At 66.8% G+C, this 114,715-nt stretch carries 113 protein-coding genes, 2 tRNA genes and 1 pseudogene (2 of these 116 running past the window's edge); 57 read left to right on the forward strand and 59 right to left on the reverse strand.

What is annotated here, in order from left to right; genetic code table 11:
- The 6 genes in view from PGN27_RS12045 to PGN27_RS12070 are tightly spaced (at most 52 nt apart) and all read left to right on the forward strand, a layout consistent with a single transcriptional unit that may run on beyond the window.
- On the forward strand, nt 1-1,516 hold the final stretch of the coding sequence (locus PGN27_RS12045; protein WP_335326325.1) for a Pls/PosA family non-ribosomal peptide synthetase. The gene continues 2,369 nt to the left of window position 1, outside the view; only the last 1,516 of its 3,885 coding nucleotides appear in the window; the start codon falls outside the window, past its left edge; the stop codon is at nt 1,514-1,516.
- Nucleotides 1,513-2,853 (forward strand): M1 family metallopeptidase, encoded by a 1,341-nt coding sequence (locus PGN27_RS12050; protein ID WP_335326326.1) that lies wholly within the window; start codon nt 1,513-1,515, stop codon nt 2,851-2,853. The genes PGN27_RS12045 and PGN27_RS12050 overlap by 4 nt, the downstream gene beginning before the upstream one ends.
- Nucleotides 2,850-4,094, forward strand: coding sequence for a hypothetical protein (locus PGN27_RS12055; protein ID WP_335326327.1), 1,245 nt, complete (start codon nt 2,850-2,852; stop codon nt 4,092-4,094). Before PGN27_RS12050 ends, PGN27_RS12055 begins: the two co-directional genes overlap by 4 nt.
- Before the next feature lie 47 nt (nt 4,095-4,141).
- The gene (gene galE, locus PGN27_RS12060) at nt 4,142-5,125 is read left to right on the forward strand and encodes a UDP-glucose 4-epimerase GalE (protein WP_335326328.1); all 984 of its coding nucleotides are present in this window, start codon (nt 4,142-4,144) and stop codon (nt 5,123-5,125) included.
- Between the two features lie 33 nt (nt 5,126-5,158).
- Nucleotides 5,159-6,913, forward strand: a complete 1,755-nt coding sequence (locus tag PGN27_RS12065) for a hypothetical protein (protein WP_335326329.1) — start codon at nt 5,159-5,161, stop codon at nt 6,911-6,913.
- Nucleotides 6,914-6,965: 52 nt separating this feature from the next.
- A complete protein-coding gene (locus tag PGN27_RS12070) occupies nt 6,966-7,334 on the forward strand; it encodes a hypothetical protein (protein WP_335326330.1) in 369 nt (122 codons plus the stop codon).
- On the opposite strand, the gene PGN27_RS12075 is transcribed toward PGN27_RS12070, so the two are convergent.
- Complete coding sequence (locus PGN27_RS12075; protein ID WP_335326331.1) at nt 7,331-7,900, reverse strand: TetR/AcrR family transcriptional regulator; 570 nt, start codon at nt 7,898-7,900, stop codon at nt 7,331-7,333. The two genes, PGN27_RS12070 and PGN27_RS12075, sit on opposite strands and share 4 nt — an antisense overlap.
- Before the next feature lie 47 nt (nt 7,901-7,947).
- On the opposite strand from PGN27_RS12075, the gene PGN27_RS12080 reads away from it, so the two are divergent.
- Nucleotides 7,948-8,802: a lysophospholipid acyltransferase family protein gene (locus PGN27_RS12080; protein WP_335326332.1), complete on the forward strand. Its 855-nt coding sequence runs from the start codon at nt 7,948-7,950 to the stop codon at nt 8,800-8,802.
- 20 nt (nt 8,803-8,822) lie between these two features.
- On the opposite strand, the gene PGN27_RS12085 is transcribed toward PGN27_RS12080, so the two are convergent.
- Nucleotides 8,823-8,898: transfer RNA gene (locus PGN27_RS12085), tRNA-Thr, on the reverse strand.
- A gap of 66 nt (nt 8,899-8,964) precedes the next feature.
- The gene (locus tag PGN27_RS12090; protein WP_335326333.1) at nt 8,965-10,176 is read right to left on the reverse strand and encodes a DNA polymerase III subunit delta'; all 1,212 of its coding nucleotides are present in this window, start codon (nt 10,174-10,176) and stop codon (nt 8,965-8,967) included.
- 80 nt (nt 10,177-10,256) lie between these two features.
- Here PGN27_RS12090 and PGN27_RS12095 point away from each other — a divergent pair, with 80 nt between their 5' ends.
- A complete protein-coding gene (locus PGN27_RS12095; RefSeq protein WP_019510773.1) occupies nt 10,257-11,843 on the forward strand; it encodes an adenylate/guanylate cyclase domain-containing protein in 1,587 nt (528 codons plus the stop codon).
- Nucleotides 11,844-11,853: 10 nt separating this feature from the next.
- Here PGN27_RS12095 and topA read toward each other — a convergent pair whose 3' ends face one another.
- From topA to PGN27_RS12110, 3 genes are all read right to left on the reverse strand, one after another.
- Nucleotides 11,854-14,700: a type I DNA topoisomerase gene (gene topA, locus PGN27_RS12100; protein WP_335326334.1), complete on the reverse strand. Its 2,847-nt coding sequence runs from the start codon at nt 14,698-14,700 to the stop codon at nt 11,854-11,856.
- 111 nt (nt 14,701-14,811) lie between these two features.
- Complete coding sequence (locus tag PGN27_RS12105) at nt 14,812-15,393, reverse strand: hypothetical protein (RefSeq protein WP_335326335.1); 582 nt, start codon at nt 15,391-15,393, stop codon at nt 14,812-14,814.
- 105 nt (nt 15,394-15,498) lie between these two features.
- Nucleotides 15,499-15,702: a cold-shock protein gene (locus PGN27_RS12110; protein ID WP_006243848.1), complete on the reverse strand. Its 204-nt coding sequence runs from the start codon at nt 15,700-15,702 to the stop codon at nt 15,499-15,501.
- Nucleotides 15,703-15,987: 285 nt separating this feature from the next.
- Here PGN27_RS12110 and PGN27_RS12115 point away from each other — a divergent pair, with 285 nt between their 5' ends.
- Nucleotides 15,988-18,324, forward strand: a complete 2,337-nt coding sequence (locus tag PGN27_RS12115) for a DNA 3'-5' helicase SftH (protein ID WP_335326336.1) — start codon at nt 15,988-15,990, stop codon at nt 18,322-18,324.
- A gap of 310 nt (nt 18,325-18,634) precedes the next feature.
- A complete protein-coding gene (locus PGN27_RS12120; protein WP_335326337.1) occupies nt 18,635-19,738 on the forward strand; it encodes a PAS domain-containing protein in 1,104 nt (367 codons plus the stop codon).
- On the opposite strand, the gene PGN27_RS12125 is transcribed toward PGN27_RS12120, so the two are convergent.
- From PGN27_RS12125 to ssd, 7 genes are read right to left on the reverse strand one after another with little or no spacing between them, the layout of a single operon-like run.
- On the reverse strand, nt 19,719-20,102 hold the full coding sequence (locus PGN27_RS12125) for an Rv3654c family TadE-like protein (protein WP_335326338.1): 384 nt from the start codon (nt 20,100-20,102) through the stop codon (nt 19,719-19,721). The genes PGN27_RS12120 and PGN27_RS12125 overlap by 20 nt on opposite strands.
- Nucleotides 20,071-20,367 carry a TadE family type IV pilus minor pilin gene (locus PGN27_RS12130; RefSeq protein WP_335326339.1) on the reverse strand — a complete coding sequence of 99 codons (297 nt, stop codon included), beginning with the start codon at nt 20,365-20,367 and terminating at the stop codon, nt 20,071-20,073. The genes PGN27_RS12125 and PGN27_RS12130 overlap by 32 nt, the downstream gene beginning before the upstream one ends.
- A gap of 23 nt (nt 20,368-20,390) precedes the next feature.
- Nucleotides 20,391-20,594 carry a DUF4244 domain-containing protein gene (locus tag PGN27_RS12135; RefSeq protein WP_335326340.1) on the reverse strand — a complete coding sequence of 68 codons (204 nt, stop codon included), beginning with the start codon at nt 20,592-20,594 and terminating at the stop codon, nt 20,391-20,393.
- Nucleotides 20,595-20,613: 19 nt separating this feature from the next.
- Nucleotides 20,614-21,162 (reverse strand): type II secretion system F family protein, encoded by a 549-nt coding sequence (locus PGN27_RS12140; protein WP_335326341.1) that lies wholly within the window; start codon nt 21,160-21,162, stop codon nt 20,614-20,616.
- Complete coding sequence (locus PGN27_RS12145; protein WP_335326342.1) at nt 21,159-21,941, reverse strand: type II secretion system F family protein; 783 nt, start codon at nt 21,939-21,941, stop codon at nt 21,159-21,161. Before PGN27_RS12145 ends, PGN27_RS12140 begins: the two co-directional genes overlap by 4 nt.
- On the reverse strand, nt 21,938-23,095 hold the full coding sequence (locus PGN27_RS12150; RefSeq protein WP_335326343.1) for a TadA family conjugal transfer-associated ATPase: 1,158 nt from the start codon (nt 23,093-23,095) through the stop codon (nt 21,938-21,940). Before PGN27_RS12150 ends, PGN27_RS12145 begins: the two co-directional genes overlap by 4 nt.
- A gap of 22 nt (nt 23,096-23,117) precedes the next feature.
- Entirely contained in the window at nt 23,118-24,182 is a 1,065-nt protein-coding gene (gene ssd, locus PGN27_RS12155) for a septum site-determining protein Ssd (protein WP_335326344.1), read from the reverse strand.
- A 411-nt stretch (nt 24,183-24,593) separates the two neighbouring features.
- On the opposite strand from ssd, the gene PGN27_RS12160 reads away from it, so the two are divergent.
- Complete coding sequence (locus PGN27_RS12160; protein WP_335326345.1) at nt 24,594-25,469, forward strand: HAD-IB family hydrolase; 876 nt, start codon at nt 24,594-24,596, stop codon at nt 25,467-25,469.
- Nucleotides 25,470-25,857: 388 nt separating this feature from the next.
- Here the strand turns inward: PGN27_RS12160 and PGN27_RS12165 are convergent, their stop codons facing one another.
- Complete coding sequence (locus PGN27_RS12165) at nt 25,858-26,643, reverse strand: Fic family protein (protein ID WP_335326346.1); 786 nt, start codon at nt 26,641-26,643, stop codon at nt 25,858-25,860.
- 125 nt (nt 26,644-26,768) lie between these two features.
- Here PGN27_RS12165 and acs point away from each other — a divergent pair, with 125 nt between their 5' ends.
- On the forward strand, nt 26,769-28,742 hold the full coding sequence (gene acs / locus PGN27_RS12170; RefSeq protein ID WP_335326347.1) for an acetate--CoA ligase: 1,974 nt from the start codon (nt 26,769-26,771) through the stop codon (nt 28,740-28,742).
- Between the two features lie 14 nt (nt 28,743-28,756).
- On the opposite strand, the gene PGN27_RS12175 is transcribed toward acs, so the two are convergent.
- Complete coding sequence (locus PGN27_RS12175) at nt 28,757-29,458, reverse strand: S1 family peptidase (RefSeq protein WP_335326348.1); 702 nt, start codon at nt 29,456-29,458, stop codon at nt 28,757-28,759.
- A gap of 112 nt (nt 29,459-29,570) precedes the next feature.
- Between PGN27_RS12175 and PGN27_RS12180 the strand changes: the two genes are divergently transcribed.
- A complete protein-coding gene (locus PGN27_RS12180) occupies nt 29,571-30,074 on the forward strand; it encodes a phage holin family protein (protein WP_335326349.1) in 504 nt (167 codons plus the stop codon).
- Nucleotides 30,075-30,084: 10 nt separating this feature from the next.
- Entirely contained in the window at nt 30,085-31,038 is a 954-nt protein-coding gene (locus PGN27_RS12185) for an alpha/beta fold hydrolase (protein WP_335326350.1), read from the forward strand.
- Here PGN27_RS12185 and marP read toward each other — a convergent pair.
- The 4 genes from marP to nth are packed head-to-tail and all read right to left on the reverse strand — an operon-like array spanning nt 31,026 to nt 34,411.
- Nucleotides 31,026-32,216: an acid resistance serine protease MarP gene (marP, locus tag PGN27_RS12190; RefSeq protein ID WP_335326351.1), complete on the reverse strand. Its 1,191-nt coding sequence runs from the start codon at nt 32,214-32,216 to the stop codon at nt 31,026-31,028. The genes PGN27_RS12185 and marP overlap by 13 nt on opposite strands.
- Complete coding sequence (locus PGN27_RS12195) at nt 32,213-33,001, reverse strand: NUDIX hydrolase (protein WP_335326352.1); 789 nt, start codon at nt 32,999-33,001, stop codon at nt 32,213-32,215. The genes marP and PGN27_RS12195 overlap by 4 nt, the downstream gene beginning before the upstream one ends.
- Nucleotides 32,994-33,650: a TlpA family protein disulfide reductase gene (locus tag PGN27_RS12200; protein WP_335326353.1), complete on the reverse strand. Its 657-nt coding sequence runs from the start codon at nt 33,648-33,650 to the stop codon at nt 32,994-32,996. The genes PGN27_RS12195 and PGN27_RS12200 overlap by 8 nt, the downstream gene beginning before the upstream one ends.
- Nucleotides 33,647-34,411: an endonuclease III gene (nth, locus tag PGN27_RS12205; RefSeq protein WP_335326354.1), complete on the reverse strand. Its 765-nt coding sequence runs from the start codon at nt 34,409-34,411 to the stop codon at nt 33,647-33,649. The genes PGN27_RS12200 and nth overlap by 4 nt, the downstream gene beginning before the upstream one ends.
- Before the next feature lie 105 nt (nt 34,412-34,516).
- Here nth and PGN27_RS12210 point away from each other — a divergent pair, with 105 nt between their 5' ends.
- Nucleotides 34,517-34,756, forward strand: a complete 240-nt coding sequence (locus tag PGN27_RS12210) for a hypothetical protein (RefSeq protein ID WP_335326355.1) — start codon at nt 34,517-34,519, stop codon at nt 34,754-34,756.
- Between the two features lie 104 nt (nt 34,757-34,860).
- Nucleotides 34,861-35,535, forward strand: coding sequence for a cAMP-activated global transcriptional regulator CRP (gene crp / locus PGN27_RS12215; protein WP_019510750.1), 675 nt, complete (start codon nt 34,861-34,863; stop codon nt 35,533-35,535).
- Nucleotides 35,536-35,592: 57 nt separating this feature from the next.
- On the opposite strand, the gene PGN27_RS12220 is transcribed toward crp, so the two are convergent.
- From PGN27_RS12220 to PGN27_RS12230, 3 genes are read right to left on the reverse strand one after another with little or no spacing between them, the layout of a single operon-like run.
- Nucleotides 35,593-36,375, reverse strand: a complete 783-nt coding sequence (locus PGN27_RS12220) for an MBL fold metallo-hydrolase (protein WP_335326356.1) — start codon at nt 36,373-36,375, stop codon at nt 35,593-35,595.
- Between the two features lie 60 nt (nt 36,376-36,435).
- The gene (locus tag PGN27_RS12225) at nt 36,436-36,891 is read right to left on the reverse strand and encodes a RidA family protein (RefSeq protein ID WP_335326357.1); all 456 of its coding nucleotides are present in this window, start codon (nt 36,889-36,891) and stop codon (nt 36,436-36,438) included.
- On the reverse strand, nt 36,888-37,049 hold the full coding sequence (locus PGN27_RS12230; protein ID WP_023986385.1) for a Sp36 family protein: 162 nt from the start codon (nt 37,047-37,049) through the stop codon (nt 36,888-36,890). Before PGN27_RS12230 ends, PGN27_RS12225 begins: the two co-directional genes overlap by 4 nt.
- A gap of 48 nt (nt 37,050-37,097) precedes the next feature.
- Here PGN27_RS12230 and bagA point away from each other — a divergent pair, with 48 nt between their 5' ends.
- Both bagA and bagB read left to right on the forward strand, forming a co-directional pair.
- Nucleotides 37,098-38,135, forward strand: coding sequence for an ATPase BagA (bagA, locus tag PGN27_RS12235; protein WP_335326358.1), 1,038 nt, complete (start codon nt 37,098-37,100; stop codon nt 38,133-38,135).
- Nucleotides 38,136-38,168: 33 nt separating this feature from the next.
- Complete coding sequence (gene bagB, locus PGN27_RS12240) at nt 38,169-39,290, forward strand: ArsA family ATPase (protein ID WP_335326359.1); 1,122 nt, start codon at nt 38,169-38,171, stop codon at nt 39,288-39,290.
- A gap of 26 nt (nt 39,291-39,316) precedes the next feature.
- Here the strand turns inward: bagB and PGN27_RS12245 are convergent, their stop codons facing one another.
- Nucleotides 39,317-39,670, reverse strand: coding sequence for a WhiB family transcriptional regulator (locus tag PGN27_RS12245; protein ID WP_418888590.1), 354 nt, complete (start codon nt 39,668-39,670; stop codon nt 39,317-39,319).
- 225 nt (nt 39,671-39,895) lie between these two features.
- Here PGN27_RS12245 and ponA2 point away from each other — a divergent pair, with 225 nt between their 5' ends.
- From ponA2 to PGN27_RS12265, 4 genes are all read left to right on the forward strand, one after another.
- Nucleotides 39,896-42,340 (forward strand): transglycosylase/D,D-transpeptidase PonA2, encoded by a 2,445-nt coding sequence (ponA2, locus tag PGN27_RS12250; protein ID WP_335326361.1) that lies wholly within the window; start codon nt 39,896-39,898, stop codon nt 42,338-42,340.
- Nucleotides 42,341-42,361: 21 nt separating this feature from the next.
- Nucleotides 42,362-43,309, forward strand: a complete 948-nt coding sequence (locus tag PGN27_RS12255; protein WP_335326362.1) for a metallophosphoesterase — start codon at nt 42,362-42,364, stop codon at nt 43,307-43,309.
- Nucleotides 43,306-44,382 carry an L-cysteine desulfhydrase Cds1 gene (cds1, locus tag PGN27_RS12260; RefSeq protein ID WP_335326363.1) on the forward strand — a complete coding sequence of 359 codons (1,077 nt, stop codon included), beginning with the start codon at nt 43,306-43,308 and terminating at the stop codon, nt 44,380-44,382. The genes PGN27_RS12255 and cds1 overlap by 4 nt, the downstream gene beginning before the upstream one ends.
- 308 nt (nt 44,383-44,690) lie before the next feature.
- Nucleotides 44,691-44,764: transfer RNA gene (locus tag PGN27_RS12265), tRNA-Pro, on the forward strand.
- 119 nt (nt 44,765-44,883) lie between these two features.
- Here the strand turns inward: PGN27_RS12265 and PGN27_RS25735 are convergent.
- Nucleotides 44,884-45,330, reverse strand: a complete 447-nt coding sequence (locus tag PGN27_RS25735) for a tyrosine-type recombinase/integrase (protein WP_418888591.1) — start codon at nt 45,328-45,330, stop codon at nt 44,884-44,886.
- A gap of 1,419 nt (nt 45,331-46,749) precedes the next feature.
- Here PGN27_RS25735 and PGN27_RS12270 point away from each other — a divergent pair.
- The 12 genes and pseudogenes from PGN27_RS12270 to PGN27_RS12325 all read left to right on the forward strand — a co-directional run bounded on the left by PGN27_RS12270 (nt 46,750) and on the right by PGN27_RS12325 (nt 57,566).
- On the forward strand, nt 46,750-47,283 hold the full coding sequence (locus PGN27_RS12270; RefSeq protein WP_335326364.1) for a hypothetical protein: 534 nt from the start codon (nt 46,750-46,752) through the stop codon (nt 47,281-47,283).
- Between the two features lie 256 nt (nt 47,284-47,539).
- On the forward strand, nt 47,540-48,265 hold the full coding sequence (locus PGN27_RS12275; RefSeq protein WP_335326365.1) for a hypothetical protein: 726 nt from the start codon (nt 47,540-47,542) through the stop codon (nt 48,263-48,265).
- 158 nt (nt 48,266-48,423) lie between these two features.
- Nucleotides 48,424-48,724: pseudogene (locus PGN27_RS12280) on the forward strand (IS3-like element ISAar24 family transposase); the annotation flags it as partial.
- Nucleotides 48,725-48,910: 186 nt separating this feature from the next.
- A complete protein-coding gene (locus PGN27_RS12285; RefSeq protein ID WP_335326366.1) occupies nt 48,911-49,795 on the forward strand; it encodes a serine/threonine-protein kinase in 885 nt (294 codons plus the stop codon).
- A 110-nt stretch (nt 49,796-49,905) separates the two neighbouring features.
- The gene (locus tag PGN27_RS12290; protein WP_335326367.1) at nt 49,906-51,384 is read left to right on the forward strand and encodes an amino acid permease; all 1,479 of its coding nucleotides are present in this window, start codon (nt 49,906-49,908) and stop codon (nt 51,382-51,384) included.
- A 61-nt stretch (nt 51,385-51,445) separates the two neighbouring features.
- A complete protein-coding gene (locus PGN27_RS12295; RefSeq protein ID WP_335326368.1) occupies nt 51,446-52,237 on the forward strand; it encodes an acyl-CoA thioesterase in 792 nt (263 codons plus the stop codon).
- Between the two features lie 64 nt (nt 52,238-52,301).
- Nucleotides 52,302-52,508: a three-helix bundle dimerization domain-containing protein gene (locus PGN27_RS12300; protein WP_335326369.1), complete on the forward strand. Its 207-nt coding sequence runs from the start codon at nt 52,302-52,304 to the stop codon at nt 52,506-52,508.
- A gap of 32 nt (nt 52,509-52,540) precedes the next feature.
- Nucleotides 52,541-53,581, forward strand: a complete 1,041-nt coding sequence (locus PGN27_RS12305) for a DUF7847 domain-containing protein (protein ID WP_335326370.1) — start codon at nt 52,541-52,543, stop codon at nt 53,579-53,581.
- Between the two features lie 4 nt (nt 53,582-53,585).
- Complete coding sequence (locus tag PGN27_RS12310; RefSeq protein ID WP_335326371.1) at nt 53,586-54,185, forward strand: DUF4129 domain-containing protein; 600 nt, start codon at nt 53,586-53,588, stop codon at nt 54,183-54,185.
- Nucleotides 54,182-55,294 (forward strand): DUF4350 domain-containing protein, encoded by a 1,113-nt coding sequence (locus PGN27_RS12315; protein WP_335326372.1) that lies wholly within the window; start codon nt 54,182-54,184, stop codon nt 55,292-55,294. The genes PGN27_RS12310 and PGN27_RS12315 overlap by 4 nt, the downstream gene beginning before the upstream one ends.
- The gene (locus PGN27_RS12320) at nt 55,291-56,244 is read left to right on the forward strand and encodes an AAA family ATPase (RefSeq protein WP_335326373.1); all 954 of its coding nucleotides are present in this window, start codon (nt 55,291-55,293) and stop codon (nt 56,242-56,244) included. Before PGN27_RS12315 ends, PGN27_RS12320 begins: the two co-directional genes overlap by 4 nt.
- Nucleotides 56,244-57,566, forward strand: a complete 1,323-nt coding sequence (locus PGN27_RS12325; RefSeq protein ID WP_335326374.1) for a DUF58 domain-containing protein — start codon at nt 56,244-56,246, stop codon at nt 57,564-57,566. The genes PGN27_RS12320 and PGN27_RS12325 overlap by 1 nt, the downstream gene beginning before the upstream one ends.
- Here PGN27_RS12325 and PGN27_RS12330 read toward each other — a convergent pair.
- The gene (locus tag PGN27_RS12330; RefSeq protein ID WP_335326375.1) at nt 57,563-58,555 is read right to left on the reverse strand and encodes a stage II sporulation protein M; all 993 of its coding nucleotides are present in this window, start codon (nt 58,553-58,555) and stop codon (nt 57,563-57,565) included. The two genes, PGN27_RS12325 and PGN27_RS12330, sit on opposite strands and share 4 nt — an antisense overlap.
- Nucleotides 58,556-58,582: 27 nt before the next feature.
- Here PGN27_RS12330 and PGN27_RS12335 point away from each other — a divergent pair, with 27 nt between their 5' ends.
- The 3 genes from PGN27_RS12335 to lfrA all read left to right on the forward strand — a co-directional run bounded on the left by PGN27_RS12335 (nt 58,583) and on the right by lfrA (nt 61,626).
- Nucleotides 58,583-59,428: an RDD family protein gene (locus tag PGN27_RS12335; protein WP_335326376.1), complete on the forward strand. Its 846-nt coding sequence runs from the start codon at nt 58,583-58,585 to the stop codon at nt 59,426-59,428.
- A 64-nt stretch (nt 59,429-59,492) separates the two neighbouring features.
- On the forward strand, nt 59,493-60,062 hold the full coding sequence (locus tag PGN27_RS12340; protein ID WP_030132792.1) for a TetR/AcrR family transcriptional regulator: 570 nt from the start codon (nt 59,493-59,495) through the stop codon (nt 60,060-60,062).
- A gap of 10 nt (nt 60,063-60,072) precedes the next feature.
- Complete coding sequence (gene lfrA / locus PGN27_RS12345; protein ID WP_335326377.1) at nt 60,073-61,626, forward strand: efflux MFS transporter LfrA; 1,554 nt, start codon at nt 60,073-60,075, stop codon at nt 61,624-61,626.
- Nucleotides 61,627-61,632: 6 nt separating this feature from the next.
- On the opposite strand, the gene PGN27_RS12350 is transcribed toward lfrA, so the two are convergent.
- Nucleotides 61,633-62,946 carry a carotenoid oxygenase family protein gene (locus PGN27_RS12350; protein WP_335326378.1) on the reverse strand — a complete coding sequence of 438 codons (1,314 nt, stop codon included), beginning with the start codon at nt 62,944-62,946 and terminating at the stop codon, nt 61,633-61,635.
- Between the two features lie 66 nt (nt 62,947-63,012).
- On the opposite strand from PGN27_RS12350, the gene PGN27_RS12355 reads away from it, so the two are divergent.
- The 6 genes from PGN27_RS12355 to mftM all read left to right on the forward strand — a co-directional run bounded on the left by PGN27_RS12355 (nt 63,013) and on the right by mftM (nt 68,196).
- Entirely contained in the window at nt 63,013-63,549 is a 537-nt protein-coding gene (locus tag PGN27_RS12355) for a PadR family transcriptional regulator (RefSeq protein WP_335326379.1), read from the forward strand.
- A gap of 64 nt (nt 63,550-63,613) precedes the next feature.
- Nucleotides 63,614-64,300, forward strand: a complete 687-nt coding sequence (locus PGN27_RS12360; protein WP_335326380.1) for a PadR family transcriptional regulator — start codon at nt 63,614-63,616, stop codon at nt 64,298-64,300.
- A 20-nt stretch (nt 64,301-64,320) separates the two neighbouring features.
- Nucleotides 64,321-64,998 (forward strand): hypothetical protein, encoded by a 678-nt coding sequence (locus PGN27_RS12365; RefSeq protein ID WP_141866751.1) that lies wholly within the window; start codon nt 64,321-64,323, stop codon nt 64,996-64,998.
- Nucleotides 64,983-65,729 carry a methyltransferase domain-containing protein gene (locus PGN27_RS12370; protein WP_418888592.1) on the forward strand — a complete coding sequence of 249 codons (747 nt, stop codon included), beginning with the start codon at nt 64,983-64,985 and terminating at the stop codon, nt 65,727-65,729. Before PGN27_RS12365 ends, PGN27_RS12370 begins: the two co-directional genes overlap by 16 nt.
- 9 nt (nt 65,730-65,738) lie before the next feature.
- Nucleotides 65,739-67,232, forward strand: coding sequence for a glutamate-cysteine ligase family protein (locus tag PGN27_RS12375; RefSeq protein ID WP_335326381.1), 1,494 nt, complete (start codon nt 65,739-65,741; stop codon nt 67,230-67,232).
- An 88-nt stretch (nt 67,233-67,320) separates the two neighbouring features.
- Nucleotides 67,321-68,196: a mycofactocin oligosaccharide methyltransferase MftM gene (gene mftM / locus PGN27_RS12380; RefSeq protein WP_335326382.1), complete on the forward strand. Its 876-nt coding sequence runs from the start codon at nt 67,321-67,323 to the stop codon at nt 68,194-68,196.
- A 9-nt stretch (nt 68,197-68,205) separates the two neighbouring features.
- On the opposite strand, the gene PGN27_RS12385 is transcribed toward mftM, so the two are convergent.
- From PGN27_RS12385 to PGN27_RS12415, 7 genes are all read right to left on the reverse strand, one after another.
- A complete protein-coding gene (locus tag PGN27_RS12385) occupies nt 68,206-68,853 on the reverse strand; it encodes a MadR family response regulator transcription factor (RefSeq protein ID WP_335326383.1) in 648 nt (215 codons plus the stop codon).
- The gene (locus PGN27_RS12390) at nt 68,850-70,178 is read right to left on the reverse strand and encodes a MadS family sensor histidine kinase (RefSeq protein ID WP_418888593.1); all 1,329 of its coding nucleotides are present in this window, start codon (nt 70,176-70,178) and stop codon (nt 68,850-68,852) included. The genes PGN27_RS12385 and PGN27_RS12390 overlap by 4 nt, the downstream gene beginning before the upstream one ends.
- Nucleotides 70,175-71,371 (reverse strand): iron-containing alcohol dehydrogenase, encoded by a 1,197-nt coding sequence (locus PGN27_RS12395; RefSeq protein ID WP_335326384.1) that lies wholly within the window; start codon nt 71,369-71,371, stop codon nt 70,175-70,177. The genes PGN27_RS12390 and PGN27_RS12395 overlap by 4 nt, the downstream gene beginning before the upstream one ends.
- A 91-nt stretch (nt 71,372-71,462) precedes the next feature.
- Nucleotides 71,463-72,956 (reverse strand): MadC family VWA domain-containing protein, encoded by a 1,494-nt coding sequence (gene madC / locus PGN27_RS12400; RefSeq protein ID WP_335326385.1) that lies wholly within the window; start codon nt 72,954-72,956, stop codon nt 71,463-71,465.
- Nucleotides 72,953-73,933, reverse strand: coding sequence for an AAA family ATPase (locus PGN27_RS12405; RefSeq protein WP_418888594.1), 981 nt, complete (start codon nt 73,931-73,933; stop codon nt 72,953-72,955). Before PGN27_RS12405 ends, madC begins: the two co-directional genes overlap by 4 nt.
- 72 nt (nt 73,934-74,005) lie before the next feature.
- A complete protein-coding gene (mdo, locus tag PGN27_RS12410; protein ID WP_030132777.1) occupies nt 74,006-75,277 on the reverse strand; it encodes an NDMA-dependent methanol dehydrogenase in 1,272 nt (423 codons plus the stop codon).
- A gap of 163 nt (nt 75,278-75,440) precedes the next feature.
- Nucleotides 75,441-76,325, reverse strand: a complete 885-nt coding sequence (locus PGN27_RS12415) for an alpha/beta fold hydrolase (protein WP_335326386.1) — start codon at nt 76,323-76,325, stop codon at nt 75,441-75,443.
- A 54-nt stretch (nt 76,326-76,379) separates the two neighbouring features.
- Between PGN27_RS12415 and PGN27_RS12420 the strand changes: the two genes are divergently transcribed.
- Nucleotides 76,380-77,009 carry a winged helix-turn-helix transcriptional regulator gene (locus PGN27_RS12420; RefSeq protein ID WP_335326387.1) on the forward strand — a complete coding sequence of 210 codons (630 nt, stop codon included), beginning with the start codon at nt 76,380-76,382 and terminating at the stop codon, nt 77,007-77,009.
- On the opposite strand, the gene egtE is transcribed toward PGN27_RS12420, so the two are convergent.
- The 12 genes from egtE to PGN27_RS12480 all read right to left on the reverse strand — a co-directional run bounded on the left by egtE (nt 76,999) and on the right by PGN27_RS12480 (nt 89,160).
- Nucleotides 76,999-78,081 (reverse strand): ergothioneine biosynthesis PLP-dependent enzyme EgtE, encoded by a 1,083-nt coding sequence (gene egtE / locus PGN27_RS12425; RefSeq protein WP_335326388.1) that lies wholly within the window; start codon nt 78,079-78,081, stop codon nt 76,999-77,001. The two genes, PGN27_RS12420 and egtE, sit on opposite strands and share 11 nt — an antisense overlap.
- On the reverse strand, nt 78,078-79,016 hold the full coding sequence (gene egtD, locus PGN27_RS12430; protein ID WP_335326389.1) for an L-histidine N(alpha)-methyltransferase: 939 nt from the start codon (nt 79,014-79,016) through the stop codon (nt 78,078-78,080). Before egtD ends, egtE begins: the two co-directional genes overlap by 4 nt.
- Nucleotides 79,013-79,702, reverse strand: coding sequence for an ergothioneine biosynthesis protein EgtC (gene egtC, locus PGN27_RS12435; protein WP_335326390.1), 690 nt, complete (start codon nt 79,700-79,702; stop codon nt 79,013-79,015). The genes egtD and egtC overlap by 4 nt, the downstream gene beginning before the upstream one ends.
- Nucleotides 79,695-80,972: an ergothioneine biosynthesis protein EgtB gene (gene egtB, locus PGN27_RS12440; protein ID WP_335326391.1), complete on the reverse strand. Its 1,278-nt coding sequence runs from the start codon at nt 80,970-80,972 to the stop codon at nt 79,695-79,697. The genes egtC and egtB overlap by 8 nt, the downstream gene beginning before the upstream one ends.
- Nucleotides 80,969-82,216 carry an ergothioneine biosynthesis glutamate--cysteine ligase EgtA gene (gene egtA / locus PGN27_RS12445; protein ID WP_335326392.1) on the reverse strand — a complete coding sequence of 416 codons (1,248 nt, stop codon included), beginning with the start codon at nt 82,214-82,216 and terminating at the stop codon, nt 80,969-80,971. Before egtA ends, egtB begins: the two co-directional genes overlap by 4 nt.
- Nucleotides 82,217-82,299: 83 nt before the next feature.
- On the reverse strand, nt 82,300-82,962 hold the full coding sequence (locus tag PGN27_RS12450; protein ID WP_335326393.1) for a sensor domain-containing protein: 663 nt from the start codon (nt 82,960-82,962) through the stop codon (nt 82,300-82,302).
- Nucleotides 82,963-82,983: 21 nt separating this feature from the next.
- Entirely contained in the window at nt 82,984-83,508 is a 525-nt protein-coding gene (locus PGN27_RS12455) for a hypothetical protein (protein WP_335326394.1), read from the reverse strand.
- A gap of 63 nt (nt 83,509-83,571) precedes the next feature.
- Entirely contained in the window at nt 83,572-83,985 is a 414-nt protein-coding gene (locus tag PGN27_RS12460) for a hypothetical protein (RefSeq protein ID WP_335326395.1), read from the reverse strand.
- A 45-nt stretch (nt 83,986-84,030) separates the two neighbouring features.
- Nucleotides 84,031-86,247: a maltose alpha-D-glucosyltransferase gene (gene treS, locus PGN27_RS12465; RefSeq protein WP_335326396.1), complete on the reverse strand. Its 2,217-nt coding sequence runs from the start codon at nt 86,245-86,247 to the stop codon at nt 84,031-84,033.
- A 74-nt stretch (nt 86,248-86,321) separates the two neighbouring features.
- Nucleotides 86,322-86,747 carry a RidA family protein gene (locus PGN27_RS12470; protein ID WP_335326397.1) on the reverse strand — a complete coding sequence of 142 codons (426 nt, stop codon included), beginning with the start codon at nt 86,745-86,747 and terminating at the stop codon, nt 86,322-86,324.
- Nucleotides 86,744-88,237: an APC family permease gene (locus PGN27_RS12475; protein WP_335326398.1), complete on the reverse strand. Its 1,494-nt coding sequence runs from the start codon at nt 88,235-88,237 to the stop codon at nt 86,744-86,746. Before PGN27_RS12475 ends, PGN27_RS12470 begins: the two co-directional genes overlap by 4 nt.
- Nucleotides 88,234-89,160 (reverse strand): phytanoyl-CoA dioxygenase family protein, encoded by a 927-nt coding sequence (locus PGN27_RS12480; RefSeq protein ID WP_335326399.1) that lies wholly within the window; start codon nt 89,158-89,160, stop codon nt 88,234-88,236. The genes PGN27_RS12475 and PGN27_RS12480 overlap by 4 nt, the downstream gene beginning before the upstream one ends.
- Before the next feature lie 115 nt (nt 89,161-89,275).
- Between PGN27_RS12480 and PGN27_RS12485 the strand changes: the two genes are divergently transcribed.
- Entirely contained in the window at nt 89,276-89,884 is a 609-nt protein-coding gene (locus tag PGN27_RS12485; RefSeq protein ID WP_335326400.1) for a TetR/AcrR family transcriptional regulator, read from the forward strand.
- Here PGN27_RS12485 and PGN27_RS12490 read toward each other — a convergent pair.
- From PGN27_RS12490 to PGN27_RS12500, 3 genes are all read right to left on the reverse strand, one after another.
- A complete protein-coding gene (locus PGN27_RS12490) occupies nt 89,864-90,865 on the reverse strand; it encodes a DUF4185 domain-containing protein (protein WP_335328720.1) in 1,002 nt (333 codons plus the stop codon). The two genes, PGN27_RS12485 and PGN27_RS12490, sit on opposite strands and share 21 nt — an antisense overlap.
- An 89-nt stretch (nt 90,866-90,954) precedes the next feature.
- A complete protein-coding gene (locus PGN27_RS12495) occupies nt 90,955-91,989 on the reverse strand; it encodes an aspartate-semialdehyde dehydrogenase (protein WP_335326401.1) in 1,035 nt (344 codons plus the stop codon).
- A 5-nt stretch (nt 91,990-91,994) separates the two neighbouring features.
- Nucleotides 91,995-93,260, reverse strand: coding sequence for an aspartate kinase (locus PGN27_RS12500; RefSeq protein WP_019510700.1), 1,266 nt, complete (start codon nt 93,258-93,260; stop codon nt 91,995-91,997).
- Nucleotides 93,261-93,462: 202 nt separating this feature from the next.
- On the opposite strand from PGN27_RS12500, the gene PGN27_RS12505 reads away from it, so the two are divergent.
- The 7 genes from PGN27_RS12505 to PGN27_RS12535 all read left to right on the forward strand — a co-directional run bounded on the left by PGN27_RS12505 (nt 93,463) and on the right by PGN27_RS12535 (nt 100,875).
- Nucleotides 93,463-94,716: an ammonium transporter gene (locus PGN27_RS12505; protein WP_335326402.1), complete on the forward strand. Its 1,254-nt coding sequence runs from the start codon at nt 93,463-93,465 to the stop codon at nt 94,714-94,716.
- 128 nt (nt 94,717-94,844) lie between these two features.
- Nucleotides 94,845-96,149: a type III glutamate--ammonia ligase gene (gene glnT, locus PGN27_RS12510; RefSeq protein WP_335326403.1), complete on the forward strand. Its 1,305-nt coding sequence runs from the start codon at nt 94,845-94,847 to the stop codon at nt 96,147-96,149.
- A 20-nt stretch (nt 96,150-96,169) separates the two neighbouring features.
- On the forward strand, nt 96,170-97,039 hold the full coding sequence (locus tag PGN27_RS12515) for a class II glutamine amidotransferase domain-containing protein (protein WP_335326404.1): 870 nt from the start codon (nt 96,170-96,172) through the stop codon (nt 97,037-97,039).
- Complete coding sequence (locus PGN27_RS12520) at nt 97,027-97,722, forward strand: GltB/FmdC/FwdC-like GXGXG domain-containing protein (RefSeq protein WP_335326405.1); 696 nt, start codon at nt 97,027-97,029, stop codon at nt 97,720-97,722. The genes PGN27_RS12515 and PGN27_RS12520 overlap by 13 nt, the downstream gene beginning before the upstream one ends.
- Entirely contained in the window at nt 97,722-99,017 is a 1,296-nt protein-coding gene (locus tag PGN27_RS12525; RefSeq protein ID WP_335326406.1) for an FMN-binding glutamate synthase family protein, read from the forward strand. Before PGN27_RS12520 ends, PGN27_RS12525 begins: the two co-directional genes overlap by 1 nt.
- A complete protein-coding gene (locus PGN27_RS12530) occupies nt 99,014-100,210 on the forward strand; it encodes an NAD(P)/FAD-dependent oxidoreductase (protein WP_335326407.1) in 1,197 nt (398 codons plus the stop codon). Before PGN27_RS12525 ends, PGN27_RS12530 begins: the two co-directional genes overlap by 4 nt.
- A 17-nt stretch (nt 100,211-100,227) precedes the next feature.
- Nucleotides 100,228-100,875: a type II toxin-antitoxin system RelB family anti-toxin gene (locus tag PGN27_RS12535; RefSeq protein WP_019510693.1), complete on the forward strand. Its 648-nt coding sequence runs from the start codon at nt 100,228-100,230 to the stop codon at nt 100,873-100,875.
- An 89-nt stretch (nt 100,876-100,964) separates the two neighbouring features.
- Here the strand turns inward: PGN27_RS12535 and PGN27_RS12540 are convergent, their stop codons facing one another.
- From PGN27_RS12540 to PGN27_RS12570, 7 genes are all read right to left on the reverse strand, one after another.
- On the reverse strand, nt 100,965-101,423 hold the full coding sequence (locus tag PGN27_RS12540) for a hypothetical protein (protein WP_335326408.1): 459 nt from the start codon (nt 101,421-101,423) through the stop codon (nt 100,965-100,967).
- Nucleotides 101,424-101,582: 159 nt separating this feature from the next.
- Nucleotides 101,583-101,768, reverse strand: coding sequence for a hypothetical protein (locus PGN27_RS12545; protein ID WP_335326409.1), 186 nt, complete (start codon nt 101,766-101,768; stop codon nt 101,583-101,585).
- A gap of 141 nt (nt 101,769-101,909) precedes the next feature.
- Nucleotides 101,910-102,728 carry a hypothetical protein gene (locus PGN27_RS12550; protein WP_335326410.1) on the reverse strand — a complete coding sequence of 273 codons (819 nt, stop codon included), beginning with the start codon at nt 102,726-102,728 and terminating at the stop codon, nt 101,910-101,912.
- Nucleotides 102,721-103,134, reverse strand: coding sequence for a hypothetical protein (locus PGN27_RS12555; protein ID WP_335326412.1), 414 nt, complete (start codon nt 103,132-103,134; stop codon nt 102,721-102,723). Before PGN27_RS12555 ends, PGN27_RS12550 begins: the two co-directional genes overlap by 8 nt.
- Complete coding sequence (locus PGN27_RS12560) at nt 103,131-106,022, reverse strand: hypothetical protein (RefSeq protein ID WP_335326413.1); 2,892 nt, start codon at nt 106,020-106,022, stop codon at nt 103,131-103,133. Before PGN27_RS12560 ends, PGN27_RS12555 begins: the two co-directional genes overlap by 4 nt.
- Nucleotides 106,023-106,026: 4 nt before the next feature.
- Nucleotides 106,027-106,317 carry a WXG100 family type VII secretion target gene (locus PGN27_RS12565; RefSeq protein ID WP_335326414.1) on the reverse strand — a complete coding sequence of 97 codons (291 nt, stop codon included), beginning with the start codon at nt 106,315-106,317 and terminating at the stop codon, nt 106,027-106,029.
- On the reverse strand, nt 106,317-107,126 hold the full coding sequence (locus PGN27_RS12570; RefSeq protein WP_335326415.1) for a WXG100 family type VII secretion target: 810 nt from the start codon (nt 107,124-107,126) through the stop codon (nt 106,317-106,319). Before PGN27_RS12570 ends, PGN27_RS12565 begins: the two co-directional genes overlap by 1 nt.
- 235 nt (nt 107,127-107,361) lie before the next feature.
- Between PGN27_RS12570 and leuA the strand changes: the two genes are divergently transcribed.
- Nucleotides 107,362-109,194, forward strand: coding sequence for a 2-isopropylmalate synthase (gene leuA, locus PGN27_RS12575; protein ID WP_335326416.1), 1,833 nt, complete (start codon nt 107,362-107,364; stop codon nt 109,192-109,194).
- Here the strand turns inward: leuA and PGN27_RS12580 are convergent.
- On the reverse strand, nt 109,176-110,165 hold the full coding sequence (locus PGN27_RS12580) for a DEDDh family exonuclease (protein ID WP_335326417.1): 990 nt from the start codon (nt 110,163-110,165) through the stop codon (nt 109,176-109,178). The two genes, leuA and PGN27_RS12580, sit on opposite strands and share 19 nt — an antisense overlap.
- A 73-nt stretch (nt 110,166-110,238) precedes the next feature.
- Between PGN27_RS12580 and PGN27_RS12585 the strand changes: the two genes are divergently transcribed.
- Both PGN27_RS12585 and PGN27_RS12590 read left to right on the forward strand, forming a co-directional pair.
- Complete coding sequence (locus tag PGN27_RS12585; protein ID WP_335326418.1) at nt 110,239-111,495, forward strand: Mur ligase family protein; 1,257 nt, start codon at nt 110,239-110,241, stop codon at nt 111,493-111,495.
- Nucleotides 111,492-112,196: a type 1 glutamine amidotransferase gene (locus tag PGN27_RS12590; protein WP_335326419.1), complete on the forward strand. Its 705-nt coding sequence runs from the start codon at nt 111,492-111,494 to the stop codon at nt 112,194-112,196. Before PGN27_RS12585 ends, PGN27_RS12590 begins: the two co-directional genes overlap by 4 nt.
- Before the next feature lies 1 nt (nt 112,197).
- Here the strand turns inward: PGN27_RS12590 and recR are convergent, their stop codons facing one another.
- Nucleotides 112,198-112,809 carry a recombination mediator RecR gene (gene recR / locus PGN27_RS12595; RefSeq protein ID WP_083062294.1) on the reverse strand — a complete coding sequence of 204 codons (612 nt, stop codon included), beginning with the start codon at nt 112,807-112,809 and terminating at the stop codon, nt 112,198-112,200.
- Nucleotides 112,810-112,820: 11 nt separating this feature from the next.
- Entirely contained in the window at nt 112,821-113,156 is a 336-nt protein-coding gene (locus tag PGN27_RS12600; RefSeq protein ID WP_335326420.1) for a YbaB/EbfC family nucleoid-associated protein, read from the reverse strand.
- Nucleotides 113,157-113,297: 141 nt separating this feature from the next.
- Between PGN27_RS12600 and PGN27_RS12605 the strand changes: the two genes are divergently transcribed.
- Nucleotides 113,298-114,032 carry an Rv3717 family N-acetylmuramoyl-L-alanine amidase gene (locus PGN27_RS12605; protein WP_335328721.1) on the forward strand — a complete coding sequence of 245 codons (735 nt, stop codon included), beginning with the start codon at nt 113,298-113,300 and terminating at the stop codon, nt 114,030-114,032.
- Here the strand turns inward: PGN27_RS12605 and PGN27_RS12610 are convergent.
- Complete coding sequence (locus PGN27_RS12610; RefSeq protein WP_335326421.1) at nt 114,029-114,466, reverse strand: SRPBCC family protein; 438 nt, start codon at nt 114,464-114,466, stop codon at nt 114,029-114,031. The genes PGN27_RS12605 and PGN27_RS12610 overlap by 4 nt on opposite strands.
- Nucleotides 114,467-114,536: 70 nt before the next feature.
- Here PGN27_RS12610 and PGN27_RS12615 point away from each other — a divergent pair, with 70 nt between their 5' ends.
- Nucleotides 114,537-114,715, forward strand: the 5' end (the start) of a protein-coding gene (locus PGN27_RS12615) for an FAD-binding oxidoreductase (protein WP_335326422.1). 1,192 nt of this gene lie beyond the right edge of the window; the window shows 179 of its 1,371 coding nt (coding positions 1-179); the start codon lies at nt 114,537-114,539; the stop codon falls past the right edge of the window.

Below are 114,715 nucleotides of genomic sequence, written 5' to 3' on the forward strand. Positions count from 1 at the left end.
CTCCGGTGTCGTCGGCAAGGTGAAGAACGGGCAGTACTGGAAGGGCTCGCCGGCCGCGAAATCCGGTAAGGCCCGCCACCCGTGGCCCGACGAGCGCCCCGGCCGGGCGCCGTTGTGGGTGGGCATCTACAGCGTCACGTCGATGTTGCTCGGTGCGCTACCCCTGACGGCGCTGGCCGCCGGGCTTGCCGTGCTGGCGTGGGCGGTGCGCGGCACCGCGAGCCCGACCGACGCGCTGATACCTGCGCTGGCATGGACCCCGGTGGCCGCACTGGTGGCGTTCGGCACCTACGCGGCGCTGACGGTGCTGGGCGTTCGGCTGCTCTCACTCGGTCTCACGGAGGGGTATCACCCGGTGCGCAGCCGGGTCGGCTGGCAGCTGTGGGCCACCGAGCGCCTGATGGATGCGGCGCGCAACTACCTGTTCCCGGTGTACGCCAGCCTGCTCACTCCGTGGTGGCTGCGTCTGCTGGGCGCGAAGGTCGGCAAGGGCACCGAGATCTCCACCGCATTGTTGACCCCGAAGTTCACCGAAGTGCAAGACGGGGCATTCCTGGCCGATGACACCATGGTGGCCTCCTACGAACTGGGCGGCGGCTGGATCCACGTCGCCAAGGCGACCATCGGCAAGCGCGCCTTCCTCGGCAACTCCGGAATCACCCAGCCCGGCCGGCGAGTTCCCGACGACGGCCTGGTGGCGGTGCTCTCGGCCGCCCCGCACAAGGCCAAGGCCGGGTCATCCTGGCTGGGCAGCCCACCGATCCGGCTGCGTCGCCAACCGACCGCGGCCGATGCCCTGCGCACCTTCAACCCGTCGACCGAGTTGAAGATCATGCGTTCGGTGGTCGAAACCTGCAGGCTGATCCCGGTCATCGTCACCTTCCTCATCGGCGTCGCGGTGCTCGGCGCGCTGCATGCGCTCGCCGGCAGGATCGGCTACGGCTGGACGGCGCTGGCGGGCGGCGTGGTCCTGTTGGTCGCCGGGGCCGTCGCCGGGGCGATCGCGGTGGCGGCCAAGTGGCTCGTCATCGGCCGGATCACCGCCATCGAACACCCGCTGTGGTCGTCGTTCGTCTGGCGCAACGAGGTGTCGGACACGTTCGTGGAGACGGTCGCCGCGCCCTGGTTCGCCAGGGCCGCCACCGGCACCCCGATCATGAACATCTGGCTGCGCGGTCTCGGCGCGAAGATCGGTCGCGGTGTGTGGTGCGAAACCTATTGGCTCCCCGAGGCCGACCTGATCTCGCTGGGTGCGGGCAGCACCGTCAACCGCGGTTGTGTGGTGCAGACCCACCTGTTCCACGACCGGATCATGCGGATGGACACCGTGATCCTCGACGAGGGCGCCACGCTGGGTCCGCACTGTGTCGCGCTGCCCGCATCCCGCATCGGCGCGGGGGCCACCATCGGGCCGGCCTCGCTGGTGATGCGCGGTGACGAGGTTCCGCCATGGACCCGTTGGCAGGGCAATCCCATTGCCCCCTGGACGAAGTCGAAGAAGAAACGAGCCGAATGAGCAGTGCCAAGAAGGTCGCGAAGAAGACGGCACACACTCCCCCGGTGATCGACCCGTACCTGCCTCGCAACGGCAACTTCGGCTACCGGGTGTCACGCTACGAACTCGACATCGAGTACAAGGTGGCGATCAACCGCCTCGGCGGCACGGTCACCGTCACCGCGGTGACCCTTGCCGCGCTGCGCGCCTTCACCCTCGATCTCTCGGATGCACTCGGGGTGTCGAAGGTGACGGTGAACGGCCGGCGCCCCAACAACTTCCGATGTCACGGCGGAAAACTACACATCACCCTCGGCGAGACGCTGCCGGCCGGTGCGGCGATGACGATCGTGGTGCGCTACGGCGGCACTCCCCGACCGCTGCGCACCCTCTGGGGTGAGGTCGGTTTCGAGGAGTTGTCCAACGGCGCGCTGGTCGCCGGTCAGCCCAACGGCGCCGCCTCGTGGTTCCCCTGCGACGATCACCCCTCCGCCAAGGCCAGCTTCCGCATCAGGATCAGCACCGACAGCCCCTACTACGCGCTGGCAAACGGCGAGCTGCTGTCCAAGCAGACCCGCGCCAGCCACACCACCTGGACCTATGAGCAGGCCGAGCCCACTTCGACATACCTGATCACGTTGCAGATCGGCGAATACACCCGGCATCGGTTGCACAAGAGCCCGGTCCCGATGCACGCCGTCCTGCCGGATCGGTTGCGCCGCAACTTCGACCATGACTTCGGCCGGCAGACCCAGATGATGAAATTGTTCATCCGCCAGTTCGGTCCCTACCCGTTGAGCACGGGTTACACCGTCGTCGTCACCGACGACGATCTTGAGATCCCGCTTGAGGCACAGGGACTGTCCATCTTCGGCGCCAACCACTGTGACGGCAGGCGAAGTTCTGAGCGGCTGATCGCCCATGAGCTGGCCCACCAATGGTTCGGCAATTCGGTGACCGCCCGCCGATGGCGGGACATCTGGTTGCACGAGGGCTTCGCCTGTTACGCGGAGTGGCTGTGGTCCGAGGAGTCCGGCGGTCCCAGTGCCGACGAACGGGCCCGCACCTACCACCGCAGGTTGGCCGACTCGCCGCAGGATCTGCTGCTGACCGATCCGGGGCCTGCCGATATGTTCGACGACCGGGTGTACAAGCGCGGCGCGCTGACCCTGCATGCCGTGCGCCGGACCATCGGCGACGACAATTTCTTTGCACTGCTGCAGGATTGGACCGCCCGATACCGTCACAGCACCGCGGTGACCGATGATTTCACCGGCCTGGCGGCCAACCATGCCGATGTCTCGCTGCGCGGACTCTGGGACCGCTGGCTGTACTCCACCGACCTCCCGGACCTGTGACCGACGGCGGCTCCGCATTGCCGGCGCGCGGGCCGGTCACGCGGGCCAGCGTCACCACGGTCGGGATCGCCACCGCCTGCACCGCGTTGTGCGGATACGCGGTGCTGTATCTGGCCGCCCGCAGCCTGGAGCCGGCCGGCTTCTCCCTCTTCGGAGTGTTCTGGGGAGCTTTCGGTCTCGTCAGCGGCGCGGCCAACGGTCTGCTGCAGGAGTCCACCCGCGAGGTGCGGGCCGGTCGGGTGGGGATCGGAGCCGAACAACCCAGGACCCGTCCGATGTGGTTGGCCGTCGGCGTCGGTGTCGGCGCTGCCACCCTGATCGGCGCGACCGCACCGCTGTGGTCGGCCAGGGTGTTCACCGAGTACCAGTGGCTCAGCGTTGCGCTGCTCAGCGTGGGGCTCGGCGGATTCTGCCTGCACGCAACGCTTCTGGGTATGTTGGCCGGTACCGATCGGTGGACCCAGTACGGCTCGCTGATGGTGACCGACGCGGCGACCCGGGTGGCGGTCGCGGCGGCGGCGTTCGTCTTCGGGTGGGGACTTGCGGGTTTCCTGTGGGCCACCGTCGCCGGGTGCATGGCCTGGCTGATCATGCTGGTGTGTTCCCGGCCTGCCCGGGCGGCGGCCGCGCTGACCTGCGCGGGCAGCGCACGCACATTTCTGACGGGCGCCTCGCACTCGGTGGCGGCGGCCGGCGCCAGCGCCATCCTGGTAATGGGCTTTCCGGTGCTGTTGCAGGCCACCAGTTCCGAACTCGGCGCCGCGGGCGGGGTGGTGATTCTCGCGGTCACCCTCACCAGAGCTCCACTACTGGTCCCGCTGACGGCCATGCAGGGCAACCTGATTGCGCACTTCGTCGACCAGCGGAACCGCAGACTGACTGCGCTGCTCACCCCCGCACTGGTGGTCACCGTGATCGGAGCGATCGGTGTCGCAGCGGCCGCGCTCGCCGGACCTTGGCTGCTGCACACCGCATTCGGGCCCGAGTATCAGGCGAGCGGGACGCTGCTGGCCTGGCTGACCGCCGCGGCCACCGCCATCGCACTGCTCACGCTCACCGGTGCCGCGGCCGTCGCGGCCGCGCTGCACCGCGCCTACGCCGCCGGATGGATCGGCGCCACCCTGGCTGCCGCCGCGCTGCTCTTACTCCCGGTGACACTGGAGACCAGAACCGTCACCGCCCTGTTGTGCGGGCCCGTGGTCGGCATCGCCGTGCACCTGTACGCGCTCGCCCGATCCTGATCCATGACAGCATGAACCCGGCTTCGGGCCCCTACATGAGGAGAGATATGTCCTGGCTAGTGACCGGCGGTGCCGGCTACATCGGCGCGCATGTGGTGCGCGCACTGAGGGCCTCGGGCACCGATGTCGTCGTGATCGACGATCTGTCCACCGGTATCGCCGGATTCGTGCCCGACGGTGTCGAACTGGTCACCGCCAACCTGCTGGACCTCGACACCGTCACCGCGACGCTGGCCGATCACGATGTCACCGGGGTGATCCACGTCGCGGGATACAAGTACGCGGGCGAATCGGTGAAGTACCCCCTGCACACCTACCGCCAGAACGTCACCGCGATGGCGACCCTGCTGGAGGCGATGGCGGCCACCGATGTCGACCAGATCGTGTTCTCCAGCAGCGCCGCCACCTACGGCACCCCCGATGTCGAGATCGTCGACGAGCAGACGCCGACGGCGCCCGAATCGCCGTACGGCGAGAGCAAGCTCATCGGCGAGTGGCTGCTGCGCGATGTGGCGCGCGCACGCCCGCTGCGGCACACCAGCCTTCGCTACTTCAATGTCGTCGGTTCCGGCTCGGTCGACCTGTACGACCGCAGCCCGCACAATCTGTTCCCCAAGGTGCTCGACATGCTGTACGGCGGCCGCGTCCCGCAGATCAACGGCGGCGACTACGCCACCCCGGACGGCACCTGTGTCCGCGATTACGTCCATGTCTCCGATCTGGCGGACGCCCATGTTGCGGCGGCCCGAAGGCTGGCCGCCGGTGAGCCCGTCGAGCCGGTATACAACCTCGGCAGCGGATCGGGAACGTCGGTGCGCGAGATCATGACCACGATCCGGGAGGTCACCGGTATCGACTTCGAGCCGGCGGTCACGCCGCGACGCCCGGGCGATCCGGCCCGCATCGTGGCCGCGGGCACCCTGGCGGCACGGGATCTGGGCTGGCAGATGCGTCACTCGCTGACCGATATGGTCGCCTCGGCGTGGGAAGCCCGCCAGGCCGTCGGGGGAGACTATCCGACCGCGGGCTGAGTGACCCGGCGCACGTCCGTACAGTCGGCTGCGATGAAATGGGTCCCCAGGGTTGCCGCTGCGTTGATCGCGGCACAGCTGGCAATCCGGGCGGTGCTCGCCTTCGGGGGCTACTTCTACTGGGATGACCTGATCCTGATCGGCCGGGCGGGCACGCAGGGGTTGCTGTCCGTCGAGTATCTGTTCGACGATCACGACGGGCACGTCATGCCGGGGGCGTTCCTCGTCGCCGGGGCCATCACCCGATTGGCTCCGCTGGAATGGTTGTGGCCCGCGCTGAGCCTCGTGGTGCTGCAGTTGCTGGCCTCGCTGGCCCTGCTGCGCGTGCTGCACCTGATCCTCGGGTGGCGCCCGGTGCTGCTGGTCCCGTTGGTGTTCGCCCTGTTCACGCCGCTGACGGTGCCGGCCTTCGCGTGGTGGGCCGCCGGGCTGAACTCGCTGCCGATGCTTGCCGCGCTGGCCTGGGTGTGCGGGGACGCCATCCAGCTGGTGCGCACCGGGAACCGGCGGTACGCGGTGACCGGGGTGCTGGTCTATTGCGGCGGCCTGCTGTTCTTCGAGAAGTCGGCGGTGATCCCGTTCGTCGCGTTCACGGTGACCGCCCTGCTGGCGTGGGTCAGCAGGGAACCGCTCGCCGCCGTGTGGCATCGGGGGGTTCGCCTGTGGGTCGGGCTGCTGGCGGTGACCGCGGCCTGGATCGGGGTGTACCTGCTGGTGGTCGACCAGAAGCGGTGGACGCTGGATCTGGGCATGACCGCCGAACTGTGGTGGCGCTCGGTGACGCACGGGATCGTGCCGGGTCTGGCCGGCGGGCCGTGGGACTGGCAGCGCTGGGCCCCCGCCTCACCGTGGGCCACCCCGCCGGTCACGGTGATGGTGCTGGGCTGGATCACGCTGGCCGCGGTGGTGGCGGTATCGGTGGCCCGCAAACAGCGGATCGCCGCGGTATGGGCGGCCGCGCTGGGCTACGCGCTGGCCTGTCAGGTGCCGATCTATCTGATGCGCTCGTCGCAGTTCACCGCGCTGGAACTGGCACAGGCCCTGCGCTACCTGCCCGATCTGGTGGTGGTGCTGACCATCCTGGCCGCCGTCGCGCTGAGCGCGCACAACCGGCCGGGATCGGCATGGCTGGATGCCTCCCGGGGGCGCACCGCGGTGGTCTGTGCCCTGGCCGTCGCATTCGTCGGCAGCAGCCTGTACTCGACATCGACATTCCTGCGGGTGTGGCGGGACAGCCCGGTGCCGCAGTACCTGCACAACGCCGAGGCCGGCCTGGCTGGTGCGCCGCGCGGGACGCCGCTGCTCGACCAGGAGGTCGATCCGATGATCATGCAGCGGGTGGCCGCGCCGGAGAATCTGGCCAGCCATATGTTCGCCCTGTTGCCGCAGCGCCCCGAGTTCAGCGGCACCACCAGCGATCTCAGGGTGCTCGACAGCACCGGCACGCTGCGCGAGGCGCTGGTCACCTGGGTGCGGTCCATCGTCGCAGGTCCGATCCCCAACTGCGGGTATCTGGTGCAGACCGATGCCGGCGTCACGATGCCGCTGGACGGTCCGCTGCTGCCCGCCGACTGGACCGCCGAGATCAACTATCTGGCCAACAGCGAGGGCTCGCTGACGATGTCGCTGGCCGAGGGCGCACCGGTGAAGGTGCCCACCCATCCCGGCCTGAACCGGGTCTTCGTGCGGTTGTCCGGCGCCGGTGACTCGATCACGGTCAGCGCGAACACCGCGGCGTTGTCGGTGTGCATCGCGTCGGGACCGGTGGGATTCGTCGCTCCCCGCTGACACCGGCGTGTGCTGCCCCCGACTTGTCGGTGCCCGCGCCTACGGTTGGCTGATGATCTCCTCGGACTCGCGGCCCTCGACGGTGGCGCCGTGCAGACACTGCGGCATCGAGACCGTGTGGTTGCAGACCATCTATGGTGGCTGGCAGCTGTTCGACGCCGCCGAGTTCCCCACCGAGGACAGCGCGGCCGGTAACCGCTTCGCCATCCGGCGGTTGTCCCGGCAGGTTGTCGATCTCGACGATGTGTACGAGGGCAGGTGGCCGGCCACCTGCCTGCATCTGCACCGGTTCGAGTGCCCGGCCAGCTACGACGACACCCGCTTTCATCAGCGCAGGCCGCGGCAGGCCAATGAGATCGACCTCGATGATCTGTTCGGCCGCCTGGCCGAGCGAAGGGAAGCTCGGCGTCGGGCGGGTTAAGGACGCGTCGCGATCAGTCGGCGGGCGGCCTCGATGGCCACGTCGCGGCGGCGCGCGGTTTCCTGCTCGCCCTGGGCGACAGCGTCCGGATGCGGCAGATGCGCCCAGGCCAGACCCACGGAGAACAACATCACCAACAGATCCTCGGGGCGCCAGCTCGGGTCGACGTGACCGTCGGCCTGCGCCGCGCCTATCGCGGCGAGTGCCGCCGCCGTGGGCGGCGCGTCCTCGAACTCCGGTGCGCCCAGGTCGAATCCCTCCAACCGTGCCCAGGTGACCATGCGTAGGTGCTCGGGCCGACGGCAGGCGAGGTCATAGACCCCGCCGACGAACTCGGCGACGTCCTCTGGACACAGCGTGACCGAACGGAAGAGTTCGGCGCCGTCGGTGACGAAGACCTCGCGGAACAGCGCCTCCTTGTTACCGAAATGCGCATAGAGGCGCTCCTTGCTGGCATGAGCAGCGGCAGCTATGCGATCGATGCGGGCACCGGCCAGACCGTACTGCGCAAACTCGGCGCGCGCCGCGGTGAGGATATCGTCGCGAAGTTCCGTCGTGCGTCTCACAGCAGAAGCATAATCAGACGAACCAGTTCGTTCGGTATCGTGGCGACATGTCCGTCATGACCGACACCGCCAATCTGATGAACCAGCCCGGCCGCATCCGTGCGATACGGCGGGCAGTCGAGACCGTTGCCGATGGCGCAGCGCCGTTGGTGGACTTGTGCCGCCCCTTCATCGACGGACTCGAGCACCTGCCCCGTGATGGCCGATTCCTGCTGGTGGGCAACCACACTCAGTCCGGAACCGAAGGGTTCCTGATTCCGTATGTGGTGCGTCGCGAACTCGGCACGCTGGTCCGACCGCTCACCGACCGCGCCTTCGGCAGAATGCCCGGCCCGGCGGCCGATCTGCTGGCTGCTTGCGGCGCCACCGTCGGCGCGCCCGAATCCGCGCGTGAACTGATGCGCCATGACCAGCCGATCCTGGTGTTCCCGGGCGGAGGCCGCGAGATCGGCAAGTTCAAGGGTGAGGAGAACACCCTGAACTGGCGCGGCCGCGCGGGGTTCGCCCGGATCGCCGCCGAGCACGACTACCCGATCGTCCCGGCCGGGTTGATCGGTGGCGACGACGTCTACCGGAGCTTCACCACCCGCGACGGGGCATGGGGCAGGTTCAGCGCGAGCCTGTCGAGTCGTCTGGCAGGAAAACCCGATATGGCGATGCCGCTGGTGCGCGGGATCGGGCCGACCATGATCCCGCGGCCGCAACGGATGTACCTGCGTTTCGCCGAGCCCATCGACTCGACCAGACCCGCCGGCGTCGGAGCCGACGATTGGGCCGAGACGGTCAAGAGTCGTACCCAGAAATCCTTGGAGGCGGTGCTGGCCGAGCTGCTGCAGATCCGCGCCGCCGATCCGTACCGGCACCTGAACCCACTGGCCTGGCGGGATGCCGTGCAGCCATGACCCGTGCAGCCATGAAGACGTGGAGCCACCCAGGGGAATCGAACCCCTGACCTATTCATTACGAGTGAATTGCTCTACCGACTGAGCTAGGGTGGCGCGCCTGCCTTGGCAGGCCCGACGAGTCTACGACAGCCCCCGCCCGCGGCACGAATCAGTTGGCGTTCAGACGCGCAGTGCCTGCCCTACCGTCGCCACCATGGCGTCGACGGCGAACTTGGGCTTCACGTTCACCGCGAGCGCCTCCCGACATTCCAGGACCGCCTCTATGCAGCGCAGCAGTCGATCCGGTGGCACGTGGGCGGCCATCGCGCCGACCCGTTCGGCCATGTCCGGGTGGTTGGCCGTCACCGTCCCCGCACCCGCCGACACCACCAATGCGTCGCGGAAATAGGTCGCGAGATCCATCAGCGCCCGGTCGAGCGCGTCCCGCGACGCACGGGTCTGGCGCGATTTCTGCCGCTGCTCCAGTAGCTTCATCGCTCCTGCTGCACCGCGGATCGCACCCGCGGTGCCCTTTCCGGTGCCGCCGGCGCCCAGCGCGGTGCGCAATTCCTCGGTCTCGACCTCATTGCGGTCCACCGTCAGTGCCTTGGCCTCGGCATCGGCGGTGGTCACCAACTCCTCGGCCGCCGCATACGCGCGGGTGGGCGTGGCCGCATCCCGCGCCAGTCCGAGCGCACGCTCGCGACGCTGTCGGGACTCCGGATCGGTGGCCAGCCGGCGCGCCCGGCCCACGTGGCCGCCGCTGACCGAGGCCGCCCAGGCCGCGACATCGGCGGCGATCCCGTCCCGTTCGGTGAGCACCTCGGCGATCGCGTCGGTCGGTGGTGTCACCAACGCGACGTGCCTGCACCGCGACCGCAGTGTCACCGCGATGTCCTCGGGATCCACCGATGGCGCACAGAGCAGGAACACCGTGGACTGCGGCGGCTCCTCCACCACCTTCAACAAGGCGTTGGCCGCTCCCTCGGTGAGTCGGTCGGCGTCCTCGACGACCACGATCTGCCACCGTCCGGTCCCCGGCCGGCGGGAGGCGATCTGCACGATCTCCCGCATCTCCTTGACCGCGATCGACAGCCCCTCGGGGATGATCCGCCTGACATCGGCGTGCGTACCGGCCATCGTCGTGGTGCACGCCCGGCATTCCCCGCAGCCCGGCACACCCTCGGATGTGCACTGCAGGGCCGCGGCGAAGCACACCGCGGCCACCGAACGCCCCGATCCCGGTGGGCCGGTGATCAACCAGGCATGGGTCATCCCGCCTGCGGTCAGCGCACTGTGCGACCCGGCGGCACGGGCCGCCGAAGCGGCCGCCACCAGCTCTTCCTCGACGTGGTGTTGGCCCACCAGAGACGAAAAAACACCGCTTCCCACATCTGCACCCTAGTGCCACCCGGGGACACGACACGGCGACAGCGGCGCCAGAGGTCGCGACCGACCGATACGGTAAACGGGTGAGTGCGGAGGCCATACCGATCGGGCGCATCAGTGCGTTCGTGCGATGGGTGGCCCGTACCCCCTGGCCGGTGTTCCTGCTGGGCATGGTCCAGGCCGACATCATCGGCGCGCTGATGGTGCTGGGGTTCCTTCGTTATGCGCTGCCCCCTGAGGATCGCGTGCAGCTCCAGGAGCTGCCCACCTTCAACCTGACCGTGTTCCTGGGCTTTCTGTTCGTGTCGTTCAGCATCGCCGCCTACGTGACGTTGCGGCTGTTGCTGCCCGTGATCCGCTGGCAGCGCCGGGACACCCTGATGGGCGATGTGGCTCCCATCAGCGAAGTTGCCCGCGCACGCGCACTGAAGATGCCGTTCTACCGCTCGGTCATCAACGTCACCAACTGGCTGTTGGGCTCGGTGGTGTTCATCGTGGCGAGCTGGCCGGTGGCCAGCCGGTCGGCGCCGGTGGTCGCGGTGGCCTCGGCGTTGGGCGCCACCACGGTGGCCATCATCGGCTACCTGCAATCCGAGCGGGTGCTGCGCCCGGTTGCGGTGGCCGCACTGCGCACCGGGGTGCCGGAGAACTTCCGCGCACCCGGGGTGATCCTGCGCCAGGTGCTCACCTGGGTCCTCTCCACCGGCGTGCCCATCCTGACGATCGTGCTGGCTGTGGTGGCCAGCAAGTTCGAGGTGCTCAAGGCGCCCGCAGACAAATTGGCCACCCCGATCCTGTTGCTGGCCATCGCCGCGCTGCTCATCGGTCTGGTCGGCACTGTCCTGGTGTCCATGTCGATCGCCGATCCGCTGCGCCAGCTGCGCTGGGCGCTCGGGGAAGTGCAGCGCGGAAACTACAACGCCCACATGCAGATCTACGACGCCAGCGAACTGGGCCTGCTGCAGGCAGGCTTCAACGACATGGTCCGCGATCTGGCCGAACGACAGCGTCTGCGCGACCTGTTCGGCCGTTACGTCGGCGAGGACGTGGCCCGCCGGGCGTTGGAACGCGGCACCGAGTTGGGCGGCCAGGAACGCGATGTGGCCGTGCTTTTCGTCGACCTGGTCGGCTCGACACAGCTGGCGTCGACCATCCCGGCCGCCGAGGTCGTCAACCTGCTCAACGAGTTCTTCCGGGTCATCGTGGACACCGTGAACAAGCACGGCGGCTTCGTCAACAAATTCCAGGGTGACGCCGCGCTGGCGATCTTCGGCGCGCCCATCGAGCACCCGGACGCCTCCGGTGCGGCGCTGGCGGCCTCCCGCGAACTGCACGACGAGCTGATCAACGTGTTGGGCCAGACGGAGTTCGGTATCGGGGTGTCGGCAGGCCGGGCGATCGCCGGGCACATCGGGGCGCAGGCCCGCTTCGAGTACACCGTCATCGGAGACCCGGTCAACGAGGCGGCTCGGCTCACCGAGCTGGCCAAGCTCGAGGAGGGCCACGTGCTGGCCTCGGCGAACGCGGTCAGCAGTGCCGTCGATGCCGAGGCGCTGGCCTGGGACGTCGGCGAGATCGTCGAACTGCGGGGCCGGTCGGCGCCCACCCAGCTGGCCAGGCCCGCCGTGCGCGCCATCGCCCACGCGCCGCAGCCCGAGCCGAGCTCCTGACGCGTTCCGGCTAGGCCTTCTTCGCGGCCTTCTTGGCGGGAGCCTTCTTCGCGGTCGTTTTCTTGGCCGCCGTTTTCTTGGCCGCCGTCTTCTTGGCCGCTGCCTTCTTGGTGGCCTTCTTCACCGGGCCGCGAGCACGCCGGTCGGCCAGCAACTCCGAGGCACGCTCGTCGGTGATCGAGAGGACATCGTCACCCTTGCGCAGGCTGGCGTTGGTCTCCCCATCGGTGACGTACGGTCCGAACCGGCCATCCTTGATGACCATCGGCTTACCCGAGGCGGCGTCGTTGCCCAGCTCCCGCAGCGGCGGGGTGGCCGCGCCCTGACGGCCGCGCCGCTTGGGTTCGGCGTAGATCGCCAGCGCCTCGTCGAGGGTGATCGTGAACATCTGCTCCTCGGTCGCAAGCGAACGAGAATCGGTGCCGCGCTTGAGATATGGCCCGTAACGGCCGTTCTGCGCGGTGATCTCCTCACCGTTGGCGGGGTCGACACCGACCACGCGGGGCAACGAGAGCAGTTTGAGCGCGTCGTCGAGGGTCACCGTCTCCAGATCCATGGAGCGCAGCAGCGAGCCGGTGCGCGGCTTGGGTCCGGTCGGCTTCTTACCCTTCTTGGCCGGCGAGCCCGCGCTGCCGTCGTCGGGATCCTCGGGCTCGGGCAACACCTCGGTGACATAGGGCCCGAAACGTCCGTCCTTGGCCACGATCTCGTGTCCGGTTTCCGGGTCGATACCGAGCGAACGACCCTCTTGCGGTGTCGCGAAAGCCTTTTCGGCCAGCTCGAGGGTCAGTTCGTCGGGTGTCAGCTCATCCTTGAGATTGGCGCGCTGCGGCTTGAGTTCGCCCGGATTGTCCGGATCTTCGATCATCCGCTCCAGGTAGGGACCGTTACGCCCGACGCGGACGTTGATGGCGCGACCCTGGTCATCGTCGAAGAGCTTGATGGAGTTGACCAGTCGCGCGTCGATCTCCTCGAGATTGCCGCCGACCAACTGCTTGAGCCCGCCGGCCCGCGCGATCGAGCCGTCCACACCATGCTCGCCACCGAAGTAGAAGTTGTTGAGCCAGTTGGTGCGTCGCTCGTTGCCCGAGGCGATCGCGTCGAGCTCGTCTTCCATCGCGGCGGTGAAGTCGTAATCCACCAGCCTGCCGAAATGTTGTTCCAACAGCCCGATCACCGCGAACGCGACCCAGGACGGCACCAGGGCGCTGCCCTTCTTGTGCACGTAACCGCGGTCCTGGATGGTCTTGATGATCGACGAGTACGTCGATGGGCGACCGATACCGAGTTCTTCGAGCGCCTTGATCAACGAGGCCTCGGTGTAGCGCGCCGGGGGTGAGGTGGTGTGCCCGTCGGCGGTCAGGTCCGCGGCATCCACGCGCTGACCCTGGGTCAGGTTGGGCAGCCTGCTCTCGGCGTCGTCGGATTCACCGCCGGCCTGCTCGTCGATGCTCTCGACATAGGCCTTCAGGAAGCCAGGGAAGGTGATGGTGCGACCGGAGGCATTGAAGACGACCTGTTCGCCGCCCGCGGCCTGCCCCGAGATGCGCAGGGACAGTGTGGTGCCCCGGGCGTCGGCCATCTGAGAGGCCACGGTGCGCTGCCAGATCAGCTCGTAGAGCCGGAACTCATCGGCCTCCAGCGCGCTGTGCAGCTGGCCGGGGGTCTGGAAAACGTCACCGGACGGGCGGATCGCCTCGTGCGCCTCCTGCGCGTTCTTGACCTTGCGGGTGTACTGGCGCGGCGTGGGATGGACGTACTCCGCGCCGTAGAGATCGCGGGCCTGATTCCGCGCGGCATTGATCGCCGACTCCGACAGCGTCGTGGAGTCGGTACGCATGTAGGTGATGTAGCCGTTCTCGTACAACCGCTGCGCGATGCTCATGGTGCGCTCCGAGGAGAACCGCAGTTTGCGGCCGGCCTCCTGCTGCAGCGTCGACGTCATGAACGGCGCATAGGGCTTGCGGGTGTAGGGCTTCTGCTCCACCGAGGACACCGCGAGCTGCGCGCCGCGCAGGCCGTTGGCCAGGCTGGTCGCGCCCGCCTCGTCCAGGACGAGGACTTCGTCGGGCTTCTTGACCGCACCGAGGGAGTCGAAATCTCGGCCGGCGGCGACCCGGCGGCCGTCGACGGTGTTGAGTCGGGCGGTGAACCGCGGCGGCGAGGCGGCCGGATCGGAGACCGACGCGTCCAGCTCGGCGCTGACATCCCAGTAGCCGGCGCTGCGGAACGCCATGCGCTCGCGCTCGCGCTGGACGATGATGCGGGTCGCCACCGATTGCACCCGGCCCGCCGAGAGCTTGGGGGCCACCTTCTTCCACAGCACCGGGGACACCTCGTAGCCGTAGAGGCGGTCGAGGATACGGCGGGTCTCCTGCGCGTCGACAAGGTCGATGTCCAGGTCACGCGGGCTTTCGGCGGCAGCCAGGATGGCGGGCTCGGTGATCTCGTGGAAGACCATCCGCTTGACAGGAACGCGCGGTTTCAGCGTCTCCAGCAGGTGCCAGGCAATGGCCTCACCCTCGCGGTCACCGTCGGTGGCGAGGTAGAGCTCGTCGACATCCTTGAGGAGTTCCTTGAGCTCGGTGACCGTGCTCTTCTTGTCCGGACTCACGATGTAGAGCGGTTCGAAGTCGGCGTCGACGTTCACCCCGAGCCGCGCCCACGGTTCGGACTTGTACTTGGCCGGGACATCGGCGGCTGCGCGCGGCAGGTCCCGGATGTGGCCGCGGGAGGATTCGACTATGTAATTGGAGCCCAGATAGCCGGCGATCTTGCGCGCTTTGGTCGGCGACTCGACAATCACGAGCCGCCGAACTGTACCGGTGCCTCCCCGGCTCCGGTCGTCGTCAGCCACCTTCTTCTACTCTCCACTTCTGTGTTGCCCGGCGGTATGTGTCACCCCAGGCAACTGACAATTTCGCATCCAGGACGGGCTTGTGCAAACTGGCTCGCCCGCCGGATGGCCTCATATTCGCGGCCAATGTGCAAACGCTTCGGTATCGCCGGGGGGTTCCCCGACGTTCTCGACCAGGCGCGACAGCCGTCGTCGACCGCTCACCCGCAACGCCGGTCGCGATCCGCGGGTACCGATCAGGGTGGGTGCGATTCCCACCCGCATCAGCGCAGATGCCAGCGTGGCGTGGGTGTCCGGTGCATGCGGGTCCAAGCCCAGCAAGTACCTGTCGTCGGCCTCGGGGACACCGGCGGCCAGCGTCCAGGCACGCAGCGCGCGCGGACCGGGCAGCCAACTGCCCGGCACCGTCTTCACCGCGCCGCGCGTCCAGGCACCCGCGATATCGACGACGCGCGAGTCCAGCGCGGTGCGCACCAGCGGGTTGTCCTCGTCGGTGCGGGTCAGCTCGGGGGTCAGCCCGGCCTCGGCGATCATCTCGGCAAGGCCCTGGGCCCGCCACGCCCGATCGACCACCACCGACAGCCGCGCCTGCCCACCGACGGAAACCACCTGTCCCTGGGCGGCCAGCAGGCCGGTCAGGTCGGCGATGGTCGGGGGTACCGACTCCGCCGAGAAGAAGGACAGTTGGCTCACATGTTCGACACTATCCGTGGTGGCCCAGGCGACGGGGCAATGGCACGGCGCCGGATACGAAAACACCCCCGGCACGGCCGGGGGTGTCTTCGGTGTTGCGGTGGCTCAGACGGCGCGGACGCCGGTCGCCTGCGGGCCCTTGGGGCTCTGGCCGACCTCGAACTCAACCTTCTGGTTCTCCTCCAGGGTGCGGAAGCCCGACCCCTGGATCTCCGTGTAGTGGACAAAAACGTCAGCGGAGCCGTCCTCGGGGGCGATGAAGCCGAAGCCCTTCTCCGCGTTGAACCACTTCACAGTTCCCTGTGGCATCTTTCGTACTTTCCTTCTCTTACCGGGTGCGGTTCACCGACGTCCGGTGTACCGGGCCCGTTCCGACCGCTTACCAACGCGTGTGTCGTCGGAACTCGACCCGACCTACAACCCTCGCAGGAACCGCGATCGCAACGACGATCCTGCGGGTGCAAAAACACGAACACAGAAGCTGCGACCACGTTCAGTCAACCACGTTCAACGCCCCAGCGACAGTCTCGGCACGATGAAGTAGTCAACAATTCACCTGGGGATACATGCTGGTGAACACCGGAAGGGAGTGTCGTGTCTGTGCCAGGGCCGAGTACTGGGCCCGATTTCGGTCGGGACCTGCTGTCCTGCGCGGTGCGGGGCACTCCGGCCGACGAACATCCGGTCCGTCATGTCGAAGACATCCCACCCCGCCGCGGCACGAGCCTGCCCTGGCCGGCATGGGCCGAACCCGACGTGGTCGCCGCCTTCACCGCGCGCGGGGTGCATACCCCCTGGTCTCATCAGGTGGCGGCGGCCGAACTGGCCCACACCGGTCGGCACGTGGTGTTGTCCACCGGCACGGCCTCGGGCAAGTCGCTGGCCTACCAGCTGCCGATCCTGACCACGCTGGCCGAAGACCCGTTGGCCCGCGCGCTGTACCTGTCCCCCACCAAGGCGCTCGGGCACGATCAGCTGCGCGCCGCGCACGGCCTTTGTGAGGAGGTCCCTGGCCTGCGCGATGTCGCGCCGTGCGCCTACGACGGTGACGCGGGCACCGATATGCGCCGCTTCGCCCGTGAGCGGTCCCGGTGGATCTTCTCCAACCCGGACATGATCCACCTGTCGCTATTGCGCAACCACGCCCGCTGGGCGGTGTTCCTGCGCCACCTCAAGTACATCGTCGTCGACGAATGCCATTACTACCGAGGCATTTTCGGCTCGAACGTGGCCTTGGTGCTGCGCAGGCTGCTGCGGTTGTGCGCGCGATACTCCGGGTCGCCGACGGTCATCTTCGCCAGCGCCACCACCGCGGCGCCCGCCGAGACCGCCGCCCAGCTGATCGGGGAGACGGTCACGGCGGTGACCGAGGACGGCTCGCCGCACGGTGGGCGGACGGTCGCGCTGTGGGAGCCTGCACTGCTCGAGGACCTGGTCGGGGAGAATGGCGCGCCGGTACGGCGGTCGGCCGGTGCGGAATCCGCCCGGGTGATGGCCGACCTGATCGCCGAGGGAGCCCGCACCCTGACCTTCGTGCGGTCGCGGCGCGGGGCCGAACTGACCGCGCTGGCCGCCTCGGCACGGCTGGAGGAGATCGCCCCCGACCTCGCCGACCGGGTCGCCTCCTACCGGGCCGGTTATCTCTCCGAGGACCGCCGCGCGCTGGAACACGCGCTCAGCGAGGGTGAACTGCGCGGTGTCGCCACCACCAACGCGCTCGAACTCGGCGTGGACATCGCCGGGTTGGATGCGGTCGTCCTGGCCGGTTTCCCCGGCACCGTCACCTCGTTCTGGCAGCAGGCGGGTCGGTCCGGCCGACGCGGGCAGAGCGCACTGATCGTGCTGATCGCCCGGGACGATCCACTGGACACCTACCTGGTGCACCATCCACGCGCGCTGCTGGCCCGGCCGATCGAGAAGGTCGTGATCGACCCGGGCAATCCCTATGTGCTGGGTCCGCAGCTGTTGTGCGCGGCGACCGAACTGCCGCTGACCGACGCCGAGGTACGGACCTGGGATGCCGAAGAGGTCGCGCGCACACTGGTCGACGACGGATTGTTGCGTCGGCGTCCCACCGGCTGGTTCCCCGCGCCCGAGATCGACCCGCATCCGGCGGTCGATATCCGCGGTGCCTCGGGTGGGCAGATCGCGATCCTGGAGTCCGGCACCGGCCGGATCCTGGGCACCACCGGCACCGGCCAGGCTCCGGCCTCGGTACATCCCGGGGCGGTGTATCTGCACCAGGGTGAGAGCTACGTCGTGGACAGCCTGGACTTCGAGGACGGTATCGCGATCGTGCATGCCGAGGACCCCGGGTACACCACGGCCGCAAGGGAAGTCACCGATATCGCGGTCACCGGGACCGGTGAGCGCCGCACGGTCGGCCCGGTGACCGTCGGTGTCGTGCCGGTCTCGGTGTCCAACACCGTCACCGGATACCTGCGCCGCAGGCTCGATGGTGAGGTCATCGACTTCGTCGAGCTGGATATGCCGACCCGCACACTGGAGACCGTCGCGGTGATGTGCACGATCACTCCGGAAACGCTGTACGCCAACGGGATCGACCCGTTGGCCGTGCCGGGTTCACTGCACGCCGCCGAGCATGCGGCGATCGGATTGTTACCGCTGGTGGCCAGCTGCGATCGCGGCGATATCGGCGGAGTGTCCACGGCATCCGGGCCCGAAGACGGTCTGCCCACGATTTTCGTCTACGACGGATACCCGGGCGGCGCGGGATTCGCCGACCGCGGATACCGGCAGATGTACCTGTGGTGGGAAGCGACGGCCGCGGCCATCGAGGCCTGCGAGTGCCCAGCCGGGTGCCCGTCCTGTGTGCAGTCGCCGAAGTGCGGTAACGGCAACGATCCGCTGGACAAGGCCGGGGCGGTCCGCGTTCTGCGCATGGTGCTCGACGAGCTGGCGGGACGCTGACACCGCGTTGTCTCGCGACGGGAAGGCCCACCCCTCGTCGGCCATCTCGCCCTCGACCGCGTCGCCCCGCCAGCAACATCGGTCACACTTCGCGTACCGTCAAAACGGTCGGACAACGCGATCCGTTTTCAGCCCGGGCGAACCGGGTGCAGTCGGAAATTACCTCTTCAGCAGACCCCCTGCAACTCGTTTTGACGCCAGCGACAGACACGATGGCCGCCCAAATCGCGCTCCAACAGCAAGTTCCGACGAATTCCGCAGCATGAGCAAACAACCGAAAGGGGAGCGGGTGCCGGTTAAACTCACGGGCATGGACCACGACTGGCTGCTCGTGGAGACCCTGGGTGACGAACCCGCCATCGTCGCCCAGGGATCGAGGACCAAGAACCTGGTCCCGATCAGCACTTTTCTCCGCCGCAACCCCCACCTGATGGCCATCCAATCGGCCATCGGTGAGACGGTGCGCGCCGGTCACGCTCTGACCAGCATCACTCCCAAGAACGACCGCGTGATCCGCACCGAAGTGGTGCACATGTCCGACGGGGTCATCCATGGTGTGCACCTCTGGATCGGCGAACCCGGCGCCGACCCGCCGGACCGTCCGATGCCGGGACCGCTCAAATGGGATCTGACGGCCGGAATCGCCACGGACACTGTGGAATCTCTGTACAACGCGGGCCGCGACGCCAGCGTCGAGGCCACCCAGGGCCGCGCCTTCGCCGAGGACATGCCCGCCAGGGCGCTCAATCCCCAGGAATCGAAGGTGCTGTCCATGGTGATTCGGGCCAAGCCGGGCCATGTGCTGTGCAGCACCTGGAACGTCACCGATTTCCGGGGTCAGCCGATCACCGTGGGTTTCGTCGCCAGGGCGATCGCCGAGGAGCAGGATGACGGCAGCGAACGGTTGATATGCCGAGCGATGAACTGGCGCAGCGTCGCCGAGGGCCCGGTCGTGCGTCCCGATGATCTGGCGCAGCGGATCCTCAACGGCCTTGCCGCACCCGGGGTGCACCGGGCGATCGTCGACCTCAACCACTGGCGACTGCTGAAATGGCTGGACAAGCCGTGCCCATTCTTCGACTGGCGGGCCGGCGAACAGGGCGATACCGTCCTGCACCCCGGCGACGAGCGCCACGTCCTGGCCATGGCACAGGAATTCGCCGACGGGCCGACGGCCCGGGTACTGCGCCTGCCCGCCCACGGCGGCGGGTTCACCCCCGTCCACGTCACCGTGAACCGGATCGAGCTCGATGACGACACCTACGCGGCGCTGATGTCGATGCGGCTGCCCACCGATGAGGAGATCGCCGCTGCCGAGCAGGAGGCGACCGCGGCCGAGAGTGCGCAGTCCGGCACCCGCGCGGCGTTCAAATCGCTTCTGCGGCTCCGGAAGATCACCGGCCAGACGGACTGACGCCACCCTCGGCCGGCCCCGCCCTGGCCTCCGCTCGGGCGCCGCGCCCGGGTAGCACGGTGGCAGCCACGACGCTGACCGCTACATCCAGACCGTCCAGGGTGCACTCGACCACCGTCACCCGATTCGACTCGGCAACGGATTGTGCTGCCGCACAGGCACTCTGCCGACCGGCAGGCAACGATGCGGCGCCGGCGAGTGCGGCCAGGTCGGCCCCCGACTGCGCACGATGCCGCGCCACGACCACCGAGCCGAGCATCAGCACGCCGACGGTGACCGTCAGCAGCACGACCATCAGGGCGGTCGCGATCAAAGTCGCCGACCCGCCGTCCTCACCGGGACTGCTCGGCCATCGCCACCGCATCCCCGGAGATGACGATCCCTGGTAGCAGCGCCGTGACCGCGCTGACCCGCACCACGACGAACGAGCCGTCGCGCTGTGCCGAGATCGTCGACCCCTTCGGCCCGACCCGGCGCGCCGCCGAGACGCCATCGTCGCCGCGGGCGAGCAGCCGGGCCCCTTCCCGTGCGGCGTCGACACACCGGATGTGCAGGACCGTGGCGTTGATACCGGCCACACACAGCACCAGCACCGAGACCAAGGCGGCGATCGCAAAGGCCGCCTCCACCGTGACACCGCCGAACTCACCGCTCAGACACTGGTGTTGAGAGCGCGGGTGATGATGTTGGAGAGTGCAGTGACGATCGAGTCGCCGGTCACCACGGTGTAGAGGATGGCACCGAAGGCGGCCGCGGCGATGGTGCCGATCGCGTATTCGACGGTGCTCATCCCGGAGTCGTCGGTGGCGACCACCATGACGCGGGCCTGCACCCTTCGGATCATGTTCTGCAGCATGGTTACTCCTTCTCATCGGTTACAGGCCTGACATCAGGTCACCGGCCAGTCCGGCGACCACCGGGACGATTCCCAGGCAGACGAAGGCGGGCAGATAACACAGGCCAAGCGGGCCTGCGATCAACACCGAGGCGCGCTCGGCGGCGGCATCGGCAGCCGAGCCCGCGTCGATGCGCACCTGGTCGGCCAGTTCGGCGATGCCGTCGGCAAGAGCCGCACCGGAGACCGCCGAGCGGCGAGCGAGCCTGGCCAGCACCGCGCCATGCGGGTCGGCGGTAGCACCGGGATCTGCCCACGCCCGCACGGATCCGGCGCCGAGGGCAAGCAGGTCCGCCGCGCGCATCAGCTGCGTACGCAGTAACACCGGTGCCAACGGCGCAGCCGCTGCCGCCGCGGTCGCGGTCGCCATGCCCGCGGACAGGCAGGCGGCGAGGACGTCCAGACACGATGCCGCGGCCAGTGGATCGTCGGGCAGTTCCGGCGTGCAGCGCAGCGGTGACCGCCTGGTGCGGGCGGGACCGGCACCGATCAGCACCGCCGCCGCGAGCAGCACCGCAGCCAGGCTCATGCGGCCACCGCCGTGATGATGCGGTCGGACCAATACAGGCCCAGGCAGGACAATGCCACTCCGATGAGCAGGATGACGCCACCGGCCCCACCGGCGACCAAGAATTGCACCGGCTGGGCACCGATGAGCTGTCCCAGCAGGATTCCCAGTACCGGCATTCCGGCGAGCACCGCGGCGGTGGTGCGCGGTCCGGCGAGTCCGGCGTCCAATCGGAGCCGGAACCTGTCACGCTCGACGATGTCGTGTTGCGCGGCGCGCAGGAGCGTCGCGATCGCAAGACCGTGGTGGTGCGCCAACTGCCAGCACAGCGCCAGCCGACGCCATTGCGCGGGGATGGCGGAGGCTTCGGCCACCGAACTCATGCCGGTCGCGATATCGGCGCCCAGGCGCCCGTGTGCCGAGACGGTCCGCAGCCGGTCCCCGACCTGACCGCCGACCTCACCGGCGGCCGCGGTGAGGGCCGCGACGGGGTGCGCGCCGATCCGGAGCTCTCCGACCAGGACGTCCAGCGCATCCCGCAGTTGGAGCGCCTCCGCCACGGCCGACCGTCGGCGCGCCGCGCGGCGTCGCCGGTGAGTCACGGTGGCCGCAACGAGTAGGCAGGCCAGCACCACAGTCGGTTCCCACACGAGCATCGTGAGTGTGGTTGCGGGCGCAACGGCCCACAGCGGCGAGATCCGCCGTCGTCGGCGAGACCGAACCGGCCGTCCGAGTCGATGACCGGCCGGTGTCGGTGCGACGAGCAGCGCCACCGCCAGCAGGATCGCCGCGGTCGTCATCGGATGCCCGCATCGTCGAACAAGCGCCGCAATGCGTCGATCCCGTCGCCGAACCCGTACCGCAGTCGCCACGCGGTACAAGCGTCGACCCAACCGTCGTGATCGCGCTCGAGGAGCGCGATCTCGCGCACCTGCCGAATCCCTTCGCGGTCGCGACCGACATGCACGACCACTTGTATCGCGGCGGCCAGCTGACTGTGTAAAGCAGTGCGGTCCAGACCGCCCAGCCCGGCCAACGCTTCCAGCCGCGCAGGCACCTCGGCGGCACTGTTGGCATGGACGGTGCCCGCACCTCCGTCGTGACCGGTGTTCAGTGCGGTCAACAGGTCCACCACCTCGGCGCCGCGGACCTCCCCCACCACGATTCGGTCGGGTCGCATCCGCAGTGCCTGGCGAACCAGATCCCGCACCGTCACCGCTCCGACGCCCTCGACGTTGGCGCCGCGGGCGACCAGCTTCACCACGTGTGGGTGTCGCGGCGCGAGCTCGGCCGCATCCTCCACACAGACGAGACGTTCGTTGGCGGCGACGGCTCCCAGCAGCGCCGACAACAACGTGGTCTTCCCGGCGCCGGTGCCCCCGCAAACCAGGAAGGCCAGCCGTGCCGCGATGATCCCGGCCAACAGCTCCGCTGCGGGCTCGGCGATCGCTCCCGCGGCGATCAGCCCGGCCAGATCCTGGCGGGCCGGACGAAGCACCCGCAGCGAGATGCAGGTCCCCGCGGCAGCAACGGGCGGCAGCACCGCGTGCAACCGGACGGGATCGACTCCGACACAGCTCAAATGGCCATCGACCCAGGGCTGGCTGTCGTCGAGCCTGCGTCCGGCAGACAGGGCGAGACGCTGCGCGAGTCTGCGCACCGCGTCCTCGTCGGGAAAGCAGATGCCGCTGCGCCGCAACCCGTTACCGTCGTCCACCCAGACCGCGTCGGGGGCGGTGACAAGGACATCGGTGGTACCCGGTGCGCGCAACAACGGATCGAGCAGGCCGGCGCCGGTGAGCTCGGTAGCCAAACTTCGCATGCTGCTCAGCACTTCGGTGTCACCGAGCAGCCCACCGGATTCCGCGCGGATTGCCTGAGCGACCACTTCCGGCCGTAGCGCGGCCCCGTCATGGGCGAGACGTTCCCTTACCCGCTCGATCAGATCGCTCATCTTTTCGCTCCGTACGCGCCGCTCATGATCCTGCTCCCACCGGTTGTCTGCGCAGCACCTGCAACACCCGCGCGGCGGCGGTGGCCAACGGCGACCGGGCGGCGAGCCGGAGTCCCCCGCGCTCCAGCGCGCCGGCCAGTCCGGGTTGCGGACGCATGGCGGCCAGCAGCGGCAGACCGATTCCGTCGGCCAGGTCCACCGCCCGCAGTCCCCCGGGTGCCGGCCCACGCACCACGAGCCCGAGATTCGGATTGACCGCGCGAACCCACCGGGTGAGCGCACCGGTGGCGGCCGCGGCGCGCACATCGGCCGGCGCGATCACCACCACGAGATCGGCTGTGCAAACAGCGGTTTCGGTCACCGGCGTCGCCTGCCGGGGGATATCACATACCACCGTGACCCCCGCCCGGCGACCGGCGTCGACCACCGCAGAGATGGGCCCCGCCCCGATCTCCGCACCGCTGCGCCCGCCGGACAGCACCGTCACCGCCCGCGATGTCGGCAGCGCACCGCGCAGCGCGTCGAAACTCAGTCTGCCCGCCCGCACCGCGAGATCCGGCCACCGCAGACCGGGCACCCCCTCGGTGCCCATCGCCAGATCTATGCCTCCACCCCACGGATCCGCGTCCACAAGCAGTGCCGAATCCGCCGATTGCGCCACGGCAGTGGCGAACAGCGAGGCACCCGCGCCACCACACCCGCCGATGACGGCCAGCACACCACCGTTGCGACCGCCCGGCCCAGGATCTGCCGCCGCCGCACCCAACGCGCCGACGAGCTCCTCGTCCTGGTCGGGAAGTTTGAAGAAGTGTTGCGCGCCAACGGCTGCCGCACGTTGCCACTCCCACACCCCGGCATCGTCCACGCCGACCATCAGCACGCGATCCCGTCGGGGCAGGTCCAGCTCCGCCAGCCGGTGGGCCGACTCGGCGTCGAGAACCACCGCCCGGGCGCCGAGCCAGGCCGCCCGCCCGGACGGCCGTTCGGCATGCACCACCGGAAGGCCGGCGGCGGCGGCAACCCGGTCGACCTCCTCGCGCAGGGACCTGCCCTCGACCACGGCCAGCAGGGTTGCGTTCGACGTCACCTCATCAGCCTCTGGGTACCGACCGGACCACGCCAGTACCGCGCCCACATCTGTGGATGAACCGGCGATTGTGGATAGACCAAAAGACTGAAAACGGCGTTCCGCAACCTTGCGGAAGGTCTCGACGTCAAGGAGTGGACGAAAAAAGTCCGGAAAAAGGGACGACCCCCGCCAGGGGGGGAGGAGGCGGAGGTCGTCGTGTATCAGCCCCGGGGGGTCGGGCTGATCCACACTCGGCTAAGGCCGAGTGATTGCCACTATACACACGGATTCGCCGCGCAGTGCAAGTAGCCGACCACTGAATTCGCAGGTTGTGTCGAAAATCCTGCAGTTTGCGACAGGTGTCGTGAGCTGTCACTTTCCCAGCATTGGGAAAGTAGTGCCGCGGTGCGGGCGCCTATGCTGTGACCTGTGACGGTACCCGATGGTTCTACCGATTTTGCCACCGCGCCCGATCCCGCAGTACAGGACGGTCAGCCAGTTCGCACCGCGGCATTCTTCGACCTCGACAAGACGGTCATCGCCAAATCCAGCACCCTGGCATTCAGCAAACCCTTTTTCGACCAGGGACTATTGAACAGGCGCGCAGTACTCAAGTCCTCGTACGCCCAATTCCTGTTCCTGATGTCCGGTGCGGACCACGACCAGATGGACCGGATGCGCACCTACCTCACCGATATGTGCACCGGCTGGGACGTGGAGCAGGTGCGATCCGTGGTCGGCGAGACGCTGCATGAGATCGTCGACCCGCTGGTCTTCGACGAGGCGGCCAACCTGATCGCCGACCACAAGCTGTGCGGGCGCGATGTCGTCGTGGTGTCGGCATCAGGCGAAGAGATCGTGGCACCGATCGCCGCGGCCTTGGGTGCGACCCACGCGATGGCCACCCGGATGGTCGTCGAGGACGGCAAGTACACCGGGGAGGTGGGCTTCTACTGCTTCGGCGAGGGCAAGGCCGAGGCCATCCGGGAGCTGGCCGCACGCGAGGGCTACGCACTGGAGCACTGCTACGCGTACTCGGACTCGATCACCGATCTGCCGATGCTGGAGGCGGTCGGACACCCCTCGGTGGTCAATCCCGATCGCGCACTGCGCAAGGAGGCCGGCCAACGCGGTTGGCCGGTGCTGGCGTTCACCCGGCCGGTATCGCTGCGCGACCGACTCCCGGCACCCTCCGGCGCTGCGGTGGCAACCACCGTCGCGGTGGGACTGAGCGCGCTGGCAGGCGGGGCGCTGACCTACTCGCTGCTCCGGAAGTTGTTGCCGCCCACCACTACCCGTCGGTAGCTGAGAGCATCCTCATAACGACCGAGATTCACCCCCGTTTGATACTTGATGTGACCGCAGTCACGTAGTACAAAGGAGTGCACGGAGCTCGACAAGGCCAAGGCCACACCGGAAGAGAAGGTGTGATCTCCCGAGTCGACACTCCTAGCACGGATCACCGGAACCCACGCGGAGCTCAAGCCGCGATACAGGCAGAAGCGTTGTGGGCCTGCGGAATTACGAAAAGCGAATGACGTGACAACCCCTTGGGTGGGGTTGCACCCATAGCGCAGCGTGAGAACGCCGAGGCCACCCACACAACCCACCTCAGCACGCTTGGTAACCGGAATCCGTGCTAGCGGGCGACGAGCCGTGACCGACGCAAGTGGGTCACGGACCGTCGCCCGCTTCATTTGCTGGGCTGGTCCCGCGCGGCCTCGGCGATGGCCAGGGCCTCCCGCGCCCCGGCATGCAGAGCCTGATTGCTCAACACCAGCCAGGCACCCAGTCCGTTCGGCGTGCCCGAGGCGAAGCCACGCGCGGCGGCCCGATAGTTCCCGGACTGCTTCATCCAGAACATCTCCGGCACACCGAGTCCGTGCGGATCCAGCCCGCTGGACATCGTGATCAGCCGTGACACCGCGCGCGCCACCACACCGTCGGCCGAACCGAAGGGCTCCAGGGTCAACAGTTCACCGTGTGCGACAGCGGCCAACACAAAGGCGGGTACCGACGTGCCGCCGGTCACCAGCTCGGCCAGCATCTCCAGCCGCGGACCCACCTCCGGCGCCGAGCGCGGCCTACCCAACCGGTCGTCGTCGACCAGGTCCGCCGCCGCCAGCGAGTGCAATCGCGCCAGCGCCTGCAGCGGCGCCCGCTGCCACACCTGGGTCAGCGCAGTCGCACCACCTTCCAACGCCTCGGACACCCGCAACGCCCCGGCCAGCACCGGATCGGGTTCGCCGGACTCGGACAGGTTCAACGAGCCGCCATCGAGCACCGAACTCGCGCGTGCCGCACGCAGCGCTGCCTCAGCCGCGGTCTGGGGCCAGCCGCGCAGATTGGTGCGGTGTCGATGCGCCCGGCCGAGCGCCTCGCGGGCCTCGTCACCGGCGGCGGCGACACCTTCCAGCGCTACCAGTGGAGCGAGTGGATCGGTGTTCCTCGGCTCGTTGCGCGAACGCTCGTCGGTCATCCGGACAACGCTAGCCGACCGCTGAGCCTGCAATCCTCGACGTTCGGCGCAGTTCGACAGCCGTCCGCAGCGCGTCTTGTGACGCTCCAACGCCGCTGCAACCTTCGGTGACTACGCTCACATCCATGAGCGAGACCACAGCGACGCAGACCGGCGTGCCCTCAGCCTATCCCCCGCCCGCCGAGTTCGCGGCCAATGCCAACGCCACGAGCGATCTCTACGATCAGGCCGAGGCCGACCGACTGGCGTTCTGGGCCACCCAGGCCGACCGACTGTCCTGGGGTACCCCGTTCACCGAGGTACTGGACTGGTCGAACGCGCCGTTCGCCAAGTGGTTCGTCGGCGGCAAGCTCAACGTCGCCTACAACTGTGTGGACCGACACGTCGAGGCCGGCAACGGTGACCGGGTCGCCATCCATTGGGAGGGTGAGCCGGTCGGCGACGCGCGCACCATCACCTACGCCCAGCTCCAGGACGAGGTCAACCAGGCCGCCAACACGCTGGCCGAGCTGGGTTTGACCGCCGGCGACCGGGTGGCCATCTACATGCCGATGGTGCCCGAGGCGATCATCGCGATGCTCGCCTGCGCGCGACTGGGCGCTATGCATTCGGTCGTGTTCGCCGGCTTCTCCGCCTCGGCGCTCAAGGCCCGCATTGAGGATGCCCAGGCCAAGATCGTCATCACCTCCGACGGCCAGTACCGCCGCGGCAAGGCCGCGCCGCTGAAGGCTGGTGTCGACGAGGCACTGGACGGACTCGGCTCCGACAGCCCCGTCGAGCACGTTCTCGTGGTGCGCCGCACCGGAATCGACACGCCGTGGACCGAGGGCCGCGACCTGTGGTGGGACGAAACGGTGCCCAAGGCATCGGTCGAACACACGCCCGAGTTCTTCGACTCCGAGCACCCGCTGTTCCTGCTGTACACCTCCGGCACCACCGGCAAGCCCAAGGGCATCGTGCACACCTCGGGCGGTTACCTGACCCAGGCGTCCTACACCCACTCGGTCGTCTTCGATCTCAAGCCCGAGACCGATGTCTATTGGTGCACAGCCGATATCGGCTGGGTGACCGGCCACACCTATATCGTGTACGGACCGCTGTCCAACGGCGCCACCCAGGTGGTCTACGAGGGCACCCCAGCGTCCCCCGATGAGCACCGCCACTTCCAGGTCATCGAAAAATACCGTGTCTCAATCTATTACACCGCTCCCACGGTGGTCCGGACGTTCATGAAGTGGGGCCGCGAACTCGCCTTCGAACACGACCTGTCCAGCATCCGCCTGTTGGGCTCGGTCGGCGAACCGATCAACCCCGAGGCGTGGCGGTGGTACCGGCTGGTCTTCGGCGCTGACAAGACCCCGATCGTGGACACCTGGTGGCAGACCGAGACCGGCGCCATCATGATCTCCCCGCTGCCAGGGGTAACCCACTGCAAGCCCGGTTCGGCGATGACACCGCTGCCCGGCATCTCGGCCAAGATCGTTGACGATGACGGCAACGATCTGAGCCCCGCCGTCGACGGCGCCGAGCAGACGACCGGCTACCTGGTGCTGGACAAGCCGTGGCCGTCGATGCTGCGCGGCATCTGGGGCGACGACGAACGGTTCAAGGAAACCTACTGGTCGCGTTTCGCCGAGCAGGGCTGGTACTTCGCAGGCGACGGCGCACGCTACGGCAGCGACGGTGAGATCTGGGTGCTCGGCCGTATCGACGATGTGATGAACGTATCGGGACACCGGATCTCGACCGCCGAGGTCGAGTCCGCACTCGTCGGGCACGCCGGGGTGGCCGAGGCCGCCGTCGTCGGTGCCACCGACGAGCACACCGGCCAGGGCATCTGCGCGTTCGTCATCCTCAAGAGCCATGCCGCCGAGCTGTCCCACGAGCAGATGGTCGACGAACTGCGCGCCGAGGTCTCCAAGGAGATCTCCCCGATCGCCAAGCCGCGCGAGATCCATGTCGTCCCGGAACTGCCGAAGACCCGAAGCGGCAAGATCATGCGCCGACTGCTGCGCGATGTGGCCGAGGGCCGCGAACTCGGTGACACCTCGACCCTGGTGGACCCCAGCGTCTTCGAGGCCATCCGCGCCAGCAAGTAGCCGCCGGCAATCGGTCAGGCGATCGGCACGAAGCCGGCGCCTGGCCGATTCTTGGTGGTGATGTCGGTGAGCACCGAGGACATCGACATGGTGACCGCCGGGGTGTGCAGCGGGATGTACTGCGTCACGCACGTCGGCAGGTCCTCGGTGAACGCGCCGTGGATCATGCCGACGAGTCTGTTGTTGACTGTCACCGGCGCCCCGGAATCACCGGGCTGGCCGCAGACCTGGTTGAGGATGGTGCCGGGATCCTGGCCGGGGCCCCATGTCACGCCGCACGAGTAGCCGGTGGTGCGGCCCAGCTTGCAGGCCACCTCACCGAACGACGGGTCCGGCCCGAGACCGTCGATGCGGAAACCCTTGACCGTGTTCACCGGTTGCACCCGCTGCGGGTCGAATTCGATGACCGCATAGTCCAGGTTGTCGTTACCGGCGACCATGACGCCGAGCGTTCCCGCCGTCGGCACGCCTTCGGCGGCGACCACCGCGCCTGGCCCGCCGCAGTGCGCCGAGGTGAACCCGATCAATTTTCCGGCCGAGTCATGGCCGATGGCGGTGAGCGTGCAGTAGGCGTGACCGTCGATGACGATTCCCGATCCGCCGCCGAGCGGTACCGGGCCGTCGGCGTGGGCCACCGGGCTCAGCGCAACCGCCAACGGCGCCAGGACCGCGAGCGAAACAGTGCGCGCAATGGACTGCCAGCGGTGTCTCAACATCTCCCCGTTCCTCGGCTGGCCGCCATTCTATGTGGCGAAGCCGCCACCTCCTCGGACTGGAGCCCTCTCCCCGTCGCTTCGCTCGCCCTGGAACATGGCAACATAGCCTCCTATGAGCACCAGCGACCGCAAGAACGGTGTGCCCGCCACTGTGACGTCGATTCCGCTCGTCGACCCGCACGCACCCAAGGCCGACCCGTCCATCGGAGATCTGGTCAAGGATGCGACCGCGCAGGTGTCCACCCTGGTGCGCGCCGAGGTGGAGCTCGCCAAGGCCGAGATCACCCGCGATGTGAAGAAAGGGCTCACCGGCAGCCTGTTCTTCATCGCGGCGCTGGTCGTGCTGTTCTACTCGACCTTCTTCCTCTTCTTCTTCATCGCCGAGCTGCTGGATACCTGGTTGTGGCGCTGGGCAGCCTTCCTGATCGTCTTCGGCGTCATGGTGTTGGTCACCATCGCGCTGGCGCTGCTCGGCTACCTGAAGGTCCGGCGCATCCGCGGGCCGCGCGAAACCATCGCCTCGGTCAAGGAGACCAAGGAGGCGCTGACGCCGGGCTCCGACAAGCCCGCCGAGGCCGCCAAGCCGGCCATCACCACCGACCCCTCCGGCTGGTAGCCGCTTCGCCATGCAGGCGCGGCCGGACCCGTCGGTGGTGCGCATCGATGGGCCGTGGCGCCATTTTCAGGTTCACGCCAACGGTATTCGCTTCCACGTCGTGGAGGCCGAGGATGCGTCGGGGAACAGCGGGCGTTCCGATCGTCACCTCGTGATCCTGTTGCACGGTTTCGGTTCGTTCTGGTGGTCGTGGCGCCACCAACTGCACGCTCACAGCGACCATCGGGTCGTCGCCGTCGACCTGCGCGGTTACGGTGACAGCGACAAACCGCCGCGCGGTTACGACGGCTGGACGCTGGCCGGGGACACCGCGGGTCTGGTTCGTGCACTAGGACACAACTCGGCCACCCTGGTCGGCCATGCCGACGGTGGTCTGGTCTGCTGGGCGACGGCTCTGTTGCACCCGCGGATGGTCGACGCCGTCGCACTGATCAGCTCACCGCACCCGGTCGCATTGCGCTCGTCGGTATTGGCCGACGCCGCCCAGCGCCGTGCGCTGCTGCCCTGGCTGCTGCGCTACCAATTGCCGCGCTGGCCGGAACACAAGCTCACCCGACACAATGCCGTGGAGCTGGAACGGCTGATCCGTGACCGTGCCGGCCACGGCTGGGTCGGCACCGAGGACTTCGCGGTCACCATGCGCCATCTGCGACAGGCGATCCAGATCCCCGGGGCCGTCCACTCGACGCTGGAGTATCAACGTTGGGCGGTGCGCAGCCAGATCCGCGGCGAGGGACGCCGGTTCATGCGTTCGATGGCCCAGCCGATCGATGTTCCGCTTGTGCACCTGCGCGGCGCGGCCGACCCCTACGTTCTGGCCGATCCGGTCCGCCGGTCACGGCCGTACGCACCCGATGGGCGATTCGAACCCATCGAGGGCGCGGGGCATTTCGCACACGAGGAGAGTCCGCGGGCGGTCAACACCGCGCTCGCCGACTTCCTGGGCGCGGTCTACCCGGCCTGACCGATGCAGACGCCGGTCGGCACCGGCGCGGTGTTGCCCACCTGCATGCGCTGGGGCAGCACCTGCTCGGCGGTCAACACGAAACCGGTGTCGGCGTCGTCGACGGCCGCGCCGAAGACGACGCCGAGGACCTTGCCGTCCTTGTCGACCATCGGGCCACCCGAATTGCCCTGCTTCACCGTGCCGCGGATGGTGTACACCGTGCGGTTCACCGTCGTCGAGTTGTAGATGTCGGGCCCGTTGAGTTCGATCGTCTCGCGCACCCGCGCCGGGGTTGCCGTGAAATCGCCGCCGCCGGGATAACCCATGACGATGGCGTCGGTACTCGGCGCGGCCTCGGAATCGTCGAAAACCAACGGCACCGAAGGCAGTTCCGGCACCGCGAGGATCGAGATGTCCTGGTTCGGGTCGTAGGAGACCACGGTGGCGTCGTAGGTCTCACCGTTGACCTCGACGGTGACCGTCTCGGCGCCGGCGACCACATGGGCATTGGACATCACCCGGTTGGGCGCGATGACGAATCCGCTGCCCTCCAACACCTTCTGGCAGCTCGGCGCGACACCGCGAATCTTGACCACACTGCCGCGGACGGACTGCACCACCGGCGATGTCGCCAGCGCCGCATCGGGCGCGTCGACCGCAACGACCGGCGTGCGACTGAAAGGCTCCAGCACCGCGGGAAGACCGGAGGTGTCCAATAATCCGGCCAACCGGGCGGGCACCTTCTGCAACCATTCCGGCGCCAGGTTGTTGACCTCGGTGAGCACCTTGGAACCGCGCACCGCACCGGCCAGGGTGGGCTGGCTGGTCAGCGGTGAGGCCAGCAGCCAGGCCGCGATCAGCACGGTGACCAACTGCAACGCCGACCCGATGATCGAATCGATGAAGCGCAACACCGGGTTGCGCAGCGCACCGCGCACGGCCCGGCCCAGCACCACACCGGCGATCTCGCCGATCACGACCAACGCGAGGATCAGGAAGAGGGTGGCGAACAGCTTGGTCCGGGGACCGTCGATATTGCCGACCAGGTGGGGCGCCAGCAGCACGCCGGCGACCGCGCCCAGGACGACACCTATGAAGGACAACAGCGATCCGAGCGCGCCGGAGCGCCAGCCGGACACCGCGGCCACGAAAGCGACGGCAAGGATTGCGAGGTCAAGCCACTGTGCGGGAGTCATCGTTGGGCTTCACCGTACTGGCTTGGCGACGACACCTTGGCCATTGCCTCCTCCAGTTCGCGCACGTCGTCGGTATTCCATGGTTCTGCCCATCCCGCGACATCCAACAGCGCCGAGATCACCTGACCGGTGAAGCCCCACACCAGCATCTGGTTGAGCAGGAAGGCCGGACCGGCGAAACGGCTGGTATTGGCCTGGCGGTACACCATCAACCGGTTCTCCGGATTGATGAACGCCCGCAGCGGAACCCGCGCCACGATGGCGGCTTCGGCCGGATCCACCACGCCCACCGGACCGGGGTCCGGTGAGTAGGCCAGCACCGGGACCACATGAAACCCCGTCGGAGGAATGAACATCCGATCCAGGACGGCCAGTGGCGTCAACCGAGTGGTGTCCACCCCGGTCTCCTCACGCGCCTCGCGCAGCGCCGTCGCCACCGGGCCGTCGTCCTCGGGGTCGGATACGCCACCCGGGAAAGCGGCCTGCCCGGAGTGATTACGCAGGGAGGATGCGCGGACGGTGACCAAAAGGTCGGTTTCCGGCGGCGGGCCGCCGAAATTGTCGCGCGGCGGGCCGCCGGAAGGCGCGTCGGCGGGGCCGGAGAACAGCACGAGGACGGCGGCATCGCGTTTGGTCCCGGCCCGCGTCGCGGCGGCATTGGCGGTGTTGATCGCGGCCAGCACGTCGGCGGGGGTGCGGTTTCGGTAGGCGTCGGGCACGGCGGCGACATTGTCGAGCAACGGACGCAACCAGCCCGGCGCGGCGTCCGGGGAGAGCTCAGCCAACGGGCACCCCTATCAACGGATCCACCGCCGCGGCGATCTCGTCGACGTCGGCGAACGGCCGCGGCAGAATCTCGGCCACGCTACCGTCCGCACGCAGCACCACGGTGGCAGGCATCACATTGGGCACCTTGAGTGCCGCGGCGACCAACCGACGGCCATCCTGCAGCGTCGGCAACCGCACCCCGAGCTCGGCCAACCGCAACAGACCGGCGGATTCGTTCTCGTCCTGATGCACGGTCAGCACCAGCACCCGCGCACCCATCCGGCGCTGATATTCCTGCAGGGCGGGCAGTTCGTCGGCGCACGGGCCACACCAGTAGGCCCACAGGTTGAGCACCACCGGACGGCCGGCCAGCGCCGCCGCGACCTCGACGGATGTGCCGTCGCCCGCGCATTCCAGCACGATCCCGCGCAGCGGCTCGGGTCCGTCGCCGGTACCTACCGGACAGGGCGGCAGATCCGCCCGCTGCCTCGGCCCGACCAGCGCCTCGGGGGTGTCGGCTGCCCGGTGGTCACGGGCGGCGGGGACTTCGGATGCCACGGATCCGGTGGGACCGGGTTCGGTGACGCCCAACTCCCGCCACAGCGCGTATCCCAGCGCGACGAAAACGATAAGGACCGCGACGGTCCACCGGGCCGAACGGCTCACAACCCGGCCAGCGCCAGCAGATGGTCGGTCTCCGGCCCCTTGACCAGCGCCGCCGCGGTCGCCTTGTCGGTGGGACCCGCGCCGAAGGACGGGCAGTCCTTGGCCAGCACGCACACCCCGCATGCCGGTCGTCTCGCGTGGCAGACACGGCGACCGTGAAAAATCACCCGGTGGCTGAGCAGCGTCCACTCGCGCCGTTCGATCAACTCGCCGACGGCGTGCTCTACCTTCACCGGATCTTCCTCGGCGGTCCATCGCCAGCGCCGCACCAACCGGCCGAAGTGGGTGTCGACCGTGATCCCCGGAATGTCGAATGCGTTGCCGAGCACCACGTTGGCGGTCTTGCGACCGATACCCGGCAGCGTCACCAGTTCTGCCAGTGTGTGCGGTACCTCGCCGTCGAAACGCGCCTCCAACTCGGTGCCCAGATTGATCAGCGAGGTGGCCTTGTTCCGGTAGAAACCGGTCGGCCGGATCAGTTCTTCGAGTTCGGTGCGGTCGGCCTGTGCGTAGTCCAGTGCGCTGCGGTACCGCGCGAACAACGCCGGTGTCGTCAGGTTGACCCGCTTGTCGGTGCATTGCGCCGACAGGATCGTCGCGACCGTCAGTTCCAACGGGTTCGTGAAATCCAGCTCGCAGTAGACGTGCGGGAAGGCCACCGCCAGCGTTCGATTCATCCGGCGCGCGCGGCGCACCAGGCCCAGGTGGGTCTCTCGATCCCAGGCGGCCTGCGATTTGCTCCGGGCGGTGCTGGCGGTCACCCGATCAAGGGTACTGACGGTGCCTCTGACGTGGCCTGACGGGCCGGTGCCGACCGGTGACAAAACGTGATCCCACCGAGATGTTCAGCGTGTTTACTCTTCGATGTGTCGTGGTTGCTGGTGTGCTTCATCCCGGGGTTGCTCATGCTGGCGACCTTCGGGCTCGAGCGGCTGGAATCCGGCCTCGAGCGGGAGACGGCGGCCGTTCGGCGTCGCGACGTCCGAGAGCGCACCCAACCGATCCGTCAGGTGCCGCTGGAATACGCCGGATTGCCGACTCGCCCAGCACCTGCGCGGCGGGCCAATCCGCAGTTTCCGGCGACCCGCCAGGCCAATCGTGTGTAGCGTTGGCTCGTCGCCGACATGCCAACCACTAGACTGAATTCGCTAACCAGCTAGTCGGTTGGCCTGTGCATGTCATATCACTGGATGAGCTTAAGAGGGGCAACGTGGACGAGATCCTGGCCAGGGCCGGAATCTTCCAAGGGGTAGAACCCACCGCGGTCGCTGCGCTGACCAAACAGCTGCAGCCCGTCGACTTTCCGCGCGGACATACCGTGTTCGCCGAGGGCGAGCCCGGTGACCGGCTTTACATCATCACCTCCGGCAAGGTGAAGATCGGCCGACGTTCCCCCGATGGCCGGGAGAATCTGCTGACGATCATGGGCCCGTCGGACATGTTCGGCGAGCTGTCGATCTTCGACCCGGGACCCCGGACCTCCAGCGCCACGACCATCACCGAGGTGCGCGCGGTCTCGATGGACCGTGAGGCGCTGCGTGCCTGGATCGCCGATCGCCCGGAGATCGCCGAGCAGCTGTTGCGCGTGCTGGCCCGCCGCCTGCGGCGTACCAACAACAACCTCGCGGATCTGATCTTCACCGACGTGCCCGGCCGGGTGGCCAAGCAGCTGCTGCAGCTGGCTCAGCGGTTCGGCACCCAGGAAGGCGGCGCGCTGCGCGTCACCCATGACCTCACCCAGGAGGAGATCGCCCAGCTGGTCGGCGCCTCCCGCGAGACCGTGAACAAGGCCCTCGCCGATTTCGCCCACCGCGGGTGGATCCGGTTGGAGGGCAAGAGCGTTCTGATCAGCGACAGCGAGCGCCTGGCGCGCCGCGCGCGGTAGTTCTTCACCCGATTTCGGCGCGGTTTCGTTCGCTCAGCGGGCGTTTCCGCGCCGAAATCACTGTCTGAGGTAGTCCAGCTGCGCCTGCGTCGACTTCTCCGCGGCGGGCCACAGCTTCTCGTCGACATCGGTGTAGACATGCTCGACGATCTGCTTGGCCGTGGCGTCCTCCCCCAACTCGCGCAGCGCCGCCCGGACCTGATCGAGTCGATCATGGCGATGGGCCAGGTATTGCGCCGACACCTCGGCCAGGTTCCCCAGATCGGGTCCGTGCCCAGGGAGCACATGCAGCGGTCCCAACCCCTGCAACCGATGCAGCGAATCCAGGTACGCGCCAAGGCTGCCGTCCTCGTCGTCGATGACGGTGGTGCCACGGCCCAGCACGGTGTCGGCGGTCAGCACCGCACCCTCGACCAGGAAAGACAGCGAATCGCTGGTGTGCCCCGGTGTCGCCATGACGGTGATACGCGTCCCCGCGGCATCGATGACCTCACCGTCGGACAGCGGCCCACCGAGTCCACGCAGGAAACCGCTGCCGATGGCGCGGACCACGGCGCCGGTGCGGTCGACCAGCTTGTCGATGCCATCGGTGTGGTCACCGTGCTTGTGGCTAATCAGCACCAGTGAGATCGTGCCGAGCGCGGCGATCCGGTCGATGTGCTCGTCGTCATCGGGTCCCGGGTCGACGATCACCAGCTCGTCGCTACCAGGCCCGCGCAACACCCAGGTGTTGGTGCCTTCCAGCGTCATCATCCCGGGGTTGTTGCACAGCAGTACCGAGGCCGACACGGTGTCGGTCTGCCAGACCGGCCTCAGCTCGCCGTACGCGGGATGCTGCAACTACGCGACCTCTCAGTCATGCTCGGCCGCTTACGCGACCTCTTACTCATGCTCGGCCGCTTACGCGACCTCGACGATGATCTCGACCTCGACCGGTGCGTTCCGCGGCAATTCGGAAACCCCGACCGCGGAGCGCGCATGCGCACCGCTGTCGCCGAACACCTCACCGAACAGTTCGGAGGCGCCGTTGATGACACCGGGCTGTCCGTCGAAATCCTTGGCCGACGCCACGAATCCGACCACCTTGACCACCCGCACCACCGCGTCGATGCCCACCAGCGCGTGCACCGCGGCCAGCGCGTTCAATCCGCACAGCCGGGCCAGTTCTTTGGCATCCTCGGCGCTGACCTCCGCGCCGACCTTGCCGGTGGACTGCAGAGCGCCGTCACGGATCGGCAGCTGCCCGGAGGTGTAGACCAGATTGCCGGTCCGCACCGCGGGCACGTAGGCCGCCAGCGGTGCGACGACCTCGGGCAGCTCGATACCCAGCTCGCCCAGCCGCTGCGAATGGCTCACTTCGGCCGCTTGAGGTACGCGACGTGCTGCTCACCGGTGGGACCGGGAAGCACCGACACCAGCTCCCAGCCGTCCGAGCCCCACTGGTCCAGAATCTGTTTGGTGGCGTGCGTCAGCAACGGCACGGTGGCGTACTCCCAACGGCTCACTTCAGTCATGACGCAGAGCTTATCCGCCGGGGCTCCCGCCATGGATAGCATGCAGGCGTGGAACATGCATCCGACGACCGCAGGCCGGTCGGCTGGCCGTCCCGCCTGACGAAGGCACGTCTGCACTTCGTCACCGGTAAAGGTGGTACCGGCAAATCGACCATCGCCGCGGCGCTGGCGCTCTCGCTGGCCGCCGGAGGCCGCAAGGTGTTGCTGGTGGAGGTCGAAGGACGCCAAGGCATCGCCCAGCTCTTCGATGTGCCGCCGCTGCCCTACGAGGAGGTCAAGATCGCGACCGCCGAGGGCGGCGGTCAGGTCAACGCGCTGGCCATCGACACCGAGGCGGCCTTCCTCGAGTACCTCGACATGTTCTACAACCTCGGCATCGCCGGACGCGCGATGCGCCGCATCGGGGCCGTCGAATTCGCCACGACGATCGCACCTGGCCTGCGCGATGTGCTGCTCACCGGAAAGATCAAGGAGCTCGTCGTCCGCTCCGACAATCCGGCCAAGACGGCCAAATCCGGCCAAAGTGCCTACGACGCGATCGTCGTCGACGCGCCCCCGACAGGACGCATCTCCCGATTCCTCGATGTCACCAAGGCGGTGTCGGAGCTGGCGAAGGGCGGACCGGTGCACTCCCAGGCCGAGGGCGTGGTCAAGATCCTGCATTCCGAGCTGACCGCGATCCATCTGGTGACCCTGCTGGAGGCGCTGCCGGTCCAGGAGACCATCGAGGCGATCGCCGAACTGCGCGAGCTCGAGCTGCCGATCGGCAGCGTCATCGTCAACCGCAACATCCCGTCGTATCTGTCCCAGGACGATCTCACCAGGGCGGCCCAGGGAGATCTCGACGCCGAGACCATCCGCGCAGATCTGGGCGCCGCCGGAATCACCTTGGCCGACGATGATTTCGCGGGCCTACTGACGGAGTCGATCCAGCACGCCACCCGGATCGCGGCCCGCGCCGAGAGTGCCGAGCTGCTCGAAGAGCTCGATGTCGCCCGACTGCAGCTGCCGGCCATCGCCGACGGTGTCGATCTGGGCAGCCTTTACGAACTGGCCGAAGCACTTGCCGCCCAGGGAGTGCGATGAGCGCTCGCACGAAGAGCCGAAGGAACCGCTGATATGAGCACTTCTCCTGCCGCCCTCGATCTGGGCGCTGTCCTTGCCGATACCAGCAACCGGGTCATCGTGTGCTGTGGTGCCGGTGGTGTCGGCAAGACGACCACGGCCGCCGCGATGGCACTGCGCGCAGCGGAACTGGGACGCACGGTCGTCGTGCTGACCATCGACCCGGCCAAGCGACTGGCCCAGGCGCTGGGAATCGAGAGCCTCGGCAACAACCCGCAGCGGGTTCCGCTCGCCCCCGAGGTGACCGGTGAACTGCACGCGATGATGCTCGACATGCGGCGCACCTTCGATGAGATGGTGGTGCAGTATTCGGGTCCCGGAGTCGCCGACTCGATCCTGGAGAACCAGTTCTATCAAACGGTTGCCACGTCGCTGGCCGGCACGCAGGAGTACATGGCCATGGAGAAACTCGGCCAGCTGTTGGCCGAGGACAAATGGGATCTGGTGGTGGTGGACACGCCGCCGTCACGCAACGCGCTGGACTTCCTGGACGCGCCGAAACGGCTGGGCAGCTTCATGGACAGCCGACTCTGGCGGATGCTGCTGGCGCCGGGCCGCGGCATCGGGCGCATCGTCACCGGCGCGGTGGGCCTGGCCATGAAGGGCATGTCGACGGTGCTGGGCTCCCAGATGCTTTCCGACGCCGCAGGATTCGTGCAGTCACTGGATGCGACGTTCGGCGGCTTCCGGGAGAAGGCCGACCGCACCTACGAGTTGTTGAAGCGACGCGGCACCCAGTTCGTCGTCGTATCGGCCGCCGAACCGGATGGACTGCGCGAGGCGTCGTTCTTCGTCGACCGACTCTCCAGCGAGAACATGCCGCTGGCGGGTTTGATCCTCAACCGCACCCATCCGACGCTGTGCAATCTGGCGGCCGACAAGGCCACCGAAGCCGCCGACGCGATCGACGCGACCAAGGGTGAGGGCAACGTGAGTTCGGCGGTGCTGCGGGTTCACGCGGCGCGGGCGGCCACGGCCAAACGGGAAGTGCGACTGCTGTCGCGGTTCACCGGGGCCAACCCACACGTCGCGATCGTCGGCGTGCCGTCGCTGCCGTTCGATGTGTCGGATCTGGAGGCACTGCGCGCCATCGGTGATCAGCTGACGGGCAGCTGATCACACCGACGGCGGTCGAACCCCGCTCAGACCGCGCTGCGGTGCTTGCGCTGGGCGGCGAAGAAGTCGGCCCACGAGACGACCTCGGGGTGCTGCTTGAGCAGTGCGCGGCGCTGACGCTCGGTCATGCCGCCCCAGACACCGAACTCGACGCGGTTGTCCAACGCATCGGCACCGCATTCCGCAATGACCGGGCAGTGCCGGCAGATGACCGCCGCCTTTCGCTGAGCGGCGCCGCGGACGAATAGTTCATCGGGATCGGCCTGGCGGCAGCGGGCCTGCGAGACCCACGCGATGCGGGCTTCGGCCTCGGCTCCCGGAGTGGCCGTCGGGGTGTGCGTTGCGGCACTCCTATACGTGGCAGACGATGTAACCGACACCTGCATTCCCCTTTACTCCGACCCCTGTTAAGCGTGTGTAATCTGCGCCACATTGCGTCAGGAGTGTTACCTGAATCGCATTGTGTGTTCAAGCTAGGTGGTAGAGGGGCTTTTACGCAACAGTCAGATCACACTTTTTTGGGACGACCGTGCAGTCCGCCGCTCCGAGCGCCGGAATTGGCAGCCCGAGGGCCCCGATTGGACCCGCTGGCTACGCTGTAACCCATGTCCGACCAGCCCCAGCGCCGACCGCCGGTACCGGTGACGGTCATCAAGCTGATGTGGTGCTGCCTGCTGGCCGCCGTGATCGCCGCCGGATTGATGTTTCCTGTCGTCGGCGGTATCGGTCTGATGTCCAACCGCGCCTCCGATGTGGTTGCCAACGGCTCGGCTCAGCTGGTCGAGGGTGACATCCCCGCGGTGTCGACGATGACCGACTCACAGGGCAACCCGATCGCCTGGCTCTACACCCAGCGCCGGTTCGAGGTGCCCAGCGAGCAGATCGCCAACACCATGAAGCTGGCCATCGTGTCCATCGAGGACAAGCGGTTCGCCGAGCACAACGGCGTGGACTGGCAGGGCACCCTGACCGGTCTTTCCGGATACCTGTCCGGCAACCTGGACACCCGCGGTGGTTCGACCATCGAGCAGCAGTACGTCAAGAACTACCAGCTGCTGGTGGTCGCCCAGACCGATGCCGAGAAACGCGCTGCCATCGAGACGACGCCGGCCCGCAAGCTACGCGAAATCCGGATGGCCCTGACGCTGGACAAGACGCTGACCAAACCGGAGATCCTCACCCGGTATCTCAACCTGGTCTCCTTCGGAAACGGCGCGTTCGGTGTGCAGGACGCCGCACAGACCTACTTCGGCATCAACGCCAGCGAGCTGAACTGGCAGCAGGCCGCCCTGCTGGCGGGCATGGTGCAGTCCACCAGCGTGCTCAACCCGTACACCAACCCCGAGGGTGCGCTGGCTCGCCGCAATGTCGTGCTGGACACCATGATCGAGAATGTTCCGCAAGAGGCCGAGGCGCTGCGCGCGGCGCGCGAGCAGCCGCTCGGAGTGCTCCCGCAGCCCAAGGAACTGCCCCGTGGTTGCATCGCCGCCGGTGACCGCGCGTTCTTCTGTGACTACGCGCTGGATTACCTGGCGCGCGCCGGGTTGAGCAAGGATCAGGTCGCCAAGGGCGGTTATCTGATCAAGACCACACTGGATCCCAACGTCCAGGCCACGGTCAAGAGCGCGGTCAACCAGTTCGCCCCCGCCGACACCGCCGGGGTGGCCAGCGTCATGAGCGTGATCCGGCCGGGCAAGGAAGCGCACCCGGTGCTGGCCATGGCCAGCAATCGCACCTACGGACTCAACACCGAGGCCGGCGAAACAATGCAGCCCCAACCGTTCTCGCTGGCCGGCAACGGCGCCGGGTCGGTGTTCAAGATCTTCACCGTCGCCGCAGCGATGGAGATGGGTATGGGCATCAACAGCCAGTTGCCCGTGCCCGCGGCGTTCCAGGCCAAGGGCCTGGGTAGCAGCAGCTCGCCGGGGTGCCCGCCGGCCACCTGGTGCGTCCGCAACGCCGGTGGTTACCGCGACTCGATGAGCGTCACCGACGCGTTGGCCACCTCGCCGAATACCGCATTCGCCAAGCTGATCTCCCAGATCGGGGTGCAGCGGGCCGTCGACATGGCGGTCCGGTTGGGCCTGCGCTCGTACGCGCTGCCGGGTACTGCCCGCGACTACGACCCCGAGAGCAACGAGAGCCTCGCCGATTTCGTGAAGCGGCAGAACATCGGGTCGTTCACCCTCGGCCCGATCGAGGTCAACGGCCTTGAGCTGTCCAACGTCGCCGCCACGCTGGCCTCTGGCGGGGTGTGGTGCCCGCCGAATCCCATCGCCCAGGTCTTCGACCGGCACGGCAATGAGGTCGCGGTGACCACCGAGACCTGTGAGCAGGTCGTGCCCGAGGGATTGGCCAACACCCTGGCCAACGCGATGAGCGAGGACGACAGAGGCTCGGGTACCGCGGCCGGGGCCGCCGGGTCGGCGGGGTGGAATCTGCCGATGTCGGGCAAGACCGGCACCACCGAGTCCAACCGCTCCTCGGCCTTCCTGGGGTTCACCAGCGAGTTCGCCGCCGCCAACTACATCTACGACGATTCGACACAGCCCAGCGAGTTGTGCTCTTTCCCGCTGCGCCAGTGTGGCTCCGGAAACCTCTTCGGCGGTAACGAGCCCGCCCGCACCTGGTTCACCGCGATGAAACCGCTGACACCGGACACCGTGGTGCTGCCGCCGACGGATCCGCGCTATGTCGACGGCGGTCCGGGATCACGGGTGCCCAGCGTCGCCGGGATGGATCTGAGCATGGCGCGGGACCGGTTGCGCGCCGCCGGTTTCCAGGTTGCCGATCAGCCGACCGAGGTGAATTCCGGGTCACCGCGCGGCGCCGTGGTCGGCACCTCGCCGACCGGGCAGACCATCCCCGGCTCGATCATCACCATCCTCACCAGCAATGGCATCCCGCCGGCGCCTCCGCCGCCACCGGTGGGCATCCCTGGCGTGCCACCGATGGTGGGCTCCACGGTGGTCCAGATCCCGGGTCTGCCGCCGATCACCGTGCCGGTGCTCGGCCCCCCGCCGCCACCTGCACCACCGCCACCACCGTGATCTGGTGAGTAAACTGCTGCCATGTCGCACCTGAAGAACACCGCCGCTATCGCCGCAGGCAGCCTGGTCGCCGGCATCGGTTACGCGTCGTTGATCGAGCGCAACGCGTTCGCTCTTCGGGAACTGACCATGCCGGTGCTCACCCCGGGGTCGACCCCGCTGCGGGTACTGCACCTGTCGGATCTGCACATGTTGCCGCGTCAGCGACGCAAGCAGGAGTGGTTGCGCGAGCTGGTGTCCTTGCAGCCGGACCTGGTGGTCAACACCGGCGACAACCTGTCCCACCAGAAGGCCGTACCGGCCGTGGTCCAGGCCCTCGGGGACTTGCTGTCGGTGCCGGGTGTCTTCGTCTTCGGCAGCAACGACTATTTCGCGCCCAAGCCGAAGAATCCGACCAACTACCTGTTCAACAAAAAACGACGCATCCACGGGGACCCGCTGCCGTGGCAGGATCTGCGCGCGGCGTTCACCGAGCGCGGCTGGCTGGACATGACCCATGTCCGTCGCGAGTTCGAGGTGGCCGGCCTGCAGATCGCCGCCGCGGGTGTCGACGATCCGCATCTGAAGCGGGATCGCTACGACACCATCGCGGGGTCTCCCAGCGCGAAGGCCAATCTTTCGCTCGGTGTCACGCACTCGCCGGAGCCGTGGGTGCTGGACCGTTTCGCCGCCGACGGGTATCAGCTGGTGCTCGCCGGACACACCCACGGCGGACAGCTGTGCCTGCCGTTCTACGGGGCGGTGGCGACCAACTGCGATCTGGACCGTTCACGCGCCAAGGGTGCGTCGCAGTGGGGCGCGGACATGAAGCTGCACGTCTCGGCCGGGCTCGGCACATCGCCGTACGCGCCGGTGCGGTTCTGCTGCCGCCCGGAGGCCACCCTGCTCACCCTGGTCGCCGCGCCGGCCACGGGACCGGCCGTCGGAACCCATGCCGGACAAGCACATCCGACCGCATCGGTACGGTGAGCCCCCGCGACTGGGTCGACAATGCGGTCCGGCTGATCGAGGCCGATGCCCATCGCAGCGCGGACACCCACCTGTTGCGCTATCCACTGCCAGCGGCGTGGGCGGACCGTTTCGATGTGGCGTTGTATCTCAAGGACGAGACGACCCATATCACCGGCAGTCTCAAACATCGGCTGGCGCGTTCACTGTTCCTGTACGCGCTGTGCAATGGCTGGATCGGTCCCGACACCACGGTGATCGAGGCGTCATCGGGGTCCACCGCGGTCTCCGAGGCCTACTTCGCGGCGATGCTCGGCTTGCCCTTCATCGCCGTCATGCCGAGCTCGACGAGTGCCGCGAAAGTATCGCTGATCGAATCGCAGGGCGGCCGTTGCCATTTCGTGGACCGCTCGGCGCAGGTCTACGAGGAGGCCGAACGGCTGGCCCGTGAGACCGGCGGACACTATCTCGACCAGTTCACCAATGCCGAGCGGGCCACCGACTGGCGGGGCAACAACAACATCGCCGAATCGATCTTCGAGCAGATGGCACGGGAGGCTCACCCGATCCCGGACTGGATTGTCGTCGGTGCCGGCACCGGGGGCACCAGCGCCACCATCGGGCGCTATCTGCGATATCGGCGCCACCGCACTGCACTATGTGTCGTCGATCCGGAGAACTCGGCGTTCTTCCCGGCCTACGAGCAGGGCCGCCTCGATATCGAGACCGGTGTGTCATCGCGAATCGAGGGTATCGGCCGCCCGCGGGTGGAGCCGTCGTTCATGCCCGGTGTGGTGGACCGGATGATGACCGTGCCCGACTGCGCGTCGGTGGCTGCCGCCCACCACGTCAGTAAGGTGTTGGGCCGCCGGGTGGGACCGTCGACAGGCACCAATGTGTGGGGCGCGTTCGCGCTGCTCGCCGACATGATGGCGGCCGGAAGCAGCGGTTCGGTGGTGACGTTGCTCGCCGACAGCGGCGACCGGTACCGCGATACCTACTTCGACGCGGAATGGCTCAGCAGCCAGGGGTTGGACTCGTCGACATCGGCGGAAAAGCTCGCCGAGTTCGAGGCCTCGGGGCGCTGGAACTGATCCTCGGCCGTGTCCGCGCCGCGCACGGGCCCACGGCCGGACAGGTACAGCCACAATGCCGCGACGCCGAAGAACGTGATGTAGACGAACGCTCCCAGGTCGGTCATATCGGCCTCGTTTCTGTGTGCGGACGCCCCCGAACGGTGTCCTTCGGGTGGTACAACGCCGGGTGGGCGTCAGTTGCTTCCCGGTACCGGCTTCGGCTTGTGAATGCCCCGTCCGGCAGGCCTCCGAAACCACGCTTCGCGGCCCGGGGAGGCCGTTTGGCTTTCCGGCCATCCGGTGCGATACGCTGTCGTGGCTTCACTCGGGGTGTGGCGCAGCTTGGTAGCGTGCTTCGTTCGGGACGAAGAGGTCGTGGGTTCGAATCCCGCCACCCCGACAGTGTGATGAAGGCCCTGACTGGTTATCCAGCTCGGGGCCTTCTTTCGTTGCAGTCCGTAGCTGGTCCGCAGCTAAGCGACTCGCTTCGCGCCATATCCAGTGCCACGAACGCACGCTCTAGGTCCGTCCGGGAAGAGGTCTGCATAGGTGTTCCAAGCTCAGCACTGCCGAAGCGTGACCAAGCATTGTCTGCACGTCCTTCACGTTGGCTCCGGTGCTGATCACCTGGGAGGCGACCGCGTGACGTAGATCGTGCGGGGTTACCACAAGAAACGCCCGCACGGATTTCGTGAGCCGATTCACCGCCTTGTTGAAGACCCGCGGCCGCCAGTTTGAGACACGAAGAACTCCGCCACCGCAGCTGCGAAGATCAGTGCGTCTCGATCTTTCCCCGACCATCGACGCCGCCAACTCGCTGGCCAGAAAGGCTGGAAACGGTACGGATCGGTGTTCGTGTGATTTTGGTGTCGACCACACTAAGCCGCCCCGCACCACGGCGACCGCTTGGCGAACGTGAACCCGTCGCTGAAGCATGTCGGCGTCGCGAACGTGCATGGCCGCCATCTCTCCCCAGCGCAGTCCCGTGTACGCGAGGAACCGAACGGTCGTCGACGGCTATGTCCAGGGTCTACCACGAGGCACTTACGGCGTTATCTATCGTCACCGGGCCGGTGCCCGCTTCCGACAGCTCGGCGACCCAGACACGCACCGCAGTTGCGTGTACGTCCGCGGCGGCCAACGCTGCCCACCGAAGCTCGACATCGGCAGGCCACGTAGATCCGCGAGTCGAGACGGTCGTCTCCTTCTGGGGCCTTGCGTGTCGGTCCATCTCACATGCAGTTCACCAACCGTGATCCGCTCTGCCGCCAGCGCTACGTACGTTCCCGTGATGCGACTGGCGGTTGTTTCATCCAGCGATGCCTGCGCGTCGACACGGCGGTCGCATGAGCAGCTGATGAAGATCGGTGTTTAGACAGCCGGCAATCGCGGCCGCCTCCCGCAGCGCTCACTTCGCCGTCTGGATCGGTCAGGGTCTGCGCCAGGGGCAGGCGGCGGTAGGTGGAGCGGGCGAGCCCAACGGCTTTGCACGCCAGCCGTTCCGACATATTCAAAGTGATTTTGATCACGTCGACGGCACGGTGACTTGGCAGCTGGCTCAGAATTTTCCCTTCGCGATCTCACGAGGGCGTCCTACTCCAGCTCAGCCTCGGCCGACAGCCGCTTCCAACCGGGCGTTCCGCTCGCGCAGCTCTTTGAGCTCCGTGGCAGCATTCCGTGTCCATGCCGCCGTAGCTGCGCCGCCAGTTGTACAGCGTGGCCGGCGGGACCTACGGCTCGGCAGCGGTCTCCTCACCAGTCTTGCCCCCGGCAGCCAGCTCATCCGCCCGACGCAGCTTCCTTACGATGTCCTCCGCGGAATTCAGCTTCCGACACGTCATGTGTGTTCATCGTCCCTCCCTGACCCGACATCGCGCCACGGGACTCCAAATCTGGCTGGACTCCCCAGCGGGAACACGTCACCACGCGCCGGTTCAGGCCGATCATGCGCGGCGCGTCGGCGGTTACTAATTAGATCGCTGGATTGCGTCATCCAGTTGCTGAAGAGCAGGACTTTCTTTGACTCGGCATGATTTTGGCAAATTGAGTGGAGAATGTTGCAAGATGAAGTACCCATGTAGTTCCGTTAAGGTTTAGGTGCATTGTCGCCCGCACAGCGCGGAAGCAAATCCAAGCGAGCTACTCCGGCCCAGAGCGTCGCGGCGGGAAGAATGCTTGTTGAAGGGTGCACCTATGTTCGCTGACAATGTTGCAGAACCTTGCTCATGAAACTGTCGTCGATTCAAATATCCGGATTTGCTCAGACCCGTTGCGTCATGTGCCATATTCACACCGACGGATCCCAAGCGGTGGCGCTCGAAGCTTCTTGGAGAATCCGTTAGTCCGAACAGAAGCTTCAACCAAACAATTTGACGGGGGGATCCGATGTCGAACGGTTTCGACTACGACGTCGCTAATGACGAACATGAATGCGATCAGTTTAAGTTTGCCAAGGGGGCGACTCTAGATGTCAACTCTCTACAACAAGTCGGCGATGACGTCGCGACCTCCGACAGCGACGAAGACGAGATCGATAGCCTTGTTGCTGCGGCGGTCACCGGTCTCGGTCCTCCGGGTGGGGGTTGGGGTGGCGCAGCCGCACCCGTTAACAGGGCACGCGATATCGGCGTGCGTAATGGGTTGACGGTGACTTCTCGTAAACGTTCCAGCGGTTCTACGGGTTCGGATCACCATATCTCACAAGCCCGGTCGGACGCTGTCGACCTGTCAAACGGCAGTTCGCCGACGCCTCAGATGGATCGCACAGCCGCCAAGATCGCAGCTCTTCTCGGGGTAAATAACTGGACCGGAGGCAACTTGCGCGTAACTGTGAGAGGCTATCGCGTTCAGCTGCTCTATAAGACGAATATAGGTGGCAATCATTTCAATCACGTACATGTGGGAATTCGGATGGTCTAGTTCGTCGACCTGGTCTTGCGACCACCACACTTATTCACGTCATTGAAGGCTGGAGTTCACAGCTCCGCATCCCGGTGAAACTTCCGGGGAGGACGTGTGCTTAATCGAGACAGCCGCCGGGTCGCACTATCCCTCATGTTGGCTTACGGATGACGCGAGCTCATTCGATCCCAACATATCCGCGCGTTCGCGTGACCCAGCTTTCCATCGACAACGCTTCGAATGTAGAACCTGATTCTTTGACTAGGAAATGGTTATGGCAGATTACTTCTCGCGATTGGCCAATGCTGTATCTGTTCGCGGATATGCGACAGTTGACCTGCGTGCCATCCAACGAACGCCATTCGTGCGGCTCGACGCGGCGCTGAATGCTGCGCAGTCCACCTATTCGACTGTCTCGCAGCCAAATTGGCAGGCGGCGATCAATCATCTCGTCAACTTGAAGGTGTTACATGCCGACACAGTGTCTGTCCGCACCCGCGATCAGCGAATACTCTTGATTGTCAATAGGCACTCAGTCGGCAACCTCGATATCGAGGAAGTGCTTAACTACCACGCCGCCATGGATCAATGGCTAAAAACACTGAGTGAATATCTGCCGAAACTTGAACTCTCTGAAGGGGAGGCAAAGAACGTAGAACGCGCGAAAGATTGGGTTGGTAAATGGAGCAACTCTGACTCGATCGCATGGGCTGCGGCCAAGCTGCTTGCCGTGCTTTACCTCTCGAGGGGTAAGGGTGTGTGCGTCACGGTGCACCCTGTAGGCAACGCGCCGGCGGATTTCGTTCGGCGCTGGCAGGCGGCCGACCTAACCAGCGAGCATTTCTTCGCGCAACGCATCCATAGCTCTAACTATCTATGGAAAGTTGGGACCAACGACCTGTGGTATGGCGGTACGAGCGGCCTTGAGAATCCTGACGACACGAACTTTGAACCGTGGGTGTCGGACTTGGCGACATTGCTTAAGGCTGCATCCGACTAATAGATTTTCGATGTTCCCGGAACGGGTCTGCTGCACGGTCAGGTGACAGCTTGACCTGCCCTACCGTTCGGGTTCCAGATTCGGTGACTTGATGACGGCCTTCACGAAAGGCTGACCGTCATGCCCACCCCTATCCGGCCGAGTTCTGTGCTCGCGCGATCGCGCTCGTGCGCGCCGGCAAGCCGCAGAAACAGACCGCTGACGACCTCGGGATTCGTCCGGTCACGTTGTCGAAGTGGATTAAGCAGGACAACATCGACCGCGGGGGCGTCCCGGTGTACCGACGAGCGAATCGACAGAGTTGCGCGCGGCGCGGCGACGAATCCGGGAGCTGGAAACTGAGCTGGCCATCGTAAGCCAGTTCTGCGGGGAGGAAAAGCCCCGCCCAAAAGGACATATCCGGTGATCGATCGACTCGTTGACGCCGGAGCACCTGTCGATCGCTGCTGCAAAGTGCTTGCAACGCAATGAGCTCAATCAAACTCCGTGGTGTCGTGGTTCGGGACGAAGAGGTCGTGGGTTCGAATCCCGCCACCCCGACTCGCAGAAGTAGGCCCTGACCGGCATATCGGTCAGGGCCTTTTTCATGCCACCGTGCTTTGATGCCGCCCTGCGAAGGCATCCGGACGCGCATACTCTTGGCCTGTGTTCCGCACCGGTGACATCATCGCCGGCGCCGAGCGCGCGGACGGGGTGTGTCGGCGCTACACCATCGACACGCTGCTCGGCCGGGGCTCCAGCGCCGATGTCTATCGCGCGCTCGGCCCGTCCGGACCCGTCGCACTGAAGGTGTTGCGTGCCGACCCAGCCGCTGCCGACCGCGCCCGGCAGCGTTTTGTCAGAGAGTTCACGCTGGCCGCCATGCTCACCCACCCGCATATCGTCGCCGTGTACGAGATGGGCAAGCTGCCCACCGAGCCCTCGACGCCCTGGATGGCGATGCAATACATCGACGGACCGGACTCCTCGGTGCTGGTCCCCGCTCGCACCACCGACCCGGATACCCCCGCGGTGTTGCGCGCCTGCACCCAGATCGCCGAAGCGCTGGATTACGCCCACTCGATGGACGTGCTACACCGCGATGTCAAACCCACGAATGTCCTGCTCACCACCGACCGCCTCGACGCCTATCTCAGCGATTTCGGCATCGCGCAGATCATCGACGAGGTCTCTGCCCTGCCCCGCAACGGGCGTATCAGTGGATCGATATCCTACGCCGCGCCAGAGCTGCTCACCGGCGAACATCTCACGCCCGCAACAGACTTGTACGCGTTCGCCGCCACGATGCTCGAATGGCTCACCGGGTTGCCGCCGTATCCCCGACCCAGCGCTTTCGCCATAACCTATGCGCACCTCAATGATTCACCACCGCGGTTGAGTGTCCGTCGCCGGTGGTTGCCCCGCAGCCTCGATTCGGTTTTCGCCAAGGCTTTGGCCAAAGTCCCTGCGGCCCGCTATGACTCGTGCGCAGAGTTCGCCGGGATCGTCGTCCACACGTTGCGCGACATCCCGACTGGCGGCGCCAGTTAGCACAATGTTTACACGCCGAAAGTTTCGGCGTCTGTCGGCCGGGCATACGCTCTGGCCAGTACAGCCCGCGCCCAACGGTGAGCGTCGAACCGATACATCAAGGGAGCGATATGTCGACCGATGCCACCTATGACAATTCGGCACTGGCACACGAGGAGGAGGGGTACCACAAGTCCCTCAAGCCACGCCAGATCCAGATGATCGCCATCGGCGGGGCCATCGGCACCGGCCTCTTCATGGGCGCCGGTAGCCGATTACATGACGCCGGGCCAGGACTGTTCCTGGTGTACGCGTTCTGCGGCGTTTTCGTCTTCTTCATCATGCGAGCCCTCGGCGAGCTGGTTCTCCATCGCCCCTCGTCGGGATCCTTCGTCTCCTACGCACGCGAGTTCTTCGGGGAGAAGACGGCGTATGTGACCGGCTGGTTGTACTTCTTCAACTGGGCCGCGACCGCCATCGTCGACGTGACCGCCGTGGCGCTCTACGTGCACTTCTGGGGCATGTTCGAGGCGATACCGCAGTGGCTCATCGCCCTGATCGCACTGGGCATCGTCCTCACCATGAACATCATCTCCGTGAAACTGTTCGGCGAGATGGAATTCTGGGCGTCGATCATCAAGGTGGCGGCACTGGTGACGTTCCTGGTCGTCGGGATAGTGTTCTTGGCCGGACGTTTCGAAATCGAAGGAGCAGCAACCGGTTTCAGCGTCATCAGCGATAACGGCGGATTGCTCCCCACCGGGATGTTCTCCCTGGTGATCGTCACCTCCGGCGTCATCTTCGCCTATGCCGCAGTCGAATTGGTCGGCATCGCGGCCGGCGAGACCGCCGAGCCGGCCAAGGTGATGCCCCGTGCCATCAACTCGGTGATCCTGCGCATCGCCGTGTTCTACGTCGGATCGCTGATCCTGCTGGCGCTGCTGTTGCCCTACACCACCTACCGTGCCGGGGAGAGCCCGTTCGTCACCTTCTTCTCCAAGATCGGAGTGCCCGCCGCCGGCGGCATCATGAACCTCGTCGTGCTGACAGCGGCGATGTCCAGCCTCAATGCCGGCCTGTACTCCACCGGGCGCATCCTGCGCTCAATGGCCATGAACGGCTCCGCGCCGTCGTTCACCGGCGTCATGAATCGAAACGGCGTGCCCTTCGGCGGTATCGCACTGACCGGTGTGCTCACACTGCTCGGCGTGGTGCTCAACCTGTTCGTTCCCGAAGAGGCCTTCAACATCGCGCTCGATCTGTCCGCGTTGGGCATCATCTCTACCTGGGCGATGATCATGGCCTGTCAGATCCAACTGTGGCGCTGGGAGCGCAAGGGCATCTTGACGCGACCGACGTTCCGACTCCCCGGCACGCCGTACACCAGTTACGCGACGCTGGTCTTCCTCGCCGCGGTGACCGCGCTGATGTGTTACGAAAACATCTGGAATCTGATCGCGATCCTGGTGATCGGACCCATGCTGGTGGCGGGCTGGTACGCGGTGCGCAGCAAGGTCATGACCATGGCTCAGCAGCGTCTCGGGTACACCGGTGACTACCCGGTCGTTCCGCAGCCCCCGATACCCGAACGCGGACATGGGGACCATTAGTCGAACGGTGATGTGACCCTCTCCCTCCAGCTCCCAACCAAACGGTTGGTACAGTTCGATGATGACCGAACCGAGTTGGATGGCGGACCTCCTCGACTTCGACCGTGACGGCGACGTGTTCCTGGCCCCGCAACTGGGTGTGCCCGGAATGCGGCTGTTCGGGGGTCTCATCGCCGCCCAGTCGCTCGGCGCGGCCGGGGCGACCGTCGATCCGGGCAAACATCCTCAGTCGCTGCACGCGTACTTCGTCCGCGGTGGGGAATTCGGTGTCGACGTCGAACTGGAAGTCGAACGAACCCGCGACGGCCGGTCCTTCGACACTCGCCGGGTGACCGCACGTCAGAAAGGCAAGGTCATCCTGGAGATGATCGCGTCCTTCCAGATCCCGGAGGACGGCGCAGACTGGCACCCGGCAAGACCACCCAGCGTGCCCCTGGAAGCCGCCGTCCCCAAGAAGCCGGACCTGGACTTTGCCGACTGGCTGGAATTGCGCTGCGATCCAGCCGATACCACGCGGTTCGTGCTGCCGCCCTTCTGGATTCGCAGTCGCGGAACCATCGAGGACGATCCCCTGATCAGGGCGTGCACCCTGACCTTCGTATCCGATATCGGCCCGGTCCCCGCGGCCCGACCACCGGGCACGCCGTTCACACCGGGCGCGGGCACGGGTTTCGCGACCAGCCTGGACCACTCCGTGTGGTTCCACCGGCCGTTCGATCCCGACCAGTGGCACTGCTACGAGATCGATTCACTGGGCAACAGTCACTCCCGCGGATTGGTGGTCGGCGGGTTGTACGACGCCGCGGGTGTGCTCGTCGCCAACACCAGCCAGCAAGCCTTGTGGCGGTTGTGAGCCTCGGCACGTGCCGAGTCCGACACCTTGACCGTGTCGTCGACCGTCGAGAAAAATAATCGACGTGCTGAAGTTGCCGGAGAGTGAACAGATCGCAGCGGTTGAGGATCGCCTGGTTAAACAGTTCACCGATGTACCGGCCGACACCGTCCGCACCACGGTCGCCGCGGCACATCAGCACTTCGTCGAGAGCGCTGTTCGCGACTACATCGCCCTGCTCGTCGAGCGGCGCGCCTTCGCAGAACTCAAGTCCGCCGCACCCGCTTCCTGACACCGCGCGCCCGCCCAGGCAGGATGGTTCCCATGACCGGCACCGCGGGCGGACACCAGCCGTACTACCCTGCGCCACCGCAGTTCCATGCCTTCCAACCCGGCATCATCCCGCTGCGACCACTGAATCTCTCGGACATCTTCAACGGCGCATTCGGCTACATCCGGGCGAACCCGAAGACCACACTCGGCCTGACCACCATCGTGGTGCTGGCATCCCAGCTGCTGTCCTTCGCGCTGCAGGTGTGGCCGCTGGCGTCCGGTGGCGCTCTCGACCCCGCCGGGATCACCGGTCAGTACGACGATGCCGCGCTGCTGGCCGGGTCGGTCATCGGCAGCCTCGCCGGCGTACTGGCGACATGGATCGCCGCCATCCTGCTCAGCGGAATGCTCACCGTGATCATCGGTCGGGCGATCTTCGGCGCCGGTATCACCGCGGCCGAAGCGTGGCAACGACTGCGTCCCCGGCTCCTTCCCCTTCTCGGCGTCACGGCGCTGGAGACCCTCGGTGTCGGTCTGTTGGTCGCCGCGGTCGCCGGCATCATCGCTGTCGTCGCGATCGCTCTCAACGGCTGGATCGCCTTCTTCGTCGGCGTTCCCCTGGTCCTCGGCATGATCGTCGCGCTGGCCTTCGTGTTCACCAAGCTCAGCTTCACGCCCACGCTGGTGGTGCTCGAGCGGCTACCGGTCATCGCCGCGATCGAGCGGTCGTTCGCCCTGGTACGCCATGACTTCTGGCGGGTCTTCGGCATCCGCCTGCTGGCCATGCTGGTGGCCGGGATGATCGCCGGCGCGGTGTCCGTCCCGTTCACCATCGGTGGCCAGGTCCTCATCGGCATGGCCGGACCCGACGGTTCCGGGGCCATCTTCACCGGACTGGCACTGACGACGGTCGGCGCTGCGATCGGACAGATCCTGACCGCGCCCTTCACCGCCGGTGTGGTGGTACTGCAGTACACCGACCGGCGCATCCGTGCCGAGGCCTTCGACCTGGTGTTGCAGACCGGCGCCGGTTACGCTCCTGCCGCCCCGGACAACTCGACCGATCATCTCTGGCTGACCCGACACCCCTGACATCGTGACCGGCCTGAACATCGACGGCGACGCCGCGCACGACGCCGCACAGCGCGAACTCACCAAACCGATCTACCCCAGACCATCGCTGACCGACCGCCTGACCGGCTGGATCGACGAGTTGCTGTACAAGGCCTTCGCCAGCAGCGACTGGTTACCGGGCGGCTGGATCACATTGGCACTGTTCATGATCCTGTCCATCGTCATCGTCATCGTCATCGTCCGGGTGGCCCGGCGGACCATGCGGTCGACCAGGGACGGCCACGACGCCGTGCTCACCGACCGTACCCGCAGTGCCGCCCACCATCGATCCGCCGCCGAGTCCGCTGCCGCGCAAGGAGACTGGACATCGGCGATACGCCACCGACTACGTGCGGTGGCACGCGAACTCGAAGAGAGCGGCGCCCTCGACCCCATTCCAGGCCGCACCGCCACCGAACTGGCCGCCGCCGCCGGCGCCGTGCGCCCCGAACTCATCAGCGAATTCTCCTCGGCGGCCGAGACATTCAACGGAGTCAGTTACGGCGACCGGCCAGGCAGTGCTCAACAGTACCGCCAGATCGTGGAACTCGACGAGCACCTGCGCGGAGCCCGGGCCCGATGACCAGGCGGCGTTGGCGCACGGCGCGCACCATCGGCCTGGCCATCGTGTTGATCGTGGCCGTTTCCGCGCTGGGTGCCTACCTGACCGCACCGCGTCAGGGCGGCCTGCTGCAGGCCGATTCGACCGCGCCCGACGGCGCGCACGCGCTGCTGACACTGCTGCGCGATCAGGGGATCGACGTCGTGGTGGCCGATGACCTCGATGAGGTCGCCGCGGCCGCCCGCCCCGACACGTTGATCGCCGTGGCCCAGACGTTCTTCCTGCTCGACGGCGACGTTCTGGACCGGTTGGCAGCCCTCCCCGGCGACAGGTTGCTCATCGCACCGTCCGGTGTGACCCGCGAGCACCTGGCACCGGGAATCGATGTGGATGGCACCGCGCAGTTCGGGGGCAGGCCGGACTGCGATCTCCGCGAGGCGGTCACCTCCGGTGATGTCCAACTGGGATTCAGCGACACCTTCACCAAGGCCGACGACGGCGCGGCCACCCGCTGTTACGGCGGGGCCTTGCTGCGTTACCAGGACGGTGGTCGCACCGTGACCCTTGTCGGGAGCGGCGCCTTCATGACGAACGCCGGGCTGCTCGGGCAGGGCAGTGCCGCGCTGGCGATGAATCTGTCCGGTACCCACCAACGCGTCATCTGGTACGCCCCGCAACGGATCGAAGGCGAGACGACCGGTTCGACGTCGCTGGTCGACCTGATACCGGCTCAGGTCGGCTGGGCCGTGCTGCAGATCGGCCTCGCCGTGCTGCTGGTCGCCTGGTGGCGCGCCCGCCGGCTCGGCCCGCTGGTCGCCGAACGACTCCCCGTGGTGGTGCGGGCCTCGGAGACCGTCGAGGGCAGGGCACGGTTGTATCGCTCCCGGCGGGCCCGCGACCGTGCCGCGGCGGCACTACGCACCGCGGCGTTGTCCCGATTACGCCCGCGGCTGGGTCTGGGGCCGCGGCCATCGCCGGAGACGATCACCCACGCGGTGGCCGGTCGCATCGGCGCAGACCCGCAGGCGCTGTCGCACACCCTGTTCGGACCCACGCCCAGCACCGACGAGCAACTGCTCGCGCTGGCAAGGCATCTCGACGATATCGAAAGGCAGGTCGCACAGTCGTGACACAACCCGAGGCCGCACGGGAGGCGTTACTCGCCCTGCGCGCAGAAATCTCCAAAGCCGTCGTCGGGCAGGACGCCGTGGTCAGCGGGCTGGTGATCGCGCTGCTCTGCCGGGGGCACGTCCTGCTCGAGGGCGTACCCGGAGTGGCCAAGACACTGCTGGTGCGCAGCCTCGCCGCGACCCTGCGGCTGGACTTCACGCGCGTGCAGTTCACCCCGGATCTGATGCCGGGTGATGTGACGGGCTCGCTGGTCTACGACGCCCGCACCGCCGAGTTCGCCTTTCGCGCCGGGCCGGTGTTCACCAATCTGCTGCTGGCAGATGAGATCAACCGCACTCCACCCAAGACCCAGGCAGCGCTGCTGGAGGCCATGGAGGAGCGGCAGGTCACCGTCGACGGAGCGGCGCGCCCGCTGCCCGATCCGTTCATCGTCGCGGCCACCCAGAATCCGATCGAATACGAGGGCACCTATCAGCTGCCCGAGGCCCAGCTGGACCGGTTCCTGTTGAAGCTCAACGTGCCGCTGCCACCGCGCGATCAGGAGATCGCGATATTGCACCGGCATGCAACGGGTTTCGATCCTCGCAACCTCTCCGCGCTGACCGCTGTGGCCGGTCCGGAAGATCTGGCGGCCGGCCGTGCCGCTGTGCGCCAGGTGATGGCCGCCCCGGAGGTCCTCGGATACATCGTCGACATCGCCGGTGCCACAAGGACTTCGCCGGCCCTTCAGCTCGGGGTGTCACCGCGCGGTGCGACCGCACTGTTGGCCACCGCCCGATCCTGGGCATGGCTGTCGGGTCGCAACTTCGTCACCCCCGACGATGTCAAGGCGATGGCGCGGCCGACGCTACGGCACCGGATCGCCCTGCGGCCGGAGGCCGAACTGGAGGGCGCCGATGCCGACGGTGTGCTGGACGGAATCCTGGCGTCGGTGCCGGTGCCGCGGTAATGGTTCTCACCGGGCGGGCCGGACTGCTGGCGGTGCTCGGCGTGCTGCCGGTGCTCATCTCGCCATGGCCGGCAACGATGTTCGTGGTCGTGGCGGCGGTGATCGGCGCACTGCTGATCGCCGATGTGCTGCTGGCCGCGAGCCTCGACCGGCTGCAGCTGCGGCGCACCGGGGACACGACCGCGCGCCTGGGCCAACCGGTGCACATCGAACTCGACGTTCACCACGGCGGAAAACGGCGGCTGCGCGGGCTGATCCGTGATGCCTGGGCGCCCAGCGCGCGGGCACGCCCTCGTTCCCAGCCGCTCGATATCCCCGCCGGTGGCCGGGCCAGGGTCGCCACCGAGATCGCGCCGGTGCGCCGCGGTGATCAGCACGCCGTGCATGTCACCGTGCGGGCGATAGGCCCGTTGGGACTGGCCGGACGGCAGCGCACGACGCACGCCGACTGGCAGATACGTGTCCTGCCGCCGTTCCTGTCCCGCAAACATCTTCCGTCGCGGCTGGCCAAACTGCGCGAGCTCGACGGCATGGTCCCGGTCTTGATCCGCGGGCAGGGCACCGAATTCGACACACTTCGCGAATACGTCGACGGTGACGATGTCCGCTCCATCGACTGGCGAGCCACCGCGCGCCGGGGTGACGTCGTGGTGCGGACCTGGCGCCCGGAGCGGGACCGGCGCGTGGTCATCGTGCTGGACACCGGCCGGACCTCCGCGGGCCGGATCGGGGTGGACCCGTTGTCGTTTGACCCGGTGGGATGGCCGCGACTGGATTGGTCGATGGATGCCGCGCTGTTGCTGGCCGCGCTGGCCTCGCGGGCCGGTGACCACGTCGACTTCCTGGCCCACGACCGGGTCAGCCGGGCCGGCGTGTTCGGCGCTTCGCGACGGGAACTGTTGGCGCAGTTGGTCTCGGCGATGGCGCCCCTGGAGCCGGCACTACTCGAATCCGATGCGACGGCCATGGTGGCCGCCGTGCAGCGGCGCGTTCGCCGGCGCGCCCTGGTGGTGCTGCTGACCGACCTGAACGCCTCGGCCCTGGACGAGGGCCTGTTGCCGGTGTTGCCGAAGCTGTCGGCCCGCCACCATGTCATGGTCGCCGCCGTCACCGATCCGCGGGTCGATGCGTTGGCATCGGGGCGCTCGGATGCCGCACAGATCTACGACGCCGCGGCGGCCGAACGCGCCCGCAACGACCGCCGCGACATCGCCGACCGGCTGCGGGGGCACGGTGTCGATGTCATCGACGCCGCGCCGCAGGACCTGGCCCCCGCGCTGGCCGATCGCTATCTGGCGATGAAGGCCACCGGTCGGCTCTAGCCCGTCGGGACGACATCCGGGGCATCCTCCACATCGCCGGTCAGGCCGGCTCGGCGGGCGGCTCTTCCGAAGTGCGCGACATAGCCGAGGAACGCGATCTCGGCGGCCACCCCGATGGTGACGCGCACCCAGGTCGGCAGCGGGGACGGGGTGACCAGCGCCTCGATCAACCCGGAGATCAGCAGCACCACCACCAGCCCACCGGCCACCGCGACCACCGCGCGGCCGCGCTCGGCGAGCACCTGCGACCGCGGCCGGTCACCGGGTGAGACGACCGCCCAGCCCAGCCGCATCCCGGCGGCAGCGGCCAGGAACACCGCGGTCAACTCGAGCAGGCCGTGCGGGGTGATCAGGCCGAGGAAGAGGTCGCCCTTGCCTGCGCCGAACATCAGACCGCCGGATACGCCGACGTTCGCGGCGTTCTGGAACAGCACCCAAGGAATGGGCAGGCCCAGCAGGACCGCGAACGCGATGCACTGGGCGGCGACCCAGGCATTGTTGACCCAGACCCGCAGTCCGAACGACCCGGCCGGGTTCTCGCTGTAGTACGCCTCGAAGTCGTGGTTGATCAACTGCTGCAACTCCGCTGGTGTGCCCAACGTCGCGCGCACCTCGGGATTACCGGCCACCCAGAATCCGATGACGATCGCGACCAGGAGGAAGCCCAGCGCGGAACCGAGCCACCACCGTCGACAGTCGTAGGCCACCAACGGGAACGACACCGTCCAGAATCGGATGAATTCGCGCCACAGCGGCGCCCGCGCCCCGGTGACGGCGGATCGGGCACGCGCGACCAGCCCGGACAACTTCGCGACCAACACCGCATCCCCGGAGGAGCTGCGCACCACCGAAAGGTGGGTGGACACCCGCTGATACAGGTCGACCAGCTCGTCGATCTCGGCCCCGGTCAGGTTGCGCCGCCTCTTCAGCAGCTGTTCCAGTCGATTCCATGCCGGAGTGTGGGCGAGCACGAACGCATCGACATCCACGCTGGCGATCCTAGTAGCGTTCGAGGCATGGTCATGCAGCCAGAGCCCGTGGTGACCGGCGATGCGGTGCAACTACAGGTGTCGATCGCCCAGCTGCCGGTGCGTGCGGCAGCGGCGTTGATCGACGTCATGGTGATGGGCTTCGGATACCTGATCCTGTCGATGCTGTGGGCGCTGACCCTGGCCGATTTCGATCCGGCGCTCTCGGCGGCGGTGCTGATCATCTTCCTGGTGCTGGTGCTGGTCGGCTATCCGGTGACCTTCGAGATGGCTTCCGGCGGACGCTCGCTGGGCAAGATGGCCCTCGGTTTACGGGTCGTGTCCGACGACGGAGGTCCGGAACGGTTGCGGCAGGCGGTTTTTCGAGCGCTGTCCAGTGTGATCGAGATATGGATGCTGACCGGCGGACCCGCGGTGATCTGCAGCATGCTCTCACCGAAAGGCAAACGCATCGGCGACGTGTTCGCGGGCACCATCGTGATCAGTGAGCGGGCACCCAGGCTGAACCCGCCCCCGCCGATGCCGCCTGGGTTGGCGTGGTGGGCCGCGACACTGCAGCTGTCCGGATTGGGCACCGCGCAGGCGAACATGGCGCGGCAATTCCTCTCCAGGTCGGGGCAGCTGCAGCCGCAGGTGCGCGCGGAGATGGGTCAGCGCATCGCCGGCCAGGTCGTCGCGACGATCTCTCCCCCGCCGCCGCCCGGCGCTTCCGCCGAGGAGGTGCTGGCGGCGATCCTGGCCGAGCGGCACCGCCGCGAGTTGGCCCGCCTGCACGTGCCCCAGCCTCCGGGTATGTCGCCGGGGCCGGGCATGCCCCCGGCACCATCGTCTGCACCACCGCCACCGCCCGCGGGGTTCGCGCCACCCGGCTGAAGGCCCATCCCCATAATGGGACACAGATGTCCCATTATGGGAGTTTTCTGCTATCTTTAGCGTCATGAGTGTCCACGACATCGGGGAAACCGGGGCGCGCAACCGCACCCGGCGCGCCATCGTCGAGGCAGCCATCGGCGTCATGACCGACAACCCGACCGCGCCACTGTCCGAGATCGCCGATGCCGCCGGCGTCGGTCGCAGCACGCTGCACCGGTATTTCCCCGAGCGGATGGATCTGCTGCGCGCGGTCGCCCTCCAGGTGCACGCCGCCAGCAACGCGGCCATCGAGGCCGCCGACCCGGAGTGCGGTCCGATGATCCCGGCACTGCGCAGGGTCGTGGAGAGTCAGCTCGATCTCGGCCCGATCATGCAGTACGTCTACACCGAGCCACTCATCCAGTCCGATCGTGAGCTCGCGGCGTTCCTGGACACCGGCGACGAGGTCATCAGCGAAATCCTCTCGCGCGTCACGGCAGAAGGCCCCGCATATCCCCCGGGGTGGTCACGGCGGGTTTTCTGGTCACTGCTTCTGACCGGCTATTCCGCCGTCCGGGACGACGGCATACCCCGCCAACAGGTCGTCGACGCCATCATGAACAGCCTCACCCAGGGCACCATCACTTCCCCATAAGGACCACCCCATGACCACCCATTCCGATGCGACCGCATCGGTGACACCACCGGCGGCCACTCCACGGCGCGCCTGGCTGGCGCTGGCCGTTCTCACCCTTCCGGTGATGTTGATCGCCATCGACAACACCGTGCTCGCCTTCGCGTTACCTGCCATCGCCGAGGACTTCCGCCCACCGGCGGCGACCCAGCTGTGGATCGTCGACGTCTACTCCCTGGTGCTGGCCGCCCTGCTGGTCGCCATGGGCAGCATCGGCGACCGGATCGGTCGACGCCGCCTCCTGTTGATCGGTGGTGCCGGATTCGCCGTCGTGTCGGCCGCGGCCGCCTTCGCGCCCAGTGCCGAGATGCTGGTGCTGGCTCGCGCGGTGCTCGGCTTCTTCGGCGCCATGCTGATGCCCTCGACGCTGTCGCTGATCCGCAACATCTTCACCGAAGCCTCGGCGCGCCGGCTCGCGATCGCCATCTGGGCATCGTGCTTCACCGCCGGATCCACCCTCGGACCGATCGTCGGCGGGGCGCTGCTGGAGCATTTCCACTGGGGCGCAGTGTTCCTGATCGCGGTTCCGATCCTGTTACCGCTGCTGATCCTGGCGCCGAAGCTGGTCCCGGAGTCCAAGGACCCGAATCCGGGCCCGCTTGATCCGATCAGCGTCGGGCTGTCGTTCATCGCCATGCTGCCCTTCGTCTGGGCCATCAAGACCGCCGCCCACGACGGCTTGTCGGTGGTCGTGGTGGCCGCGTTCGCACTCGGCATCGGGGCGGGGGTCCTGTTCGTCCGACGTCAGATGCACAGCGCCACACCGATGCTCGACATGGCGCTGTTCCGGTCCGGCCCGTTCACCTCGTCGATCCTTGCCAACTTCCTGTCCATCGTCGGATTGATCGGCTTCATCTTCTTCGTGTCCCAGCACCTGCAGCTGGTGCTCGGTCTGAGCCCGCTGATGGCCGGTCTGGTGACCTTGCCGGGTGCGGTGCTGTCGATGATCGCCGGTATCTCGGTGGTCAAAGCCGCCAAGCACTTCTCACCGCAGGCGTTGATCGTGTTCGGTCTGGTGTTCGTGGCCGCGGGCTTCATCATGATCCTGTTGTTCCGCCACGATCTGTCGGTGACGGCGGTGATCGTGTCGTTCCTGGTCCTCGAGCTGGGTGTCGGTGTGTCGCAGACCATCTCCAACGACACCATCGTGGCGTCGGTGCCGGCGGCGAAAGCCGGTGCGGCATCGGCGGTCTCCGAGACCGCCTACGAGCTGGGCGCGGTGGTCGGCGCGGCGACCCTCGGCACCATCTTCACCGCGTTCTACCGGGCCAACGTCGAGGTGCCCGCGGGGCTGACACCGTCTCAGACCGGTGATGCGGCCGAGAGCATCGGCGGAGCGACCTCGGTGGCGCGCGACCTGCCGCCCGAAACCGCTCAGCGACTGCTGAACTCGGCACACCAGGCGTTCGACTCGGGTATCGCACCGACGGCGTCCATCGCCGCCGTACTCGCCCTGACCGCTGCGGTCGTCGTCATCGTCGCGTTCCGACGGACACCGGAAGCGCCGCAGCCAGCGGACCGGTGACCGACGTCAGGCGTCGATCCAGTTCCCGTGGAAGCCGAAGGGCACCCGCTGCGGCAGCGTGATGATCGCAACCGGGTCACCGGCGAAGTCGGAGGCATCCAGGATCACCAGTTCACTGCCGTCTCGGGTCGGGTCGTACACATAGCTGATGTACCAGCCGTTGCTTTCGTCGGCGGGCCCGGGACCTGGGACGAAAACGGCCTCACCGGATACCGATGCCCCGAAGGAATGCGTCACGGCCGAACCGGTGCCCAGGTCGTGGCGCACCAATTCGGTCTGCCCCACCGACACGGCGTAGCGGGCGGGCAGCCCGGCCAGCCGGTCGTCGATTCGCGGGAACTCGATGGCGCGGTCGTCGATCTGACGCTCCGAAACGACCGCCCGGTCCAGGTCGATGCGCCACTCCCACATCACCGCCTGCTCGGCGAAACCGCCGTCGTTGCGCCACAGTTCCGGATATCGGACCGCCTGCAGCACAATGCTGTTCGCACTGTCGAAGGCGTTTGCGACGTGGAACACATAGCACGGGTCGATATCGAACCAGCGGATCTCACCGAACGGGTCGTCGCGGCGTAGCACGCCGAGGCGCGCGCCGTAGTCGTCACGCCAGCGGTAGGGCATCTGCCCCTCACCCTTGGCGGCGATGTCGATATCGAACACCACCGGCAGATCCATGAAGATGACATGTTCGGCAGTCATCGCGAAGTCGTGCATCATCGTGAGCGCACCGACGTCGACGGGACGGTCGATGATCAGCGCGCCGTCCGCGGCCACCCGGTGGTAGGTGACATACGGGGCGACAAGACTGCCGTACCCGAAGAAATGCATCTCCCCCGTCGTCGGACAGATCTTGGGATGGGCAGTCATGGAATCGGTGAGCTTTCCGCCGAAATCATAGGCGCCCAACGTCTCGAGTTCCTTGCCGATCTCATAGGGAAAGGAGGACTCGACCAGGGCGAGCGTGCGGCCGGCGTGATTGACGACGTGCGTGTTGGCCACCGCGGACCGTAGATTGCGGGTGCCGTCGGGGTTGTAGACCGGGATGTCGGAGTCGAAGCTGTCGGTGCGAACCCAGCGGTTGCGGTACCACTTGGCCGCACCGTCCTCGATGCGCACGCCGTGGATCATCCCTTCGCCGGTGAACCAATGCCCCACGGCTTCTCGCGGATTCGGCCCGTTGCGCAGATACCAACCGTTCAACTCCGGCGGGATCGCCCCGCGGATCGGCAAGTCGTAGGCGGTCAGCTCGTCGGCGACCGGTGCATAGTTGCCGCGCCGGAAGAAGTCACCGGTCTCGGGTAGGGCGGAACCTGAGGACATGAACCCACCATCACATTCCACTAGTGACATGTCAATAGTGGAATGAGAGAAGCTAGGCTCCTTTCCATGAGTTTGCGAATGGCCGCCCTCGGCATGCTGGCACAACAACCCGGCAGCGGATACGACCTGCTCAAACGGTTCGAGATGTCGATGGCCAACGTCTGGCCCGCCACCCAGAGCCAGCTCTACGCGGAGCTGAACCGACTGGCCGATCATGGATTGATCGAGGTGGCCGAGATCGGCCCGCGGGGCCGCAAGCTCTATCGCGTCACGACGGCCGGGCGCTCCGAACTTCTGCGCTGGATCGCCAGCCCGCAGGACGATCCGCCCTATCGAAGCCCCGAACTCTTGCGCATCTTCCTGCTCGGTGAACTGCCGCGTGCACAAGCGTCCGAGCACGTTCGCAGCCTCGCCGAGCACGCCGAGTCCGAACTTGCCAGGTTGACCGCGCTGCGCGACAGCCCGGACTGCGCCGATATGCCGGACAAGGATTTCTTCGGATTCGCAGCTCTGCAGTACGGCCTGCGCTTCCAGGCCATGCAGGCCGAGTGGGCGCGGTGGCTGGAATCCACCATGGCCACATCAAACGTTGCATCTCGATAGTTTCCGATATATCGTCAACGTATCGAAGTACATCGAGTACTTTCCTACCGAAACGGAAACCCCCATGAATACGCCTTTCAACTCACACCCTGAGAACTCGCCATTCGGCGCCACCCCGTTCGGCGCCGCCCCCGGCCGCTTCGGCTTCGACCGCCGCCATGCCCGCCGCGAATTCCGCGAGCAGGTCCGCGCCCAGGCCGGCGGCCCGCAGGGACCATTCGGTCCCGGCTTCGGCTTCGGCCCGTCGTTCGGTCCGGGCTTCGGCTTCGGCCCCGGTCCCCGCGGCGGACACCGCGGGCGCGGCGGTCGCGGACGCGGCAGGCGCGGCGACGTCCGCGCGGCGATCCTCGCCCTGCTCACCGACCGACCGATGCACGGTTACGAGATGACGCAGGAGATCGCCGCCCGCAGCAACGATCTGTGGAAGCCCAGCCCGGGCTCGGTCTATCCGACGCTGCAACTGCTCGTCGACGAGGGCCTGATCGTCCCCACCGAGAGCGCGGGCAGCAAGAAGACCTTCGAACTGACCGAGGAAGGCCGGGCCGCGGCCGAGAAGATCGAAACCCCGCCGTGGGAGGAGATCGCCGGCGATGCCGACCCGAACGAGATGAACCTGCGGGCCGCGCTCGGCCAGCTCTTCGGGGCGGTTGCGCAGGCGAACCACGCCGCCAGCGACGACCAACAGCGACGCATCCTCGACATCGTCAACAACGCCCGGCGCGAGGTCTACCAGATCCTCGGCGAGGAGTGACTCGCTAGCATCGGGTCACGATGAACACCGACACGCTCGTCAACTACCTGGTGCCCGTCGCGGCGGCGATCCTCACCGCAGCCGGTGGTGTCCTCGGCGTCAGCTTCCGCGACGCCGACGCCTACGAGCGCCGGCGCGCCATGTGGTTGTTCATGTTGGTGGTCGCCACCGGCATCGTGACCATGGCCGCCATGGACTCGGCCGCCGGTGTCGGTAAGCCGGTCGCCGCGGCAGGGCTGACAGTCTCAGCCTGCGCCGCGGCGATCGGCACCCACTTCCTCTGGCGGCGTGTCGTTCCCGACGCCGAACCCCGTACCGTGCGGCTGGCCAGGATCGCGATCGGTCTGGCCGTGGCTGTCATCGTCGCCTCGGTGGCGCTGACCTACGTGGCGGGCAAGGGGTGCCGGCAGGCAGAGCCGCTGATGACGACGGCCTGGGTGGAATCGGGATACGCGCAGCCCGGCATCCCGGGCCGCGGTCCGACTTCCGGCGAGGTCGCCGATTGGGCCAAACGGATTCACGCCGACGCCGACAAGGTCACCGCGAACGGCATCCGCGACCGGGCCCAACGGCTGGCCGGTATCGCCGACGAGATCGCCGCCGCGGCCGCCGACGGCGACTGGGCCCGCCAGGCCTTGATCAGCACCGAGTACTTCGACGTGCTGGGGACCCTACTGAAGGAATGCAAGCCCCAGTGACCGGGATCGACGGGATGCCGCGAGGGGGGCCCGACGCATCGTGCCTGGACCGCCTGCTGTGGACCGACCGATCCGAATACCTGGACCGCGACGATGTCGATCCCGGCGTGAAACGCAGCGTCGTCGATGCGTTGAACTGGACCGGTCACGTCTTCGGCAGCCATGAGCAGTTCGCCGCCATCGCGCTCGAAGAGATCGCCGACGTTCCCGACCCGCGCATCCTGGAACTCGGCGCGGGCCACGGTGCACTTGCGACGAAGCTGCTCGAATTCCATCCGAGCGCCCATGTCACCGTCACCGATATCGCCGATGACGCGGTGGCGGCGATGGCCGCCGGTCCGCTCGGCGAGCATCCGCGGGCGACGGTGCGGGTCGTGGACGCGACATCGATCGACGCGCCGGACCGGCAGTTCGCCCTGTCGGTCTTCGCCTTGTCCCTGCACCATCTCCCCCCGGCGGCTGCCGCCACCGTCCTGGCCGAGGGCACCCGAGTGGCCGACAAATTGCTGATCATCGACCTGCCGCGGCCACCGGCCCCCGTACATGTGCTGCGTCTGGCGACCATGCTGCCGCTGGCCCCGTTCGTCCCGTTCGTGCACGACGGTGTCATCAGTTCACTGCGCAGCTACAGCTCGTCGGCATTGCGCGCACTGGCCGATCACGCGGGTGTCGACATCGAGTTGCGCAGCAGTCTGTTCGGACCACAGATCGCGGTGGCCACCCGGCGTTAGTCTCGACCTGTGGGCGAGGAGATCTCAGGCACGGAGTTCAGCCGCGAACAACGCCGGGAGTACCGGCGCAAGGTGCAACTGTGCCTGGACGTCTTCGAAACGATGCTGTCGCAATCCAGTTTCGAGTTCGACCGCCCGCTCACCGGCATGGAGATCGAGTGCAACCTGGTCGACGACGAGTACCAGCCGGCGTTGCGCAACCGTGAGGTGCTCGCGGCCATCGCCGATCCCGCCTACCAGACCGAACTCGGCGCCTACAACATCGAATTCAACGTGCCGCCACGGCCGCTGCCCGGTCGGTCCGCGCTCGAGCTGGAGACCGAGGTACGCGCCAGCCTCAACGCCGCCGAAGCCAAGGCAAACGCCCATGGCGCACACATCGTGATGATCGGCATCCTGCCGACGCTGCTGGCGGAGCATCTGCAATCCGGTTGGATGAGCGACTCCACGCGGTATCAGGCGCTCAACGATTCGATCTTCACCGCCCGGGGTGAAGATATCGACATCGATATTGCCGGCCCCGAGCGGCTGTGCCTGCAATCGACCGATATTGCACCCGAATCCGCTTGCACGAGCATGCAATTGCATCTGCAGGTGTCGCCCGCCGATTTCGCCAAGAACTGGAACGCCGCGCAGGTCATCGCCGGGCCCCAGCTTGCCCTCGGCGCCAACTCGCCGTACTTCTTCGGCCACGAACTGTGGGCCGAGACCCGCATCGAACTGTTCGGACAAGCCACCGACACCCGACCCGACGAGCTCAAGACCCAGGGCGTACGTCCCAGGGTGTGGTTCGGCGAACGATGGATCACCTCGATCTTCGACCTCTTCGAAGAGAACGTGCGGTACTTCCCATCGTTGCTGCCGGAGCTCTCCGATGAGGATCCGGTGGCCACATTGGCCGCGGGTGGCACCCCACAACTCGCCGAACTGCGATTGCACAACGGGACCATCTACCGGTGGAACCGGCCGGTGTACGACATCGTCGGCGAAGGCGCCGATGCCAAACCGCACCTGCGGGTGGAGAACCGGGTCTTGCCGGCGGGCCCGACCGTGATCGACATGTTGGCCAACTCGGCCTTCTACTACGGGACGTTGCGCGCACTCACCGATGACGAACGACCGCTGTGGACCAAGATGAGTTTCGCTGCCGCCGAACACAACTTCGACGCCGCGGCGCGACACGGCATGGACGCCCGACTGTACTGGCCGGGCTTGGGCGAGGTGACACCGGACGAGCTCGTCCTGCGTGAGCTGCTCCCCCTTGCGCACGAGGGCCTGCGCCGGTGGGGTGTGTCGGCCGAGGTGCGCGACCGCTACCTGGGCGTCATCGAGGGTCGGGCCAAGAGCGGACGAAATGGTGCGACCTGGCAGACCAGCACCGTGCACGCGCTCCAGGAGCGCGGTCTGGCACGCCCGGCAGCGCTGGCGGAAATGTTGCGGCTGTACTGCGAATCCATGCACTCCAACACCCCGGTCCACACCTGGGAGATACCGGCTCCCTAGATTCGAGCGGGTACCTGGCCGATCGGGCAGGAAAATCCGTCCACTCGGGGCGTGTGCCAGGATCACATCGTCAATAGCGTTGTCCACCATGACGGTTACGCTGCCCGGACCGGCACAGGTCGATCCGCTGGCCCCCACTCCGGCCAATTCGTGGAGCACCAATGGGATTCGGGTGGTCCGCGGCCGCCGACCACACCGGGCCGGCGATCCGACGCTGTGCACACCGAGGTTCTGCGCATACCGCAACGGCGACCAGCTCACGGTCGAACACGATTTGACGCCGGCGCAGTTGTCTGACGAGCTCACGCTCTGGCTGACGGAGGAACTCGGCCCCAGCGGAATACTGCACGCGCAAGCCGATTTCGAGGCGGTGTTCACCGGGATCGTCAGGTCGACCGTACCCGGCGGTCTGGCTGCCTGGGTGCGCTTCTACCGCAACTCGCTGTATGCACTGGAATCCGGTGCCGCCACCTTCTCCCCGATCCACGCGCGCGCCGAGGAGCTGGTCGTCGGCGAGCGATTACTCGATCTCGGCTCGTGCTTCGGGTTCTTTCCGCTGCGGATGCGCCGGTCCGGTCATCAGGTAGTGGCAACCGACCTGAGCGCGCCGACCATGGATCTGCTGGAACGCGTCGCCGAGACACTGGATCGTCCCGTCCAGACGCTGGTCTGCGATGCGACACGAGTTCCGCTGCCCGACAACACTGCAGATACCGTGACCGTCTTGCATCTGCTCGAACACCTCGACGCAAACGCCGGTGCGCATGTGCTCGACGAGGCGTTGCGGTTGGCCCGCCGCCGGGTCGTCATCGCTGTCCCGTTCGAGGACGAACCGCAGGCCTGTTACGGCCATGTCCGGCGCTTCGACCTGCCCGCATTGCACGCACTGGCCGCCCGTCACCGGGGTCTGCACGCCGCGGTGTCCGAGCACCACGGTGGCTGGTTGGTGCTTGACCGGACCTAGATACCGAAGTCAGATCAACCCGCGCTTGCTGGCGGCATAGACCGCCTCGGCGCGGCGGCTGACACCGAGTTTACGCATGATGTTGCTGACGTGGAACTTGGCAGTGGTGGCCGAGATGAACAGCTGCTCACCGATCTTCGCATTGGACAGTCCCGCGGCGAGTAACCGGAGCACCTCCACCTCGCGGTCGGTCAGTTGCTCGCGGGCCTCGCCCCGGCCGTTGAGTGAACGCACCACCGCGGCGGCGCTGCGCGAATCGAAGGCGCTCTCACCGGCGGATATTGCCCTGATGGCGCGCACCAGCTCGGTGGTGTCCACATCCTTGACGACATATCCACGGGCACCGGCATGTACCGCACGCACCACCAGATCCTCGTCGAGGAAGGTCGTCAACACCAGCAGACCCAGGTCGGGGTGGGTGGCAGATAGACTGGCGCACAACGATAATCCCTCGAAATCCGAACCGGCGGAGAGTTTGAGGTCCAGCAGCACGACGTCGGGATGGACCGCATCCACCATGGCGGCGGCCTCGGGCTCCGAGGATGCCTCCCCCACCACCACCAGATCCTCCTCGCGTTCCAGTAGTGAGCGCAGACCCTGGCGCAAGATTGCGTGGTCGTCGACCAGCGCCAGTCTGATCACACGCGTGAGCGTCATCGGGGATGTCCTTCCCTCGGGATGGTGGCGACCACGCGGACACCACCGATTCGGGACCGCTGTACTGCGAAGGAGCCGCCGTGTTCCCGGCAGCGGGCCAGCATGTTGGCCAGCCCGCGGTGGTGGCCGTCGACATCGGCGGCGTCGGCGAGACGCAACATCAACCGCAGCTTTTCCGGATCACCGGTTCCGTCGTCGGAAATCGACAGCTGCACCGAATCGCATCGGTACCGCAGCCGCACGATGGCCCTGGTGGCCGCGCCGTGCATGGCGGTGTTGAACAGCGCCTCACCCGCCACCCGCAACAGTGCATGCTCTATGTCACTGGGCAATTCGGCGACCGCGCCTTCGACCTTGAGGGTCACCCGAAGATCTTCGGGCATGTGTACCGTGGCCAACTGCTCCAACATCTCCGGCAGCGTGGATCGGCCGGCATCCTCGGGATGATTGAGCGCGTAGATCGCCGATCGCAGTTGTTCGGTGGCAGAGCGGGTCAGCGTCTTGGCGATGTCGAGCCGCTCGACCAGATCTGCGTCGCCGCCGCGCGCGCCGATTTCGCTGCGGCACACCTCGATCTGCATACCGGCCGACAACACCGTCTGAGTGACGCTGTCGTGCAACTCGCGCGCGATCCGGTGACGTTCGTTGTCCAGCACTTGATGCCGTTGCACGGCACCGAGTTCGCGCTGGGTAGCCAACAGTTCGGCGTTGCGCGCCTCCGACTGGGCCAAAAGCGCCTGGGATCGCTGGAACAGCTCGCAGTTGTGCAACGCCACCGCTGTCTGGCTGGATAGGATGCGCATGACGGTTTCGTCGGTGCCGTCCAGGGTCCGGTTGGTCGGTGTCCACGCCGCGAAGGCACCGATGACGCCGCCGTCGAGCTCGATCGGTACGTGCGCGTGGTGCAACTCGATGACCGGCAGCCGGAACTGTGCCAGTTGGCCGCGCAGAATGTCGTTGAGCCGATTGAGCACCGCGTCGGGCAGATGCGGCACGGGATGTTTGGCCCCGGAAATACCCTCGAACGAATAGGCGTTTCCGTCCGCGTCCAGGATGAGATGTCGCGGCCGGGCCTCGGGCAGTGCACCGTCGGCGAGGGCGAGCAGCACCCATTCTGCACCCAGGTGCACGCGGGCGGCGTCGGCGGCCGCCCGCACGAGTTTCTCCGGCCCGTTGACGGTCTGGACCAGCGCACGCGAGATGGTGTCCAGGGCTGCGATGACCCGTTCGGTGCGCTGGGCGGCAACCCGGAACTCCGGGTAGAAGGTGGGCTTTCCGGACCGTACCCCGGTGAGGCGTTCCAGATCCGGGGCGCGTGCTCTCACAGCGCGGCCCGGAACAACGCCCGCAGCTGATCCTCGTCGGCCGCGCGCGGATTGGTGGTGATACACGCGTCGGCCATGGCGTTGCGGGCGAGCACAGCGACATCCTCCTCGCGCACGCCGAGGTCGGACAGACCGCGCGGAACACCGACCTGGCGGGCCAGCTCCTGCAGGCGATCGGCAAGGGCCAGTGCCGATTCCAGTGCGGGCGCCCTGGTGTCTGCGATCCCGAGACAACCGGCGATGGTGGCGAACGGCGCCGGGTCGGCCTCGGCGTTGAACCGCACCACATGCGGGAGCAACACGCCGTTGATGACTCCGTGCGGCAGGTCGAGCAACCCACCGACCTGATGGCTCATCGCATGTGCCGCGCCCAGGATCGCATTGGTGAATGCCAATCCGGCTTCCAGGGACGCCTGCGCCATCAGCACGCGGGCGCTCAAATCGTCGGGTCTGTCGATGGTGGTGACCAGGTTCTCGGTCACCATCACCACCGAGCGCAGCGCATGGTGGTCGGTCAGCTGATTGTGCCCCAGCGAGACGAACGCCTCGATACCGTGGGTCAGCGCATCCAGACCTGTTGCCGCATTGAGCCATTCGGGCATCGTGGTCAGCAGCCGCGGGTCGATGATCGTGACATCGGGCACCAGCGCCCGGCCCAGGATGGTGATCTTGGTGTTGCGGGTGGTGTCGGTGACGATGCAGAACTGCGAGACATCGGCGCCGGTACCCGAGGTGGACGGCAGCACCACCAGCGGCGGGATCGGCATCGTCGCCTTGTCGACACCCGCATAGTCCAGGATGTCCCCGCCATTGGCCGACAGGATCGCGATGCCCTTGGCAGCGTCGATCACCGAGCCGCCGCCCAGGGCGATCAGCACATCGCAGCCCTGGGACCGATAGAACTCGTGGCCAGCGGTGATCTCGTGGTCCTTGGGATTGGGGGTCAGTGCACTCCACACCTGCGGCTGCACACCCTGCGTACGCAGCTGCCCGACGAGTTCGTCGACCCAGCCCGCCTCGATCAGACCGGGATCGGTGACCAACAGCGGCCGCATGCCACCAAGGCGCAGCGCGGAGTGCGCGGCCTCGGCCATGGAGTCGATCCCGAAGACGATCTCGGGTGCGTGGAACTTGAGCAGCCGGGTGGGCACCCGGTCCGCCACCGTCGCACTGGCCTGTTGTGTGATCCACATAACAGGACCAGCCTACGTCGCCGTTACGGCACAACCAATGTGCAGGTGGACAGGTGCCCACCTACCCGACCGGGTAGGTACCGGCGAGCGATCAAGAGAGCGCGTGGGCGAGCTCAGCGGCTTTGGCGACCAGCTGGTCGGCGTCGCTGGCCACCACGACCTGATCGCACACCTGCGCGTAGTCCGGCATCGCGCAGGTCGCCTGGCGCCAGTAGCGCTGTGGTTCCGGCGTGACCCAGGCCAGTCGGTGCACTCGTCGCCGCAGCGCACGCAGTTGGTCCACGCCCGGTGCCAAGCCCCCGCTGCGGCCGTCGCCGACGATCAACACCGCGGTCCGGGAATCGAGGGCGTCGGCCTGGCCTGCGAGCATCTCGTCGAAGACCTGTCCGTAGTCGCTGCTGGCCTGCAGGTCCAGCCGACCGTCGGCCAACACGGCCGCCAGCGCATCGTCCCCGCCGGCGCGCAAGAGGATGTCGGTGACGTCGACGGGTCGGTCGACGAACGCCATCACCCGGCACCGGTGCGCGCGCCGGTGCATGGCCTGGGCCAGGCGCAGGGTGAACGCGGTGACCGGGCGCACCGAGAGTGAGACGTCGGCGATCACCAGCAGCCTGATCCGATCCGGTAACGGCTTTTTGGTCAGCAGGCGGAACGGGACGCCGCCGGTGCGCATGCTGGCCCGCACGGTGCGACGCATGTCCAGACGTCCGCGACCGCGTTCGCGCGGACGAGGCCGCGGCGCGCCGCGCATGCGGCGCAGCACCTCGTGGCAGGCGAGATCGATATCGGCGGCCAGGCCGACCTCGGCCCCGTGGTCGGGCTCGGCCGACTCGGCCACCAGCCCGGCCCGCTGCGCCAATGCCTCGACAAAGCCCTCGACGGCCTTGGTCAGTTGCTGCAATTGTTCGGCGGTCAGCGGTTCGCCGGCGTCACCGCCGTAGGTGGCGGCGGGGTCGTAGGCGTCCAGCCACGCCAGGATCGCGTCGGGATCGTCGAAGCTCAGGGTGCCCGCGACGATCGGCGCCACCGAGTCGGCCAGATCACCCGCCATCGCCGCGGCGGCCCTGTCGACCTCGACGGTGTAGCGCATCCCGCGCCGGCCGCCGTCGGATTCGGCGGACACGGTCAACCGATCGTCGGCTCCGGTCACGCTGAAATCGTCATCGTCCTTGTGCGGATTGAATCCCTTGGTGGCCTCGGGCGTATCGAAGTGCTCACCGACCTCGGCGGCGCGTTCGTTGTACTCGGCGTATCGGCCGATCGAGCTGTCGTCATCGATCTCGAGGTGCTCGGGCAGGCCCGAACCGGTGTGCGCACGGCTAGAGCCCGCCGCCGCATCGTGGGGTTCGATCGGGTGGGTGCCGAACATTGCCGCGAAGGCGCGTTCGAAACCGTGTTGTTCCCGGTCGTATTTGGCGCACGTTGCCCGCATCCCGGCTCGCAGCCTGCTCGTGTCGGCGGCACCGAGCATGGCCAGTACCCTGCGCACCTCGATCACCTCGGCCGGGGAGGTCGCGACCCCGGCCCGGCGCAGCAGTTGCCCGAAAGCCGCGGCGACACAGTCCAGGATCTGCGCCGGAGTCACCGTCGCCCACCCCTGCCCCGAAACGCCGAGGTGGTGGTGTTGGCGGGTCTGCTTGCCACGGTCACCCGCTCGGCCGGCGTCGGAGCCGGCGTTGCACCCGGTGCGGGTTCACTGGTGAAGTGCCGCAACGCGATATCGCGATCGCTGGTGAACTTGACCAGTGCCGAGAGCAGCACCGTGCGGTCGACGTCGTGGCCGAGCAGGGCCGCTGCCCTGGCACCGTCTATCACCTCGGAGATCGACGGACTCTTGCGCAACGGGAGTTCGCGCAAGGTCCTCGCCAGTTCGACGACGTCGGCAACGACCCCGGGTTCGACTTGTGGGGCTCGCACTCCGACGATCTCCCGTTCCCGTTGCGGCGTAGGGAAACCCAGGTGATAGTGCAGGCACCGGCGCTTCAGCGCCGACGACAGTTCGCGGGTGTCGTTGGAGGTGAGCACCACCCAGGGCACCGATCGTGCGGTGAAGGTACCGATCTCGGGGATGGTGACCTGACGTTCGGCGAGCACCTCGAGCAGCAACGCCTCCATGGCCTCCTCGGTGCGGTCGACCTCGTCGATCAACAACACCACCGGTTGTTCGGAGAGCACCGCCTCCAGCAGCGGCCGTCGCAGCAGGAAGTCCTCGGTGTAGACGTCTCCGCCGTTGCCCATCTGCACGTGCAGCAGCTGTTTGGCGTAATCCCATTCGTAGAGCACCCGATTGTCGTCGAGGCCCTCGTAGCACTGCAGACGGATCAACCGCCTACTGCCCGCCGCCGCAAGCGCCTTGGCGAGTTCGGTCTTGCCCACGCCGGCCGGACCCTCCAAGAGCAGCGGTCGGTCCAGCGCGGTGGCCAGGTGCACGACGGTGGCCAGGTCGTCGTCGATGACGTAATCCTGGCGGTGCAGCGCTTCGGCCAGTTCGACTGCACCGGAGAATGCCACCGCGTCGTCGCGCACGGGCTCTTCGGATCGGGACAGGGATGCGGTGGTCACGGCAACCTCCGGGTGAGGTGCACGGCAGGGGCAGACCGAGGTGGACGGATCGGCCCCTGCCGTGGCACCGGGTCAGTAGGACGAGTTGATGGCGTGTCCGACGACCGGGATCATCGACTCGACGGTGACCTCGCGAGGATTGCCCGGCGTGCACCAGTCGTCCTGGATGTGCTCGGAGATGGCCAGCACGGTCTTGTCATCACCCTTGATGACCTCACCCCGACCGGCGTACTTTCCGGTGTTCATCCGGTTCTTGTCATAGGAGTCGGTGCGGACGGCGGAGAAGTTGTCCGGAATGCCGACGTCCTGGGACAGCCGGATGGCCGCTTCCACGGCGGCATCGGCGGCCTGCACGGTGGTCATGTTCCGGGTGTCAACACCCATCGCGGTGGCCAGCTGCGCGTAGCGCTCGTAGCGCGAGGGCAGGTTGTACTCCCACACTCGGGGCAACGCGATGGCGTTGTTCAGGCCGTGGTGGCTGTCGAAGAACGCGCTGACGGCGTGGCTGATCGAGTGCACGATGCCGAGGCCACCGGAGTTGAATGCCTGCCCGGCGATGTACTGCGCGTTCATCATGCCTTCGCGCGCCTTGAGGTTGCGTGGCTCGAAGACGGCCTCGCGCAGGTGCTTGGCGACGAGTTCCACCGAGTACAGGGCGTTTCCGAGCGACGGGGCGAAGTCCAGCCGGGACACGAAGGGCTCACTGCCGTGGGCCAAGACGTCGAATCCGCAGTAGGCGGTGAAGTGCTGGGGGCAGGTGTAGTACAGCAGCGGGTCGTCGATGGCCAGGGTGACGATCGTGGCCTCGTCGAAGCCGACCCACTTGTGCGGGTGCTCCATATCGGAGGTATCGGTGATGACGTAGGCCCAGGAGGTCTCCGAACCCGTTCCGGCCGTGGTGGATACCGCGATGTGCGGTGGGTTCTCCTTGTTGGTGGACTTGGCGAAGCCCTCGAACTCGTTGATGTTGCGGCCGTCGTGCGCGATGACGACGCGGGCGCCCTTGGCGGCATCATGGCTGGAGCCGCCGCCGATGGAGATGATGCTGTCGCACTTCTCCTGCTGGTAGAGGGCGGCGGCCTCCATGACGTTGTAGTCCTTGGGGTTGGACTCCACCTTGTCGTAGAGCACGACCTCGACGCCCTGGTATTCGATCTTGCCGGTCAGTTCCTCGATGATGCCCGAGCCGCGCAGGCCGGTGGTCATCAGCAGGGTGCGCTTGAAGCCGAGGTTCTTGGCTTCGACACCGATGATGTCGTGTGCGCCCACACCGAGCAGGGCGCGGGGGAAGGGGTGGAACTCCTTGATCGGAAAGTCCCAAATCTGGTTCAGCTCAATGGCCATCGGACGACTCCTCGCGGTATCGGACGGGTGGTGCACCCGGTAGATCCCACCGTGGACCCGCGTGGTCCGCGTCACAATGGCTTCGGCGCAGGACCCGCCGTCCGGAACGCCGAAACCGTCCGATCGGGTAGGTAGGCCGGCCGTCAGAGGGGTGGGGGCCGCTCTAGGGGCTCGCGGCCCACCCCCGGAACGCGGCGACGAATTCCTCGGGCGCGTCGGACTCCACGTAGAGTCCGGCCCCCTCGACAATCACGGTCTGGTGATCGGGGAATTCGCGTTCCAGCCGTTCACGTTCCTGGGGTCGGAAGGCGATATCGCCATCGCCCCAGATGATCAGCGTGGGCAGGTGTGCGATGGCCGGCAGCCCGGCCTCGACCGCCGCGAAGAACGGACGGCCGGACAGCACCTGGCCGGGGAGTACCGCGCTGGCCTGTCGACGGGCCGGGGTGTCCAGCGCCCGCCGGTAATGCTCCATCTCGGAATCGGAGGGTTTGCGGCGCTTGTGCCCCACCGGGATGAAGGCGCTGACGAGCAGGTTGAACTGGCGGACCAGCAGACGGGTCAGCGGTCCGCCCATGATGTGCCCGAACGCCTCGAAGTGCAGGATGCCGTTGACCGGCCACGCCCAGGTGTTGGCCAGGACCAGACGCCGGAAAACCTCAGGGCGGCGCTGCGCGACGGCCAGCCCGATCATTCCACCCCAGTCCTGCCCGACCAGCGTCACATCGTCCAGAGCGAGCTCGTCGACGAAGGCGGTCACCACCTCCGCGTGGTCCTGAGGTGCGAACCGGTAGCCCGGCCGGGCTGTCGACAGCCCGAATCCCGGATAGTCCAGCGCTATGCAGCGGTAGTCGCGCCGCAATTCCCGCACGACATCGCGCCAGAGGAACGACCAGGTCGGATTGCCGTGCAGCAGCAGCAAGATGGGGCCGGAACCCTCGTCGATGTAGTGCACGCAGTGCCCGTCGATATCGACGAATCGACTCTCGAAGGGGAACAGTTCGTCGTCGACCCAATCCGGCCGGACGCGCTTCGCAGTATCGGTCATGCACTTGAAGGTCTCATATACACTTTATTTTCTCAAGCGATTGGAGAATGTGCGATGCGCCGTTACGGCCAATACTGCGGACTGGCTCGCTCACTGGAGATCGTGGGCGATCGATGGAATCTGCTCATCGTCCGCCAGCTGCTGATCGCGCCGGCCCGCTACCGTGATCTGGTCGCCGGGCTACCGGGAATCGCCACCAACCTGCTCGCCGACCGCCTCCGCGAACTGGAATCGGCGGGTGTCATAGAGCGCCGACTCGGCGACGGCAGCACCGTCGAGTACGCCCTCACCGCGTGGGGCGCCGAATTGCGCGAGCCCATCGAGGGATTGATCCGCTGGTCCACCCCGCTGATGGCGCGCGGACCAGAGGGTGACACGTTCCGTCCTGAGTGGCTGAGCCTCGCGATCCCGGCCTTGCTGGCCGCCCGCGTGAAGGTCCGTGCGGCCGTGTCGATCGGTCTCACAGGTGAGGATATGGCCCTGCAGCTCAACGCATCCCGCGCGAATTTCACCGTCGGACCGCCCGACGGTCGCGCACTGGCCGGCACGCTGCACGCCGCACCCGAATACATCCTCGGCCTGGCAGCAGGGGCCCTGACCATCGACGATGCCCAGGCCCTCGGATTGATCGAGATCGACGGCGACGAGGCGGCCGTCCGCACGATCATCGGCGCTACGAGCTGACGGCCACCAACGCCGTGGCGAATCGCTGCAGATCCGCTGCAGAGCCGTCCACGTGCGGTGATACCCGCAGCACCGGCCCGTCCATCTCGTGGGGCGCCCGACCCACCTCGCATGCGGTGGTGATGATCCCGTGCTCGGCGATCAGCCGTGCCCGCACCACCGCCGGCTCGGCCCCGTCAAGCGGACGCAGCGTGGTGATCGCACTGGGCTCGGCGGCAGGCTCGACGACCTCCCACCCCTCGATATCGGCCAGCACGCCGCGGGTCAGCGCCCCCATCTCGGCCAGCCGAGCTTGGGTATCGGCGGGCCCGGCGGCCAGGTGCTCCCCCAGCGCCAGCGAAAAGCCCAGTCGGGAAGCGATATTGGCCTCGTGCAGCTCCATCGGCGCCCACCGCGGCACCAGCTGCGCATACAGTTCGGGCCGCATCGCGAGCGCACCGACACCACGGGGCCCGGCCAGCCATTTACGCGACGACGTGTAGAGCACGTCGGGACCCACCGCACAGTCGACGTGTCCCAGTCCCTGCGCGGCATCCACCACCAACGGCAACCCGAGCTCGCGGCATACCTGGGCGAGTTCGGCCAGCGGCTGGACGATCCCACGGTGGCTGCCGAGCACCGTCAGATGCACCAATGCCGGCGGGTCGAAACGCAGCACCGCCGCCGCAGCGTCGACGAGAAGGCGGCCCGACTCGTCGACCGGCAACAATCGGGCCTCGAATCCGTTGGCGGCCATGATCGTCAGGTTCGGGCCGTACTCACCGTGCAGGCAGGCCAGCGTCCGGCGCCCCTGCCAGCTGCTCAGCAGGAGGTCGAGGGCATGATTCGATCCGGTCGTGAAGACGACCTCGGCCTCGGCCATACCGGCCAACGCCCGGATCGCGGCGCGGCCCGCGTCGAGGGCCGGCGCCGCGGCCTCACCGGCGACATAGCCGCCGACCTCGGCCTCGTGCCGGGCATGCGCCGCGGCCACCTCGATCACGGCATTGCTCTGCCGTGAACACGCCGCGCTGTCCAGATGCACGCCGGCCACCGGCACCCGGGCGGCACGCCATTGCTCGGCCAGGCTCATTTGACCGCCAGTGACACACCGAAATCGCCTGCGGGATCCGTCCACCAATGGGTGCGCGTCAGACCGGCCGCCGCCAGCTCGTCGGCGATACCGGTGGGACGGAACTTGCAGGAGACCTCGGTCAGCATCTCCTCACCGGCCTCGAAGTCGACCGTCAGATCCAGGTCGCGAACGTGAACGCACTGAGCCAGTGTCGATCTCAGCCACATCTCGATACGTTCCTCGGTGTCGTTCCACTTGGCCACGTGTGCGAACGCGGACGGGTCGAAGTCCGCGCCGAGTTCGCGGTTCACCACGGCCAGCACGTTGCGGTTGAATGCCGCGGTGACCCCGGCGGCATCATCGTAGGCGCGCACCAGCCGATCGACATCCTTGACCAGATCGGTGCCCAGCAGCAGCGAATCACCCGGTTGCATCGTATCGGCCACCGCAGCAAGGAAATCGGCGCGCGGTCCCGCGGTCAGGTTGCCGATGGTCGAGCCGAGGAACACCACCATCCGCCTGCCCACCTTCGGGATGGACGGCAGGTCCTGCTCGAAATCGCCGCACACGGTGTCGATGTCCAGATCGGGATACTCGGCGTGCAGGGCGGTGGCGGCCGCGCCGAGCACCGACGGGTCGACATCGAAGGGGATGAACCGGCGCAGCGCACCACGCGCGCGGAATGCGTCTAATAGCAAGCGGGTCTTCTCCGACGTGCCGCTGCCCAGTTCGACGAGAGTGTCCGCACCGGACACCTCGGCGATGTCCGCGGCGTGCTCACCGAGGATCGTGGCCTCGGTGCGGGTCGGGTAATACTCCGGCAGTCTGGTGATCTGATCGAACAGATCACTTCCGACACTGTCGTAGAACCACTTGGGCGGCAGCGACTTCGGGCTCCGACGCAGACCTTCGGACACATCGCGGCGCAGCGAGCTTTCCAGACGGGTGGTCATCGAGATCCTTCCAGAGGGGTGAGCGTCAGGCCCGTCGCCGAGACCTCGACCAGATGCCGGTCGGGGATGTCGAGCCAGTCCGGGTCGTCGTCGTAGGGTTCACTGGCCAACACGGTGCCGTCGGCACGTTCCAGCGCGAACAGGGTGTCGCCCCATGTCGTGGCGAGCAGCCTGGAACCGTCGCCGGCCAGGATGTTCAGTCGCGCGCCGGGATCGAGGGCGCCGACCTCGGTGATGGTGTCCCCGAGAACCGCCATGCCGCGCTGGAAGATGTGCGCCGCCAACACCGCACTGTCGACCGAGGATTCCGCATCCCGGGTTGCCGGGAGCACCGCGCGGTCGACGACACCGTTGTGCGAGAGCAGCCAGCTGCCGTCGGTGAACGGTGCCGATGCCGATGGCTCGATCGGCATGCCCACCGTGGCCGAACGCACCGCCGCGATGATGCATCCGCTGCGCAGCGTCGGGGCCACCGAGGCGAACGACGCGTCGCCCCACAGCGGTTTGTCACTGCGCCACCGTCGCGGGCCATCGTCGAAGAACCCAACACCCCAACCGTCGGCGTTGATGGTTCCGTGCTTCTGCCGCCGCGGCGCATACGACTGCACCAGCAGCCCGCTGGGCGGATCGAGCACCACCGAGGCCGCCGAGACCGGAGCCCCGAACCAGCCGAGATGTCTACACATCCCAGGCCAACCGCACGCCGGAGAAGATCTGCCGCCGGATCGGGTGGTCCCAATTGCGAAAGCTGGGCCGCAAGATGTCCCCGGCCACCGCCCACGCGCCGCCACGCAGCACGCGGTAGTCGCCATCGATGAACGGCACCGTGTATTGCTCATAGATCATCGGCCTGAATCCCGGCCACGGCCGCAGCGGCGAGGAGGTCCATTCCCACACGTCACCGAGCATCTGCTCGACCCCGTAGGCGGACGCGCCGCCGGGGTAGGCCCCGACCGGCGCCGGCCGCAACGACCGCCCACCCAGGTTGGCCCGCTGTACGTCCGGTTCCGCTGCACCCCAAGGATATCGGCGGCGCATCCCGGCCACCGGATCCCAGGCGCATGCCTTCTCCCATTCGATCTCGGTCGGCAGCCGCGCACCGGCCCACGCGGCGTACGCCTCGGCTTCGTAATAGGTGATGTGCTGGACCGGCTCGTCGTCGGGGATCTCCTCGCGGTAGCCGAACCGGGTGCGGCTGCCGTCGCTGTTCCAGAATCCGGGCGCCACCAGAGCGGCCTGCTCCCGATGCGCCCAACCGGCATCGGACCACCACTGCCGTGTCCGGTACCCACCATCGGCCATGAACACACGCCATTCGGCATTGGTGACCGGGACCCGACCGATGCGGAACGCGTCGACCTCGACGGTGTGCGCGGGGCGCTCGTTGTCCAACGAGTACGGCTCAGCGGAGGCATCGACCCCCAGGGTGAACGACCCGCCGGGGATCAGCACCGACGTGCCTGCCACGCCGGCCCTGCCGGCCGGAAGCGGTGAACCCGGGGGCAGGATCGGCGGCCCCGAGCGCAGATTCAGGGCCTGCAGCATGGTCTCGTCGTGTTGATTCTCGTGGGAGATGACGAGGCCGAACGGGAACAGTTCGGTGCTGTTTTCGGTGCTGTGTTCCAAGGTGTCGAGCACGCGGTTGCGCACATCGCGGCAATAGGTCCTGGCGTGGGTGGGCGGCAACAGCGGCAGGTCGACCCGGCTGGCACGGGAATGGACGAAGGCGTCGTAGAGCTTCTCGACGGCAGGCGCGAGCATGCCCGGCGCGGCGGAGTTCCCGCCACGCAACAACCAGAACTCCTCCTGCTGACCGATATGGGCCAGATCCCACACCAGCGGACTCATCAGCGGGTCGTACTGCCGCAACAGTTCGGCATCGTCGAAGTCCACCAGCGCCAGCGTGCGATCGCGAGCCCTGGTGAGCTCGGCGGCCAAAAGATCGGGTGTACTCACTCATCCCCCACACGTTCGGTGATCGCCGACGCCAGTCCCCGGTGGTGTACCCGGTCGCTGAAATCGTCGGCGGGGCTCCTGCCCTCGTGCACATTCGTCAGTAGCCGCTGCATCGGCGCGGCCAGTTCGGCGGGCGCGTGCTCGGCCGCCGCCTCCACGCAACGGCAGGCCGAGGCGTGCAACTGCGGGTCGGCCAGTCCGAACCGCGCCGCCCGGTCCCAGGCAGAGGAAACCGGTTCGGTTGCCGCTCTGGCGGTCTCGGCCGCTTCCGGGTTGTCCAGCAAGGTGGCCATGGTGAAGGCCACCGCTGGCCAGACCGCGTCGGGGACGCTGTCCAGATAGCGGATCTCCAACCAGCGGCGCGGGCGCACCGGCGGGAACAGCGTGGTGAGGTGGTACGCGAGATCCTCGGCCGTCGGAGACCGCCCGCCCAACACGACGTGTCCGTCGGCCCAATCGGCGAACGAGACGAACTCCGTCATCGGAACCGCCTCGGGGGTGCGGACAAGCATCACCGGTGCCCGAAGCGCATAGTTCGCCCAGTCGGCCGCCGGATCATCACCACGGTCGCCGAGCACCGGTCCGCAACGCGCCGAGTCGAGCTGTCCCCAGACGCGCTGCCTGGTGCTACGCCAGCCGGTGAACTCGCCGTTCAACAGCGGCGAATTGGCCGACAGCGCGATCATGGTGGGCCCCAGCGCGTGCGCCAGCCGAACCCGGTCCGCCCACCCCGCGCGCGGGCCGGCCTCCACATTGAGCTGCATCGACGCCGTCGAGGTCATCATGGCCGCGCCGGCCGCGCCGGTGCCGGTCGCGGCGAAGAACTGCTCCATCGCCTGGTAACGGGCGCCGGGGTTGACCCGCTGCGTCGGCCGCAGCGGATCGGTGCCGAGCAGCACCAATCCCAGTCCATGCTCGGCGAAGTAGGTGTTCAGCACGCGGCGGTCGGCCGTCATGGCGCTGATCGCGGAGACCACGTCGGCACATGGCGGGCCGGAGAGCTCGACGGCCCCGCCCGGCTCGACGGTGATGGCGCTGCCCCCGGGCAATGCCGGCGCCGCGGCGATGAGGACGCTCAGTTCCTCCCACCCGGGTCGGCGCATCGGATCGGCCAGGTCGAAGCAATGTGCCTCGACCTCCAGTCCGACCGTGCCCACCGGACCATCGTGCAGACAGGATGCGGCGATCGCGGCCGCAGTCTGTCCGGACGGACAGTCCACATCCCACGCAGTGGTGGCCGACATCGGAACCACCCCTCCCCGGTCAGAACCCTGTCTCACTCAATCTTCCAGAAGGGTCTGACATATTCCCTGGGATTTGATCGCCGCTACTGGCCCAGGGTGTTCTGCATGGCTCCGGCCAGCACGTTCACCGCCGGGCCGCCGTTTCCTGGCTGGCAGACTTTCGCCTGCAGCAGAACGTTTTCCCGTAACCGGGTCTGGGTGAAGCACCGACGGTCAATACCCTCCTCCTGTTTGACCCAAACCGCGTCGGTCGGCGTGACCGTCCCCGCGGTGAACGTCCAGACCTGTGTCACGAAATTCTCCAGGTGCATGGCCGTCGTCTGGCCCGCGCAGCCGGTCGTCCGATCCGTGACGCGCTGGTAGGCCCGTGTCGCGGCATCGTTGGTCGCGAACACCCCGACGGCCTGCTTGACCAGACGGGTGGTGTCGGTCGCCGATGTCTGGGCCAGCGCACTCTTGAACGAGGCCAGGTCCGGATCGGCGTACACATCGGGCAATCCGATATCGGCCCAGTTGTTACAGGCGGGGTTGTCGACGTAGAAGGCCTGACCGGGTGCGGTGAACTCGGCTTCCCAGGACAACGGGGCGCCGACGATATTGCTCACCGAGCCCTTCGGCAGCACGGCGTAAGCGACCACCCCGGGGTCGGACGGCCTGGCCCAGGCGGCGGGTACCGCGGTGAGGCTCGTCAGCACAGCTCCCACGGCGGCCACTCCCACGACCGCGACGGCGTACGTCTGGCGCATGGCACCGATCATGCCAGCGGATCAGAACAGCGTCTGCGTGCAGTAGGTGCGGGCCGGCCGCGGGTAGGGCCAGGCGTAGGTGCCGGCGGTCGCCGGGCATGCCGACTGGTCACGGACGTCCAGCCGCTGCGTGACCTGCACCAGCACGCCCTGCCCGCGGTCGCGGCAATCGGCCTTCTCGACCAACCCGATCGGCATCTCCATCAGATAGCACTGATTGGCCACCAGATTGGGCACCAGGCACAACCGCGCGGTCGACGGGTCGGCATAACCGCTGGGCAGATGCTGATACTCGGCGGTCGGGCACTCACCGGCGGCGTCGGTGGTGGCGCCGACGGTGTAGCTGGGATCCGCGGTGCACGACACCTCGGTGGCGCGGGCGGGGTCAGGGGCGGGCGCCTGACCCACATCGATCCGGACGCAGTCCCCTACGGCGAAGACGGTGGCGGCCGCGATATCGGGTTCGCGGCCGCCACAGCCCACCAGCGTCGCCGCTACCACGAAAACTCCGATCAGCGCGGCAAGGCGCGAAGTTCGGCGTGTCATGGTTAGCGACACTCTCACGACTGAGCCGCGAGTGCCAAGAGTTACAGATGTTTCTTAAGGTTTTCAGCGTGGCACGGTCGTCGGCCCGGGCATCGGGCCCTGGCCTTGACCCGCACCAGGAGGCGGTCCGATCTCGAAATCCGGGCCGCCCTGGAAGCGCGGACCGCCAGGGAACAACACATGCGGCGGCCCCATCGGGGGCGGGCCGCCCCGGTGGAACATCTCGATGTCGTCGCGCGGCGGCCCGTGGTGCCGGTCGCCGTCGGAGCTCTTGCCGAGGATGAAACCGGAGAAGAAGATGACCGCGACCACGAACACCGTCCCCGCAACGATGCCCACCCAGGCGGCCACCTGGATCAGCCGGTTTGGACGCGCCCGATCCGGCTGCACGGGTGGCGGCGGCTGCGCGGGCGGCGGCGGAGATGCCGGCACCGCGGTCGGCGCGGTCGGGTTCTCGGCGTGCTCACTTTCGGTCATGAAACCATGATGCCGAGACCATCCGATGCGCCGGCTGGTTGCCGCTTATGAATCCGCTGTGAGCGGTAACTCCACGAGCAGGCTCATTCCGTGGTGAGGCGGCATCTCGACCGGGAAGCTGTGCAGATCGTCGACGTTGGCGAGCGTCTTCCCGCTGAACATGTCCGTCACCACGGCCTGCGGCGGCAGGAACTCCGACCGCACCGTTCCGGCGATCTCCTCGTTGGCGAAGTTGAGCACCGTCAGCTGCAGCTGGTGCGGGTCGTCGAGCTGATGCACCATCACCAGCATCCCGCGGTGGGACACCTCCGGAATGTCGATCTGGCGACTCGTCGCGATGCCGAAGTGCGTCCGCACCCGCAGGATCGCCTGCAACTGGCGCAGGAAACTGGTCTCGTCGGCCAGCTGCTCGGGTATCGATCCGTACAGACTGGTTCCGCGCGGCATGCCCTCGCTGGAGTGGGTCGCCTCCGGGTTCACACCCATAAGATCGTGGGCGGAGCGGTGGATCCAGCGGGTGTCGCCACCGCGCAACAGCTCGCTGACCTGGTCGGCCGGCAGCGTCAACATTCCGCAGAGATCCCATCCCGACAGCGCGAAGACACCTGGCTGTAGGGCGTTGAACATCGCCAACAGCAGATGGGCCCGCCTGATCCGGTCGATATCGGCAATATCGGCCAGATCGGAGTAGCCCAGCGTCGCGGCGATCACCGTCGCGGTCGTGCAGGCGATGCCGTTGGTGGTGAACACCAGGTTGTACGGGGCGCCCGGGCCGGTGAGGGTGTGGGTCAGGTCGTCACGGATCGCCTGTCCCAGTTGCTCACCGGTGACGCCCTGACCTTTGTAGGTGTAGTGGTCATCGCGGTGGCCCGCCGACCAGTGCACCAACTCGTAGGTCAGCTCGTCGTGGTTCTGCAGCGCGTGCACCAGCGATGCCGGGTCGACGTCGGTGTCCAGTGTGGTTCGCAGCGTCAGCCGCAGGAACTCGGTATCAGCGGTCGCCAGCGCATGGTGATAGGCGGGCCGGTTGATGAAGTCGTACGACAGATCCGAACCGGCGAGGCTGTTGTCGCGGATGTCGTCGATGGTGAGATTGAGCTCCTGGAAGGTGAATCCGCCGAGCTTGCGCACCATGCTGCCGATGAACTGGTTGGCCGCCTGGGACAGCGGATGGCCCTCCGACCAGCCGACGTCATCCTCTGCCGACTTCTCCGCACCCAGAAAACCGTTGGCGTCCAATCGCAGACCGCCCGAGCCGAGGTCACTGAGCGAGTGCAGCGCATCACCGATCACCAACCGCATACCCGCAAAACTGGGATCCAGCCAGTTGATCGAGGGCTGCCCGTCCTTGAAGTAATGCAGGTACACCCAGCGTCGCTCGATACCGTCGACGCCGACGATCGGGCGGGTGACACTCCAGTTGGTTTCCTTGATGCCCTCGGCGTAGAAGATGACGCGCTGCAGTTTTCCGATGATGTAGCCGGCCTTGTCCAGCCAGTCCTCGGTGGCCGAATCGACGTTGACCGAGTCCTCCCCGGCGGGCACCGCCGGTAGCTGATCCCAGTCCTGCGGATCGATCTCGACCATGTGATAGATGCCGGGATAGTCGGCGTACTTCATCTCGGCGAGCCGGAAGTCCGCACCCTTGCCGGTGTGCCCGGGGACGATGTCGTCGATGATGGTGCCGCCGTACCAGTTGGCGGTACCGCACATCTGCCGGAACTCGTCCTCGGTGCCGAACGCCGGGTCGATCTGCGTGCTGATCCGATCGAAGTGACCGTCCACACTGGGGGTCTGCTGCCAACCCGAAATGCCACCGGCACGTTTCACCGGCCCGGTGTGCACTGCCTGAATCCCGATCTCCGCGAACGCCTTCCACATTTCCTCGTCGGCCATCGCCTTGAGGAAGGATTCATCCGGCCGGGTGATCAGCGAGAGCGGATATGCGGTGAACCACACCGACGCGGTATCGACGGCGCCGCGCGGGTTGGGCCGGGCGAACGGGTTCTGCCACATCGAGCCCTGCCCGGAGAACTGCTGGCTGATCTCATTGGCGTCCGACAGCATGGACTGCGACAGCAGCCAGGACACATAGGCGGGGTTGTCGCCGGTGGGTGATCCGTCCTGGGCCAGCGACCGGCGCACGAAGGGACTGCGGACCCGCGGCCTGGACCGCAGGGTTCGGGGGCGGGCCGGATGCAGATGCTCATCGAAGGTGATCTCGGCGGGTTCGTTCACCTGCCCCTCGTCCTGCGATGACATCTGACTCCTCCCCAGCGGTCGGCATACTTCGATCCAGTATTGCCATTCTTACCGACCGCTGAAACGTGACGCTGTCAACGCACGGCGATGGCCGTCAGTTCGAGGAGTTGCTGCGGGTGGATCAAGCCGGCGACAGTAACCCAGGTGCTCGTCGGCGGATGCTCACCGACCCACGCGCGCAACGTCGGCGCGGCGGCGGTCAGCGCATGCATATCGGTGGTGTATACGGTCCACGCGACCAGACCGGCGCGGTCGGCACCGCAGGCCGCCAGGGACCGGTCGAGCACCTCCAGGGTGTACGCGAGTTGCTCCTCGAAGCTCACCCCGACTATGTAGAGGCCATCGGCGCCACCGGTCAGTGGCGCGATACCCGAGACGTAGACGGTGTCGCGGGCCACCGCGGTCTGCACGATGCCGAGGTCGTCGAAGACCTGCCCGTCCAGATAGCCGATGTCGGGCACCTGGCGTTCGATCGGGCCGATGGTCAAATCCGTTGTCACAGTGTCGCTTCCTTCTTGTCGTCGATGACCGCCGCGAGTTCGTCGTCCAGCGACGGTCCGGCGAGGATCCGGTCGGCGTCCAGCCGCTCGGGATGGCGTACCGCGATGACGGCCAGCGCGACGATGCCGACCAACCACCACAGCGCCACGAAGTAGCCCGCCATGTCCAGCGGATGTGTCAGTGGTGCAACGAAACTGAACACGGTGATACCGGCCCCCGCGCAGAACACCGGGAACAAGAAGGCCAGGCCCACCAGCGGTACCACCAGATGGGTGAACACCCGGAACTCTGCACGTCGGTAGCGCAGGTAGTACACCGGACACGCTACGCACACCGCCATGTAGATCGGCAGCACGCCCACCGTCAGCACCGTGCCGGTCACCATGAATCCGGTCACCGGACCGTATGTCAACCCGACAGTCAGTGTCACCGCGGTAGCCGCGGCGAAGATGACGGCGATCGCCACCACCGGTGAGCGGAACCGGAAATGGGTGCGGGTGAACGCCTTCGGTAGGGTTCCCGCCCGACCCAGCGCCCAGGCCACCCGTGTAGCGGCCATGCCGGCGCCGTTGGCCGACGCCAGGCCCGAGCTGAGCAGCGTGATCAGCAGCACCACCCAGCCGACACCCCAGAAGGTCCGGGTGATCTCCATCCAGGGGTCGCCGTCGCCGTATGCCAGGAAGCCGGCGTATTGATCAGGGCCGAAGTAGACCGCCGATGCATAGGTGGTGGTCACGAAGAATGCCCCGACAAGGAGCACCGATCCGATGACGGCCCACTTGATCGTGCGCTTGGGGTCCTTGGCCTCCTCGGCCAACGGAGCAGCTGCATCGAAGCCGATGAACGCCAGGAATGCGTAGACCGCCCCGGCGAGGATGCCGCTCATGCCGGTAAATCCTTCGACGGTCGAGTGATCGGTCCAGAACACCGACAGCGTGTTGCGGTCACCCGCGGCGACGATCATCCACGCCGAGATGACGAGCAGCACAACGATTTCCAGAGCGCCGAGCAGCATCCCGGCGCGGGTACCGAACTGCGCGCCCAGGTAGTTCATGACCAGCGCCAGTCCGATACAGCCCAGCGCACCGATGATCCACCACGCCGTGTAGCCCAACCCGAGTGCACCGTCGACCGCACCGCCCACCATGTTGCCGACCAACAGGGCCAGGTAGGGCAGCGCGGCGGCGTAGACGAGCATGGTGCCCCAGCCGGACAGGAAGCCGGCGCCGCCGTGGAAGGCGGCCGCCAGATAGGACGACATACCGGCGGCCGAGGTCACCCGCTTGGCCAGCTGGCCGATCGCCACCGCGACGCAGACACAGCCCAGCATGGCGAACACCACCGAGGCCGGCAGCGCGCCGCCGGCGAACGACGCGCCACTGATGACGGCGAAGGCCGCGCCGACACCCGGGGCCATGGTCGCGATCGAGACGAAGGTCGCCTCCGGCAACGTCACGCTGTTGCGGGCCAATCCTTCCGAGTCGGTCACGACGTGACCCCGGCGGCATCGGAGATCATGTTCATCAGGGTGTTGGCCGAGCCCTCGCGGCCGGCGGCATCGGTCATCGCGTCGATCGACAACGAGCCCGTGGCATCCGCGCGGATGACCGACAGCGGATCCTTCACATCCCCCACGTATCCGATGGCAAAACAACCGAGTTGGTAGCCCATCAACTTGAGCAGGTCGTCGTCCAGGGTGCGCGCGACCTCGATGGGGGTCGACAGGTACTGATTCTCCTCCTGGCGCACCCAGCCGACCGCGTAGGTGATGTTCAGCGCCTGGCGCACCTTGTCCTCGGTCGTATTAGCACCGCCGCCGTGGTAGATCTTGCCGTTGTAGAGCAGAACTGAGCCCTTCTCCATCTCGGCGGGCAACGATTCCTCCTGGCTGAACTTCTCGTCGGTGCCGAGCAGATGGCTCCCGGGGACGACACGGGTGGCCCCCATCTCCGCGGTGTAGTCGCTCATCGCCCACAATGTGTTGCACTGCACCTGGTATTCGGCCGGGAATTCGAAGAAGTCCCAAGCCAATTCGTCACGGTGGATGGCCTGCGCCGGTGATCCCGGGCCGATCGAGATGACCTGGGTCAGATGCAGCTGGAAGGCCGAGGCATGGCTCAGGTACTCGGCGGCCACCTCGAGGATGGTGGGATGGGCGATCAGCCGGCGTGAAGTCTCCGACCGTGCGATCAGCGATCCCGTTCTCCTGGTGCGCAGCCCGAGGAAATTGTCCGCCCCGTACTCGGTGCCCTCTACGTACGGACTGAGTTCCTCGTTGATCCGGTCCATGGTCTCGGCACTGACGAGGTTGTCGATGATGACGTAGCCGTCGCGCCGCATACACGCGGTGATCTCCGCGGGTGTCGCGGTCGGCGGAAGGTGGTTCAACGCCTTGTTGTTCAACTCGGTCACAGCGGGCACTCCAATGCAGTAGACGAATTTAAATACGACTAGAGTCTGAACTTGAGTCTGTTTCATCGAAGGGACCGCGCGTAACTTCCCGGTAAATCCGACTAGAGTCTGATTCATGGCAGAGACCATGCGAAGGCTGCCCGCGCAGCGCCGCAGCCGGGAAACCGTGCAACGCATCCTCGACGCCGCTGAACAACTGCTGGTCACCGTCGGGTACGAGCGCGCCGTCGCAAGCCCGACGGCGCTGGTCGAGGCGGCCGGCGTCAGCAAGGGCGCGTTCTACGCGTATTTCACCAGCCCCGAGAAGGCCATGGAGACGGTGGCCCTGGGGTATATGGAGAAGTCGACCGAGATGGCCGATGAGTTCGCCGCCGAGCCCTACGACCGTTGGGAACAGGTCGCCGAACGCGCCATCGACGCCTACAGCAGCTACTACCGGGCACCTGCTGTGCGCGAACTCTGGCTCAACGGGCACCTGTCGCCGGTTGCCGTCGCCGCCGACGAGCAGGCCAACCTATATATCGCGACGCGATTGCGGGAGGCAATCATCCGTGTGGCGCCGGGCCACGCCCCCGGATTGGAGCTCTACCACTGCTCGGTGGCCATCGAGATCCTGGACTATCTGCTGCGATTCGCCTTTCGCAAGGAGCCCGACGGGGACCCGCTGTTGATCAAGGAATCCGCCGTGGCCATGGTGGCCTACCTACGAACCGCCGTAGCGTGACTTCGGCTTGACCGGGTTCACCGCGTACTGAATGACGCGGTACGGCGTGCCGCCGCGAGGCGTGGTGTTCCATTGACTGACGAACACCCGCAACTCGTCAAGGGTGGACGCGGGCGAGATGTACCCACCGTAGGGCTGGGCCAACCGGTTGTCGTCGGGTGCGGGTAGCTGCTCGGGGCGCTCGGGCCAGGGCGCGGCCACGACGACCGTGGTCACCGGCGCCGAACCCAGCTGGGTCGGGTCGTCGGCCACCCGCACCTCCATGTTGCCGGTATCGGCATTGAAGTACGACAGCACCGTCTTGCCGTCGATCTGCCGGATGCTGAGCTCGCCCACCCGGTCCGTCCACAGCGGTGTCGGGTCATGACCCCAGCCGAGCGCCGCCGACCACCCCTGCCACCCGGAACGGTCCGGAAAGTGTTGCGGTGCAACGCGGTAGAGGGTGACAGGGGCGGTCCTGTCGAAGCTGTCCGCGACGATGTAGACCCAACCGCGTTCGGATTCCGCGGTGGGCACCGGATCGTAGTAGCCACTGATCTGGGACTGCCCCGCACCGGCATGGTCGGCGGGCCGTTCCGACTCCGCGATCGTGGGCCAGTTCCCCTCGGCGGCATCGGCTTTCACCAGCCGCGACGATGACGGGCGTAATGCCGTGGCCGTCGTCACCAGCAGGTAGTTCTCCCGGTTGATCGACACCACGCCCGCCGGTAGCTGTGAGGCGCCCGGAGGGGTCGGATCGGCCAGCAGCGGCGTGTCGACACCGGACACACCGGTGACGCGCAGGCCGGTGGTGATCGAGTCCGGGTCGACGTGCAGCGCCACCGGTGAATACCACCCGCCGAAGCCGACGCCCTGGCCGGCGAAACTGTCACCACAGACCTGCAGCAGTCGACTAGGGAACTCCATGAACTCGCACAGGTCGGTGGCGCCGATACCGTAATCACCTGTCGCCGTGCCGGTTCCGGCGACCGGCCCGAGCATCACCACCTGACCGGGCGCCAGCTTCAGGTCGGCGTGGGCAGGTGATGCGAGCACCACGGCGGCCACAAGGGTCGCCGCCGCGCCGCGGATCACAACTGGGCGGCCAGCAACTCGGCGATCTGAATGGTGTTCAACGCGGCGCCCTTGCGCAGATTGTCACCGGAGACGAACAGCGCCAGTCCGCGGCCGTCGGGTACGCCGGGGTCCTGGCGGATCCGGCCGACCAGCGAATCGTCGGCGCCGGCCGCGGCCAACGGCGTCGGCACGTCCACCAGCGAGACACCCGGCGCCGACGCCAGCAGTTCGCGGGCCCGCTGCACCGAGAGCGCCTCGGCGAACTCGGCATTGATCGACAGCGAGTGACCGGTGAACACCGGAACCCGCACGCAGGTGCCGCTGACGGCGAGCTCGGGAATCCCGAGGATCTTGCGGCTCTCGTTGCGCAGCTTCTGGTCCTCGTCGGTCTCACCGGAACCGTCATCGACGAGCGATCCGGCCAGTGGAACCACGTTGAAGGCAATGGGCGCAACGTATTTGACCGGCGCCGGGTAATCAAGCGCCGAGCCGTCGTGCACCAGCTGCTCGACGCCGTCGATGACGGCACGGGCCTGGGTTGCCAGTTCCTCGACACCGGCCAGACCGGTACCGGAGACCGCCTGATAGCTCGACACGATCAGCCGGGTCAGACCGGCCTCGTCGTGCAGCGGCTTGAGGACCGGCATCGCGGCCATCGTGGTGCAGTTGGGGTTGGCGATGATGCCCTTGGGGCGCACACCGGCGTCGCGATCGAAGTTGACCTCCGAGACGACGAGCGGAACCTCGGGGTCCTTGCGCCACGCCGAGGAGTTGTCGACGACGACCGCCCCGGCCGCGGCGAACCGGGGGGCCTGCACACGCGACATGGTCGCGCCCGCGGAGAACAGCGCGATGTCCAGTCCCGACGGGTCCGCGGTCTCGGCGTTCTCGACCTCGATCTCCTGGCCGCGGAAGGTCAGTTTCTTGCCTTCAGAGCGCGGCGAGGCGAAAAACCGCACCGAGCTCGCCGGGAAGTCACGGTCCTCAAGGAGCTTGCGCATCACCTGGCCGACCTGACCGGTGGCGCCGACCACACCGATGTTCACCATGGTTACTAGATCCCCGATCCTGCGTACACGATCGCTTCTTCGTCGCCGCCCAGCCCGAAGGCCTCGTGCAGCACGGCCACGGCCTTGTCCAGGTCGGTGTCGCGGACCAGCACCGAGATGCGGATCTCCGAGGTGGAGATCAGCTCGATGTTGATACCGGCCTCGGCCAGGGTCTCGCAGAACGTGGCGGTGACGCCCGGGTGGGTGCGCATCCCCGCACCGACGAGGGACACCTTGCCGATGTGATCGTCGTAGAGCACCTGGGTGAAGCCGATCTCGCTCTGCAGCGAGGCCAGCTTCTGCACCGCCGACGGGCCGTTCTCGCGGGAGCAGGTGAAGGTGATGTCGGTCTTGCCGTCCTCGATCTTGCTGATGTTCTGCAGCACCATATCGATGTTGACGTCGGCGTCGGCGACCGCGCGGAACACCTTGGCGGCATATCCGGGCACATCGGGCAGGCCGACGACGGTGACCTTGGCCTCGCTGCGGTCGTGGGCGACTCCGGTCAGGATGGCGTCTTCCATGGGGATGTCCTCGATCGATCCGTTGACGATGGTTCCGGGCTTATCCGAGTACGACGAGCGGACGTGTATCGGAACGTTGTAGCGGCGCGCGTATTCCACGCAGCGCAACATCAGCACCTTGGCGCCGCAGGCAGCCATCTCGAGCATCTCCTCGAAGGAGACGTGGTCCAGGTGGCGCGCGTTGGGCACGATGCGCGGGTCGGCGGTGAAGATGCCGTCGACGTCGGTGTAGATCTCGCAGACGTCGGCGTTCAGCGCGGCGGCCAGCGCGACGGCGGTGGTATCCGAGCCGCCGCGACCCATGGTGGTGACGTCCTTGCTGTCCTGGCTGACGCCCTGGAAGCCGGCGACCAGCACGATGACGCCGTCGTCCAGCGCATCGCGCAGCCGGCCCGGGGTGACGTCGATGATCTTGGCGTTGCCGTGGGTGCCAGTGGTGACGATGCCGGCCTGCGAACCGGTGAAGGATCGGGCCTGGGCGCCCATCGATTCGATGGCCATGGCGACCAGCGCGTTGGAGATCCGCTCACCGGCGGTGAGCAGCATGTCCATTTCGCGTGCCGGCGGGGCCGGGGAGACCTGGCGGGCCAGGTCCAGCAGGTCGTCGGTGGTGTCCCCCATCGCCGAACAGACGACCACGACGTCGTTGCCGGCCTTCTTGGTCTCCACGATGCGCTCGGCGACGCGCCGGATCCGGTCGGCATCTGCAACCGATGATCCGCCGTATTTCTGCACGACGAGCGCCACTGTGTACCTCTCGACCAGCCGGGGATGTCCTGACAAGGATAAGGGGTCGGCGCACCCCTTTTTCACCTCCACCGTCCTGCGCGCAGCACCGGGGCCCAGAACCGTTTACCGGCGTGCAACGCGGCGATGCCGTTGACGTAACAGAAACGGAGGTTACTGCCAGTGGTCGGCCCGCTCGGGCCGCGCATTCCAGGAGATGTAGATGGATACAGGAACCACGGCCTTCATACTGTGTTGCATCATCGGCCTGACGCTGATGATCCCCGGCCTTGCGTTGTTCTACGGCGGCATGGTCTCGGTCAAGAGCTCGACCAACATGATGATGATGACGTTCGGCGCCGTTGCGATCGTCGGCCTGCTCTGGGTGTTGTTCGGATTCTCGATGGTGTTCGGCACGTCCATCGGGGGTTTCGTCGGCAACATCACCGAGTTCGCCGGGATGACGAACCTGCTGGAGCCCATGACCACGCTGTCCGGGCTGCCGATCAGTCTGTTCGCGCTGTTCCAGGCGCTCTTCGCGGCCATCACGGTCGCACTCATCTCCGGCGCGGTGGCCGACCGGATGAAGTTCGGCGCGTGGATGATCTTCGCGGCGGTCTGGGCGGTGCTGGTCTACTTCCCGGTCGCGCACTGGGTCTTCGCATTCGACGGCGTCGTCACCGAGAACTCGGTGGGTGGCTGGATCGCCAACACCCTCGGCGCGGTCGACTTCGCCGGCGGCACCGCGGTGCACATCAACGCGGGCGCCGCGGCCCTGGCGCTGGCCATCGTGCTCGGCAAGTCCGCCATGTTCGGCCGGTTGCGCAAGCCGCACAACGTCCCGCTGACCCTGTTGGGCGCCGGGATGCTGTGGGCCGGGTGGTATGCCTTCAACGGCGGTTCGGCACTGGCGGCGGGTAACTCGGCCGCGATCGTCATGGTCACGACATTCGTGGCGACCTGTGCGGCCGTGCTGGCCTGGTTGGCGGTCGAGAAGATCAAGACCGGACACGTCACCGGCGTCGGCGCGGCGTCGGGCGCCATCACGGGCCTGGTCGCCATCACCCCGGCGTGCGGTGCGGTCACGCCCATCGGCGCCATCTTCGTCGGCGGTATCGCCGGAGCCATCTGCGTCTACGCGGTCGGACTGAAGGAGAAGTTCGGCTACGACGATTCCCTGGACGTGGTGGGCGTGCACCTGGTCGGCGGCGTCATCGGCACACTGCTGATCGGCCTGTTCGCCAGCGAGGGGATGCCGAACGGCGTCAACGGGTTGTTCTACGGCGGCGGTATCGACCTGCTCTGGAAGCAGGCCGTGGCGGCGGGCGCGGTGATGGCCTACTCCTTCGGCATCGCCTTCGTCATCGCCTTCGCCATCAAGAAGACCATGGGCATCCGCATCTCCCCCGACGAGGAGGAGAAGGGTATCGACGCCACGTTCCACCGCGATTCGGCCTACGAGTTCGAATTGGCCTGAGGTTCCCGATGATTCCCCGGCGACCTCGGGTCGTCGGGGTTTCCTCGGCTTGCACGTGTTTCATACAGTGATACTCTGTTTCTTACAAAGAGACGAGTCATAACAAGATGACGAAAGTTCTGGTAACCATGACCACCGATCTCGCCACCCTCGCCGAAGAACACGGCACCCGATTCATCCTCGCGTTGTTCGTCGACCTACGCGGAAAGCCTTGCGCCAAACTGGTTCCCGTCGAAGCCGTCGACCAGCTGGCAACCGAGGGCGTCGGCTTCGCGGGCTACGCCGTCGGCGCCATGGGGCAGGAACCCAAGGATCCCGACCTGATCGCCATCCCAGACCCGTCGTCGTTCACGCCGATCCCCTTCATCAAAGAAGGACTGGCCCTGGTGCACTGTGATCCCCATGTCAACGGCGCACCGTGGCCGTACGCGCCGCGGGTGATCCTGAAAAACCTGGTGGCCCAGGCCGCCGACGCCGGCTTCGAGCCCTGGGTGGGCGCCGAGGTCGAGTACTTCCTGCTGCGCCGCACCCCCGATGGCGGTCTTGTCACCGCCGATGCCGATGACACGGCCGCCCAACCCTGTTACGACGCACGCGGTGTCACCCGGATGTATGAGCACCTGACCGATATCTCCACGGCGATGAACACTCTGGGGTGGTCCAACTACGCCAACGACCACGAGGACGGTAACGGGCAGTTCGAGCAGAACTTCGCCTTCGCCGAGGCAATGGTGACCGCCGACCGCGTCGTCACGCTGCGATACCTGCTGTCGATGATCGCCGCCGGACGCGACATGATCGCCACCTTCATGCCCAAGCCCTTCGGTGACCGCACGGGATCGGGACTGCACTTCCACCTGTCGCTCACCAGTGGCGGCACACCGGTGTTCCCGTGCGACACCGACGACAAGGGCTTGGGCCTGTCCGCGACGGCCTACGGGTTCATCGCGGGCATTCTGGACCACGCCTGCGCTTTGCAGTCGGTCATCGCTCCGACGGTCAACTCCTACAAGCGAACCGGAGCCACCAGCACCACCTCGGGAGCCTCCTGGGCACCCCGTAAACCCAGTTACGGCGGCAATGACCGCACCCACTACATCCGGGTACCGGACAACCAACGCATCGAACTGCGCGGCGGCGACGGTTCGGCCAACCCGTATCTGGCGATCGCCGCCGCGCTCGGTGCCGGACTCGACGGCATCAAGCGCAGCCTCGATCCGGGCACCGTGGGCGCACAGGGGCCGGCGAACCTGCCGCCGACGCTGCTGCACGCCATCGACGAACTCGACGCCGACCCGGTGGTCGCCGGGGTGCTCGACGCCGCCGGCGCGGGCGTGTCCGGCTACTTCGCGAACATCAAGCGCGAGGAGTTCTTCACCTACCACGGCACCGTCACGCCGTGGGAGATCGACTCCTATCTGACGGCATTCTGAGAAGACAAGGAACACAACGTATGTGCGGGATAGTCGGGTTACACCTGCGCACCCCGGAGCTCTACCCACGGTTGGGGGAACTGCTCGCGGAGATGCTGGGCGAAATGGCCGATCGGGGAGCCGATTCAGCCGGAGTGGCGGTCTACGGCAACCCTGCGTGGTCGCCACCGGGGCGCGGATGTGTGTCGGTGACCGACCTCGACGAGGCACCCGACCTCGGGCCCGATGTCGAGGTCGTCCAGGTCGATTCGACCTACCTGCTCTCGGCGGACACGCCGTCGGAGGATCTGCTGGACCGGGTGCGCGCGGCGTACCCGACGGCGCTGATCGCGGGCTTCGGCGCGGATCTGGCGGTGCTCAAGGGCGTCGGCCATCCACGCGAGCTCACCGAGGCCTGGGGACTGTCCGCGGCGCAGGGATGGCAGGGAGTCGGGCATACCCGGATGGCAACGGAATCGGCGGTGACCCCCTCGGGTTGCCACCCGTACACCGTCGGACCACAACAATGCCTGGTGCACAACGGATCATTTGCCAATCACGCCACGATCCGACGTGATCTCCGGCGTGCAGGGGTGATCTTCGACAGCGAGAACGACACCGAGGTAGGCGCCCGTTTCGTCGCACAGCAGCTGGCGGCCGGCCGGGATGTCGAGACCGCGCTGAAGGAACTGTGCGCCACTTTCGACGGCTTCTACACGCTGCTGGTGTCCAACCACGATTCGTTCGCCGTGGTACGTGACGCCATCGCGTGTAAGCCGGCGGTGATCGCCGAAACACCCGACTGGGTCGCGATGGCCAGCGAGTACCGAGCGCTGTCCGGGCTGCCCGGTGTCGAGGCAGCCAAGATCTGGGAACCGGAGCCGGAGGTGGTCTACGCATGGACGAGATGACAACCGAGTCAGCGCACTATGACCTGCGCACGACACCATTGCGTGAGGTCAACAAGGCACTGCACGACGCAGCCGCAGGCAGCGTTTACGTCATCGACAATCCCGACGGCGCGCACAATGTGGCCGTCGGGCTGGACGCCCCGGTGCAGGTGACCGTCAACGGACACGTCGGCTACTACGCGGCCGGGATGAACCAGCACGCCGAGATCCTCATCAACGGAAACGCCGGCACCGGTGTGGCCGAGAACATGATGAGCGGCCGTGTCCGGGTGACCGGCAACGCCTCGCAGTCGGCCGGAGCCACCGCGCACGGCGGTCTGCTCGTCATCGAGGGTGATGCCGCCGCCCGCTGCGGCATCTCGATGAAGGGTGTCGATATCGTGGTGGGCGGCAGCATCGGCCACATGAGCGCGTTCATGGCCCAGGCCGGCAGGCTTGTGGTGCGCGGCGATGCCGGTGAGGCACTGGGCGACTCGATCTACGAGGCGCACATCTATGTCCGCGGCGCGGTCGCTTCGCTCGGAGCGGACTGCATCAAGAAGGACATGCGCGCCGAGCACCATACCGAGTTGGCCGAACTGCTTTCCGCGGCTGGCTATTCCGATGACACGTCCGAATACAGCCGATACGGCTCGGCCCGAAATCTGTATCACTTCCACGTCGACAATGCGAGTGCCTACTGATGCGTGAATCCGCCACTTTCGATCGCAACATCATCGCCGATATCCAGCGTGCCGCCGAGACCGGCATCTACGATATCCGCGGCTGGGGCGCCAAGCGTCCCCTGCCGCATTTCGACGACCTGCTCTTCCTGGGCGCGTCGATGTCGCGTTACCCGCTGGAGGGGTACCGCGAACGCTGCGGCACCGACGTGGTGCTCGGTTCGCGCCACGCCAAACACCCTCTGCACCTGGATATCCCGGTCACCATCGCCGGAATGAGCTTCGGCGCACTGTCCGGACCGGCCAAGGAGGCCCTCGGCCGCGGGGCCAGCGAGGCAGGCACCTCGACGACCACCGGTGACGGCGGGATGACACCCGAGGAACGCGGTCAGAGCAAGAACCTGGTCTACCAGTACCTGCCGTCGCGGTACGGGATGAATCCCGACGACCTGCGCAAGGCCGATGCCATCGAGATCGTGCTCGGACAGGGCGCCAAGCCCGGCGGTGGCGGAATGCTGCTGGGACAGAAGATCTCCGAGCGCGTCGCGGGTATGCGGACCCTCCCCGAAGGGATCGATCAGCGCAGTGCGTGCCGGCATCCCGACTGGACCGGTCCCGACGATCTGACCATCAAGATCAACGAGTTGCGGGAGATCACCGACTGGGAAAAGCCCATTTATGTCAAGGTCGGTGCCACCCGCACCTATTACGACGTGAAGCTGGCCGTGCACGCCGGAGCCGATGTGGTCGTGGTCGACGGCATGCAGGGCGGTACCGCCGCGACCCAGGACGTGTTCATCGAGCACGTCGGTATTCCGACGCTGGCCGCTGTCCCCCAGGCAGTGCAGGCGCTCCAGGAACTCGACGTGCACCGGCACGGTGTGCAGTTGATCGTCTCCGGCGGCATCCGCACCGGTGCGGACGTCGCCAAGGCACTGGCGCTGGGTGCAGATGCCGTCGCCATCGGTACCGCCGCACTGATCGCACTGGGCGACAACCACCCCCGCTACGAGGAGGAGTACCGCAAGCTCGGTAGTGCGGCCGGTTTCTACGACGACTTCCAGGACGGACGTGATCCCGCTGGGATCACCACCCAGGATCCCGAGCTGGCCGCCCGATTCGACCCGATCGAGGGTGGCCGTCGGCTGGCCAACTACCTGCGGGTGCTCACCATGGAGGCGCAGACCATCGCCCGGGCGTGCGGCAAGGCCCACGTCACGCATCTGGAACCCGAGGACCTGGTGGCCATCACCATCGAGGCCGCCGCCATGGCCCGGGTTCCGCTGGCCGGAACGAACTGGATACCGGGCCAATGAGTGACACCGCAGACGTCGTCATCGTCGGCGGCGGGTTGGAGGGCGCCGCGACGGCATGGGCGTTGAGCCAGCGTGGGGTCACCAATGTCTTTGTCGCCGAGCGCAACACCGTCGGTTCGGGAATGACCGGCAAGTCCAGCGGGATCGTGCGCTGTCACTATGGGGTCAGTTCACTGGCGGCGATGGCGACCTCCAGTCTCGACGTCTTCGAGAAGCCCGAACAGTTCCTCGGTGAACATGCGACCGACATCGGCTTCCGGCAGACCGGGTACGTCGTCGGGGTCGGTGAACCCAATGTCCAGGCGCTGCGCAGCAGCCTGGCCGCCCAGCGCGCGGTCGGTGTACAGACCGAGGAGATCGGAGCCGACGAGATGGCCGCGATGTGGCCGTCGGCAAACCTCGAACCGTTCGCCGCATTCGGCTGGGAAGCCCGCGGCGGATACGGTGATGCCTACCAGACCGCGCAGGCTTTCGCCGTGTCCGCTCGCGCTGCCGGCGTGCGAATCAAACAGGGCGCCAACGTGACCGAGCTGCTGGTCGACGGTGATCGGGTCACCGGAATCCGATTGGCCGATGGGACGCAGGTGTCCGCGGGCACCGTCGTGGTCGCCACCGGAGCATGGACGCGGCCGTTCCTGGCCGGCGTCGGTGTGGATGTGCCGATCCGCGTGGTGCGGGAGCAGATCGTCACGATCTCCCCCGGACTGGACCTGGGTCCGGTGCCGGTGTTCTCGGATCTGGTCTCGTTGCAGTATGTGCGGCCCGAGCTCGGCGGGGAGATCCTGTTCGGCAACAGCGATCTCGCACACTGCGAGGATGCCGATCCCGACGACTACCTGAACCGGGCCACGGACAGTTTCGTCGAGATGACCGTGCAGAAGGTCGGTGACCGTTTCCCCGGCCTTGTCGACGCCTCGATCTCCGGGAGCTACGCCGGCTGCTATGACGTCACACCGGACTGGAACCCGGTGATCTCGGCCGGCGGGCTGGACGGCCTGATCATCGCGGCCGGGTTCAGCGGGCACGGGTTCAAGATTGCCCCCGCGGTGGGGCGGCTGGCGGCAGACCTGGTGACCGAGGGTGCCAGCTCCGACCCCCGCATTCCGGAGACCGACTTTGCACTGTCCCGGTTCGCCGATGGCACACTGCTCAAGAGCCCGTATCCGTACGTCGGAGCCGGGGAGATGCGCTAGAGCACAGGGGGCCCACCGTGAGCGACGTTCCGCTCCTTCGCAACCAGTCCGGGACCGCCCGCGAGCGGGACCCGCAGGAGCCGGTCGAGGAGTTGGAATTCGAGGCAGCGATCGGCCGCAACGTGCGCCAACTGCGTCAGCAGCACGGTCTGACCGTCGCCGAGATGGCCGCGCGGGTGGGGATCTCCAAGGCCATGATGTCCAAGATCGAGAACGCCCAGACCTCGTGCAGCCTGTCCACGCTGGCGCTGTTGGCCCGCGGCCTGGACGTCCCGGTGACCAGCCTGTTCCGCGGGGCGGATGTGGAGCGGCCCGCGGCGTTCGTCAAGGCCGGGACCGGGGCGGCGATCGTGCGCAACGGCACCAAGCAGGGCCACGAGTACCAACTGCTGAGCTCGCTGCGCGGGGAGCACAAGCGACTGGAATGCCTGCACGTCACGCTGACCGAGAAGAGTCAGACCTACCCGTTGTTCCAGCATCCCGGCACCGAGTTCATCTACATGCTCGAAGGCGTCATGGACTACAGCCACAGCCGCTCGGTGTACACGCTGCACCCCGGCGATTCGCTGCAGATCGACGGCGAGGGTGCGCACGGCCCGGTGGATCTGGTGGAGCTGCCGATCCGCTTCCTGTCGGTGATCGCGTTCCCGGATTCGCAGGTGTAGATCTGCGGAGTTGCCGCTCCTAATGTTCCGCTGACAGCGTCGTCGTGGATATATAGGCGCGACGTCGCTCTCAGCGGAACATTGCGTCGCTAGTGAGCCTCGACCCCGCTGTTCTGAGGTGGCGCCGCCATGTCGTCGATGGTGCCTTGACCCACGTACTCGCACTTGTCGAATGACAGCCGCTCATCGCCATACAGGGTGTTGTCGACGACCACGGCCACCCTTACGGGGAAGTCGCGCATCCCCGAATGCACCTGTGTTCCGGTGAACAAACTGCAGACGATGAGCCCTCGGACGACGAGGAACTGGCCTGCCTCGTCCACCCCGATGTAGTCACGCTGTGCGCGTGTCCAGTCGAATCCTGGCTGCGGGTGGAACCTCAACTCGCGCTCGGTGATTCCGAAGAAGTAGTCATCGCGGTCCGACCCGGACATCTGTCGCGTGACATTGGCGTTCAGCGGGAGTTGGCTCTGGAACTCAGGAATTGCATACGCCAGGCCGCCACCGGACTGGTCGTAGTCGATGCTCGTCAGGGTGAAGTAGGCCACGATAATTCTCCCATCGGTCAGGATGCCCGTTCTTTCGCAGATCTGAGGGTTCAGCGCCCGCGCTCAACGGTTGGCACCCGCAGCAACCCTTAGCAATTCGATGACTCACGATGACTGATATCCGTCCGCATTCAGCGGATCAGTACGGCATCAAGGTCGCTAACCGCCGCACCTCTCCTTCATGCCTGCCAGCGCCGCGTCGTAAAAGCGGTCGATTCGATCTCCGACCCACACGAGCGGGTTCGCAAAGCTCTCGAGCTCCAACCGCGCCTGTTCGGCAATCTCAACCAGCGGAAGATCGGGCTTCTTTAAGGATCTCGTCAAGAACTGCCACTTCTTGGACATGCTCAGGAGGCGGAACTCCGTTCGGCGCGTCAAGCAGGCCAATCATGCATTTCGTTTCAAGCAGTCGTATTGGTCCTGATCCACGATCGCTTCTCAGCCTGATTGGGCGTGGTCGATGGAACCAAATACGAAGTAGATTGCTCAATTATGATCAATTACGAGTTGGTTCTCTACTCCTCGTATGTTCGCTAAGCGACTCGAATCGACTTCTGCTTCGTATACCTCTGGCTCAACAAGACCGGCACCTACACGCTGAGCCGCAGCAGGGTCGTCAGTCAGGAGCAGAACTTCAGCACGAGCGCCAGCATTCCTCAGCACCCGCACCGGGACGCCCTCCAGATCGGCGGTAAAGACACGCTCGAAGACTTCACAATCAGACAAGGATCTGTTCGCTGACCAAACTCGAGGATGGACGAGTTCAAAACCGGGCGGCGCCTGATCCGCTATGGCGGTCAACAGCACGTTGTCTCCGACAACGTCAGCGAAGAACTCCCCGCCGCGCCACCGTGCAAGTGTCCCTACCAACGGACTAGTCGGGCGCCACCGTTGTGCACCGACCCAACCGCGTGCGACACCCTCGTATCGCGAAAGCTGCTTCTGCTCACCGTCATACCGGATTCGCCAGTACTCAGCGCCGAATGGATAGCGCGTCCGACTCATCAACCACACCTGCGCCAATAAGTCACCATGCAAGAATCCACTCGCAAAAGTCGGCCAAGGCCTCTCGGCCTTTGATGGTGGGCTGAAACTCGTCAATCTCGGCTGTCCGAAACGCACTACATCTACGAACTCCGGCGCGCCGTCCACACCGTAAGCTGCCAGAGTCTCCGCCGGTGTTCTCAAACCAACCACCGCCGAAGCCGCAACTACGTATCCGCCGACTTGATCTTCGCCGTTCTGGACGATTGCTGTTGCCTGTGGAGCGTTGAGCAGCTTCTGCAAGACCAGCGGTTCATTCACGGATGCGCTCCTCCACATGGATGTCGGTGATCTCCGTCGGCTCGAAGCTGCCACTCCATCCTTGCTGCTGATCACCCCTCATACCGAGTTCTCGCGCAACCGCCGGTGAGCCGACAAACTCGACTCCTATCCTTCCGCTGGGCAGACGCCGATCTAACAGCACTTCGTGGCCATTCACTTTGCCGCTCACTCGAAGATGGACAATCCTGTCGAGGGCTGACCTAGGCACTTTCACCCACGGTTCCTGCAACCCTCCTGGCAGCTGCCTCTCTCCCTGCTGGAAGGAATCTGGGATGTCGGTACTCGGCTTCGCCTGCAGCGCAACCCAATCCTCACCGCTGAACAAGATAGGGATACGCGCTCCCCGGTACTCCGCAAGTGCACCCGTTACAGGAATCTCAGTCATGGCACATTCCCTTGCGGAGTCCATGCGCCGTCTTTGAGAACAGCAACCAGACGTTGAGTTCCATCTTCGAGCACCTCCCACATCTCGGCACCGTCACGCATTCGCGTACCCGTGGCAAAATACTCTGGAATAACGTCGTCAACACTTTTGGTGAATCCGTTTCCCGTGAATGGATCGTCCCACGAATCGTAACGGTCGGTTCCACCCATATCCGAATTCCGCGGCACGTCATATGTTCCCGGCGACTCCAGGTCGGCCTGGAACCGAATGATGTGGGTTCCGGAATCATGTGGTGAGTACGGGGTGTCGTTGTAGTCCAGACGAAGTCCATCATGCACCTGCGCGGGTGTAGCCAGGTGCGATGTGTCAGCGGCCACAGTGACTGAACCGCCAACGCCGTCTGGCCTGAAATCCTCGTAGGGGGGATTCAAGTAATCATCTGCTCGAGGCGGGTGCAAATTGCCGTCGCTGTCGAACCAGCCAGGAGGAATGACCTTCTGCATGACCGTTTCAGGGCCAGGTGCTGGAAGCTCATCCCGGACGGCATTGACGAGGTTTCGTTCGTCTGGCGTCAACGAGTCTGTCGGCCTATTGATCAGATCGATGAAGTCGTCTCGGCTGACTCCATGGCTTTGCAGAGCGTCGTTGACGCGCTGGTTGTCTCCGAGTTGCTCAGGAGCAAAGGATGTCTGATGAGGGGTTCCGTCAGCCAGCGTGTATACACGACCGCTATCGGGCTGTTCAGGTATCTGGCCATCGTCCGGCCCGCGGGACACATCCGATTGCGCGTCGTCTGCTGTGCCAACACGGCCAGTAGGATCGCCTGTTCCCGTCGAGTCAGCTTCAGGACCCGATCCTGACCCCTCCGCAGGCGGGTCCTTCGCAGCGCCGTCGCCGGTGTCTGAACCGCTATGACTGGACGGCTCACTCGGCCCCTCGCCCCCAGCATGCGATCCACCCCCGGAATCCGACCCGCCGCCGGCCACCGGGCCCGGCCCATCGCCACCACCGGACTTGCTCGGTCCACCCGAGCCGGATGACTCGGCTGACGGTGACGAATGCGAGCCACCCGAAGGCGCTTCCCCGCCAGCGCTGGGCGAACCACCCGTCGGCACAGGGCCGTTCGATGAAGGTCCACCCGAGGCCGCACCACCGGAACTGTCACCGCCGCCATGGGTCGGCGATCCGCCTGTCGGTACGGAGCCACTCGACGACGGAGCATCGCCGCCACCGTGGGTCGGACTGCCACCGGTGGGCGCCGGCCCACCGGACGACAGAGAGCCCGGGCCGGCGCCGTCACGATGAGGGCCAGAGCCATTGGGCGACGGCGTATTTCCTGCCCCAGAACCGGATCCCGTCGAAGACGGCCCGCCAGGTTCACCGGTCTGCGGTCGCACCGTCGGACTACTGTTCGGCGACCCCGGACTTCCCCCCGGCGGATTCACGACCGACGGCGGGACTCCAGGCGACGGAGCGAACTCCGGAACATGAGGCGCGCCAGGATTATCCGGCAGATCGGGAAGCTCAGGCCTGCGAGTCCCGTCAAGGCCCGGCAGCCGCTCGAGCGGACCGAGTTCGCCCTTCTCGAACAGACGGCGCGTCGCGGAAAGCCCCTTGGCTACGGCACCGCCCTTGGCGAAGATGCCACCAGGTATGAACAACGACGCGATATTGCCTGCGGCCTCCCCGATGCCCCGTTCGGGGTTCTCGCCCGTGATCTTGTCGACCGCGAGGAACTGGCCAAGGGATTCTTTGACGACATCGTCGAGCTTGAACGGATCCTTGACGAGCATGATCGCCGTGTCCGCCATCCCCTTCCAGGTGTCCGGATCTGCCAGTGCCAGTGTCCCGGAGACCAGCCCGATTGCCGCAACCCCCACACCTACCTGCAGACCGGTGTAGATCTTCAGGCCATCGGCCATCAGATTGCCCGCGTCTTCACCGAAGGCTCCAACCAGGATCGGTCGAATCCACTTCTGGAATGAGTCGGCGGCCTCGCCGAGCAGATTTCCCAGCTCCTGGAGAAGGCCGAGCACGCCCTGCAGTTGATTCTGGAAGTTCTCCAGTACGGTGCCGACATCCTTGGCTATCTGTCGGAGCGTGTTCTCGCCCTCGCCGGTGAAGAATCCGGTGACCGTATCCCACAAGCCGTCCAGTGAGATCCGGTCCAGCAGTCGCCGGATGGCGTCCTGGGTCTCCTGAACTCCGCGGGCGAAATCGGTGATGGTCGTGGAGAGTTGGTCGGCAATGCTGGCCAACTTGGTCGCACCATCACCCAGGTCCTGCAGGGCCTTCTTGATCTGTCCGGCTTCGGGAATGTCCTGCGCACCCGCCAGGATCTCCGCCGACTGCAGAGCCGGCTCGAAGACCTTGAGTCCGCGGCCGATGTTGGACCATTGTGCCGCAGTCAGATTCATCATTGCTGAGTTGCCGGTCGGCCAGGTCAGCGCCATCCCGAACAGCGGAACCATGTTCAACAACGGCTGTATGAGCCACCACTTGGGCGGCGGCGGGACCATACCCGTCACAGATGCGTATGGGGCATCACCGGCCTTGGTCTCGGCCTGCTCACCGCTGACCGATCCGGTGGGACCCGACCCGCCCGGCACCGAGGCTTGATCGGCGTGTTGATAGTTCATGCCGGTGGCTTCCAGCATCAACCCGACACTCTTGAACGCATTGGCGAGTTCGGCCAGATACTTACCGAACTGATCCGCCTGCCGGCCGTACCCGATTCCGAAGTTCAGTCCGGCGGGGTCGGTCCCGGATGCGATACCGCTTGAGAGCACCTGACTCGTCGCATCCGAGAGCGCCCCGAGTTGTGTCCCCAGGCCTCCGACGTTCTTGCCGGCGTCGATCAGCGCCTGCGGCTCTACCTCGATCCGCACCGAATCAGCCCGCCCACATCTTGCCGTTCTTGTCGACGGCATCGGAGTAGTTCTTGCGCGCATTGTCGGCGACCTGGCACAGCGACTCCAGCGACTTCTTCATCTGCTCGGCACCGTCTTCCCACTGCTGCTGGGTCTGCGCCTGGGTGTCGGATGCCTGCCCCTCCCAGTTGGCCCGCAGCGCGGCGACCGCCTGGTCGATCTCGTCGAGCACCTCGGCCACCTCGCGGCCGAACTCCGCCATATGGTCGATGGCGCCCTGCAACTGCGGAAAGTCCACGATCAGCTTCGTCATCACAACCTCCTACCGGGCGCGGACTCCAGGCCCGACGTACCAGGATCCGCTCGCTCGGGCTCCACCGGCGCTGCCGAACCCGGCCCGGCACCGGCCGACGCTCCCTCGGGCGCCTGCGCCTCAGGCTTTTCTTCCCCGGCGGCCTCAGCGGCGCCGGAGGCCTCCGCGGCATCGGCGGCCTCGGCTTGCTGGGCGATCTCGATACCCGCTTGCACCGCCTGTTGGGCGGCACCGGCCGCGATCTGGCCGGCTTGCACCAGGCCGGCGGTCAACTGGCCGGCCATCTGTGCCGGAATCGCTCCCAGCTGTGACAACGGCTGCATGACCTGCCCGAGGTTCATCGAGTCGGCCAGGCTTGGGGCATTCGCACCAGCGCCGCCGGTCTGCCCGCTCGCCCCGCCGGCCGGAGCCGCTGAACCACCCGCCGAGGACGCAGCAGCAGGCGCAGCGCCACCCGCCGGACTGCCACCCCCGCCCCCACTGCCGGTGCCACCGCCACCACCGCCCTGCATGGACGTCCCCAGCGCCCTGCCTGCCTCTTCGTCCTGGGCCGCATAAACCCGGCCCGCCTCATCCAGAGCATCCGACATGGTCTGCAGCGCGCGGACCACCTGCCCGGCCCCGTTGTGCCACTGATCCCAGTACTTCCCGAACGCGGTGGCGGCCTCGCCCTTCCAGCCTGATGACAGCAGGTTGCTGGTCTCCAGATCGACCGACGACAGGCCGTCCTGAAGGCGCTGGGCGGACGCGCGCAATCGATCAGCCGCGACGTGCAGTTCCGAGGTGACGACCTCGACCGACCCGCTCATCTCACCCCCAACTGGTTCGCCTCCCCTAGCACCCTAAGCCGGGACCGCGGCCCTGGATCGCACCAATTCGCGGGTGCCGTTTTGGCTGACGGGCCACCCGGAGTACAGTTGCCGACGTGCAGCGGGTGCTCCTTCTCGGACGCCGCGACGGGGTCTGATCCAGACTGGCTTCCCGTCGCGGGTTTTCGCGATGCGCCGGTCTGATAGCAACCACAAGACCCCCGGAGCCACTACAATGACCAGCTTCAGCAAGTCCTCAGTAGATTCCCCCGACGCTTTTTCGTCGGTGCGCACCATCAACACCCCCGCGGGTGCCCCCAACCCCGGCCAGCCGGCGTGGAACACCCAGCGCGGCTCGTCCATGCCGGTGAACCGGTACCGATCCTTCGCCGAAGAGGTCGAACCGATCCGCCTGACCGACCGGACCTGGCCGGACAAGGTGATCGACACCGCGCCGTCCTGGTGCGCAGTGGATCTGCGTGACGGCAACCAGGCACTGATCGATCCGATGAGCCCGGCCCGCAAACGCCGGATGTTCGACCTGCTGGTGCGCATGGGTTACAAGGAGATCGAGGTCGGTTTCCCGTCGGCCAGTCAGACCGATTTCGACTTCGTCCGCGAGATCATCGAGCAGGGTGCCATCCCCGACGACGTCACCATCCAGGTGCTGACCCAGTGCCGGCCGGAACTGATCACCCGCACCTTCGAGGCGTGCTCCGGCGCGCCGAAGGTGATTGTGCATTTCTACAACTCGACGTCGATCCTGCAGCGCCGCGTGGTCTTCCGCGCCGACCGTGACGCTGTCAAGGCGATCGCCACCGATGGCGCCCGGATGTGCGTCGAGGAGGCCAAGAAGTACCCGGACACCAAGTGGCGCTTCGAGTATTCGCCGGAGTCCTACACCGGTACCGAACTGGAGTACGCCGTCGACGTCTGCAATGCCGTCGCCGAGATCGTCAAGCCCACCCCCGATGTCCCGCTGATCATCAACCTGCCCGCCACCGTCGAGATGGCCACGCCCAACGTGTACGCCGATTCGATCGAGTGGATGAACCGGCACCTGAGCCCGCGCGATTCCATCATCCTGAGCCTGCACCCGCACAATGACCGCGGAACTGCCGTTGCTGCAGCCGAATTGGGCTACCAGGCCGGAGCGGACCGGATCGAGGGATGCCTGTTCGGCAACGGCGAGCGCACCGGCAACGTCTGCCTGGTGACACTGGGTCTGAACATGTTCAGCCGCGGCGTGGATCCGCAGATCGACTTCTCCAACATCGACGAGATCCGCCGCACGGTCGAGTACTGCAACCAGCTGCCGGTGCACGAGCGGCATCCCTACGGTGGCGATCTGGTCTACACCGCCTTCTCCGGCAGCCACCAGGACGCCATCAACAAGGGCCTGGATGCGATGAAAGTATCCGCCGACGAACAAGATTCGGATGTCGATGACATCCTGTGGCAGGTTCCGTACCTGCCGATCGACCCCAAGGACGTCGGGCGCACCTACGAGGCCGTGATCCGGGTGAACTCGCAGTCCGGCAAGGGCGGCGTCGCCTACATCATGAAGGCCGACCACGGGCTGGCGCTGCCGCGACGGCTGCAGATCGAGTTCAGCCAGGCCATCCAGCAGATCACCGACGGTGAAGGCGGCGAGGTTTCACCCAAGGAGATCTGGGACGCGTTTTCCGAGGAGTACCTGCAGCCGATCGTTCCGCTGGAACGCATCCGACAGAAGGTGGACGCCGCCGAGGTCGACGGTGGCACCGACACCATCACTGCGACGGTGTTGGTCAACGGCGAGGAACGCGAGATCGTCGGTGCCGGCAACGGACCGCTGGCGGCGTTCGTGGACGCCGTGGGTGCCATCGGGTTCAACGTCAACGTGCTGGACTACTCCGAGCATGCGATGTCCTCCGGCGAGGAGGCCCAAGCCGCCGCCTACGTCGAGGCATCCATCGACGGCCGCACGGTATGGGGTGTCGGTATCGCCACCTCGATCACGACCGCGTCGCTGCGGGCGGTGGTCTCGGCGGTGAACCGGGCGGCGCGTCAGAACAACGCGAACTGATCTCCGTCGGCGGTGGCATCGACGAACGGCTCGACGTCGGTGCCGCCGGCCACCCGGTCGATCATCATCATGAACTCGGCATCGCCGACCAACGGAATGCCCAGGTCGGCCGCCTGGTAGCCCTTACCCTGTTCCGGTTCCGGTTCATTGCAGACGACCAGCGAGGTCTGCTGATCGACGTTCTCGGCGTACGCCAACCCTGCGTCCAGGATCCGCTCGATGACCTCTTCGTGGGTGCGGGTCATCTCCGCTGACAACGCCACGCGCATGCCCTGCACCAATGGCCGGTCGGCAACGTAGGGCCCCGGATTCTGGAAGGCGCACGGCATCCTGGCGGCAAGCACCTTCAACGGGCGCAGCTCATCGTGGGTGACCCGGCCGTTGGGCCAGATGCGTCGGCTGACTGGCCGGATGGGCAGCCACGATCGTCGTTCGCGCGCCTGCACCAACGCCGGTTTGAGGATCTGCGCGAGCACCAAAGCGTCATCGAGGGCATCGTGCGGGCGCAGCTGGGTGGCACCCCAATGCCTCGCCAGTGTTTCCAGTCGAAGATTCTCGGTGCCGAGATCCAGCCTGCGGGCCAGTTCGACGGTGCACATCACCGTGTCGGTGGGCAGCTGAGCCCCGACCAGTTCGGCCTCGGCAGCCAGGAAGGCGTAGTCGAACGCCACGTTGTGCGCGACCATCGTGCGTCCGTGCAGGACCTCCATCAGCTGCGGGACGATATCGGCGAACGTCGGTTGTCCCTCCAGCATGTCGGAGGTCAGACCGTGCACATGGGTGGGACCGGGGTCGACCCCGGGATTGAGCAACGAGGACATGCTGTGCTCGACGTTGCCGTCGTCGCCGACCGCCAGCGCGGCGACGCTGACCACCCTAGCCTGGCCCGGCCGGAAACCCGTCGTCTCGACGTCGACGACGGCCCATCCGGCGCCCGCGTCGGCCGCCGGCCGGCCCCAGCACTGGCTCATGATCCCAGGGTTGCACGGTGGTCCGACAACACCGGATCGCACTGCCGCGTGTCGGGCACCTAAAATCCGCTTCATGGTCTCGACCGGCGAGCAGGAGCGCAGCCTTCGGGCAATCAGCCCCAGAGGTCGGTTCGCGCTGGGCGCGGGGGCGGCCGCCCGCTGGGCGTCACGGGTGACCGGGCGCGGCGCGGGCGCCATGATCGGCGGCCTGGTGGCGATGTCGATCGACAAGTCCATCCTGGGCCAACTCGGCGCGGGCCGCCGCACCGTCGTCGTGACCGGAACGAACGGCAAGTCCACCACCACCAGGATGACCGCCGCGGCGCTGGCCACCATGGGCCCGGTGGCCACCAACGCCGAGGGCGCCAACATGGACGCCGGACTCGTCGCGGCGCTGGCCGGTACCCGCAAGGCGGAACTGGCCGCCTTGGAAGTCGACGAGATGCACGTCCCGCATGTGAGCGATGCGGTGCACCCCGCGGTGATCGTCCTGCTGAACTTGTCGCGGGACCAGCTCGATCGCGTCGGTGAAATCAATCACATCGAACGGACACTGCGATCCGGGCTGGCCCGCCACCCAGATGCGGTCGTCATCGCCAATTGTGATGACGTGCTGATGACCTCGGCGGCCTACGACTGCCCAAACGTGGTGTGGGTGGCCGCCGGCGGATCGTGGGCAGGTGATTCGGTGAGTTGTCCGCGTAGCGGCGAGATCATCGTCCGCGATGGCCAGCACTGGTACTCCACCGGAACGGATTTCAAGCGGCCCACTCCGCAATGGTCCTTCGACGACACCGATATCCATGGCCCCGAAGGATTCACGACACCGATGGCCCTGGCCCTTCCCGGCGCGGCCAACCGCGGTAACGCCACCCAGGCCGTTGCGGCGGCAGTCGCGCTGGGTGCTGATCCGGCCGCCGCCGTCACCGCCGTCGCCGCGGTGGACGAGGTTGCCGGGCGCTACCGGACGGTACAGATCGGCAACCACACCGCGCGGCTACTGCTGGCCAAGAACCCAGCCGGTTGGCAGGAGGCGTTGTCGATGATCGACAAAGACGCTGCGGGCGTTGTCATTTCGGTCAACGGACAGGTGCCCGACGGCGAGGACCTGTCCTGGTTGTGGGATGTTCGCTTCGAGCATTTCGAGCAGACACAGGTGGTCGCGGCCGGCGAGCGCGGGACGGATCTGGCGGTACGACTCGGCTACGCCGGTGTCGAGCACACCCTGGTGCATGACACGGTGGCGGCCATCGAGTCCTGTCCCCCTGGACATGTCGAGGTGATCGCGAACTACACCGCTTTCCTGCAGCTGAATCGGCGGGTCTCATGATCCGGATCGGTCTGGTGCTACCGGACGTGATGGGCACCTACGGCGACAGCGGTAATGCCGTGGTCCTGCGTCAGCGCCTGGCGATGCGTGGCATCGACGCCGAGATCATCGAGATCACGCTGGCCGACCCGGTTCCGGACTCGTTGGAGATCTACACCCTCGGCGGTGCCGAGGACTACGCCCAGCGACTGGCCACCAAGCACCTGATCCGTTATCCGGGTCTGCAGCGCGCCGCCGTGCGGGGCGCGCCGGTGCTGGCGATCTGCGCGGCCATCCAGGTACTCGGGCACTGGTATGAGACATCAGCCGGTGAACGCGTCGACGGTGTCGGTCTACTCGACGTCACGACCTCGCCGCAGGACGTCCGCACCATCGGCGAGGTGGCATCCACGCCACTGATCCCGGGACTGACCCAACCGCTGACCGGTTTCGAAAACCACCGCGGTGGAACGGTTCTCGGCACCGACGCCGAGCCGCTGGCCGCGGTCACCAAGGGGGCGGGCAATCGCGCCGGAGACGGATACGACGGTGCCGTGCAGGGCAGTGTCGTCGCGACCTACCTGCACGGTCCGTGCCTGGCGCGCAATCCGGAACTGGCAGACCATCTGCTGTCCCGGGTGGTCGGTGAGCTGCCACCGCTGCAGCTGCCCGAGGTCGACCTGCTGCGCGCGGAACGACTGGCCGCCCCGCGCCGCGTCTGAGCTAGACCATCGCGCGGCGGCCGGCGAGCGCACGCCCCAGCGTCAGCTCGTCGGCAAACTCCAGATCCCCACCCATCGGCAGGCCCGAGGCGATCCGACTGACCGTCAGTCCGGGGATATCGCGCAGCATGCGCATCAGGTAGGTGGCCGTGGCCTCCCCCTCGGTGTTCGGATCGGTGGCGATGATCACCTCGGCGACATCGACTCCGTCGACCCGCTCACCGATACGGTTCAGCAGTTCACGGATGCGCAGCTGGTCCGGCCCGATCCCCGACAGCGGATCCAGCGCACCACCAAGTACGTGATAGCGGCCGCGGAACTCGCGGGTCCGCTCGACGGCCTGGATGTCCTTGGGCTCCTCGACAACGCACACCAGCGACGCATCGCGACGCGGGTCGTTACAGATCCGGCAGCGCTCGGCGTCGGAGACGTTGCCGCACACCGCGCAGAAGGTCACTCCGTCGCGGATACGGCCCAGCACGGCGGTCAGCCGGTCGATATCGGGTGGTTCGACAGACAGCAGGTGGAACGCGATGCGCTGCGCGCTCTTGGGACCGATTCCCGGCAGCTTGCCGAGCTCGTCGATCAGGTCCTGAACAGGCCCCTCAAACATGGCGATACAAGCTAGGCTCCGGGGATCCCAAGGCCGCCCAGCCCACCGGCGAGCGGCCCGAGCCGAGTCTGGGCCAAGATGGTGACCTGCTTGGACGCATCGGCGAGCGCACCGACGATGAGGTCCTGAAGCGTCTCCGGATCGGTGGGATCGATCACCTTCGGGTCGATCGCGACGCCGATCACCTCGCCGCTGCCCTTCATCGTGACCTGAACCAGACCACCACCGCCCTGACCGTGCACCTCGGCATTGGCCAGCGCCTCCTGAGCCTCCATCAACTGCTGCTGCACCTGCTGGGCCTGTGCGAGCAGTGCCGACATATCGGGCTGACCACCACCGGGTTGCATCGGGGATCCCTTCTCGAAGCTGGCACTGCGGGTTGGTTGCGGCTCGGTCTCGACTTCGTTGCGCTACGAGCCCAAGGCGATTTGCCCCTCAACACTAGCCGCCGCCGCGACTACCGTGGCGGCGTGCACGTCCCCAAGAGCATGCGTGTCGGTGCCCTGGCAGCCACGCTCGTCGTCGTCGCCGCGTCCGGCGCTGCCCCGAACGCCGTGGCCGCCCCGAACAGCATCGCCGGCAAGATCGTCTTCCTCGACCCTGGCCACAACGGAGCCAACGACGCCTCGATCAGTCGGCAGGTCCCCAATGGACGCGGTGGGACCAAGGACTGCCAGGCCAGCGGCACGACCAGCGACTCCGGTTATCCCGAGCACACCTTCAACTGGGACGTGACCCTGCGCATCCGGGCGATCCTGAACGCCAACGGCGTGCGCACCGCGATGTCCCGTGGCAATGACGACGCCCTCGGTCCGTGCATCGACGAGCGCGCCGCCATGGCCAACGCCCTGCGTCCCGATGCGGTGGTCAGCGTGCACGCCGACGGCGGACCCGCGACCGGACGCGGATTCCACGTGCTCTATTCATCGCCACCGCTGAACACGGTGCAGGCGGGTCCGTCGGTCCAATTCGCGACGATCATGCGTGACCAACTGCAGGGCTCGGGCATCCCGCCGTCGAACTACATCGGTTCCGGCGGACTGAACCCGCGATCGGATATCGCCGGACTGAACCTGGCCCAGTTTCCGTCGATCCTGGTCGAGCTGGGCAACATGAAGAATCCCGCCGACTCGGCGCTCATGGAGTCCGAGGCAGGTCGCCAGAAGTTGGCCGAAGCCGTGGCGCGCGGGATCGCAACCTGGCTGGCCAACAAGCCGGGTTAGGCCTCGAGTTCCTTCTTCAGGTTCTCCAGCACCTCGGCCTGGATCTTGCGCAGGCCCAGCGGCGCGAAGGTCTTCTCGAAGAAGCCCTTGATGCCGCCGGCTCCGGTCCACGAGGTCTTGACGGTGACTGTCGACCCGGTACCTGCCGGCGCCACGGTCCAGTTGGTGATCAGCGACGAGTTGGCGTCCTTCTCGATGACGGTCTTACCTGCCACATCGATGCTGGCCTTCACATCGCGTGAGCGCGACTCGGTGGCCTGCAGCTTCCAGGCCACCACCGTGCCCGCGCCCTGACCACCCTCGAGCACCGCGTAATTGCTGTAGTGCGAGGAGAGAATCTTCGGCCGCACCGTCTGGTAATCGGCGACCGCGGCGAGCACAGCGTCCGGCTCGGCGTTGATCAACACAGTGCTGGAGGCGCTGACCTGTCCCATGAGTGCAAAACTCCCGTCATCACGTGGCTGTCCGGTCGCAAGGTCCGCGACCGAGGACTAGCGTATATGTGTGTCTGTCGGTGCGGCGGACGCACAAGCTGTGCACGAGGCGGGCGTCCAGCGACTGCTGGCCAGTTACCACGCCATCCCCGCGACAGCGACTGTGCGGCTGAGCAAACCCACGTCCAACTTGTTCCGGACGCGGGAGACCTCCCGCGCTCAGGGACTGGACATCACCGGCCTCACCGG

This window comes from Mycolicibacterium neoaurum, assembly GCF_036946495.1.
GTDB classification, from domain to species: domain Bacteria; phylum Actinomycetota; class Actinomycetes; order Mycobacteriales; family Mycobacteriaceae; genus Mycobacterium; species Mycobacterium neoaurum_B.

Bases quoted from the DNA above. Each gene is read 5' to 3' on its own strand.
- PGN27_RS12290 (WP_335326367.1), top strand. From the start codon at position 49,906: ATGTCGACCGATGCCACCTATGACAATTCGGCACTGGCACACGAGGAG.
- egtA (WP_335326392.1), bottom strand. From the start codon at position 82,216: ATGTCGGCCACCACTGCGTGGGATGTGGACTGTCCGTCCGGACAGACT.
- PGN27_RS12135 (WP_335326340.1), bottom strand. From the start codon at position 20,594: ATGCTGCAGAACATGATCCGAAGGGTGCAGGCCCGCGTCATGGTGGTC.
- PGN27_RS12455 (WP_335326394.1), bottom strand. From the start codon at position 83,508: ATGACACGCCGAACTTCGCGCCTTGCCGCGCTGATCGGAGTTTTCGTG.
- egtC (WP_335326390.1), bottom strand. From the start codon at position 79,702: ATGTGTAGACATCTCGGCTGGTTCGGGGCTCCGGTCTCGGCGGCCTCG.
- glnT (WP_335326403.1), top strand. From the start codon at position 94,845: ATGACCACCGATCTCGCCACCCTCGCCGAAGAACACGGCACCCGATTC.
- egtE (WP_335326388.1), bottom strand. From the start codon at position 78,081: ATGAGCCTGGCCGAGCAATGGCGTGCCGCCCGGGTGCCGGTGGCCGGC.
- PGN27_RS12350 (WP_335326378.1), bottom strand. From the start codon at position 62,946: ATGTCCTCAGGTTCCGCCCTACCCGAGACCGGTGACTTCTTCCGGCGC.
- PGN27_RS12365 (WP_141866751.1), top strand. From the start codon at position 64,321: ATGAACACCGACACGCTCGTCAACTACCTGGTGCCCGTCGCGGCGGCG.
- PGN27_RS12485 (WP_335326400.1), top strand. From the start codon at position 89,276: ATGGCAGAGACCATGCGAAGGCTGCCCGCGCAGCGCCGCAGCCGGGAA.
- PGN27_RS12255 (WP_335326362.1), top strand. From the start codon at position 42,362: ATGTCGCACCTGAAGAACACCGCCGCTATCGCCGCAGGCAGCCTGGTC.
- PGN27_RS12180 (WP_335326349.1), top strand. From the start codon at position 29,571: ATGAGCACCAGCGACCGCAAGAACGGTGTGCCCGCCACTGTGACGTCG.
- PGN27_RS12555 (WP_335326412.1), bottom strand. From the start codon at position 103,134: ATGACTGAGATTCCTGTAACGGGTGCACTTGCGGAGTACCGGGGAGCG.
- PGN27_RS12050 (WP_335326326.1), top strand. From the start codon at position 1,513: ATGAGCAGTGCCAAGAAGGTCGCGAAGAAGACGGCACACACTCCCCCG.
- bagB (WP_335326359.1), top strand. From the start codon at position 38,169: ATGAGCACTTCTCCTGCCGCCCTCGATCTGGGCGCTGTCCTTGCCGAT.
- PGN27_RS12140 (WP_335326341.1), bottom strand. From the start codon at position 21,162: ATGAGCCTGGCTGCGGTGCTGCTCGCGGCGGCGGTGCTGATCGGTGCC.
- PGN27_RS12605 (WP_335328721.1), top strand. From the start codon at position 113,298: ATGCGTGTCGGTGCCCTGGCAGCCACGCTCGTCGTCGTCGCCGCGTCC.
- PGN27_RS12495 (WP_335326401.1), bottom strand. From the start codon at position 91,989: ATGGTGAACATCGGTGTGGTCGGCGCCACCGGTCAGGTCGGCCAGGTG.
- PGN27_RS12065 (WP_335326329.1), top strand. From the start codon at position 5,159: ATGAAATGGGTCCCCAGGGTTGCCGCTGCGTTGATCGCGGCACAGCTG.
- PGN27_RS12360 (WP_335326380.1), top strand. From the start codon at position 63,614: ATGAATACGCCTTTCAACTCACACCCTGAGAACTCGCCATTCGGCGCC.
- egtD (WP_335326389.1), bottom strand. From the start codon at position 79,016: ATGACCACCCGTCTGGAAAGCTCGCTGCGCCGCGATGTGTCCGAAGGT.
- PGN27_RS12270 (WP_335326364.1), top strand. From the start codon at position 46,750: ATGTCGAACGGTTTCGACTACGACGTCGCTAATGACGAACATGAATGC.
- PGN27_RS12520 (WP_335326405.1), top strand. From the start codon at position 97,027: ATGGACGAGATGACAACCGAGTCAGCGCACTATGACCTGCGCACGACA.
- PGN27_RS12585 (WP_335326418.1), top strand. From the start codon at position 110,239: ATGGTCTCGACCGGCGAGCAGGAGCGCAGCCTTCGGGCAATCAGCCCC.
- marP (WP_335326351.1), bottom strand. From the start codon at position 32,216: ATGACTCCCGCACAGTGGCTTGACCTCGCAATCCTTGCCGTCGCTTTC.
- PGN27_RS25735 (WP_418888591.1), bottom strand. From the start codon at position 45,330: ATGGCGGCCATGCACGTTCGCGACGCCGACATGCTTCAGCGACGGGTT.
- PGN27_RS12565 (WP_335326414.1), bottom strand. From the start codon at position 106,317: ATGACGAAGCTGATCGTGGACTTTCCGCAGTTGCAGGGCGCCATCGAC.
- recR (WP_083062294.1), bottom strand. From the start codon at position 112,809: ATGTTTGAGGGGCCTGTTCAGGACCTGATCGACGAGCTCGGCAAGCTG.
- PGN27_RS12395 (WP_335326384.1), bottom strand. From the start codon at position 71,371: ATGTGGATCACACAACAGGCCAGTGCGACGGTGGCGGACCGGGTGCCC.
- PGN27_RS12530 (WP_335326407.1), top strand. From the start codon at position 99,014: ATGAGTGACACCGCAGACGTCGTCATCGTCGGCGGCGGGTTGGAGGGC.
- PGN27_RS12145 (WP_335326342.1), bottom strand. From the start codon at position 21,941: ATGACGACCGCGGCGATCCTGCTGGCGGTGGCGCTGCTCGTCGCACCG.
- treS (WP_335326396.1), bottom strand. From the start codon at position 86,247: ATGTCATCGCAGGACGAGGGGCAGGTGAACGAACCCGCCGAGATCACC.
- mdo (WP_030132777.1), bottom strand. From the start codon at position 75,277: ATGGCCATTGAGCTGAACCAGATTTGGGACTTTCCGATCAAGGAGTTC.
- PGN27_RS12185 (WP_335326350.1), top strand. From the start codon at position 30,085: ATGCAGGCGCGGCCGGACCCGTCGGTGGTGCGCATCGATGGGCCGTGG.
- PGN27_RS12580 (WP_335326417.1), bottom strand. From the start codon at position 110,165: ATGAGCCAGTGCTGGGGCCGGCCGGCGGCCGACGCGGGCGCCGGATGG.
- PGN27_RS12600 (WP_335326420.1), bottom strand. From the start codon at position 113,156: ATGCAACCCGGTGGTGGTCAGCCCGATATGTCGGCACTGCTCGCACAG.
- lfrA (WP_335326377.1), top strand. From the start codon at position 60,073: ATGACCACCCATTCCGATGCGACCGCATCGGTGACACCACCGGCGGCC.
- PGN27_RS12175 (WP_335326348.1), bottom strand. From the start codon at position 29,458: ATGTTGAGACACCGCTGGCAGTCCATTGCGCGCACTGTTTCGCTCGCG.
- PGN27_RS12070 (WP_335326330.1), top strand. From the start codon at position 6,966: ATGATCTCCTCGGACTCGCGGCCCTCGACGGTGGCGCCGTGCAGACAC.
- PGN27_RS12570 (WP_335326415.1), bottom strand. From the start codon at position 107,126: ATGAGCGGGTCGGTCGAGGTCGTCACCTCGGAACTGCACGTCGCGGCT.
- PGN27_RS12325 (WP_335326374.1), top strand. From the start codon at position 56,244: ATGGTTCTCACCGGGCGGGCCGGACTGCTGGCGGTGCTCGGCGTGCTG.
- PGN27_RS12335 (WP_335326376.1), top strand. From the start codon at position 58,583: ATGGTCATGCAGCCAGAGCCCGTGGTGACCGGCGATGCGGTGCAACTA.
- PGN27_RS12385 (WP_335326383.1), bottom strand. From the start codon at position 68,853: ATGACGCTCACGCGTGTGATCAGACTGGCGCTGGTCGACGACCACGCA.
- galE (WP_335326328.1), top strand. From the start codon at position 4,142: ATGTCCTGGCTAGTGACCGGCGGTGCCGGCTACATCGGCGCGCATGTG.
- PGN27_RS12355 (WP_335326379.1), top strand. From the start codon at position 63,013: ATGAGTTTGCGAATGGCCGCCCTCGGCATGCTGGCACAACAACCCGGC.
- PGN27_RS12505 (WP_335326402.1), top strand. From the start codon at position 93,463: ATGGATACAGGAACCACGGCCTTCATACTGTGTTGCATCATCGGCCTG.
- PGN27_RS12460 (WP_335326395.1), bottom strand. From the start codon at position 83,985: ATGACCGAAAGTGAGCACGCCGAGAACCCGACCGCGCCGACCGCGGTG.
- PGN27_RS12295 (WP_335326368.1), top strand. From the start codon at position 51,446: ATGACCGAACCGAGTTGGATGGCGGACCTCCTCGACTTCGACCGTGAC.
- PGN27_RS12370 (WP_418888592.1), top strand. From the start codon at position 64,983: ATGCAAGCCCCAGTGACCGGGATCGACGGGATGCCGCGAGGGGGGCCC.
- PGN27_RS12150 (WP_335326343.1), bottom strand. From the start codon at position 23,095: ATGAGCGATCTGATCGAGCGGGTAAGGGAACGTCTCGCCCATGACGGG.
- PGN27_RS12305 (WP_335326370.1), top strand. From the start codon at position 52,541: ATGACCGGCACCGCGGGCGGACACCAGCCGTACTACCCTGCGCCACCG.
- mftM (WP_335326382.1), top strand. From the start codon at position 67,321: ATGACGGTTACGCTGCCCGGACCGGCACAGGTCGATCCGCTGGCCCCC.
- PGN27_RS12525 (WP_335326406.1), top strand. From the start codon at position 97,722: ATGCGTGAATCCGCCACTTTCGATCGCAACATCATCGCCGATATCCAG.
- PGN27_RS12275 (WP_335326365.1), top strand. From the start codon at position 47,540: ATGGCAGATTACTTCTCGCGATTGGCCAATGCTGTATCTGTTCGCGGA.
- ponA2 (WP_335326361.1), top strand. From the start codon at position 39,896: ATGTCCGACCAGCCCCAGCGCCGACCGCCGGTACCGGTGACGGTCATC.
- PGN27_RS12315 (WP_335326372.1), top strand. From the start codon at position 54,182: ATGACCAGGCGGCGTTGGCGCACGGCGCGCACCATCGGCCTGGCCATC.
- PGN27_RS12450 (WP_335326393.1), bottom strand. From the start codon at position 82,962: ATGCGCCAGACGTACGCCGTCGCGGTCGTGGGAGTGGCCGCCGTGGGA.
- PGN27_RS12340 (WP_030132792.1), top strand. From the start codon at position 59,493: ATGAGTGTCCACGACATCGGGGAAACCGGGGCGCGCAACCGCACCCGG.
- PGN27_RS12420 (WP_335326387.1), top strand. From the start codon at position 76,380: ATGCGCCGTTACGGCCAATACTGCGGACTGGCTCGCTCACTGGAGATC.
- PGN27_RS12230 (WP_023986385.1), bottom strand. From the start codon at position 37,049: ATGACTGAAGTGAGCCGTTGGGAGTACGCCACCGTGCCGTTGCTGACG.
- acs (WP_335326347.1), top strand. From the start codon at position 26,769: ATGAGCGAGACCACAGCGACGCAGACCGGCGTGCCCTCAGCCTATCCC.
- PGN27_RS12545 (WP_335326409.1), bottom strand. From the start codon at position 101,768: ATGTCCAAGAAGTGGCAGTTCTTGACGAGATCCTTAAAGAAGCCCGAT.
- PGN27_RS12110 (WP_006243848.1), bottom strand. From the start codon at position 15,702: ATGCCACAGGGAACTGTGAAGTGGTTCAACGCGGAGAAGGGCTTCGGC.
- PGN27_RS12515 (WP_335326404.1), top strand. From the start codon at position 96,170: ATGTGCGGGATAGTCGGGTTACACCTGCGCACCCCGGAGCTCTACCCA.
- PGN27_RS12415 (WP_335326386.1), bottom strand. From the start codon at position 76,325: ATGACCGATACTGCGAAGCGCGTCCGGCCGGATTGGGTCGACGACGAA.
- PGN27_RS12610 (WP_335326421.1), bottom strand. From the start codon at position 114,466: ATGGGACAGGTCAGCGCCTCCAGCACTGTGTTGATCAACGCCGAGCCG.
- PGN27_RS12120 (WP_335326337.1), top strand. From the start codon at position 18,635: ATGGACCACGACTGGCTGCTCGTGGAGACCCTGGGTGACGAACCCGCC.
- PGN27_RS12080 (WP_335326332.1), top strand. From the start codon at position 7,948: ATGTCCGTCATGACCGACACCGCCAATCTGATGAACCAGCCCGGCCGC.
- PGN27_RS12165 (WP_335326346.1), bottom strand. From the start codon at position 26,643: ATGACCGACGAGCGTTCGCGCAACGAGCCGAGGAACACCGATCCACTC.
- PGN27_RS12490 (WP_335328720.1), bottom strand. From the start codon at position 90,865: ATGCTCGGGCCGGTCGCCGGAACCGGCACGGCGACAGGTGATTACGGT.
- leuA (WP_335326416.1), top strand. From the start codon at position 107,362: ATGACCAGCTTCAGCAAGTCCTCAGTAGATTCCCCCGACGCTTTTTCG.
- PGN27_RS12590 (WP_335326419.1), top strand. From the start codon at position 111,492: ATGATCCGGATCGGTCTGGTGCTACCGGACGTGATGGGCACCTACGGC.
- PGN27_RS12125 (WP_335326338.1), bottom strand. From the start codon at position 20,102: ATGCGGTGGCGATGGCCGAGCAGTCCCGGTGAGGACGGCGGGTCGGCG.